We start from the raw sequence: 114,229 nt of genomic DNA, 5'->3' as shown, positions 1-114,229 counted from the left end.
ACCGACGAGGTATGGAACCGCTGCTTCGACATCAATCTGAAGGGCGCGTGGAACTGTTGCAAGGCGGTGCTGCCTGGCCTGATCGAACAGGGCGGCGGCGTCATCCTCAACATTGCTTCGACGCACGCTTTCACTATCATCCCGCACACATTTCCTTATCCGCTGGCAAAACACGCGCTGCTTGGAATGACGAAATCCCTGGGTCTCGAATATGCGGCCCGCAATATCCGGGTAAATGCGCTGGCGCCGGGCTATGTCTCGACGCAGAAAGTGATCGATTACTGGAACGGCTTCCCAGATCCTGAGGCGGCAAAGGCTGAGACGATGAGGCTGCATCCCAGCGGGCGCATCGCGACGCCAGAGGAGATCGCCTTGGCCGCCGTGTTCATGATCTCAGACGAGTGCCCGTTCATGAATGCCACCTGCCTGACGATCGACGGCGGTCTCAGCGTGCTGCAGCATCCAGCCTGAAAGCGCTTCGATTCCGGCTGATTTTTACAGGCCTGTCGTCTTCTCGCGATAGAGCATTATATTGCCCATCGGGAAGGCTATCTGATCTTCCGCAGGCATGGAGCGGCGCCCTGCCGCTCCCTCGAAAGCACAATAGAAACAGGAGGACGGCATGCAGATCAATCGCACGGCTTCGGCTCATTGGACCGGTGGCCTCAAAGACGGCAAAGGCCTGATCTCGACGCAGAGCGGCGCCCTGAAGGACTATCCCTACGGCTTTGCCAGCCGCTTCGAAGGCATTGCCGGCACCAACCCGGAAGAGCTGATAGGTGCTGCCCATGCCGGCTGCTTCACCATGGCGCTGTCGCTGATCCTCGGCGAAGCCGGTTTTACCGCCGAGCATATGGAAACCTCCGCCAGGGTGACGCTCGAAAGCGTCGAAGGCGGTTTTGCCATCACCGCCATCCACCTTTCGCTCACCGGTCGTATTCCCGGCGCCGATGAGGCGAGCTTCACCGAACTTGCCAACAAGGCGAAGGCCGGCTGCCCGGTTTCCAAGGCGCTCGCCTCCGTTCCGATCACGCTCGACGTCAAGCTCGGTTAATTTCCGTTGCCGTTGACGAGGTGCCGCGCGCGTTTGGCGTCGCGGCATTTTTCTATTGCGTTCGATAATAACGTTCGACCGCTCCAGGAAACCTCACATCTACCAGAAGGACGCGCATCGGCATGGTGCCGCCTGTGTGTTGACAAATGATGCCTGATATTTTACGATTGACGAAATTCAAAAATCGTCAGTCGTAATTCGAGCATCGAAACCATGGACGACATTACGGAAAATACACTGGACGTCACCCGGCAGGAGAATGTTACCCGCATTCTCGATGCGGCCGAGCGGCTGTTCCGCCACTATGGCTACAGCAAGACGACGGTGGCTGACATTGCCCGCGATCTTGGCATGTCGCCGGCCAATGTCTATCGTTTCTTCGCCTCGAAGGTGGAAATCCACCAGGCGATCTGCGGGCGTATGCTCGCCACCTGCTATCAGCTCGCCTACGACGTCCGCCACCTTCCGATCAGCGCCAGTGAACGATTGCGCCGCTATGTCGAGACTCAGCACCAGTGGACGTTGGATACGATGCTCGATGAGACGAAGGTTCATGAGATGATCGTCGTCGCGATCGAGCGCGACTGGCACGTCATCGAAAAACATATCGATCGCATTCATGACATCATCGCCGAAATTATCGCCGAAGGCATTGCAGCCGGCGAGTTCGCCGAGCAGGACCCCGTCGCCGCCTCGCGTTGCTTCGGCGCGGCGACGAACACGCTCTGCCATCCGCAAATGGTGGCGCAATGTCTCTCCAAGACGAACCGCGCGAGCATCGACGAACTGATCGACTACGTGATCAGGGCGCTGAAGAAATAACGGACGGCAGCCGCCGCCGACCCCCCAAAACGATCCAGGAGTGCGGAAGATGTTTTCGCTCAAGACCCTTAGCCATCGCATGCCGTCCGTCGCCCGCCTTGTGCTTGTCGGCGCCATCGGCATCGGTGTTTCCGCCTGCTCGGAAGAAAAGGCTGAGGTCAAGCAAGTCATCCGGCCGGTGAAGGTCGTCGAGATCGCCAAGGCCGGCGACACGCGCAAGCTCGACTATTCGGGCTCGGTCAAGGCGCGCACGGAGATGAACCTCGGGTTTCGCGTCGCGGGCAAGATCACCGAACGCCTCGTCGATATCGGCGACCGGGTGACGCCGGGCGACGTTCTCGCCCGCGTCGACGCCACCGATTACCAACTGGCGGTCAGAACGGCGGAAGCCAATCTTGCTTCGGCCGAAAGAGGCGTTGAAACCGCCGACCTCGCCAACAAACGCGCCGAGCAGCTTTTCGACAAGAGTGTCGCTCCGAAGTCGCAGGTCGAACAGGCCGCGCTCAGTCATGACCAGGCGATTTCGCAGCGCGATGCCGCCCTTTCCGCGCTCGACCAGGCGAAGAACCAGGTGAGCTACACCGAGCTCAAGGCCGGTCAGAACGGCATCGTCACATCAATCAATGCCGATACCGGTCAGGTCGTCGGTTCCGGCGCCGCCGTCGTCACCGTTGCCGTCGACGGCGAGAAGGAAGTGCAGATCGCGGTTCCGGAAAACGACATTGCCGAATTCAAGCCGGGCAAGACGGTCAAGGCAAGCTTCTGGGCCGATGCCAGACTGGTGCTCGACGGCAAGGTGCGGGAGGTGTCCGGCAGCGCCGACCAGCAGTCCCGCACCTTTGCTGTCCGGGTGAGCCTGCCGAACGATCCGCAGGTGTTGCTCGGCATGACGGCGACGATCGAGGCCGACGTCAGCAACGGCAACAGCTATGTCTCGATCCCGCTCAGCGCACTGGCTGAAAAGGACGGCAAGCAGATGGTCTGGACCGTCGACCGTGACACGGCGACCGTGCATGGCCGCGACATCAAGGTCGCCGATTTCACCGGCGACGGCGTGCATGTGACCGAAGGCCTCGATACCGGCGATCTCGTCGTTGCCGCCGGCACGCAGTTCATGAGCGAAAATCTGAAGGTGAAGGCGCCGGACCAGCAGTCGGCCCTGGCCACCACGGACCAGACCGTCCGCTGATCAGGTCATAAAAGGGAACGGAACCATGGACGCCACCACCGAAAAGCGACCCTTCAATCTGTCGCGCTGGGCGATCGGCCATCCGAGCATCGCCCGCTTCCTCTTCGGACTGATCATCATCACCGGCGTGCTCGGTCTGATGCGCATGGGCCAGCGCGAGGATCCCGAATTCACCTTCCGCGTCATGGTCGTTCAGGCGATCTGGCCGGGCGCTTCCATCCAGGAGATGGAAGATCAGGTCGTCAACAAGATCGAGCGCAAGCTACAGGAAACCCCGCATATCGACTGGGTCAAGTCCTATACGAGGGCGGGCAGTGCGATCATCACCCTGCAGGTCAAGGGTGACACCAATTCGCAACAGGTAGCGGATGCCTTCTACCAGGTGCGCAAGAAGGTCGGCGACATCTCCAGCGAGCTACCGCAGGGCCTGCTCGGCCCCTATTTCAACGACGAATTCGGCGACACCTTCATCACGCTGCATTCGATCAGCGGCGACGGCTATTCCTATCCGGAACTGAAGAAATTCGCGATCGAGGCGCGCGACATGCTGCTGACGACGCCGGGTGTCGAGAAGGCGGTCATCATCGGCGACCAGCCTGAGAAGATCTATATCGACGTCTCGTCCAAGGCGCTCGCCGAGCGCGGCCTGACGATCCTCGACCTGCAGAACGCCATCAACGGCCAGAACAATGTCGATCCGGCGGGCTCCGTCGATACCGGCCTGCGCTCGGTGCGCATCTCCGTCGAAGGCGACGTGAAGAAGGCGGCCGATATCCGCGAATTGCGCCTTCGCGCCGGCGGCCAAGTGACCCGGCTCGGCGATATCGCCACCGTCAGTTCCGGGCTCGAGGATCCCTATCAGCGCAAGTACCGTTTCAACGGCCATGACAGCGTCCAGGTCGGCGTCGTGATGGCCAAGGGCTTCAACGTCACCGATGTCGGCAAGGGCGTCGAGGCGACCTATCAGCGCTTCGAGGAGGCGCTGCCCTACGGCGTCGCGGTCGATCAGATCGCCAACCAGCCCGACGTGGTGACGGATGCGGTCAGCGAATTCATGCATGCGCTCGGCGAAGCCCTTGTCATCGTGCTTATTGTCTCGTTCCTGTCGATCGGCTGGCGCTCGGGCCTCGTCATCGCCATTGCCATTCCGCTGGTGCTCGCTGCCACCTTCGCGCTAATGTACGAACTCGGCATCGACCTGCAGCGCATCTCGCTCGGCGCGCTGATCATCGCGCTCGGCCTGCTCGTCGACGATGCGATGATCGTCGTCGAGATGATGGAGCGAAAGCTGGAGGAGGGGCTGGTCAAGATCGAAGCGGCAAGCTTCGCCTATTCCTCGACCGCTTTCCCGATGCTGACGGGTACGCTGATCACCACGGCCGGCTTCATTCCCGTCGGCTTCGCTGCATCGACGGCCGGCGAATATGTGCGTTCGCTGTTTTATGTCGTCGGCATCGCGCTGGTCACCTCGTGGTTCGTCGCCGTCTATTTCACGCCGTGGCTCGGCTACATGATCCTCAAGCAGCGCCATCACGCCGGCGAGCATCACGACGCGTTCGACACCGGCTTCTATCGCCGTCTGCGCGGCACGGTCGGCTGGGCGGTGCGCCACCGGGTCATCGTGCTGCTGCTGACGCTCGGCACCTTCGTCACCAGCCTCTGGGCCTTCCAGTTCATTCCGCAGAATTTCTTCCCGCAATCGTCGCGGCCGGAAATCCTTGTCGATCTGTGGCTGCCCGAGGGCACCAGCATCAAGGAAGTCGAGGTGCAGGCAAAGGCGCTCGAAGCCAAGATGATGGATGATCCCGACAAGAAGTTCATCGCCACCTATATCGGCGAAGGCGCGCCGCGCTTCTTCCTGCCGCTCGACCAGCAGTTGCGCAACCCGAACTTCGCCCAGCTCCTCGTCATGGCCAATGACGAACCGGCGCGTGAGCGGCTGATCGTCAAGCTGCGGGCGATTCTTGCAGAGGATTTCCCGGAGATTCGCGGCAAGGTCGATCGTCTCTTCCTCGGCCCGCCGACTGGCTGGCCGGTGCAGATGCGCGTCATGGGGCCGGACCGACAGGAAGTGCGAGCCATCGCCGATCAGGTAAAGGCGCGCTTCCAGGCCAATCCGATGCTCGGCGCCATTCATGACGACTGGCTGGAACAGGTGCCGGCGATGAAGCTGGTGATCGACCAGGACCGCGCCCGGGCCCTTGGCGTCACCTCGCAGCGGGTTCGCCAGATGCTGCAGACCGCCATGTCCGGTGCGGCACTCGACGATTTCCGCGACGGCGAGGAGACGGTCTCGATCGTCGCCCGTGAGCCGGATGCCAGCCGTTCGCTGCTGTCGGCGGTGAACTCGGTCTATGTGCCGACGGATTTCGGCGGCTTCGTGCCGGTCTCGCAGGTGGCCAAGGTCGTGCCGGTCATGGAGCAGGGCATCGAATGGCGGCGCAACCGCCTGCCGACGATCACCGTGCGGGCGACGTTGCCCGATGGCGTGCAGCCGAACGACGTGGTGATGAAGATGTATGCCGACATGAAGGACATGCGCGACAGCCTGCCGGCCGGCTACAATGTCGAAATCCAGGGCGGCGCCGAGGATGCGGCGGAAAGCCAGATGTCGATCGCCGCCAAGGCGCCGATCATGCTCGCCGTCATCATCGTGCTGCTGATGGTACAACTGCAGCACTTCGGCAAGGCGATGCTGGTGCTGGCGACCGGTCCGCTCGGGATTATCGGCGCGGCGGCCGCCTTGCTGATCAGCGGCGCGCCGTTCGGCTTCGTGGCGATCCTCGGTGTCATCGCGCTGCTCGGCATCATCATGCGCAACTCGATCATCCTGGTCGACCAGATCGACCAGGATATCAAGGCCGGCATGCACCGGCAGGAGGCGATCGTCGGTGCTGCCGTGCGGCGTTTCCGGCCGATCATGCTGACGGCGCTGACCGCCGTGCTCGCACTGATCCCGATCTCGCGCGGCGTCTTCTGGGGTCCGCTCGCCTACGCCATGATGGGCGGCATTCTGGTCGCGACCGTGCTTACGATTCTGGTTCTGCCTGCCGGTTACGCGCTTTTCTTCGGCCGGGAGCCGAAGGCAAAGGACGAGCCAGGCCAGGATGCCGACGCCATCCAGGAAGAGGCGGATGACAGACATCCGCCGGCGTTGGCAGCAGAGTGAGGACGGCGCGGCGAAAGCCGCGCCGTTTTCCTTACGAGGTCGCAGCTCTCTCATCAAACCACGTTGCGCTGCCCGCTCGCCTTTGAACCTGCGTGCCGATTCCATTGCCGCCCCGAAAGAGCTAAGCTGCGAAAACATGCCGGAAGAGCAAGACGGCGTCTCGGCGATGCATTGCCGCCGACGAGTTTGCGGGGAGGCACGATCATGGCCGATTATCGTTTGGACGCGAGCTGGAGCCCGATCGAGGACAGTCTCGGGCGTTTGACCTTCACGCTCTTCAATCTTTCGGCCGAGCCGCTTTCCGGCTTCTCGCTTTCCTATGTATCGGCAACGCGGGTTGCCGACGCAAATGTCTGCGACGGCGCCAGCCGGACGCGGCAGGTTGCGAATTTCCATGAATTCCTGCCGCCCGACGGGCTGAGCATTGCCCCGGGCGGGCGCTGGCGGTTCACCGTCGAAGGGCTGGCCAGCGAACCGAAACATAGGACGGATGGTATCAAATCTGCCCATCTGACGCTTATGGACGGCCGTCACGTTCCGGTTACTTTCGGCGATCTCATGCTCGAAGGCCGGGATGGCGGTGTGGCGCCGCCGCTTCTGCCGCCGGGCCGGATCGAGGAGCCCTATGCGCTGCTGCCCTGGCCGCTGTCGCTCGGGCTGAAGGCGGGAGACTTGCCGGTCGTCCTTTATCCCGTTGAAAGGACCCGGCCCGATGCGATCAAGGCGCTCTCCCTGGTTCTCGCGCTTTGCCAGCGGCTCTATCCGGCCGACAGCGCGCCGTTCTCGCTCGGTGCCGTCAAAGGCGGGCGAGCCATTCGTTTCGTCACCGAATCATCGATCGCCGCCTTCGCTTACGAACTGCGTTTCTCCTCGCATGAGATCGTGCTTTCGAGCGCGGACCCAGCGGGGCGGCAATACGGGCTGATCAGCCTGGCGCAATTGCTGCACGGCGCCCGCGCCGATCGCGAGCGCTTCCAATTTCCCAATTTCGGCACGATCGCCGACCAGCCGCGCCATGACTGGCGCGGCTGTCATCTCGATGTGTCGGGGCGGTTTTATCCGGTGGCGGACGTCATGCGGCTGATCGATATCCTGGCGTGGAACAAACTCAATATTTTCCATTGGCACCTGACCGATGACGAAGCCTGGCGGTTGGAGATCAAGGCCTATCCCGCGCTGACGGAAATCGGCGCACGGGGTGGGCCTGACGAAGCGCTGGCGGCGCAGTACGGCGACGGGCCGGAAACACGCACCGGCCATTATACGCAAGACGACGTCAGGCGGATCGTTGCGCATGCCGCATCGCTTGGTGTCGAGGTGGTGCCGGAAATCGATATTCCCGGCCACAGCGCCGCAGCGCTGTCTTCATTACCCGATCTCGTCGATCCGCAGGAGGCTGAGGATAGTTACCGCTCACCGCAAGGTTATGCCAACAATGCCCTCAACCCGGCGGTCGAATTCACTTACGAATTCCTCGGCAACGTGTTCGACGAAATGGTGGCGCTGTTTCCCGGCGAGTATTTTCATATCGGCGGTGACGAGGTTGCGTCCGGCGCCTGGCTTTCCTCGCCGCTCTGCCAGGCGCTGATGGAGCGGGAGAAACTGGCCGGCGCCGCCGCGCTGCAATCTCACTTCCTGAAGCGCGTCCAGGGCATGCTGTCGGAACGCGGCAGGAAGCTTGCCGGCTGGAATGAGGTCTCGAACGGTGGCGGCGTCGATCGCGACGGCACGCTGCTGATGGCCTGGGAAAGGTCCGATGTCGGCATCGAACTGGCGCAGGCAGGTTACGACGTGGTGATGACGCCGGGACAGGCCTACTATCTCGACATGGCGCAGGCGGAAGCCTGGTCCGAGCCCGGCGCAAGCTGGGCAGGCTTCACGCCGCCGGAGCGGACCTATTGTTACGAGGCCGAGGGCGAGTTGCCGGAGGCGCTGAAGGGGAAGATGCGCGGCATCCAGGCCTGTATCTGGAGCGGCAACATCGCCTCGCGCACCCATTTCAACCGGCTGGTCTTTCCGCGCCTTCCGGCAATCGCCGAGGCGGCCTGGACGCCTCTGGCGCGCAAGGACTGGGATCGGTTCGCAGCGATCGTGCGGATGTGGCCGGTGCTTTAGGCCACCACCACGTCCGCCTTCAATCCCAGCAGTGCTGCGCCGATCAGGCCGGGTTCGATACAGCATTGGCTGCGCACCACCAGCGGCCGGTCGAATTTGCGCAGGATGCGGGCGCGCACGGCGTGATCGAGCTCGGCAAGCAGCGGCTCGACATTGGACAGCCCGCCGCCGACCGGCACGATGGTGGCGCCGGTGATGTTGATCGTCAGCGCCAGGGGCGAGGCGACGAGATCGACATAGACGTCGATCGTCCGTGTCGCCTTCTCCTCATCATGTTGCCATTGAGCGATGATTTCTTCGCTCGAAAGGTCGAGATCATGCAGCGTCTTGTGCAGGCGCTCCAGGCCACGGGCGCCGCCGACCGTGTCGACGCATCCCCTCTGGCCGCAGCCGCAGGCATAGGCAGGAATGGTGACAGGCGGATAACCGGCTGCGGATGCGATGATCGGCCCGTGACCCCATTCGCCGGCAAAACCGCCGGCCTCATTGACGAGGCGCCCGTCGGCAACCAGGCCGCCGCCGACGCCGGTGCCGAGGATGGCGCCGAAGACGATGCGGTGGCCGCGACCGGCGCCGAGGCCGGCTTCGGCCATGGCGAAACAGTCGGCGTCGTTGGCGATCAGCACCGGAAGGCCGAGTTCCGCTTCGAGATCTGCTGCCAGCGTGCGGCCATGGATGCAGGGAATGTTGGCGCAGGTCAGCCGCTGCGTATCGGGATCAACGACGCCGGCGATGGAGAGGGCAATGCGGCTCGGCTCTTCGCCGGTTTCAGTGATGATGGCGCGCAAGGTCTCGACGAAAGCGGCGAAATCATCCCTCGGTGTCGGATGCCGGCCGAGGGGGACGATGTCCGTCTCGGAGCGGGCGATGCCACCCTTGATGGCGGAGCCGCCGATGTCGAATGAAATGATCATTGCCACCCTGCCGTTTCTCTGGTCTGTGGTGTCTGCTCGCACTGTTGGCGGGGAATTACAAGCCTTCATTCCGCCGCGCGCCACGCGCTTGCGGCGCGAAGAGGAATGATCGAACCAAATCGCCACCAACAGCTATTCCCGTCTCACAAGTCATTCAATTGGCATATTGCGCGGCCAAAATCTGCGCCTGCACTTCCATCATCTACTGGTATCATGACCATCGAAAACGCCGATTCCCATAGACGCAGAAGACCACGTCCACCCCGTCCCAAAGGCCGCCGCCTCTCATCCATCCTGCGTCAGCTGGCCGCCGACCGGAGCCGGGAGCGGATTTCGATCGGCGACCTGTTCCAGACGATGGGCGACAGGGCGATCAGCGCGTTGATGCTGATCTTCGCGCTGCCGAACGCTTTTCCCACGCCGCCCGGCACCTCGGCAGTGCTCGGCGCTCCGCTCGTCTTCCTGGCCGCGCAGTTGACCTTTGGGCTGAAACCCTGGCTTCCGAGGATAATTGCCGACCGTTCGATGCGGCGGGAGGATTTCGAGACCATTATCGGCCGCATCCACCGCTGGCTCGCCTGGGCGGAGCGCATGCTGAAGCCAAGGCTTGCGATCTTTGCCGAGCCGCCGGCGGAATATCTCGCCGGGGCCGCGTGCCTGCTGCTGTCGATCGTGCTGCTGCTACCGGTCCCGCTCGGCAACATCCTGCCGGCGATCACGATCTCGGTCTTCGCTTTCGGCATATTGGGCCGTGACGGGCTCTTCGCCCTGATCGGATTCGTGATGACGGCGGTGTCGCTGGTCGTTGCCGGCGGCGTGATTTACGGTCTCGTGAAGGCGGCGATCTATCTCGTCGTGCAATGGTTTGCCTGAGTAATTCGGCAGGGCTCCTTTCAACAGGCTCGACATTTGCCGGAATTTTGTTTTGATCTGGCGCGATACAGATTCAAATCATGTTCGGCGGCGGCACGCCGGCTCACTTTGCGTGGTAGGCATTCAATGGCAAAAAGATCCGAGACCCCTGCACGGCTCGACGATGCGGCGCGTGCCGGCTGGCTCTACTACGTCGCCGGGCGCACGCAGGATGAAATCGCCGCTACGATGGGGATCTCGCGGCAATCGGCGCAGCGGCTGGTGTCGCTGGCGGTTGCCGAGCGTCTGATCAAGGTGCGGCTCGATCATCCGATTGCCGCCTGCCTGGAACTCGCCAGTCAACTGCGGCGGAAATTCGGGCTGAAACATGTGGAGGTGGTGCCGAGCGATTCCGGGTCGTCGGCGACGGTCGGCATTGCCGAGGCGGCCGCGGCCGAGATCGAGCGGTGGCTGAAACGGGCCGAGCCGATCGTGCTCGCCGTCGGTACCGGCCGGACGCTGAAGGCGGCCGTCGACCAGCTTCCGGCGATCGAATGTCCCCATCACCGTATCGTCTCGCTGACCGGCAATATCGCCCCGGACGGATCGGCAGCCTATTACAACGTCATCTTCAGCATGGCCGATGCCGTGAAGGCGCGGCACTATCCGATGCCGTTGCCGGTGCTTGTCACCTCGGCGGAGGAGCGGGAGCTGTTGCATGGCCAGCAGCTGGTGCGCTCGACGCTTGACATCAGCGCGCAAGCCGACGTCACCTTCGTCGGCATCGGTGAGCTCGGCATCGACGGGCCGCTCTGCGTCGACGGTTTTCTCGAGAAGGACGAGATGATGGAGCTGATGCGCGGCGGGGCGGTCGGCGAGATCTGCGGCTGGATCTTCGACGTCGACGGCGGGTTGCTCGACAACCCGATCAACGAGCGCGTCGCGTCGGCGCCGATCCCGTCCCGCGACGCGTCGATGGTCATTGGGCTGGCCAAGGGCAAGCGCAAGTTCAAGGCGATCAGGGCCGCCGTTGTCGGCCATCAAATCAACGCTCTGATTACTGACGAAGAGACTGCTGAGTTTTTGCTCAGGAATTGAGCAAAAAATACAAGATTTAAATCAATGAGATAACTACCTCCTTCGGCACTGCAGCAACGATTGCCGATTGACATTCTGTATCGTTTATTGAGTAATTGCCCATGAGCGAAGCGAATGCTCACACCCCATCTTCTGGGAGGAAGATATGACATTGAGAACTTTTCTGCTGGGCGCCTGCTCAGCACTGGCGTTTGCCGGCATGGCCTCGGCCGAGACGCTGACAATCGCAACCGTGAACAACGGCGACATGATCCGGATGCAGAAGCTGACGGATGATTTCAAGGCGAAGAATCCCGGCATCGACCTTGAATGGGTCACCCTCGAAGAAAACGTGCTGCGCCAGAAGGTCACGACCGATATCGCGACCAAGGGCGGCCAGTACGACGTTCTGACGATCGGCACCTATGAAGTTCCGATCTGGGCAAAACAGGGCTGGCTGCTGCCGCTCGACAACCTCGGCAAGGATTACGACGCCGACGACCTGCTGCCGGCGATCCGCAGCGGCCTGACCACGGACGGCAAGCTCTATGCGGCGCCGTTCTACGGCGAAAGCTCGATGGTCATGTACCGCAAGGACCTGTTCGACGCCGCCGGCCTGAAGATGCCTGACGCCCCGACTTGGGACTTCGTGGCGGACGCTGCGCGCAAGATCACCAACAAGGACAAGGAAATCTACGGCATCTGTCTGCGCGGCAAGGCCGGCTGGGGCGAGAACATGGCCTTCCTGACAGCCATGTCGAATTCCTTCGGTGCACGCTGGTTCGATGAAAAGTGGAAGCCGCAGTTCGATCAGCCCGAGTGGAAAGACACGCTCGACTTCTACGTCAAGCTGATGAAGGATGCCGGCCCTCCGGGCGCTTCCTCCAACGGCTTCAACGAAAACCTGGCGCTCTTCCAGACCGGCAAGTGCGGCATGTGGATCGACGCAACGGTTGCCGCTTCCTTCGTCGCCGATCCGAAGCAGTCGCAGGTCGCCGACAAGGTCGGCTTCGCGCTCGCCCCGGACAAGGGCCTCGGCAAGCGTGGCAACTGGCTCTGGGCCTGGAACCTCGCCATCCCGGCAGGTTCGCAGAAGGTCGAAGCCGCTGAGAAGTTCGTCGCCTGGGCAACGAGCAAGGACTACACCAACCTCGTCGCCGAGAAGGAAGGCTGGCTGAACGCACCTCCAGGCACCCGCACCTCGCTCTACGCGAATGCGGACTACCAGAAGGCGGCTTCGTTCGCCAAGATGACGCTCGACTCGATCAACTCGGCCGATCCGACCAAGCCGACCGTCAAGCCGGTCCCCTATGTCGGCGTCCAGTTCGTGGCGATCCCGGAATTCCAGGGCATCGGTACGGCAGTGGGCCAGCAGTTCTCCGCAGCGCTTGCCGGCCAGCTTTCGGTCGACCAGGCCCTGCAGGCCGCCCAGCAGTTGACCACTCGCGAAATGACCAAGGCCGGCTACATCAAATAAAAACCTCCTGAGCAAGAGGCGGATTCTTGACGATCCGCCCCTCTGGGCCGCCGATTGCCCGAACAGCATCGGCGGCCGCTTTTTCAGACAAAGCTTTCCTGCGGCCGCTCCCCGCTTCAGATCAGATCGGTGATTGCCATGGCAACCTTGCATACTCGCTCCGCAGCGCGCCTGATGATTGCGCCCTCCGTGCTGCTCCTCTTTGCATGGATGATCGTCCCGCTGGCGATGACGATCTATTTTTCGCTGCTGAACTACAATCTGCTCAGCCCCGGCATGGAGAGCTTCGTCGGCTTTCTGAACTACGAATATTTCCTGTCCGATCCTGCCTTCTTCGCCGCGCTGATCAATACGCTGGTGCTCGTGGCCGGCGTTCTGTTGATCACCGTCATCGGCGGCATCGCCTTTGCGCTGCTGCTCGACCAGCCGATGTACGGCCAGGGTATCGTGCGCATCCTGGTGATTGCGCCGTTCTTCGTCATGCCGACTGTGGCCGCGCTGGTGTGGAAGAACATGTTCATGAACCCGGTCAACGGCCTCTTTGCGCATCTTGCCAAGGCCCTCGGCCTACAGCCGATCGACTGGCTGGCGAATGCGCCGCTGCTCTCGGTCATTCTCATCGTTGCCTGGCAGTGGCTCCCCTTTGCGACGCTTATCATGCTGACGGCGCTGCAGTCGCTCGACGAGGAGCAGAAGGAAGCCTCCGAAATGGACGGCGCCGGGCCTATCTCGAAATTCATCTACATCATCCTGCCGCATATGGCCCGCGCCATCACCGTGGTGATCCTGATCCAGACGATCTTCCTGCTTTCTGTTTTCGCCGAAATCCTCGTCACCACCAACGGCGGGCCAGGCACCGACAGCACCAACCTCACCTATCTCGTCTATGCCCAGGCGCTGCTGCAGTTCGATATCGGCGGCGCTTCGGCGGGCGGGATCGTCGCGGTGGTGCTTGCCAATATCGTAGCGATCTTCCTCGTCCGCCTCGTCGGCAAGAATCTGGAGGCTTGAGATGGCCAGAAAAATCACCACCCGGCGCAAGGTCATCTTTACCGCGGTCGCCTGGACGCTCGGCATCCTGATCTTCTTCCCGATCCTCTGGACGTTCCTGACCAGCTTCAAGTCGGAAGCCGACGCCATCGCCTCGCCGCCGCAGTTCCTGTTCTTCCACTGGACGACAGAAAACTACGCGGAGGTGCAGAGCCGGTCGAACTATCTCAGCCACTTCATGAATTCGGTGATCATTTCCTTCGGCTCGACGCTGATCGGCCTGATCATCGCAATCCCGGCCGCCTGGGCGATGGCGTTTGCGCCGACCAAGCGGACCAAGGACGTGCTGATGTGGATGCTGTCGACCAAGATGATGCCGCCTGTGGGCGCGCTGATCCCGATCTATCTGTTGTTCCGCAATTCGGGCCTGCTCGACACCCGCACCGGCCTGGTGGTCGTGCTGACGCTGATCAACCTGCCGATCATCGTCTGGATGCTCTACACCTATTTCAAGGAAATTCCCGGCGAGATCCTCGAAGCGGCCCGCATGGACGGGGCCTCGCTGATGAAAGAGATCGTCTACGTGCTGACGCCGATGGCGGTGCCCGGTATCGCCTCGACGCTGCTTTTGAATATCATCCTTGCCTGGAACGAGGCGTTCTGGACCCTCAACCTCACCGCCTCGAAGGCGGCACCGCTGACGGCCTTCATAGCTTCCTACTCCAGCCCGGAAGGCCTGTTCTACGCCAAGCTCTCGGCGGCTTCGACGATGGCGATCGCGCCGATCCTGATCCTCGGCTGGTTCAGCCAGAAACAACTCGTCCGCGGCCTGACCTTCGGCGCAGTGAAATAAGATAAAGGGAGACAAACATGGGCAGCATTACCCTTCAGAAGGTTTCCAAGGTCTTCGGCGAAGCCAAGGTCATCCCTTCGATCGATCTCGACATCAGGGACGGCGAGTTCGTCGTCTTCGTCGGCCCGTCGGGCTGCGGCAAGTCCACGCTGCTCAGGCTGATTGCCGGGCTCGAGGACGTCTCCGGCGGCAAGATCGTCATCGACGGCCGGGACGCCACCGAAAAGGCGCCGTCGGAACGCGGCCTTGCCATGGTGTTCCAATCCTACGCGCTTTATCCGCATATGAGCGTGCGCAACAACATCGCCTTCCCGCTGAAGATGGCGGGCATCGACAAGGCGGAGATCGACCGCAAGGTGACGGATGCGGCCCGCGTGCTCAATCTCACCGACTATCTGGAGCGCAAGCCGCGTCAGCTTTCCGGCGGCCAGCGCCAGCGCGTCGCGATCGGCCGCGCCATCGTGCGCCAGCCTTCGGCCTTCCTGTTCGACGAACCGCTGTCGAACCTCGATGCGGCGCTTCGCGTCAATATGCGCCTCGAGATCAGCGAATTGCATCAGCAGCTGAAGACGACGATGGTTTACGTCACCCACGACCAGGTCGAGGCGATGACCATGGCCGACAAGATCGTCGTGCTGAACAGGGGCAATATCGAGCAGGTCGGCTCGCCGCTCGAGCTTTACAGCCGCCCGCGCAACCTCTTCGTCGCCGGTTTCATCGGCTCGCCGAAGATGAACTTCATCAACGGACAGAACGCGGCTCAGCTGGGCGCCCATACGATCGGCATCCGACCCGAACATATGTTGTTGTCGATGGAGAGCGGCGACTGGAAGGGCAGGGTCGTGGTCGCCGAACATCTCGGCTCCGACACCTTCCTGCATATCGACGCGGAGGGCATCGGTATGATGACAGCGCGCGGCAGCGGCGATTTTGCGGCCAAAGCTGGAGACACCGTCTATCTGACGCCGGATCGTTCGCGTATTCACAAATTCAACGAGGGCGGCCTTGCCATCTGAGGCGGGCTGCCGGGCTGGGGGCAGGCATGCGAGCCGGGCGATGGCGCCCGACCGTTTGGGCAAGACCTTCAAGAGGACTGAAACATGACGTGCAAACTATCGCTGGCAACGCTTTCGGATGTGGCGCGCACCGCCGCCATCCCTGGATATGACAGGGCGTCGCTGAAAGCCGGCATCGTGCACTTCGGCGTCGGCAATTTCCACCGCGCCCATCAGGCGGTCTATCTCGACGATCTATTCAATGCCGGCGCGGATCACGATTGGGCGATCGTTGGCGCCGGTGTGCTGCCATCCGATGCCGCGATGCGTGAAAAGCTTGCGGCACAGGATTTTCTGACGACGGTGGTCGAGCAGGACAACAACAAGACGGCGGCGCGGGTCACCGCGCCGATGATCGACATCCTGCCGGTCGGCGACCCCGCGGTGATCATCGCCAGGCTCGCCGATCCCGAGATCCGCATCGTTTCGCTGACGATCACCGAGGGCGGCTATTTCATCGACGCATCAGGAACCTTCAACCCGGCGCATCCGGCGATTGCTGCCGATGGCGACAGCCCCGACGCGCCGAAGACGGTGTTCGGCCTGATCGTCGCCGGGCTGAAGGCGCGCAAGGAAAGGGGCACCGAACCCTTTACCGTCATGTCCTGCGACAACATTCCCCATAATGGCATCGTTACCGCCAATGCCGTGGTCGGCACGGCCGCCCTCTCGGACACTGGCTTTGCCGAGTGGATCCGGGCGAATGTCGCCTTCCCGAATGCGATGGTCGACCGCATCACGCCGGCAACCGGCCAGCGCGAAATCGATTTCCTCAGGGACAATTTCGCGATCGAGGACAATTGGCCGGTCTATTGCGAGGAATTCAAGCAATGGGTGCTTGAGGATAAGTTCACCGCCGGTCGGCCGGCATTGGAAAAGGTCGGGGTGACCTTCGTGCCCGATGTCACGCCCTACGAGCATATGAAGATCCGCATCCTGAACGGCGGACATGCTGCGATCGCCTATCCGGCGGCATTGATGGACATCCATTTCGTTCACGATTCCATGGAAAACCCGCTAATCCGCACCTTCCTCGCCAAGCTCGAGAAAGACGAAATCATCCCGATCGTGCCGCCGGTGCCGAACACGTCGCTGACGGATTATTTCGCGCTGATCGAACATCGCCTGCTCAATCCGAAAATTGCCGACACCGTTCCGCGGCTGGCGCAGGACGGATCGAACCGTCAGCCGAAATTCATCTTGCCGTCGACGCTCGACAATCTGCGCCAGGGCAGGGACGTCGTCGGTCTGGCGCTGGTTTCGGCGCTCTGGTGCCGTTACTTCGCCGGCAAGACCGATAGCGGCAAGGATATCGTCTTCAACGACGCCAGCGCCGAGCGCCTGCATGCGGCGGCGCTGAAGGCGAAGACCGATCCGTCAGCCTTCCTGGTCTTCGACGATATTTTCGGCGAAGTGGCGAAATCCGAACTTTTCCGCAAGCGTTTTGCCGATGCACTCAAAAGCCTGTGGGAAAAGGGCACGCGGGAGACGCTGCAACTCTATCTCGACGGCAAGCTCGCAGTGTAAGGAATCCGGATGGCGGCATCTGCTGCCGTCATTCATGCGGCCTTGCGCGCAAGCGGGGCGGTGACGCGCTCGAATTGAACTCAGGTTGGGTCTTCCATGGCTGATGCTGAACCACGGCTGGTCATCTTCGATTGCGACGGCGTGCTCGTTGACAGCGAGCCGATCTCGATCAGCGTGCTCGTCGGGGCGATGAACGATCTCGGCGTCTCGATCACCGAGGATCAGGCCTACGAGCGCTTTCTCGGCCGCAGCCTTTCGACCCTCATCGATACGCTGGAAACCGAATTCAACGTCCGCGCCGGTGAAGAATTCCTCGAGCGCATTCGCACCGATCTCTACACCCGTTTTCGTACCGAACTGAAGCCGATCGAGGGTATTGCGGCGACGATCGATGGACTTGGCGTTCGCTGCTGCGTCGCCTCGTCCAGCCAGATGGAGCGAATCCGGCTGTCGCTGTCCGTCACCGGACTGCTCGACAAGCTGCCCGACATCTTCAGCGCGACGATGGTCAAGCGCGGCAAACCGGCGCCCGATCTTTTCCTGCATGCGGCGCGTGAAATGCAGGTGGCGCCTGCTCAGTGCATTGTTGTGGAGGACAGCCCTGCCGGCATTGCCGCCGCCAAGGCAGCGGGAATGACGGTCTTCGCCTTCACCGGCGGATCACACGCCAACTTCGCCGGCTATCGCGCCGAACTCGACCGGCTTTCGCCGGAAGTGGTGTTTGACGCCATGCCGGATTTGATCCACCTTGTCCGCAACCATAGCTGGACGGGACCAAGATTTGATGCGTGATCATGTGGTTGCGGTGGATATCGGCACGGGCAGTGCGCGCGCCGGCGTCTTCGATGCGCGCGGCCGTCTGCTTGCCAAGGCCGAGCATCCGATCGTGATGAACCGGCCGCGTGAAAACCATGCCGAGCACGATTCCGAAGATATCTGGTCCGCAGCCTGCACGGCGGTGCGCAAGGCGATGGAGCAATCCGGCATCGCCGCCGCCTCGGTCGGCGCAATCGGCTTCGACGCCACCTGTTCGCTCGTCGTGCGTGACGTCGAGGGCCGGCAGCTCAGCGTTTCCACCGGCGGCGAGACACGCTTCGACACGGTCGTCTGGCTCGATCACCGGGCGCTGAAGGAAGCCGATTTCTGCACGGCGACGGAGCACACGGTGCTCGAACATTCCGGGCACGTCATGTCGCCTGAGATGGAAATGCCGAAGCTGATGTGGCTGAAGAAGAAGCTGCCTGCCACATGGGAGAAAGCCGGTTATTTCTTCGATCTCGCCGACTTCATGACGTGGAAATCGACCGGATCGCTTGCCCGTTCGCGCTGCACGCTGACAGCGAAGTGGAACTATCTCGCCCATCGCGAAAAAGGCTGGCAGCAGGATTTCCTGGAGCGGATCGGCCTTGAGGACCTTCACGAGCGCGGCCACCTACCGGATGAAACCACGCCTGTCGGAGGCAACGTCGGTTGGCTGACGCCGGAAGCGGCGCAGGCGCTCGGGCTGACCACGGACTGCCATGTCTCCGCCGGCATGATCGACGCCTATGCCGGCGCGCTCGGCGCGCTCGGCGGCTACGCTGCCGATCCTGTAAAACGAGAGCACCAGCTGGCGCTGATCGCCGGCACGTCGAGCTGCATCGTCACATTCTCGCGGGAACGCAAGCCGAGCCATGGCATGTGGGGCCCCTATTACGAGGCGGTCTTTCCAGAATCCTGGCTGGTGGAGGCGGGGCAATCGGCGACTGGCGCGCTGCTCGACCACATCGTGCGCATGCACGCGGCGGGCGGTGAGCCGACGGCGGCACTGCATCAGAGGATCGTCGCACGCATCGCCGAATTGCGGGCCGAGGAGGGCGATGCCTTCGGCGCACGCATTTTCGTGCTGCCGGACTTTCATGGCAACCGTTCGCCGCTCGCCGATCCGCATGCCGTCGGTGTCGTCAGCGGGCTGACGCTCGATACGTCCTTCGATGGGCTTTGCACGCTTTACTGGCGCACGGCCGTGGCGATTGCGCTCGGCATTCGCCACATCCTCGAAATGATGAAGGAATACGGCTACGTGCCCGATACGCTGCATATTGCCGGCGGGCATGTGAAGAACCCGGTGCTGATGGAGCTCTATAGCGATGCCACCGGCTGCAAGGTGGTGGTGCCGAAAATGAACGAGGCGGTGCTGCTCGGCACGGCGATCGCGGCATCCGTCGCCTGCGGCCTGTACAGGGATTTGGCGGCAGCCGGCGAGGCGATGTATCCGGGTGGCGACGAACGGCTGCCTGACAAAACGAAACAGGCGCTCTACGATCGCGACTACCGCCGTCTTCTCGCCATGCACCGGCATCGTGCCGAACTGGAGACGATGAAGTAGCCCTCAGTGATTCGCCGTCTCGCCGAGGACGGTCGCGAATTCCAACATGCGGCGGCGGCGGAGAGCGGCCTCTTCTCCGACTTCGAGGATGACGGATTCCGACAGGCAATCGAGCAGCGCGATCAGCGGCGGAAGATTGTCGAGATCGGGGGCGCGCGCGGGCGGTAAGGGCAGCATGACATTCGACTGGTCCGCCATCCAGTCCGCTTGCTGCGGTGAAATGAGCACGACCTTATAGCCGTAGCGCCGAGCGGTTCGGGCAAGCAGCCGCGCCTTGGCGAAGCGGCGACAATCGATGATGACCAGTAGCGCGTCATCAACGGCCAGCCGGGCGAAAAGCTCGGCAAAACGGTTGTCGGCGCCGTCGAGCGTGCGCACGCCGTCGCGGGCTTGCGTCAGCCGCTGGCAGAAATGATGGGCGAGGCTTGCAAGCCGGGCATGCGTGACGATCGACACTTCGCGGGCAGTGCTGATCAAGCTGACGGCTTCGGACCAGTGTGGCTGCGCCGTCAGATGATAGATATGATGGAGCGCCTGGATCTGTTCGGCAACCAGCACGGCGAGCGGTTTGCCCTCCCCAGCGTCCTGATGCAGCTCGCTCATGGCGCTTTGCAATTGCGCCGGCGATGTCGTCACGGTCTCGCGAATCTCCACTTTGACGCTGTCCAATCCCTGATAGCCGAGCGAGCGCAGGAAGCGCCCGACGGTCATCGGCGAGAGATCCAGGCGATCGGCGACCGATGCAGCTGTCTCGAACGGCAGGTCGTTCAGGTGTTCGGTGAAATATTTCGCAATGCGACGTTCGGCCGGTGTGCCGGTTTTTGCGTATTGCCTGAGTTTTTGCACAAAGTCTTCCACATCAGCCTCCCCCGTTTTTCCTTAGAGGCGTTCCGTGGATGCGCTGTTGCGACCCCTTGTCTTTGCAACTATTTCGGAAGCTGCTTCTTAGGCCCGTGCATATTGGATACGTGACAATACTATATTAGCATTTAATTTTCGACAAGTTTTCTATTACCGCATGCAATTTATTCTCTCTTGTCGGTAGCCTCCATCTTTCCTACATCTTCGGCGCAACCGGAGACGCCTGAGATATGATTCTTGCCGCCGCTCGACTCTCGCTCACCAATTTGTTCGCGCCGGAAACACGTTCGGTCTTCTGGAAAGTGCTCGGCCTGACGATTCTCGTCCTGGTCGGTCTCTGGTTCGCGCTGCGTGGGGCCTTCATGGCTTTTCTCTTTCCCTGGCTCACCGGCTTCTTTCCCGATGTGCCGGATTGGGCGGGGTGGCTCGCTTTGGTTTTCGCAATTCTTGCCGGTGTCGGCCTTGCACTGATGCTGGCGTTATTGCTTTCGCCGGTGACGGCGCTGATCGCCGGCTTGTTTCTCGACGATGTCGCCGATGTCATCGAAAAACGCGATTATCCCAAGGACATGCCGGGCACCGCCATGCCGCTCGGCCCGGCGATGGCAAGCTCGATCAAGTTCCTCGGCGTGGTGATCCTCGGCAATATCGTGGCGTTGCTGCTGCTGGTCATTCCCGGCGTCAATCTGATCGCGTTCTTTCTGGTGAACGGCTATCTGCTCGGACGAGAATTTTTCGAATTCGCTGCCATGCGCTTCCGTTCGCCTGAGGAGGCGCGGCTCCTTCGCGCCAAACACGCCTCCACCGTCTTTCTTGGTGGGCTGGTGATCGCCCTGTTTCTGGCGATCCCGTTCGTCAATCTTCTGACGCCACTTTTTGCCGCCGGCATGATGGTGCATCTGCACAAGCTGATTTCCGCGCGTGACATCGGTTCGCGGGCCTGAGATCAACCGGGCAGGGCGGCGGCGGCGTACAGCGCCGCGAATTCGGCGCTCGGTGGAATCGGCGTGATGATATCGATCAGCACGCCGTTCGGATCGGCGGTGATGAAATGCCGCTGGCCGAAATTCTCATCGCGGATCTCGCGGAGAATTGGCAGGCCGGCGCTCCGGCAGGTTTCGTAAACACGATCGACATCCTCGACCTCGAAATTGAGCAGCAGGCCGGAGACCCTGCCGCGGGCCATGGCCGGGATAGTCTCATGGCTGCCGTCAAGGATGGCGAGCGCTATCTGCACGTCCTCAGCCGATTGCAGGTGAACGTACCAATCGCTTTCGAACAGCGCGTTGAAGCCGAAATGCGAGCAATAGAAGCTGGCGGTGCCTGTGACGTCGCCGGTCATGATGACCGGGTAGTAGCTGGTCGATTTCACGTCTCGCTCCTTTTCCATTTTACATACAGGTTGTATGTTTTTGGCTATTAACATACATGCAGTTTGTATGTAAATAGCCCACATGAGCCGGAGCAATCGCGAGAGAACGGAACAGACAAGGCAGGCGCTGATCGACGCCGGACGGCGCATCTTTGTCGAGAAAGGATATGCCGAAACGGCGACACCGGAAATCGTCACCGCGGCAGGGTTGACGCGTGGGGCGCTTTACCATCATTTCGAGGACAAGAAGGCGCTCTTCCGCGCGGTGATTGCGTGCGAAATGCAAGAGGTGACCAAGACAATCGAGGCGTCTTCAGCGCCTGAGGACGGGCCGCGCGATGCGCTGATTGCCGGCGCTTCGGCCTATTTCACCGCAATGACGCAACCCGGCCGAACACGGCTGCTGCTGATGGAAGCGCCTGCGGTTCTCGGCTTGCCGGCGATTGCGGCACTGGATGCCGAGAATACGGAGGCGACTTTGCGTGGGGGACTCGCAGCGCTTATACCTGCGGCAGGAACCCTGCTCGACCCGCTGACGTCGCTGCTGTCGGCAAGTTTCGACCGCGCGGCGATCGCGATCGAAGCGGGTGGGGAGAGGCGGGATTACGAGCAGGCGATTGCAGCTTTACTCGATGGCCTCGCCGATCACCTGGGGCGGTAGCTCGACGAGCGGCGCTGGCACATCCCAACTTTTCTCCGGCGATTTGCAGAGATCGGCGATGACGCAGCGTTCGCATTCGGGGCGGCGTGCCTTGCAGGTGTAGCGACCGTGCAGGATCAGCCAGTGATGGGCGTGATAGAGGGAATGTTTCGGGATCACCTTCATCAGCCGCGCCTCGACCTCGTCCGGTGTCTTGCCGGGGGCAAGGCGGATGCGATTGGCAATGCGGAAGATATGCGTATCGACGGCCATCGTCGCCTGACCGAAGGCCATGGACAGCACGACGTTGGCGGTCTTGCGGCCGACGCCCGGCAATCGCACCAACTCGTCGCGCGTCTCCGGCACCTTGCCGCCGAATTGGTCGACCAGCATCTGCGAAAGCGCGATGACGTTTTTCGCCTTGTTGCGGTAGAGGCCGATCGTTCTGATATGATCTCGCAGCCGCTCCTCGCCGAGATCGAGCATCTTTTCCGGCGTATCGGCAATCTGGAAGAGTGCCCGCGTCGCCTTATTGACGCCGACATCGGTCGCTTGCGCTGAAAGCGCGACCGCAACGACCAGAGTGAAGGGGTTGGTGTGCTCGAGCTCGCCCCTCGGTTCCGGCCGCTGCACCGAGAAACGGCGGAAGATCTCCTCGCGCTCGGCCAGGGAATAGGCCGTCTTCACCGCCGCCGGTTTGCGGCGGGCGATCACATTCGAGTTTTGCGATGGTCTGGTAACGGATTTGAGTTTCGGATTTGCCATGGAGAATCTATACTCAACGGCTATGATGGAAAGCAACGCCGACAGCTTCAACGAGCAGCCTGTTTTCGCCGCCGAGCTTTTCCCCCACCGGTCGCTCGGCCGCCGGGGCTTCAGGGTGCTGCTTATCCTATCCGGTTCCGTCTGCCTCCTCTATGGCATGTTCTTCATCGCGACCGGCGCTTGGCCGATCGGCTTCTTTTTCGGACTGGATTTCGTGCTTCTCTACGGTGCCTTCTGGCTGAATTACCGCTCCGGCAAAGCGCGCGAACAGGTGACGGTGTCGCGCACGGACGTATCGGTGCGCAAGTTCACAGCGTCGGGACGGATGGTTGAACATCACTTCAATCCGTTCTGGGCGCGCTTCCTCGTTCGCCGGCACCAGGAGATCGGCATCCTTTCCATGCAGATCTTCGGCGAGGGCCGGCGCACGGATATCGGCTCCTTCCTCAATCCCGACGATCGTGAAAGCTTCGCCAAAGCCTTCAAGGGCGCACTCGCCACGGTCAAGCAGCGTATCTGAGCTTACTTGGTGCATGCGCAAGAAACGGGTGGTTTGCCAACACCCTATTGATTATCTCCTTGTGACAAGGAGAAAGACGATGAACATGATTGCGAACCTGCAGACAGACATGACGCCTGACGGCCCTGATTACGACATTGTCCGTCGGGTGATCGAACTCATCACCGAGGATTACCGCGACCAGCCTTCGCTGGAGGCGATCGCGGCCCGGCTCAACCAGTCGCCGACGCAGTTGCAGAAGACCTTCACCCGCTGGGCCGGCCTGTCGCCCAAGGGTTTTCTGCAGGCAGTGACGCTCGACCACGCCAAGCGGCTGCTGCGCAAGGAAGACATGCCGCTGCTCGAGACCTCGATCGAGGTCGGCCTCTCCGGGCCGAGCCGCCTGCACGATCTGTTCGTCACGCATGAGGCGATGTCACCCGGCGAATGGAAGGCGAAGGGCGGCGGTCTCACCATCCGCTACGGCTTCCACATCTGCCCCTTCGGCATCGCACTGATCATGGTGACCGACCGCGGCCTCGCCGGCCTTGCCTTCAGCGATTCCGGCGACGAGAAGGCCTGCCTCGACGATATGACCTGCCGCTGGCCGAACGCCTGTTATGTCGAGGACCTGCAGGCGACGGTTCCCTATGCCGCCCGCATCTTCGAGCCGGGCAAATGGTCCTTGGAACAGCCGCTGCGGGTCGTGCTGATCGGCACGGATTTCCAAGTGAGTGTCTGGCAGAGCCTTATGAAAATCCCGTTCGGCAAGGCCGTCACCTATTCCGATATCGCCAATGATATCGGCCGCCCGACGGCGCAGCGCGCCGTGGGGGCCGCGGTCGGGGCGAACCCGATCTCCTTTGTGGTGCCATGCCATCGGGCGGTCGGCAAGAACGGCGCGCTGACGGGTTACCATTGGGGCCTCACCCGCAAGCGGGCGATGCTCGGCTGGGAATCGGCGCACGCCTGATAGCGTTCCGACCCTCGCTCGCCCCCTCATCGCCTTGCTAACGCTCCGGCACGTCTCCCTGCTGGGGAGAAGAGACAGGCGGTGATGTCTCAGCCAATTCCAGCAGTGCCCGTGCGGCACTTTCATCGGTGATCAGTGTGTTGCAGCCGATGCGTTTGATCGTGGCGCGGATGGCGACGGCCCGGTGGGCACCGCCGGAGGAGAGCACGATATGCTTGGCCTCCTTCAGCGTGTCGAGATCGACGGACATGACGCGGCGATTGATCGAGTGGTCGACAGACTTGCCGTTCTCGTCGAGGAAATTGAACATGGTGTCGCAGACGCAGCCGGCGTCGATCAACTCCTGCAGCTCGGCCTTCGAGATCCAGCCTTCCGACAGCGAGGTCGAATGCGGACCGATATCGCCGCAGCTGACAATCGCCAGATCGAGGTTTTCGGCGAGACGGTAAATCGTATCCAACCCGCATTTTTCGATCAGATTGCGCTTGGTCTCGATGGAATCGACGAGAAGCGGTGCCAGGAACATGTAACATTCGGCGCCGAGCTGGTTTGCCAGCCGCCAGGTATAATCGATCGGGTTCGTCTGGTGTACGGCGACGATGCCGCCCAGAAGCGAGACGATTTTGCAATTGGCGCGGCGTGGCGGCCGGAAGCTCGACAGGGAGGCGGTCATGGTGCGGCCCCAGCCGACGCCGATGGTATAGTCGTCGGGAATGGCTTCGGAGAGGAACTGGCCAAGCGCCAGGCCGACATTTTTCGCCAGCGCATCGACGTCGCAGTTGACCGGTGCTGGTACGACGATCGCCTCGTCGAGGCCATAGGCGCGCTCCAGTCTCACCGATAGCTCGACGCAGTCGCCGATCGAATCGTTGATCCAGATCTGGACTTCGCTGCGCTTCATCGCCTCATCGAGCAGGCGGATCACGGTGGTGCGGCTGATGCCGAGTTGTTCGGCGACGTCCTTCTGGGTCAAGCCCTCGTTGTAATAGAGCCATGCCGCCCTCAGCCGCAGCGAGGATGCTTCCGAAAAGGCCGTGTGCGTGCCGCGTTTAAGCTTGACCACATCTCCTCCGCACAATTCCTGGCCTTAGACCCCTCATGGAGGCGAGAGGTTGCGATGACGCGTTTGTTGCGGGGGATAATGACGGGTGTGACACTTATGTCAATTGAAATGCACAAATGTCCTTGACTTTTCGTCAGGCGAATGGCGATAGTCCGGATGATACAAGTCGTTCCTGTCCGTCCGAGGAGGACATAGTGCGGGCATGCCGAAAGTCACGATCGGCCTTCCAGCCGCAGGCGGTGTCGCTTGCGTTCGGGAACACGGCTACTGTCCTTCACGTTTATGAATCATCCGTGACGGATGCGCGCATTTTCGCCTGCAGCATGCAAATAACCTGTCGATAGACCACCTTTGCCCGGCGGAACTCGTGCCGGTCGCAGCCCAAGTTCAACAAGGATTATTGACCATGACATCCAAGCTTGACCAACTCCGCGAGATTACCACCGTCGTCGCTGACACCGGCGATATCGAAGCCGTCGCCCGCCTGAAGCCTGTCGATTGCACGACGAACCCGAGCATCGTGCTCAAAGCCCTCGGCACGCCGATGTTTGCCGACGCCATCAAGGAAGCCGTCGCCTGGGGCAAGAAGCAGGGCGGCAATCCTGAAGCCGTTTCTTCCGCCGTCGCCGATCGCCTCGCCATCTCGGTCGGCACCGCCCTGGTGAAGCTCGTCCCAGGCCGCGTGTCGACCGAAGTCGACGCCGATCTTTCCTTCGATACCGAGGCTTCGCTTGCCAAGGCGCGCGCGATCATCGCCGCCTACAAGGATCGCGGTATCGGTCAGGACCGCATCCTCATCAAGCTCGCCTCCACCTGGGAAGGCATCCGCGCCGCCGAAGTGCTGCAGAAGGAAGGCATCGACTGCAATCTGACGCTTCTGTTCAGCAAGGCCCAGGCGATCGCCTGCGCCGATGCCAAGGTGTTCCTGATCTCGCCCTTCGTCGGCCGCATCCTCGACTGGTACAAGAAGTCGACCGGCAAGGACTACACTGCCGAGGAAGATCCGGGCGTCATCTCCGTCCGTGAAATCTACAACTACTACAAGGTGAACGACATCAAGACGATCGTCATGGGCGCCTCCTTCCGCAGCGCCGGCGAAATCGAAGCCCTTGCCGGCTGCGACCGCCTGACCATCAGCCCGAACCTGCTCGACGAGCTCGCCAAGGATGACGGCAAGCTGGAGCGTAAGCTCTCGCCGGAGAGCCGCAAGCCGGATCCGAAGGTCTCTGTCGACGAGAAGACCTTCCGCTGGATGATGAACGAAGACGCAATGGCGACGGAAAAACTCGCCGAAGGCATTCGCGCCTTCGCCAAGGATCTGGGAACGTTGCGCACCATGGTGCAGAAGGAACTGCAGCTCGCCGCCGCCTGATAAGGTCCGGCATGCAATCGAAGGCGCGGCTGTTGCTGGCAGGCGCGCCTTTTTTCATGCTGTTATCAAAGGCATATGCAGTTGGAGACCGATATGGCGGGTGAGAACCGGGCAAGTTCGCTGGCGGCATTTGCCTACAAGCATGCGAGCTTCATCATCGCCATCCTGGCCGGACTGGTGGTCTTCTTGGCTGTGACCTCGCGCGAAGTCAGCGCCGGCAACATCTTGTTCGGCTGGAATGTCAGCGCCGGCGTTTTTGTCGCGCTCAGCTGGCGCAAGATGCTGCGGGCAACGGTTGAAAGCATCCGGAAACGCTCCGAGGATCTCGATTTCTCCGACACCGTATTGCTGGCTCTTTCGATCGGTGCGGCGCTTGCCAGCGTCGCCGGTATCGGCCTCGAGCTTCATTCGATCAAGGAAGCAACACCTGACGTCGCGCTGGCCCGGGCAGGGGCCGCGGTGCTGACGATCCTGATCTCCTGGATCTTTCTGCACACCCTCTTCACCATCCATTATGCCCATTATTTCTATGGTGGGGCGGACGAGGAGGGTGGCCTCAAGTTTCCTGACGGGATCGAAGAGCCTGGCTATTGGGATTTCCTCTACTTCTCCTTCACGATCGGCGTTGCCGCGCAGACGGCGGATGTCGCGGTCAGTTCGACCAGCATGCGCAAGCTGACGCTGCTGCATGCCGTGCTGTCGTTCCTGTTCAACACGACGATCCTGGCGCTGGCGATCAATGTCGGGGCGAGTCTGCTTTAACCCTTCGCCGCCGCCCTGAAAAAGGTCTCGAACTCGGCCAGGTCGCCTGCGGCGACATCCGAAACCGCCCAGAACACCAGCCCTCCATCCGACCATTGCGTCATATTGTAGCCGTCATGCACCGTCGTCGTCTGTGCGGCCGATGCCGCCGGCCAGATGAACAGGTTGATGACATGGCCGTGGCGCCGGTAGACGAGGGCCGCGACGGCGCGATCTCCGATATAGTCGACACGCCCGCCGGTCAGCGGAAAGCCATCCTTGGAGAGATCGCTGACCGGTGGCGAAAAATCGATCTTGCCGTTGAACCAGGGCTTTACCGTGTGCTGATCCGAGGTCAGCACGTCGGTCAGATGATCGGCCATCATCGACCTGACATGGCTTGCCATGATCTGGTCCTGCAAAAGCAAGGTCTGCGACGGTGCATTGATGAACAGGAAAGCGCCTGCCGCCAGTACTGCGAGCGAAGGCACGAAGCTCCATTGTCGGACGAAATCCAAGGCGTGGCGCCAGACCGGCGCCTGGCGTGGCGGGGGCAGGCTGGACGTCGCCGCTGCCTGTTCAAACGACAGCATTGACAGGACTTGCGAACGCAGTGCCTCCGGCGGCCGCCACTTGACGCCATCCTGATCGATGATCTCTCTCACGGCACGGACCCCTTCCATCTCCGCCCTGCAATTCGCGCAGGTGCCAAGATGATCCTCGAATTGCGCTGCATGGACGGAATCGAGCTCGCCGTCGACGAAGCCGTGCAGCATGATGCGCCATTCCGGGCAACCTCTCTGTTGGGCTTCACTCATCCTGCCGTCTCGTTTTTGCTGCATGCATCCCAGGCTTCGCCAAATTCACGCCGCGCCCTGGCAAGCCGCGACATGACCGTGCCGATCGGCGCATCGATGATCTCGGCGATCTGCCGGTAGGAAAGATCTTCAAGCTCGCGCAAGACAAGGATTTCCCGCATCGCCTCCGGAAGCCGACTGATAACCGCGCGTACACGTTGCTGTTCGCTTCGCCGGATCGTCGCCGTTTCCGGCGAATCCTCCTCCGAGGCGATCTGGTATTCGCCACCTTCATCGGGGTCAGCGTAGCCGTCATTGCCCAAAGGCTGCTCGAACCGCGCTTTGCGGCGATCCTGCTGGCGCCAAACATGGCAGCAGTTCCTGACAATGGCAAAGAGCCAGGCGCGCGGATCGCCGCCACGATAGGTTTCGAAATTGCGATAGGCACGCAGGAAGGCTTCCTGGACAATATCCTGTGCGGCATCTGCATCGCGGCTGAGGAAGCGGGCAAAATTATAAGCCGCGTCAAGATGCGGAACGATCATGTCCTGAAAGCGCTGCATGAATTCATGCTGCGCCGTCGCATCGGCTGTCGAAGCGACTCGATCGCTGCTCGATTTTTCCGAGACCATGAAGTGGAATAGCCGCACCGCGCCGCCCAGAAGCGCCGTCAGCGGTGATGGTCGAATGCGGGTCTTCGACGCTTGCCGGCCCAGCAGCAACCAGTCGTTCGATCCGACGGGATAGGTGATCTGAGCGTTTGTCATCATTCTCCCTGCCTCAACAGCGGCCGAATTTAGGCGTGAGACCCACAGGCATGCAATGCGGTCCTTGCCGTCTAGACCGATCGGCACATGGTTTTATTCCACGTCGACGCCAGTTTTTTGCATGCAGCGGGCCGTTAATCGCACGCGATAGAAATCGAAAAACATTTTCAACAGCTTGAAGAAATAACTCCCCAGATTGGGAATAAGCGGGCCGTGCCAGCGATCTAGTTCGGCAGTGAGGACATCTGAACAGTTCCAGTCTTCGCCACCAGAAATGCCATCAACAAGAGGAGGCATATCCATGTTTACCATGTCACGTCGCGCCGTCCTGGGATCGGCTGCCGCGGCGGCCGCATTCGGTCTGTCGTCAAAGCTCGAATTCGTCATGCCGGCGCTCGCCGCGACGCCGCTGGAGCCGATGGTCGGCTTCTATAAATACAAGGTCGGGGATGTCGAGGTCACGGCGATCTATGACGGTATCTGGAAAAAACCGCATGACCCGACCTTCATCAAGAACGCTTCGATCGAGGACACCAAGGAGGCGCTTTCCAAGGCCGGGCTCACGACCGAATTCATGCCGATCCCGTTGACGGTGGTCGTCCTGAAGCTCGGCAACCGTCTGATCATGATGGACGCCGGCTCGGGCGTCGGTCAATGGCAGGCAAATGCCACCCACCTGCCGGCGAACATGGCGGCCGCCGGCATCGACTACAAGACGATCGATACGATCTTGATCTCGCATTTCCATCCGGACCATGTCTGGGGACTGATGGAAAAGGGAACGAACGATCCTGTCTTCCCGAACGCCGAACTCATCGTCAACGCCGTCGAATACAACTGGTGGACGGAACCCGGCCGGGTCGAGAAGCTTGCGGAAGGCCGCAGGCCGGCCGGCAAGCGTATCGCCGAGGTTTTCCCGAAATGGAAGAACTGGAAACTGGTGGACGATGGGGCCGAGGTTGCACCGGGAGTGCGGCTTCTCGCAGCTTTCGGCCACACGCCCGGCCATTCGACCTACCTCGTTACTTCAGGCAGCAAGCAACTGCTCGTCTCGGCCGATATCATGTATGTGCCGGCCCTGCTCGCGCCGCATCCCGAATGGCAAGGCAGCTACGATCAAGACGGGCCGATGGCCGTCGACACGCGCCGCCGTCTCATCGACCGCATCATTGCCGACAATATCGCCATTTGCGGCTCGCACTTCCCTTTCCCCGGCTCGGGCACCTTCGTCAAGGACGGAAGCGCTTTTGGCTTCACACCGACAATCCAGGCCTGAAAGGCCGGAAGGAGATCACCATGATGAAATATGCAATTCTCGGATTCATCTGGCTTTGTGCCATATCCGCCGGCTTTTCGGCGGTGACGGCGCTTCCCGCCTTTGCCGTCGACAACATGCAATCGACGGACGCTCCCGACTTGACGTCGGTGCGCGCCAAGATCGATGTCAAAGACTATGCCGGCGCCCTGGCGGAGCTTCGCGGCCTTGCCGAGGACAACCAGCAGGCAGATGTCTATAATCTGATGGGATATACGCTGCGCAAGACGGGCGACTACAGAACGTCGCTGACCTACTACACCAAGGCGCTGGAGCTTCAGCCCGACCACAAGGCAGCGCGTGAATATCTCGGCGAACTCTATGTTGAAACAGGCGAGACGGCGAAGGCCGAGGAGCAGGTGTCATCACTGAAGCAACTTTGCCCGAGCGGCTGCGAGGAACTCGAAGAGCTGCAAAAGGCAATTGCGGCCAAGGGAGGGAATTGACGAGTATATGAATGTAAGAGCAGGCGGCGGAACCGTCTGCTCTTCTCAAACCGGAGGATATGATGGAAAACGCCCCAAGCCGGCTGCAACTGGCCGATCTCGTTCTTCTCCTGGGCAGGCTGCTGCTGTCGCTGATCTTCCTGCATGAAGGGTTGTCTCTCGCGACCAATATCGCCGCGACCATCGACACTTTCGCAACGCTCGGCCTGTCGGCGCCGGTTGCGCTTGCGGTGATCGTCCTTCAGATCGGCGCCGGCCTTTCTATTGCTGCAGGTTTCCTCAGCCGACTTGGCGCACTTGCATTGGCGCTCTTCTGCCTGGCGACCGCCTTTCTCTTCCACACGAATTTTGCGAGCCAGAACGAGCTGCTGCATTTCGAGAAGGACCTGGCGATTGCCGGCGGCATGTTCGTCCTGGCGGCTTCAGGCGCGGGATCGATATCGATCGACAATCTGCTGCGAAAGCGAACAAACAGACTGCATCCCTGGCTCCGGGCGGTGCTGTAATCGAAGCTTCGCGAGCCGTCCCCCGGCGCAATAAAACCGAATAAAACCGAACAACCCGAAGCGCCGATGCGGGCTACACTTATGGCGACAGTCAGGAGTGTGCCAATGATGTCTTCCGCGCAACGCGATCAGCAAAAGCCAATTCTCGTCTTTCTCGGAAAAGGCGCAGCCTGCGATATCGTCTCGAAATTGAATGAGAACGGATATGCCGCGGCGGCTGTATCCTCGGTGCCGGAGCTCTTTGACGCCTTGCGTTCGGACCAATATTTTCTGGCAGTAACAATGCGGTCGGATATCGATATGGTCCGGAACATCAAGCCGATACCAGTCATCAATCTGGAGGTGTTTTTCCATGCTGTCCAGTCGGCAGCACAGTCCGTTCAATCCGCGAAAGAATTCGACAGCGACGCATTCTTGAGAAGGATCGCCGCGCTCACGGAGTCAAGAACAAGCACGATTTCTGCCGTCCAAAAAGCCCCGGCTGCAAACGGGACGTCGATTGCAAGCACGGTCAAGGCATCTCGCTGGCGTGCCGCCACATCTCTTCTTTTAAGTCGCCGCGCCACGTCAAATGCAGAGCGGGCTGATTAGACGTGGGCAAATTCCCACCGCCGACGGACCGGACGCTGCGTCGCGCTCCGGGCGGGTCCGATAGGCATCTTTCTGCCTGGTCTCGTCGGCTTGAAGGCGTAGTTCCGAAACCGGAGCTTTTCACTTGGTGCGGGTGTCTTCTCATGTTTCAGTTGTTAGGAGCAGCTTCGGTAAGCGGATATATCATCACGGCGTTGTTCCTGCTCGTGGCGATCGGCCGTCTCGTCAGAGACGCCCTTCATAAATTCACCGCAAGGCTGCCGAAGCGCTCGGCGTTGAAACACTATACGACGGCCATCATGTCTTTGGTGTTCTTTTGCCTGCTGGTCGTTCGGATGTGTTTCATCGCAACTGTCATCATCGATTGCGCAATTCAAGGTGACAAGGTGGAAATCAGCGGCGGTTCCGGAAGCCAGTTTTGACGCAGGATCCATGTCGGAGATCCCCGCAACATATCTCAACATTATCGAACACATCAGTGCACGACAGTTGATACCCTGAGGTGGATCCCGCGTCGGCACAGCAACCGATATCGTGTGGTATCCGATTGCTCGGAGATCTCCTGTTCTAAATTAATAGTTAGAGGATGATGTCATCCGAAAACCGCTGACACTTTTCGGCACCATGCTCTAGCCACGGTGAAACGTGGTAATTTCGCGCCGTATCTCCGGCAAAAGAACGAATGACGATGGTATTTGAAATGGCAGTTTCCAATCAGGCTCATATCCTCATTGTCGAAGACGATCCCGCCATCGCGGATATGCTGGTGGACCTTGTTCGAAACAGCGGCTTTGGGGCCTCGTCGGTGGAGAGCGCGGCGGCTATGGATCGAATAATAGCGCGACAGCAATTCGATCTCATCGTCCTTGACGCGATGCTGCCGGGCGAGGACGGCTTCAGCATCTGCAGGCGGCTTCGTGCTTCTTGCCCGGTGCCGATCCTGATGCTGACGGCACTCCAGGAGGATATCGACCGCATTCTGGGCCTGGAGCTCGGAGCCGACGACTATGTTACGAAACCCTTCAACTCCCGCGAGCTGCTGGCCAGGATCAAGAGTATTCTCCGCAGAGCGTCATACGCTCATCATCAGGAGGAAGCCCTTGGCCCCATGACGTTCTCGGGATGGCGCATCGATCCCAAAAGCCGTCAACTCCACGACGCGGACGGCGCGCAGGTTTCTATGACCACCGCGGAGTTCGATATCCTTCTGGCATTCTGCTGTAATCCGAACAAGGTTTTAACCCGCGAACAACTTCTGTCGATGACGCATGCCGGATCGGCGGGGCCGGTTGAGCGCAGCATCGACGCCCACATCAGCCGGGTCAGGCAAAAGATAGAGCCGAACCTGAAAGACCCGACGTTCATAAAGACGGTGCGGCTGGGCGGCTATCTTTTCGCATCCAAGGTAGAGCGCCTCTCTTGAGAAATTTTCGGCGAGCTTCGATCCAGAACCAGATCCTCATCCTGGCGACCCTCCTTGTCGTGCTGGTTTCCGTGGTGGCGACGGCCATGGAGCCATTCATCTACGGCCGTCATGATCGCGGCTTTCAGAACGGCCTTTTTGCTGCGAGAGCGGCAATGATCGCGGAGCAATTTGCTGACGCAAATTCAACGCAGGGCGAAGACGCCGTCCTCGAGAGAGCTGCGGCCCTCAGCATTACGGTCGAAAGGACGTCCTCGGATCAGTCAGGCGCAGTGGATCAACGGATATCTCCAAGCGAGTTGGTGGCGCGTATCGACGCGATGCTCGCCGACAATGTTCTGACGGCATTTCATCGCTTCGCCATGGGTCAATCGCGCCCTGACGTCTTGACTGTCGGAATTGACGGCAAGCGTGCCCTCGTCTTCCAACTGCCGGTTTTTCCCAGCTATTTGTGGTTCGTTCCGGCAGCTGCAAGCGGATTTCTGAAAATCGTCATTCCCTTAGTGCTGCTTGCCTATTTCAGCAGCCGGCTGATCACCGAACCTCTCAGGCGCTTTGCTGCCGCTGCGAAGCAAGCGTGCATGGAAGGCAGTCTGGAAAAACCTTTCGAACCGGACGGCGCAGCCGAGATTCGCAGTCTGGCGGAATCTCTTAACGTCATGAGCGATCGAATCCAGAGCATGGCGGAGGATCGGACAAGAATGCTGAGCGGAGTGGGTCATGATCTGAGGACACCGCTGACGAGACTGCGGATGCGGGCCGAGCGCTCCGCAGAGCCGGAACTTCGCAGCCTGATGCTGGCCGATATCGCCACATTGAGCTTCATGATCGACGAATGCCTGGCCTATTTTAAAGATCCGTCGGTGAGAGCGGTAGATCGAAAGGTCGATATCTCGAGCCTGCTGCAGACGATCGCGACCGATTTCGCCGACACCGGCGTCGATGTGAGTTTCACCGGCCCGCGGCGGCTGGCGTTTATCTGCAAACCTCAGGCGCTCAGCCGCGCTATTACGAATCTGGTGGAGAATGCGTCCCGTTATGCGACGCAGGTCGAAATCGGCTTGGAATGCCGCGAGGATGGCGGGATCAAAATAAGGGTGAGCGACAACGGCCCCGGCTTGACGGATGAGCTCAAGGCGAAGGTTTTAGAGCCATTCTTCAAAGCGGATAAATCGCGACAGATCGGCGCTAAGGGTGGTTCGGGGCTTGGGCTCGGTCTGCCGATCGCCAAAGGGATCGTCACTAAAGGGCACAATGGACAATTGACGTTGTTGGACAGGAAGCCGAGCGGCTTGGTTGTCGTGATCAATCTTCCGGCCGGTCAGTTGGCCCAGCCTGAAGGCCCGCCGTCGATCCCTTCATCACATTAGATTCCGGCCGCCCGGCGGAGTCGTCAAGCTTGGCGTCGTGTCTGCGTCGCAAAAATGCTCGGTCGCAAAAATGCTCGCGAACATTTCCGCATATTATAGCAAACACAGCAATATTCGAATTCCATAAAACCGGTCCCAGATCCATGCCGTTCGGCATTTCCAAAGCTGGAGCCAAAACCTTGATAAAGAAATTAAAAGTCGGTGCCGCACTGATGCTCGCCAGTTCGGCCATCGCCGGATGCTCGACCCCTGACCCGACTGTTTATTCCGGACTTGCTTCGGCCCGGCAGCTTCAGCCGAACATGGCGGACAAAACCGGCCGCGTGCCATATCGTTATCAGACGAATGTTAACTGGAGCCAATATACCAGGATCATCGTCGATCCCGTTACGGTCTATAACGGTCCCGACAATCAGTTCGGCAAGGTCCCCGAAAAAGACAAAGCGTTGCTTGCCAACTATATGCAGGCTCAATTCACAGAAAAATTGAAGACGCGCTTTGCCATTGTCAGCACGCCTGCTCCGGCAACGCTCAGATTGCACCTGACGCTGACGGGCGCCAAGTCGACGACTGCGGTGCTCGGAGCGGTTTCACACATCGACGTCGCAGGTGGATTGTACAATACCGTCCAAGCCGCTCGTGGCCGAGAAGGCTCGATGACCGGTTCGGTGAACTATGCCGTGGAGATCTACGATGCGGCGAGCAATCGTCTGCTGTCGTCTTACGTCACCAAGCAATACCCCAATGCGATGAATATCGGTGCTAGCTTCACGGCATTGGAAGCCTCAAAGGTAGGCGTCCGCAAAGGTGCGGACGCTCTGCTTGCCGAGTTCAACGGGCTGTAGGAGGGGCTGCTTTCCGCTCACAAGATCGCCTGGCCGGCCATCAGTGCCAGGACCAGGAAGATGAGGAAGATCACCAGCGCAATGCCGAAGAGAACGCGGGCGATCGTCGCGGTGGCCGCGGAGACGCCGGAAAAACCGAAGAAGCCGGCGATCAGTGAAATCACGAAAAATATCAAAGCCCATTTCAACATGACGTGATCCTTTGCATCTATCTGAGAAAGACGCGTCAACCGGGAAAATGTTCCAAGTCGTTTGAATGGGATGGCGTCTCTGCGGAGAAATGACGCTGCTTGTGCGGCTCATCGTCTACGCGCGCGCCATGATCCGGAACGGTGGCGGGCGAGTGATGGCGCTTTGCCGCCACACCGCCCGAGTCTCCGCGGATCCTAGCTTTCTCGCCGCTCAGCCGTGATTGATCATCACATGGCGCACGGCGGTGTAATCCTCCAGCGCGTAGACCGACATGTCCTTGCCGTATCCCGACTGTTTGAGGCCGCCATGCGGCATCTCGTTGACCAGCATGAAATGCGTGTTGATCCAGGTGCAGCCATATTGCAGGCGGGCGGCAGTCTTCATGCCGCGGCCGATATCCTTGGTCCAGACGGAGGAGGCGAGGCCATAGTCGCTGTCGTTCGCCCAGGCGACGGCATCCTCGGCGTCGGTAAATCGGGTGACGGAAACCACCGGGCCGAAGACTTCACGGCGGACGATCTCGTCGTCTTGCGTGGCGCCTGATATGACGGTCGGGGCGAAGAAGAAACCCCTGTCGCCGGAGACCTTTCCGCCGGTGGTGATCTCCATGTGCTTGTGTTCTGAAGCGCGGGCGACGAAGCTTTCGACGCGGTCGCGTTGGCGCTTGGAGATCAGCGGACCGATCTCATTTTCGGTATCGTCGGCCTGATTGAAGCGGATGCTCGACACTGCCGAGGAGAGATCAGCGACGAAATTGTCGTAGACCCTGGCGTCGGCATAGATGCGGCAAGCGGCAGTGCAGTCCTGGCCGGCATTGTAGTAGCCGAAGGTGCGGATGCCGGCGACGACGGCGTCGATATCTGCATCGTCGAAGACGATGACCGGTGCCTTGCCGCCGAGTTCCAGGTGCGTGCGCTTGACGGTCTTCGCGGCAGCCTGCAGCACCTTCTTACCGGTGGCGATATCGCCGGTAATCGAGACCATGCCGATCTTGGCATGATTGATCAGGGCATTGCCGACACTTTCGCCGCGGCCGAGGATGAGGTTGACGACGCCTTCGGGAAGGATATCCGAGAGCAGTTTGGCCATCTTCAGCGCCGTCAGCGGCGTCTGCTCCGAGGGCTTGAAGACGACCGTATTGCCACCGGCGATCGCTGGCGCCAGCTTCCAGGCCATCATCATCAGCGGATAGTTCCAGGGCGCAATCGAGCCGACGATGCCGATCGGATCGCGACGGATCATCGACGTGTGGCCGGGCAGATATTCGCCAGCGGCAGGTCCATGCAGATTGCGCACGGCGCCTGCGAAGAAGCGATAACAATCGACGATCGCCGGGATTTCATCGTTCAGCACGGCATTGATCGGCTTGCCGCAGTTCAGCGCCTCAAGCGTCGCGAAGCCGGCGGCATCCTTCTCGATCGCGTCGGCAATCCTCAACAGGTAACCGGAACGTTCGCCCGGCGTCGTCCGCGACCAGCTTGCGAAGGCTTTTTCGGCGGCATCGACGGCGGCGTCGACCTGGGAAAGCGAGGCTTCAGGAAGGTCGATTACCGTCTCGCCGGTCTTTGGGTTAAGGATGCGCTCTTCCGTCTCCGTGCCTATTTCGAAGCGGGAACCGATCAGCATTTGGGTGTCCATGATGTTCTCCCTGTTATTTGCCGGCACCGGCGATCTGATCGCCGTCGCGGGTGAGGTAATAGGCTGCCAGGATCGGCAGGAAGGTGACGAGCACCACGACCATGGCGACCACATTGGTGACCGGGCGCTGGCGCGGGCGGATGAGTTCTTCCAGCATCCAGATCGGCAAGGTCGATTGCTGGCCGCCGGTGAAAGTGGTGACGATGACCTCATCGAAGGAAAGAGCGAAAGCGAGCATGCCGCCGGCAAGAAGGGCGGTGCCGATATTCGGCAGGATGATATGACGGAAGGTCTGGAAGCCGTCGGCGCCGAGATCCATCGAAGCCTCGATCAGCGAGCCGGAGGTACGGCGGAAGCGGGCAACCGCATTGTTGTAGACGACGACCACGCAGAAGGTCGCGTGGCCGAGCACGATGGTCCACACCGAAAACGGAATCTCGAAAAGACTGAAGGCGGAGCGTAGCGCAATGCCGGTGATGATGCCGGGTAGGGCGATCGGCAGGATGACCAACAGCGAGATCGCCTCGCGGCCGAAAAACCTCGTCTGGCTGACGGCTGCCGCGCAAAGCGTGCCGAGGAGGAGCGCGATCGCGGTGGCGATGACGGCGACCTGCACGGAGAGGCCAAGCGCCGACCAGACGTCTGGCCGGTTCCAGGCAATGGTGAACCATTGCAGCGTCAGGCCGGGCGGCGGCCACTGATAGCTCTTTTCCTCGGTCGTGAAGGCATAGACGAAGATCAGCAGGATCGGCAGGTGCAGGAAGAGCAATCCGACGGCTGCGGCGATCTTCAGGGTCAGTGGCGATCTCTTGAGGTCAGAGCGCATCGAAGGCTCCCATTTTCCTGGCGAGCGACAGATAGAGCGCCATGATGACGATCGGCACCACGGAGAAGGCGGCGGCGAGCGGCACGTTGCCGGCCGTTCCCTGCTGGGCGTAGACGGCCTGGCCGATGAAGAGCCTGGACGAGCCGATGATCTGCGGGATGATGTAATCGCCCAGTGTCAGCGAGAAGGTGAAGATCGAACCAGCGACGATGCCGGGGAGCGCCAAGGGCAGCAGCACGGTGCGGAAGGTCTGCCGTGGTGTGGCGCCGAGATCGGCCGAGGCCTCGATCAGGTTGCCGGGCACACGCTCGAGGGCCGCCTGGGTCGGCAGGATCATATAGGGAAGCCAGATATAGACGAAGACGATGAAGGTGCCGAGGTAGCTTACCGACAGCGAATTGCCGCCGACGACGGGCAGGTCCAGGATGCCGTCGAGCAGCCAGGAGAGATGGAGCTTTTCGAAGATCCAGGTGAGGATGCCTTCCTTGGCGAGGATCAGCTTCCAAGCGTAGATCTTGACGAGATAGCTCGACCAGAGCGGCAGCATGACGCCGAGATAGAAGAGCGCCTTCCATTTGCCTTGCGCATAACGCGCCGCGTAATAGGCGATCGGGAAGGCAATCATAGCGGCAGCGACGGTGACCAGCGCTGCCATAACGACGGTGCGGATGATGATGTCGAAATTCGCCGGGCTCAGAAGCCGGGCATAGGTCGCAAGGGTGAATTCGTAATTCACCAGCCCGGAAAAATCGTCGATCGAGAAGAAGCTCTGCAGCAGCAGGGCGATCAGTGAGCCGATATAGATGATGCCGAGCCAGAGCAGTGGCGGCGTCAGCATCAGGAAGAGCAAGAGCTTCGGGTGCCGCCAGAAGGCATCCGACAGCCGGCCGAAAAGGCCGCCGCGCCCCGGGCGGATCGATGTCTTGCCGCCTGATAGGGTGAGCGCCGTCATGCCGCATCGTCCATGTAGTGAATATCGCCAGGCTGCCAGGCGAGATGGATGCCGGCGCCGACCTCGGGCACCGGCGCGCCCGCCGGCAGCATGACATGCAGCCGGCTGCCCCTGAGATCGACGCCGAGACGGGTGGCAGCGCCGAGGAAGCTTGCATTTTCGACTTTTGCCTCGATGCCGTCGCTTGCCAGGCGGATCGCCTCGGGCCGCAGGCTTGCCCAGCGCTTCTCGCCGCCGAGGAGGGCCATCAGATCAGGCGCAATCACGTTCGATGAGCCGACGAAATCGGCGACGAAGCGGGTCTTCGGGCAGCGATAGATATCCTGCGGCGTGCCCTGTTGAACGATGTTGCCATCGTTGAAGACAGCGACGCGATCGGCCATCGATAGCGCCTCGCCCTGATCATGCGTGACGAAGACGAAGGTGATGCCGAGCGCGCGCTGCAGGCTTTTCAACTCCTCTTGCATCTGCTCGCGAAGTTTCAGATCGAGCGCGCCGAGCGGCTCGTCGAGCAGCAGCACCTTCGGCTTGTTGACCAGCGCGCGAGCGAGCGCCACGCGCTGGCGCTGGCCGCCGGACAGTTGACCGGGCCGGCGGGCGCCATAGCCCGGCAGCTTGACAAGATCGAGGGCTTCGCCCGCAGCCTTCATCCGTTCTGTCTTGCCGATGCCCTTGACCATCAGCCCGTAGGCGACATTGTCGAGAATGTTGAGATGCGGGAACAGCGCGTAGTCCTGGAACACGGTGTTGACATTGCGGCGATAGGGCGGAATGCCGTCTGCAGTCTCGCCGAAGATCTGAATATGACCGGCGCTCGGCTGCTCGAAGCCGGCGATCAATCTCAGGCAGGTCGTCTTGCCGGAACCGGACGGTCCGAGCATGGCGAAGAATTCGCCGGGCGCGATCTCGAGATCGACGCCGTCGACGGCGCGAACCTGGCCGAAATGGCGCGATACCTGCTGGAAACGGACGGCTGACGTCATGGGGGACTCCGGGTCTTGCATGTACAGAGAGGGGTTTGGTCCGGGCTTAAAAAAGACCCCGCACCAAACCCCTCCCCACAAGGGGGAGGGGCTTAACCTGCCGCACTCCAGGATACACATTACTGTCGGATACGGCCGGGTTAGGTGCTACCTCTTAAACCCCTCTCCCTTGTGGGGAGGGGTTTGGGGAGGGGATTGCCCCATACGCAGCGGCTCGGCTCACCGCCCGCCGATCACGCCGATATAATCCGACACCCAACGATGATAGGGCACGCATTCGCTCTGCGTGGTGCATTTGGCGACCGGGGTTTTCCAGAACTTGATCTTGTCGAAGTGATCGAAGCCGTTGGTGGCGCAGCCGGCGTCTCCCATCAGTGCGTTGCCCTTGCAGGCGGCGGGAACCGTAGGCACGGCGCCGAACCAAGCCGCGGCATCGCCCTGGACTTTGGCCTGCAGCGAATGTTCCATCCACATATAGGCGCAGTTCGGATGTTCGCTGTCGGCGTGCAGCATGGTGGTGTCGGCCCAGCCGGTGACGCCTTCATCGGGGAAAGTCGAGGCGATCTTCTGTTTGTCGGCCTGCAACAGGTTCACCTGGAAGGGCCAGGAGCCAGAGGCGACGACGCCTTCGTTCTTGAAGTCGTCGATCTGGATCATCGCGTCGTGCCAGTAGCGGGAGATGAGCTTGCGCTGGCCGCGTAGCAGATCGAGGGCAGCCTTGTACTGGTCCTCGGTCAACTCGTAGGGATCCTTGATGCCGAGATCCGGCTTGTGCGCCATCAGATACATCGCCGCGTCGGCGATATAGATCGCGCCGTCATAGGCCTGAACGCGACCCTTGTTCGATTTGCCATCCGGCAGCGTCTGCTCCTCGAAGACGACATTCCAACTGGTCGGCGCCTTGTCCTTGAAGGCATCGGTATTGTACATCAGCACATTCGGCCCCCAGAGGTAGGGCACGCCGTAATGGACGTCGCCGACCGTATACCACGGGCCCTTTTGCAGACGCTCGTCGACGGTCTTGAAGCTCGGAATCAGGTTGGTGTTGATCGGCTGGACCCGCTTGCCGGCGATGAGGCGGAGCGAGGCGTCGCCCGATGCCGTGACGAGATCGAAGCCGCCTTCGTTCATCAGCGATACCATTTCATCCGAGGTGGCGGCGGTCTTGACGGAAACCTTGCAGCCGGTCTCCTTTTCGAAACCCGTGACCCAGTCGTAGTTCTTGTCGGTTTCGCCGCGCTCGATATAGCCCGCCCAGGCGACGATGCTGACGGCACCTTCGCCTTTGCCGAGCGCCTTCAGCGGTTCGGCGGCGATGCCCTGCGTCGCGAAGCTCAGGCAGGCAAGCGCTGCCGTGCAGGATTTCAAGAGATGCGTCATCATCCGTCTCCCCGTCTGGTGCCACTTTTGCGGCGGTTTGTTCCCGAATGAAAAGGTGGCGCGAAAAGGCCGCTTTCGCAAATTCATTTATCAGAAAGGTGTTATCGGAAATTCCGATATCAGCGGATGCGGCCGGAGCGCAGACTTTCGGCGATGCCGACGAAATCGCGTGCCGCCTGCGGCAGGCTGGAGCCCTTGCGCCAGACCATGCCGACCTGGACGACCGGCAGCGAACCGGAGACGTCGCGGCTTTCGATGCGGTCGCCTTCGAGCGACCACGGGCGGTACACGAGATCGGGAAGCAGCGCCACGCCGGCGCCCGTGGCAACCAGACTGCGCACCGCCTCCACCGATCGGGTGCGGAAAGCGACATGCGGGCGGGCGCCGAGGGCTGACAGCAGCTTGCCGGTATTCTCCTCGATTTCGTCGACCGTCAGCATGATCAGCGGTTCGCGGGCAATGTCGGCGACCGAGATGATTTCGGCCGAGACCAGCGGATGGCCCATCGGCAGCCAGAGCCGATAGGGCGAGGTTTCGAGGATCTCGGCCTGCAGCGCCATGCGGTCGCGCAGGTTTGATATCACCATGACGGCGACATCGAGTTCGCCGCCGACCAGGAGGTGTTCGAGGTAGCCGCCATTGTCCTCGATGGCGCTGACCTCGATGCCAGGGCAGGCGCGCCGGTATCGCGCCAGGAGGTCGGAGAGCACGTAGCCGGCGACAAGCGAAGTGACGCCGATGTTCAGCGTGCCGGAAAGGGCGCTTTGCTGGCCGGAGAAGCTGGTGCGCGCATCGGAAACGGAGGCTAGGATCTTCGTCGCGTGTCGCAGGAACTGATGGCCGTTATGGGTGATCGTCAGGCCGCGTGGGTGGCGCTCGAAGAGCGTAACGCCGAGGTCCGTTTCGAGCTCCTTGAGCGCTTCCGTCACCGAGGATTGCGAGATCGAAAGGTTCTGTGCGGCGCGCGTTACCGAACCCTGTTCGGCGACGGCGACGAAATATTGAACCTGGCGAAGCGTGAAGGCCATGGGCGTTTAGAGCATGGCGGAACAGGCCGTGGCAAGCGGCCGGGAAAAGCGGACCTTTTTTGGTGTTTTCTCAAAATGGCGCAGGCTTTGCACCCCCACTTAAACTTTCGGAAACGTCATTTCCTTAGCATTATCAGCACTTGTCCTGCGTTGGAGTTTCAGATGGCGGAGCAGTTGGCGTGAAGGCCTTACTGCGCATGTTCCGGCCTTCCCGGAAATTGGCAATCATCATCGGTGGAGTCGCTCTTCTGGCGGGCGTTTCCGGCGGCGCGGCTGTTTATGTCGGCAAGGACAGGCTGATGGGTGCCGCCGGTGGTGGCTACGGGCTCGAATGCAGCGACATCAACCTGGTGACGATCCGGAAGCAGGACCACATCTGGGTGCGCAAATACATCAAGACCGAACCGACCGACGGGATGACGCGCGTCAAGACAGCGCTTCGGGTCGCCCAGGCCGTTTACGAAGCGCAGAAGCCGGATCTGGTCCAGGTGGTGGTGCTCGACGAGAACGGCCCAACATTGCGCGCCGACATCCGCGGCCGAGCGATCGGCGCCGACGTCGTCTATATCCCGCATCCCGACAAGACCGTTCCCGGCCTCGACGACAAGACGTATACGGCGCGCTATTATGACGGAAAGGCCAGCAAAAACGGGCTGTTTTTCGGCGAGCGCATAGATATGCCCTCCGACGAAATCGCCATGATCAGTTCCGGTTTCAAGGATCCCGAGGATTGCGTCGATCCGGTCGCCGTTGGCTCCACGAAAAACGGGGAAAAGGGCAAGAAGGCCGCAGGCGGCGCACATGGCGCAGCACCGGCGGCCGAAAGCAAGGCCGTGCCTGCTGCGGAGAGCGGCGGGGCCGATGTGGTGGCGGAGGCACCGGCCGAAGAGCCGCCGGCGGAAGCCGCCAAGACCCACTGAACGGCGGCATAAAAACGGAGCGCCGGCCGGCACTCCGCTTATTTTGTTTCGATACTTTATTTCCGTCAGTCGGCCTTGTTGCGGCGAGCCGGGAAGAGGATGACGTCGCGGATCGACGGGGCGTTGGTCAGCAGCATGATGAGGCGGTCGACGCCGATGCCGAGGCCGCCTGCCGGCGGCATGCCCTGGTCGATCGCATCGAGGAATTCCTCGTCCAGCTGCTTTTCCTTTTCGCCGCGGGCATGCGCCTGTTCGAGTTGCTCGACCATGCGGCGGCGCTGCTCTTCGGGATCGTTCAGCTCCGAGAAAGCGTTGCCGAGTTCCCAGGCATTGCAATAGGTCTCGAAGCGCTCGACGAGCCGCGGCTCGCCCGGCACTTCCTTGGCGAAGGGCGAGATGTCCTTCGGGAAATGCGTGACGTGAGACGGCTGGATCAGCGTCGATTCAACCTTTTCCTCGAAGATGAAGGCGAGGCATTCGCCCCAGGTCCAATCCTTCTCCACCGCGAAGCCGGCTGCCTTGGCGGCGGCGCGGGCTTCCTCGTCGGTCTTGATCGCAATGAAATCGATGCCGGTGGCGTGCTTGACGGCATCGGGCATCGGCACGCGCTCGAACGGCCCCTTGAAGGACAGGCGCTTGTCGCCGAAGTCGAATTCCGTCGTGCCATGGATGGAGAGCGCCAGGGTTTCGAACAGCCGCTCGACGAGGTCCATCATGTCCTCGTAATCGGCATAGGCCCAGTAACATTCCATCATCGTGAATTCAGGATTGTGCCGGGTAGAGACGCCTTCGTTACGGAAGTTTCGGTTGATCTCGAAGACCTTGTCGGTCAGGCCCGAGACCAACGTGCGCTTCAAGAACAGTTCCGGCGCGATGCGCAGGTACATGTCGAGCTTCAGCGTGTTGTGATGCGTCTTGAACGGCTCGGCGGTGGCGCCGCCATAGATCGATTGCAGCATCGGCGTCTCGACTTCCATGAAGCCGTCATTCTCCATGAAGCGGCGGATGCCGGATACGATCCTCGAGCGCTGCTGGAAGCGAAGCTTCGAATCCTCATTGGTCATGATGTCGAGATGGCGCTTGCGATAACGCAGCTCGACGTCGGAGAGGCCGTGCCACTTCTCGGGCATCGGCAACAGCGACTTGGTCAGCATTTCGATCTTCTGAGCGTTGATCGTCAGTTCGCCGCGCTTGGTGCGCCGTACGATGCCGGTGACGCCGATGATATCGCCGATGTCGATCATCGGCAGCAGCGCCCGGGCCTCTTCCGGCGTCGTATCCTTATGGCTGAAGATCTGGATCTTGCCGCCGGCGTCGTGGATGTCCATGAACATGCCGGAGTTGCGCGAGGAATAAACGCGGCCGGCAACGGTGACGATGTCCTGCGTCTCGACGTCTGGTTCCAGAGATTCGTATTTGGCGCCGAGCTCGGCATTGGTTATCGTCCGGTGGAAATGCGCCGGATAGACCTCGCCGATCTGCTCGCGCAGCAGCTTCAGTTTCTGGGCGCGCACCTCAGTTACGTCGGAGGAAAGGGTGTTTTCGGTCTTGTTGTCAGCCACTGTGGAATCCTCTGACTGTTCTTACTTCGAGCCAACGAGGGCGGCGACCGCCTGCGAGGCGAGCTTCAGGCGCTGACGCACGACGGACCGGCCGAGGATCGCCATGGAATCGAAGAGCGGCAGGGAACGCGACGAGCCGGACACGGCGACGAAGAGGGGCGAGACCACGACCTTCAGCTTCTTGCCCATGCGGTCGGCGATCGCGCGCAGCTCCGCCTCGATCGTCTCGACATTCCATTCCAGGATCTTTTCGAGATCCGGCTGAACGGTGTTGAGGATCTCCAGGATCTCTTCCGGCGGCGACTTGATCTTGGCGAAGTCGGAAGGCTGCAGGCCGAGATCGGACTTCAGCAGAAAGCCGGCAAGGTCGGGCAGTTCGCCGAGCTTTGAAATGCGCGTCTGCGACAGGCGCAGGCCCGCCATCAGGCGATCGTTTTCCATCGCCCAGCTCAGCACGCGGCCACGGAACTCTTCTTCCGACAGCTTCTCGCGGATCCAGCGGCCGTTCAGCCAGTCGAGCTTCTGGATGTCGAAGATCGCGCCGGCCTTGGAGAGGTTTTCCGGGTCGAACTTCTCGGAGAGCTCATCCACCGTCAACAGCTCCTCGCCTTCGGCGATCTGGATGAAGAACAGGCCGAGGAAGTTCATCAGCGCTTCCGGGATATAGCCGAGCGCGGAATAATAGGAGATCGAGGTCGGGTTCTTGCGCTTCGACAATTTCGATTTGTCGGCATTGCGCATCAGTGAGAGATGCATGAAGACCGGCTGATCCCAGCCGAAATAGCGATAGAGCAGAATGTGCTTCGGCACTGACGCCAGCCATTCCTCGCCGCGTGCCACATGGGTGATCTTCATCAGATGGTCGTCGATGACGTTGGCCATGTGATAGGTCGGCATGCCATCGGCCTTGATCAGCACCTGCATGTCAACGGAATCCCAGGGGATGGAGACATCGCCGTAGACACCGTCGTTGAAGTCGCAGGAGCCTTCGGCCGGGATCTTCATCCGGACGACGGTCGTCTCGCCGGCTGCCATGCGCGAGGTCACTTCCTCTGCGGTCAGGTTGAGGCAGAGGCCGTCATACTTCGGCGGCTTGCCGGCGGCGCGCTGGGTTTCGCGCATCTGTTCGAGGCGCGCGGGGGTGCAGAAACAGCGGAAGGCATGCCCCTTTTCCAGCAATTCCTCGGCGTAAGGCTGGTACATCGGCTTGCGGTCGGACTGGCGATAGGGGCCGTAGGGACCGCCGATATCCGGGCCTTCCTTCCATTCCAGGCCGCACCATTTCAGGGCGTCCAACACCTTCGTCTCGAATTCCGGGGTCGAGCGCGTCGCGTCGGTATCCTCGATACGCAGAATGAACTCGCCGCCGTGCTTCTTGGCGAAAAGGTAGTTGAAGAGAGCGATGTAAGCGGTGCCGACATGCGGCTCGCCGGTCGGCGAGGGAGCGATGCGGACGCGGACGCCGGAAGTTGTCATTGGTATGGCCCGTCAATGAACGGCGGACGGCTTTCCAGGGAAAGCGACGTTCGGCCGAAGGATGCAGATATCTTCATCGGCAAACCGGCCGAAAAAGGGCATGCGCCCGCACTATCCGCCAATCGTCCGTTCGGCTGGCCTTAGGCCATATTCAACCGGGCGCGTCAAGAAAAACCACGCCTGCAAAGGCCCGATGGCATTGAGGAGCGGCGCGCCGGTTTTCGGCGCGCCTTCCCGCTTCAACCTCAATGCGCGCCTTCCCGCTTGCGCTTGCGGGCATTGCGCGCAAACATGTTCAGCACCTCGACCAGCGCCGAGAAGGCCATGGCGGCGTAGACGTAGCCCTTCGGCACATGGAAGCCCATGCCTTCGGCGATTAGCGTCGTGCCGATCATCAGCAGGAAGGCGAGCGCCAGCATGACGATCGTCGGGTTCCGCTCGATAAAGTTGGCAAGCGGGGTTGCGGCAACCAGCATGACGGTAACGGCGGCGGCGACGGCGACCACCATGATCGGCAGATGCGGCGTCATGCCGACGGCGGTGATGATGCTGTCGACCGAAAAGACAAGGTCGAGCAGCAGGATCTGGCCGATCGCCGATGCAAAGCCTGTCGTGGTGGATTTCGCGATGAAATCCTCCTGCTGGTCTATAGGATCGACGCTGTGGTGAATTTCCTTGGTGGCTTTCCAGACTAGGAACAAGCCGCCGGCGATCAGGATCAGATCCTTCCAGGAGAAGCCGTGTCCGAAAGCCTCGAACAGCGGTTCGGTCAGCTGCACGATCCAGGCGACGGTGCCGAGGAGTGCCAGGCGCATGACGAGCGCAAGACCGATGCCGATCTTGCGAGCCTTCTCCCGGTGCTCGGGCGGCAGTTTGTTGGTGAGAATGGAAATGAAGATCAGGTTGTCGATCCCGAGAACGACCTCCATCACCACCAGCGTGATGAGCGCCACCCAGGCGGCCGGATCCTGAATAAGCGTCATGATTCCCTGCATAAGCGTATATCCCTCTTGCGTCACATGCGTGAATGACGCGCGCAATGTAGTGTCGGTAGCCTGCTACGCAAGCGCCGCAAGGGGGTATACGAAATCGTTGTGACTTTTATTCCCTAGAACAGGATGATTTAAGGCCGGGTCGGCCTTAAATTTGAATCCTGTTCTAAATTAAAGAGTTAGAGCATGATGTCATGAGAAAACCGCTCACACTTTCGGCATCATGCTCTGATCGGCAGCCAGATTTCGGTGACGCCCATGCCTGTATGGAGGTCGAAGCGCTCATCGTAGCGTTCGAACATGTCGGGCGTCTCGCCATGTTCCAGGCCCGAGGTCGGCCACCATGTGCCGAAGATCCTGTGCATGGTCGCGGGAATGCCGGAGACATGGCCGCGGTGGGCAAAGACGACGTAACGTTGGCCGGGAAGCTTGAGTGTGGCAAAATCCGCCGGCAGATCACCGGCATCGGCGACTTCGGCCGCGGCTATATAGCGGAATATCTCCGCCTCGCCGTCGATATGGGTGCAGATGCCGTAGGCGACATTGCCTTTCTGTCCCGAGATATGGCCGAAATGGGCATTGAACTTCTGCCAGAGAGACGGGATGGCGGCGTTGCCGCCATAGGGGTAGGTTTCCTGCAAGCCGGCAAACAGCATCGGCGGAAGGGTTTCGAGGCGGGGCGGTTCGAGGTCGTTGAGGTGGGTGGGGTCCATTCTGATTGGCTCCAGCAGGACAAGGTTACGGGCGTGCCCTTGCCGACGCGCAGCATCCGGCGTCACGCCGAACTGGTCGCGGAAGGCGCGGGTGAAAGCCTCGTGCGAGCCATAGCCCGCACAAAGCGCAACCTCGAGAATGGTGGATGAACCGCCGATCAATGCGGGCACGGCGCGGCTGAGGCGCCGCCCTCTTATGTAGCTGCTGATCGAGTGGCCGGTAACGAGCCCGAAGACGCGCGACAGGTGGTAACGCGACAATCCGGCTGCTTCCGATATCTCTTCCAGCGACAGATCGTTTTCGAAATGGCTCTCTATGAACCAGATCGCCCGTCCGACGGCGCTCATTCTCAATCTCCTGGTTGCGGCTTCTTCCTTAACGAAAAGCCGGTATCCGGATTTGATCGCTATTGCGGGATTCTGGCCGATGGAGCGCGGCAGTCAACGGTGGGGCCAAAGGTGGATCAGACGGTCTCGTGCTGGCGCGCGCCGTAGGCGGCCATGAAGACCCGGATTGCGCCGCAGATGACGCGCTCGATTTCGTCGCGATGCGGCGGCTCTTCCATGCTTCCGAACAGGCGGAGCTTGAAGAAACTGCCGCTGGCGAGGTCGAGAAACTGGCCGGCGGCCAGATCGATATCGTCGATTTCGAGCCTGCCTTCGGCGATGTGCCGTTCCAGGAAGTCGCGCATGATGGTGCGCAGGTTTTCCGGGCCCTTGAAGAAGCGTTGGCAGAGCACCGGCATGCGGTCGCGCACGCCAAGAACGGTGCGCATGGCACTGATGACCTTTTCATCGGTCATATGGGTGACGAAGCTCACCCCGAATTCGTACAGACCGGCTTCGGGATCGTCATGTTCGGCAAGCGCCGTGCGCACGGCCGCCACGAAGGCGGCGCGCTCGGCCTCGATCATCGCCGAAAACAATTCTTCCTTGTTGGTGAAATAGACGTAGAGCGTCCCCTTGGAGACGCCGGCCTCGCGCGTCACGTCGTTCATGCTGGCGGCGTCGAAACCCATCTTCATGAAGACGCGCTTGGCGCCGGCGAGAATCTGCTGACGCTTGGCCGGATCTTCGCCCGCAGCAAATCGGCCTCCTCCAACGGGAGGGCTGAAGACGGCGGCGTGGTCGGGTTTCAGCGTCATTTATCCTTAACCGTGTTCACGGTTTCGTTTTTTCTTTAAAAGAAATCGAACCGATTGGTTCTATACATCTTGATATGACGGTAAAACAGGTTTAAGTCAACTGAACCGAACCGTTCAGTTCGATTACTTACTCCAAGATCGGTAAAGTGGCCATGTCGAGCAACCAGAAAAGCAGCGTCGCGCGGATCGTTAGCGAAAACGCCGGAGCCGAAGAGGCCACTGCTGAAGTCGCGGCCGTTGCAGAAGCTCCGACGGCGGAAGCCCGCGAGATGCCATCTGCGCCTGCGCAGTCGGCGCCGGCTCCGGCCGCTGCAGCTGCGAAGAAGCGCCGCAGCCCGGTGCTGCCGATCTTTGTTCTCGCTCTTCTCGCGGGCGGCGGCTGGTATGGTTACGAATGGTGGACGAACGGCCGCTTCATGGTGTCGACTGACGACGCCTATATCGAGGGCGATATTGCAACGATTTCGCCGAAGGTCACGGGCTACGTCGCGAAAGTGAATGTAGTCGCCAACCAGGAAGTCAAAGCGGGCGACGTGCTTGCCACGCTTGATAACGGCGACTATCAGAACGCCCTCGATCAGGCCGAGGCCCAGATCGCCACTGAACAGCTTTCGCTGCAGCGCATTGACGCGCAGATCGAAGGCGCCAATGCCAGCCTCGTGCAGGCGCGGGCGCAAAAGGTGGCACTCGAAGCGGCCGTTCGCGGTGCCGAGATCACCCAGAAGCGCCAGAGCGATTTGCAGGCGAAGTCGGTCGGCACCGCCGCCGATCTCGATAATGCCAATATCGCTCTCGACCAGGCCAAAGCCAATCTTGCCGGCGGCGATGCCAACATCACTGCTGCGCAGGCTAACATCACCATTCTCCAGGCCCAACGCAAGGAGGCCGAAGGCTCGGTCCGTTCGCTGGAAATCTCGCGCGACAAGGCCGCCCGCGACCTGTCCTTCACCGTGCTCAAGGCACCTTATGACGGCATCGTCGGCAACCGCTCGGTTCAGGAAGGCGATCTCGTTTCTCCCGGTCAGCGTCTGATGGCGCTTGTTCCGGTGCGCCGGCTTTATATAGACGCCAACTTCAAGGAAACGCAGATCCAGCATCTGGTGCCCGGCTCGAAGGTCAACGTCCATGTCGATGCCTATAGCGATCATCCTGTGGTCGGGACCGTCGAATCGATCTCGCCGGCTTCCGGCTCGGTCTTTTCGATGCTGCCGCCGGAAAATGCCACGGGCAACTTCACCAAGGTGATCCAGCGCGTGCCGGTGCGCATCGCGCTGCCGCAGGATGCGCTCGACAGCGGGCGTCTGCGCGCCGGCCTCAGCGTCGTCGTCGACGTCGACACCCGCACGGCGCCGAGCAAGTAAGCCTTTAGAAAAGGCGGAGGTGGTCCGATGGCCGGAAGTGCGACAGCAACAGCAGGGACGATTCCGGCAGCGCCCGCCCACGCCGAGGATCACATGGATCCGAGGAAGCTCATCGCCTTCTTCGCGATGGTGCTCGGCATGTTCATGTCGATCCTCGACATCCAGATCGTCTCGGCCTCGCTTGCCGAAATCCAGGCCGGCCTCTCGGCCGGCAGCGACGAAGTCGGTTGGGTGCAGACGGCCTATCTGATCGCCGAAGTGATCATGATTCCGCTTTCGGGCACGCTGGCGCGCATCATCTCGACGCGTTATCTCTTCGCAATCTCCGCTGCCGGGTTCACCATGGCGAGCGCGCTTGCGGCGACGGCGACGAATATCGACCAGATGATCGTCTACCGGGCCATCCAGGGTTTTATCGGCGGCGGCATGATCCCGTCGGTCTTCGCGGCCGCCTTCACCATCTTTCCGGCGTCGAAGCGCAGCATCGTTTCGCCGATCATCGGCCTGATCGCGACGCTGGCGCCGACCATTGGCCCCACCGTCGGCGGCTATCTCAGCCATGCCTTTTCCTGGCACTGGCTGTTCCTCGTCAATATCGTTCCCGGCATCATCGTCACGATCGTCACCTGGAACTTCATCGATTTCGACAAGCCGGAACTGTCGCTTTTCAAGAAGTTCGACTGGTGGGGGCTTTTCTCGATGGGCATCTTCCTCGGTGCGATGGAATATGTGCTCGAAGAGGGCAATTCGAACGATTGGTTCAACGACAGCTCCATCGCCATCGCTGCCGTCGCCTCGTGCGTTGCGGCCATCATCTTCTTCTATCGCGCCTTCACGGTGGAGTTCCCCGTCGTCGACCTCAAGGCCTTTTCGAACCGGAATTTCTCCTTCGGCTCGATCTTCTCCTTCGTCATGGGCATCGGCCTCTATGGCCTCACCTACATCTACCCGGTCTATCTTGGACGCATCCGCGGCTATGATTCGCTGATGATCGGCCAGACGATGTTCGTCTCCGGGCTTGCGATGTTTTTCACCGCGCCGATCGCCGGCAAGCTGTCGACGAAGATGGACCTGCGCCTGATGATGGTGATCGGTTTCACCAGCTTCGCCGCCGGTACCTACATCATGATTCACCTGACGGCGGATTGGGATTTCTACGAACTGTTCATCCCGCAGATCCTGCGCGGTTTCGGGCTGATGATGTGCATGGTGCCGATCAACAATATCGCACTCGGCACGATGCCGCCGTCGCGCATCCGCGGCGCATCCGGCCTGTTCAACCTGACCAGAAACCTCGGCGGCGCCGTCGGTCTTGCCGTCATCAACACCGTGCTCACCAACCGACAGGACGTGCACTATGAACGGCTGCGGGAGAATATGGACTGGGGCAATCCGGCGGCGATCGACCAGATGAACAACATGACCGCCAATTTCAACACCTATGGCATGGATGGCGCCTCGGTCGCGATCAAGCAGATGGTCGGTCTGGCCACCAAGCAGGCGATCGTCCTCTCTTTCAGCGACGTGTTCCTCATCCTGACCGCGCTTTTCGTTGCGATGATCCTCGGTGTCGCCATGATCAAGAAACCTGCGCCGCAAGGCGGGGGAGGCGGTGGCGGCCACTGACCTCCGGCCTGCCGCCCCTTGAAAGGCCCTCTCCGGAGGGCCTTTTTGTTTGCCGGTTTCCGACCTCTATGCCATCGGGCGGATGATCGCTGGCGGGATCAGTCCGAAGCAGATATCAATACCGGAAAATCGATAAGGGAACCGGCCTGTTCGATTTTTTGATTTACGTACATCAAATTTGGCGCTAATGGTCTCGTCAGGAGGAATGATGAGGCCTACAGTTCACGATATCGCCGCTGCCGCCGGTGTCAGTCTTGCGACTGTCGACCGGGTTCTCAACCAGCGCCCAGGTGTGCGTCACGTCACGCGGGAGAAGGTCGAAACGGCGATCCGTGAGCTCGGTTATATCAGAGACGTCGCCGCCGCCAATCTCGCCAAGGGACGTACCTATCCACTGGTGTTCATCCTTCCGGCCAGCGACAATTCCTTCATGCACGGGCTCAATGCCGAGATCCGGCAGGCGGTGCTTCGCTCGCCGGCCGAGCGTACCGATATCCGCACCATCGAGGTGCCGGCTTTCGATCCGGCAGCCCTTGTCTCCGTGCTCGAAGAGCTTTCCCGGGAGAGGCCTTGCGGCATCGCGATGGTCGCGACCGATGCACCTGACGTGCGCGCCACCGTCGACAGGCTGGTGCGCGAGCGCTTTCCCATCGTCACCCTGGTTTCCGATCTCACCGGATCGCTGCGCCATCATTATGCCGGCGTCGACAATATCGCGGCCGGCCGTACAGCGGCCCGCTTGCTCGGGCGATTTCTCGGATCGCGAAAGGGCGAGATCGCCGTGCTCGCCGGCTCCATGCTGGTGCGCGACCATCGCGAGCGGCTGGAGGGCTTTGCCGCAGTCATGGCTGCGGAGTTTCCGCATCTTGCGATCCTGCCGGTTCTCGAAGGCCGCGACGACCCCGAGGTCGCCCATAGGCTCGTTGCCGACGCGCTCGGGAATGCCGATATCATCGGCGTCTACAGCCTAGGCGCCGGCAATCGCGGCCTGATCCGGGCGTTGAAGGAGAAGGCCGTCGGCCGGACGCTGACGGTCATCGCCCACGAGCTCACCGCCCATACGCGCGCAGCACTCGTCGACAATACGATCGATGCGATCCTCAACCAGGACGCCGGCCATGAAGTGCGTAGCGCCATCCGTGTATTGAAAGCCAAGGCGGACGGGCTTGCCGTCATCGAAGCGCAAGAGCGCATCCGCCTCGACATATTTCTGAAAGACAATCTGCCGTAACGGCAAAGGAGAATACCCCATGTATCTCGGTCTCGATCTCGGAACCTCCGGCGTCAAGGCGATGCTGATCGACGGCGATCAGAAGATCGTCGGCTCGGCCAATGGTGCGCTCGACGTCTCGCGTCCGCATTCTGGCTGGTCGGAGCAGGAGCCGGCCCACTGGGTGCGTGCGACGGAGGAGGCCGTCGCCGGCCTCAAGGCGAAACATCCGAAGGAGCTGGCTGCAGTCAAGGGCATCGGCCTTTCCGGCCAGATGCACGGCGCGACGCTCATCGATGCCACCGACAAGGTGCTGCGTCCCTGCATTCTCTGGAACGACACGCGCAGCCACGTCGAGGCTGCGGCCCTCGATGCCGATCCGCGCTTCCGCGCGCTTACCGGCAATATCGTCTTTCCTGGCTTTACGGCGCCGAAGCTCGCCTGGGTCGAGAAGCATGAGCCCGATGTCTTTGCCAGGATCGCCAAGGTGCTGCTGCCGAAGGACTATCTGCGTCTTTGGCTGACCGGCGAATATATCTCCGAAATGTCGGATTCGGCCGGCACTTCCTGGCTTGATACCGGCAAGCGGGCCTGGTCGTCCGAACTGCTGGCTGCCACCAATCTTTCCAAGGAGCAGATGCCGGCACTCGTCGAAGGCACCGAGCAGGCCGGCAAGCTGCGGGCGGAACTTGCTACGCAATGGGGCATTTCCGGCGATGCCGTCGTTGCCGGCGGCGCGGGCGACAATGCAGCCTCGGCCTGCGGCATGGGCACGGTCAGCGACGGCGCCGCCTTCGTCTCGCTCGGCACGTCGGGCGTGCTTTTTGCCGCCAACGGCTCCTATCTGCCGAAGCCGGAAAGCGCCGTGCATGCCTTCTGCCACGCGCTGCCGAACACCTGGCACCAGATGGGCGTCATCCTGTCGGCCACCGATGCGCTTAACTGGCATTCCGGGGTCACCGGCAAATCGGCCGCCGACCTGACCGGAGAACTCGGCGAGACGCTGAAGGCGCCGACCGGCGTCAGCTTTCTCCCCTATCTCTCCGGTGAGCGCACGCCGCACAATGATGCCGTCATCCGCGGCGCCTTCATCGGCCTCGAACATGAAAGCAGCCGTGTCGTGCTGACCCAGGCGGTGCTCGAGGGTGTTGCCTTTGCCATCCGCGATAATCTCGAAGCGCTGCGCTCGGCCGGCACCGGCATATCCCGCGTCACGGCAATCGGCGGCGGTTCGCGCTCGCGTTACTGGCTGGCGTCGATCGCGACCGCGCTCGGCGTTCCGGTCGACCTGCCGGCCGATGGCGATTTTGGCGCGGCCTTCGGCGCCGCCCGCCTCGGTCTTATCGCGGCAACCGGGGCAGATCCGATTGCCGTCTGCACGCCGCCGGTGACATCGGGCACGATCGAGCCGGTGTCTGCACTGAGCGGCACTTATGAGGATGCCTACAAGCGCTACCGCGCACTCTATCCGGCGATAAAATCGCTGGCGCATTGAGAACTGGAGCCAGCGGCCCCCTCATCCGCCGGCCGGCACCTTTGCCTGGTCGAGCCGCGGGTCTCGCCCGTCCTTCGGACCCCGGAGGGGAGAAGAGACTCGCAGCGGTGCCTCCGTTCCTCTTCTCCCCTCGGGGAGAAGGTGGCCCGAAGGTCGGATGAAGGGGCTGGATGGCACAGACGATAAGACTGAACTACCGACCCAAGGAGACCCAAGATGAGCACCGGATTTTTCGGCGATATCCAGAAAATAAAATACGAAGGCCCCGACAGCACCAATCCGCTGGCCTTCCGCCATTACCAGCCGGACGAGATCGTCATGGGCAAGCGCATGGAAGACCACCTGCGCTTTGCCGTGGCCTATTGGCACACCTTCACCTGGCCGGGCGGCGACCCCTTCGGTGGCCAGACCTTCCTGCGCCCCTGGTTCGAGGACACGATGAAGGCCGCCAAGCTCAAGGCCGACGTCGCCTTCGAATTCTTCTCGCTGCTCGGCTCGCCCTATTACTGCTTCCATGACGCCGACGTGCGTCCGGAGGGCAAGAATTTCGCCGAGAACACCAAAAACCTCAATGAGATCGTCGACTACTTCGCCGAGAAGCAGGCCGCAACCGGCACCAAGCTGCTCTGGGGCACGGCAAACCTGTTCTCCAACCGCCGCTACATGTCCGGTGCGGCGACCAACCCGGATCCTGACGTTTTTGCTTTCGCCGCCGCGACGGTCAAGACCTGCATCGACGCGACGCAGAAGCTGGGCGGCGAGAACTACGTGCTCTGGGGCGGCCGCGAAGGCTACGAGACGCTGCTCAACACCGATCTCAAACGTGAGCTCGACCAACTCGGACGCTTCCTCAACCTCGTCGTCGAATACAAGCACAAGATCGGCTACAAGGGCACGATCCTGATCGAGCCGAAGCCCCAGGAGCCGACCAAGCACCAGTACGATTACGACGTTGCGACCGTCTATGGCTTCCTCAAGAAGCACGGACTTGAAAACGAGGTGAAACTCAATATCGAGCAGGGCCACGCGATCCTCGCCGGCCACTCCTTCGAGCACGAGCTGGCGCTTGCCAATGCGCTCGGCATCTTCGGCTCGATCGACATGAACCGCAACGACTACCAATCTGGCTGGGATACCGACCAGTTCCCGAACAATGTTCCCGAAATGGCGCTCGCTTACTATCACGTTCTGGCAGGCGGGGGCTTCAAAACCGGCGGCACCAATTTCGACTCGAAGCTGCGCCGCCAGTCTCTCGAGCCGGCGGATCTGCTGATCGGTCACATTGGCGGAATGGATTGCTGCGCCCGCGGCCTGAAGGCCGCTGCCAGGATGATCGAGGACAAGGCTCTGTCGCAGCCGCTCGCCGATCGTTATGCCGGCTGGGAATCCGCCGAGGCGCAGAAGCTCTTCCGCGGCGAGTATTCGCTGGATGAGATCACGACTTGGGTCGAGACCAAGGACGTCAATCCGCAGCCGAGATCCGGCAAGCAGGAACTGCTCGAGAACGTCGTCAATCGTTACGTCTGATCAAGCGCGCCGGCGGCGGCCAGCGGTCGTCGGCGCAACCCTTTCTGAACGGCTGCGGGCGCTATGTCCTCAGCCTCTATCTCTATCGGCTCAACGCTTCGACCAGTTGCGCGACGGCGCAGAGACGGAGTTTCGAACCACCAGATCCGGCCGGAGCAGGATTTCCGTTTCGGTCGGCCGGCCATCGGACAGGAGTTCGAGCAGCAGCGCCATCGCCTGTTTTCCGATCGCCGTTCTCGGTTGGCGGATCGTAGTCAGCGGCGGGGATATGAAGACGGCCTGCGGCACGTCGTCGAAACCGGTCACCGAGAAATCCCCCGGAATGTCGTAGCCTCGCGCGCCGAGCCCGATCATGACGCCGATCGCGGTCTGGTCGTTGACGCACATGAAGGCGGTCGGAAGCGTGTCGCGCATGAAAAGCTGTTCGACCGCATGCCGCCCGCTCTCGATCGTGCCATCGCCTTCGAGCACGATCCGCAAGTCGGGCGGGACGCCGGCGGCGTCGAGGCCGGCATCATAGCCCATGCGGCGTCTGGTATAGGCAAGCCGGGTGCGCGAATCGCCGATGAAGGCGATCTTTCGATGCCCTTCGGCCAGCAGCAGGTCCACCGCTTTCCTGGCGCCCTCGGTATCGTCGACGCCGACATAGGGAATGCCGCCGTTGAAGACAGGCTCGAAAACGCCGACGCTCGGCGGCAGCCGCGCAGTCATCGTCTGATGCCCGAAGGGCAGGATGCCGGTAAACAGGATAAGCCCGGCTGCCTGGTTGGAATTCAAGAATTTCAGATATTCGAGCCCGCGCTGGGCGTCGTTCTGCGTGTGGCCGATCAGGATGCCGTAGCCGTGCGCGCGCGCCTCGTTTTCCAACCCGACGAGAATGTTGGAGAAATTGGGGTCGCCGATATCGGGCGCCACGACGAGAATCATGTTGGAGCGGCCGAGCCTCAGGCTGCGCGCCATGGCATTGGTGGTGTAACCGGTGATCGCGATCGCCTGGTTGACCTTGAGGCGGGTGGAATTGGCGACCTTCTCCGGCATATGGATTGCCCGGGACACCGTCGCGATGGAGACCTCGGCGATCCGGGCGACGTCTTCGATTGTTGCGGGCGTGGAATTCGACACTGGGCTCTGCCTTGGGCTGTCTTCGCCGCGACACTACACAGACTTGTCGGGAGGTCAAAGGCAGGCTTCAACTGATCTGTGTAAATCAACGATGTAAACCTTTACACGATGTATGTAAAGGTTTACATAAGGTCCTTAGCGGCCGGAGAACCGCTTGGGGAGGATCTGATGACCGTGGAGACTGCCGACACTGCACCCGTGGTGCTGTCCGCTAGGCGCATATGCAAATCCTTCAGTGGGGTGCAGGTCCTCTTCAGCGTGAATTTCGATCTCCGCGCCGGCGAAATCCATGCGCTGATGGGTGAAAATGGCGCCGGCAAATCCACGCTTGTCAAGGTATTGTCCGGTTTCGAACAGCCGAGTTCCGGCGAAATCCTGCTCGACGGCAAGCCTGTCGTCCTGCCGCCCAACGGCGCTGCCGAGGCGCTTGGCATCGTCATCATTCACCAGGAATTCAACCTCGCCGAACATCTGACCGTGACGGAAAGCCTCTTTCTCGGGCGCGAAGTCACGCGCTTCGGCGTGCTCGACCGCAAATATATGAGGTCGGAGACACGCAAAGTTCTCGATGTGCTCGGTTCGCATGTCGATGAGAATGCGCAGATCAGCACGCTTTCCATCGCCGACAAGCAGATGGTCGAAATCGCCAAGGCAATCAGCCGCGACGCGCGGGTCGTGTTCATGGACGAGCCGACCGCGGTGCTGTCGCGGGAAGAGACCAATATGCTCTTCAAGCAGGTTCGCAAGCTGCGTGACCAGGGTACGAGCTTCGTCTTCGTGTCGCACAAGCTCGACGAAGTGATGGAGTTGACTGATCGTGTCACCGTGCTACGCGACGGCCAGTGGATCAAGACGTCGCCGACGTCGATTCTGGACGGGGAATCGATCGCGCAGCTGATGGTTGGCCGCGAGCTTTCGAGCCTTTATCCCGCCAAAGTGGAACCTGATGTCGACGAGGAGGTCGTCCTCAGTGTCGCTTCGGTGTCGACGGGCTATGTGAGGGATGCGAGCTTCGAGGTGCGCAAGGGCGAGATCATCGGCTTTTCCGGTATGATCGGCTCCGGCCGCACCGAGCTGATGGAAGCGATCGCCGGGTTGCGGACCCGTCTCGAGGGTGAGGTGGTCATCAAGGGGGAAGCGGTTCCCTCCGGCGATGTCCATGCCGCCAATCGCTGCGGGCTCGCCTACATGACCAAGGACCGCAAGTCGAAGGGCCTGCTGCTGCGCTCCGGCATGATGACCAATTTGACCCTGCAATCGCTCGGAAGGCATTCTCGCCGAGGCTATCTCAGCCCGGGCAGCGAAGCGGGTGCTCTGGCGAAGGCCAAGCGCCGTTTCGACATCAGGGTGCGCGACGGCAATATCGTCGCCGGCCGGATGTCGGGTGGAAACCAGCAGAAACTGCTGCTGGCCAAGGTCATGGAGACCGAGCCCGACATCATCATCATCGACGAGCCGACGCGCGGCATCGATGTCGGCACCAAACAGCAGATCTATCATTTCATCTCGGCGCTGGCCCGGGACGGCCGTTCGATCATCGTCGTCTCGTCGGAGATGCCGGAGGTCATTGGCCTCTGCACGCGGGTGGTGGTGATGCGTGAAGGACATATCGTCGGCGTGCTCGAGGGCGATGAGATTTCCGAGCAGGAGATCATGCGTTACGCCGCCGGGCTTAAAAAGAAGGCGGCTGCCTAAGCCGAACACGAAGCGTCGTCGCGACGACGCCGATCACAGACAAGACGCCCAGCAGGTATGGGACGGGAGGTTGGTTTTGGAAATGAGTGTCAACGAGGAGACCAGGGAAATCCGGCGCCGATCCTGGCGGGATGTCGATCTGCGTGCGGTCGCGCCTTTCGTCGCCCTGGCACTGCTCCTGATCGTCGGGGCCCTGGTCAATCCCAATTTCATCGGCATCACCAACCTTGCCAATGTCGCAACGCGCAGCGCCTTCATTGCCATCATTGCGGTCGGCGCGACCTTCGTGATCTCAGCAGGCGATCTCGACCTGTCGGTCGGCTCGATGGTGGCCTTCGTCGCCAGCCTGATGATCCTGCTGATGAATTCGGGCGCCATCGAAAACCCGGTCCTGATGCTGACGGTCGCGGCCGTCTTCACGATCGTCGCCGGCGCGCTTTGCGGCCTGGCGAACGGCCTGATCACGACGGTGGGCAAGATCGAGCCCTTCATCGCAACGCTTGGCACGATGGGCATCTATCGCGGCCTGACGACATGGCTGTCGCAGGGCGGCGCAATCACTCTTCGCTCCGCCGATATCCAGACGCTCTATCGTCCTGCTTATTTCGGCACTATCGCCGGTGTGCCGGTACCGATCGTGGTGATCCTGGCAGTGACGGCGGTTGCCGCCTTTATCCTCTATCGCACACGTTATGGCCGCCACGTTGTTGCTGTGGGATCAAACAGCGATGTTGCCCGCTATTCCGGCATCGCGGTCAATCGCGTCAGGACGATTGCCTTCGTCATCCAGGGCCTGTGCGTCGCCATTGCCGTGTTGCTCTATGTTCCCCGTCTCGGCTCGACGTCGGCAACAACGGGCATCCTGTGGGAGCTCCAGGCGATCACGGCCGTCGTCGTCGGCGGCACGGCGCTGAAGGGCGGCGCCGGCAGGGTCTGGGGGACGATCTGCGGCGCCTTCATTCTCGAACTCGTCGGCAATATCATGCTGCTTTCGAACTTCATCAGCGAGTATCTGATCGGCGCCATCCAGGGTGCGATCATCATCATCGCCATGTTCGTCCAGCGCTCGCTGGTGCGCAAATCATGAAATAATCAGGTTTGCATTGACCGGGGCTTGCAATTGACCGGGCTTCAGGGCGTCCGGTCCCGATATGGAAAAGTCCCTGAAATTATTGGGAGGAAATAGCATGCATAGATTGATGTTGGGCCTGGCGGTTGCGGCGGTGACGTTCGCCGGCGCCGCTCACGCCGAGGACAAGAAATTCACCATCGGCGTCTCCATTCCGGCCGCCGACCATGGCTGGACGTCGGGCGTGGTGTTTCATGCCGAGCGCGCCGCCAAGTTGTTGATGGCCGAACATCCCGGTCTCAACGTCATCGTCAAGACCTCGCCGGACGCTGCCAGCCAGGCAAACGCCGTGCAGGATCTCGATACACAGGGCATCGACGCCCTCGTCATCCTGCCGTCGGATCCGGATCCGCTCGTCAATGCCATCAAGGAAGTCAAGGGCAAGGGCAAGTTCGTCGCCCTCGTCGACCGCGCGCCGTCAAGCAACGACAACTCCGTGCGCGACCTCTATGTCGCCGGCAATAATCCGGCTCTCGGCGAAGTCGCCGGCAAGTACATCAAGGACACCACGCCTGATGCGCAGGTCGTCGTCATCCGCGGTCTGCCGATCCCGATCGACCAGCAGCGCCAGGACGGCTTCGACAAGGGCATTGCCGGCTCGAACGTCAAGGTTCTCGACCGCCAGTACGGCAACTGGAACCGCGACGATGCCTTCAAGGTCATGCAGGACTACTTGACCAAGTACCAGAAGATCGACGTCGTATGGTGCCAGGACGACGACATGGCCGTCGGCGTTCTGCAGGCAATCGAGCAGGCCAAGCGTACCGACATCAAATACGTCGTCGCAGGCGCTGGCTCCAAGGACATGGTGAAGAAGGTCATGGACGGCGACAAGCTGATCCCGGTCGACGTCCTCTATCCGCCGGCAATGGTCGGCACGGCAATGGAGCTGACGGCGGCGGCACTCTACGATCAGGTCCCGGTTCACGGCAGCTACATCCTCGACGCGACGCTCGTCACCAAGGACAATGCCAAGGACTTCTACTTCCCGGATTCTCCGTTCTGATCCATCGACTGGAGACATGCGCCCATTCGAAAGGATGGGCGCATTTTTAATGCGTCGATCCAGGGTACAGCCGAAAATGCTGCACGTACCTCTTGTCCGCCAAAGCCCACCGTGATTAGCTCGCGCCATTCGCTTCCGGCCTCGCGCCAAATCCGCTGGCTACTGCATAATTCCTTAAATCGGAATCGATTTAAGGATAAAATTGTGCAGCGATCCTAAGTGTTACAGCGTCCTTTGCGCGTCTTTTCAGACGCGCGGCGCTGTAAGGTAAGGAGGCGCCTTGCGCCCGCCAAATTGCGTGCTACAACACTTCAGAAACGTTTACGGTCGATATTCAGGGAGGAATCTGACATGAAGACGATCAAAGGCCCCGGCCTATTCCTTGGCCAGTTCGCGGGCGATACCGCTCCTTTCAACTCGTGGGACGCGATTACCAAATGGGCGGCCGACATCGGTTACAAGGGCGTCCAGGTGCCGACCTGGGCAAGCCAGCTGATCGATCTGAAGAAGGCCGCCACGTCCAAAGATTATTGCGACGAATTCGCCGGCAAGGCCCGCGAAAACGGCATCGAGATCACCGAACTCTCCACCCACCTGCAAGGCCAGCTCGTCGCCGTTCACCCAGCCTATGACGAAGCCTTCGACGGATTTGCCGCACCCGAGGTGCGGGGCAATCCGAAGGCGCGCCAGGAATGGGCGGTCGAGCAGGTCAAGATGGCGCTGACGGCCTCGAAAAACCTCGGCCTCAAGGCGCATGCGACCTTCTCTGGCGCGCTCGCCTGGCCGTTCATCTATCCCTGGCCGCAGCGTCCTGCCGGCCTGGTAGAGACCGCCTTCGACGAACTCGCCCGCCGCTGGACGCCGATCCTCGACCATGCGGATGAGAACGGTATCGACGTCTGCTACGAGATCCATCCGGGCGAGGATCTGCACGATGGTATCACCTTCGAGATGTTCCTGGAGCGGGTGAAGAACCATCCGCGCGCCAACATGCTCTACGATCCCTCGCACTACGTCCTGCAGTGCCTCGATTATCTCGACAATATCGACATCTACAAAGACCGCATCAAGATGTTCCACGTCAAGGATGCGGAGTTCAATCCGACCGGCCGCCAGGGCGTCTATGGCGGCTATCAGGGCTGGGTGGAACGGGCCGGCCGCTTCCGCTCGCTCGGCGACGGCCAGGTCGATTTCGGCGCGGTGTTCTCGAAGATGACGGCCAATAATTTCGACGGCTGGGCCGTGGTCGAATGGGAATGCGCGCTGAAACATCCGGAGGACGGCGCCCGCGAAGGGGCCGAATTCGTGGCCGCCCATATCATCCGCGTCACCGAAAAGGCCTTCGACGATTTTGCCGGCAGCGGCACCGACCAGGCGGCGAACCGGCGCATGCTGGGGCTCTAAGACATAGGGCGTGCTGCGAGGCTGCCCCTCACCCTAACCCTCTCCCCGTTCTGACGGGGAGAGGGGACCTGCCCACATCAAACGGTAGAGAGTGGCGAGGGACATAGCGGCATCGTCCTTCTCCCCGCCTGCGGGGAGAAGGTGGCGGCAGCCGGATGAGGGGCGCATCCGCACCAAGTTTTAAATTTCAGGAGGACAGAATGGCAATCGAAGCATCATCGGAACAGACCCGCGAGCCGCGGATCCGCCTCGGCATGGTCGGCGGCGGCGGCGGCGCGTTTATCGGTGCGGTGCACCGGATCGCGGCACGCATCGACGATCAGTACGATCTTATCGCCGGCGCGCTGTCGTCGACGCCTGAAAAGGCGGTTCAGTCAGGCCGCGATCTCGGCCTCGATCCGTCGCGGACCTATTCCAGCTACCGCGAGATGGCGATCCGCGAGGCAAAGCTGAAGAACGGCATCGAGGCGGTGGCGATCGTCACGCCGAACCATGTACATTACGACGCCGCCAAGGAATTCCTGAAGCGCGGCATCCATGTCATCTGCGACAAGCCGCTGACATCGAACCTTGCTGACGCGAAGAAGCTGAAGAAGATTGCCGACGAGAGCGGCGCGCTCTTCGTGCTCACGCATAATTACACCGGTTATCCGATGGTCCGCCAGGCGCGCGAGATGATCGCGAACGGCGAACTCGGCGATATCCGTGTCGTCCAGGCCGAATATCCGCAGGACTGGCTGACTGAGGCGGTCGAGCAGACCGGCCAGAAGCAGGCCGCCTGGCGTACCGATCCGGCACAATCCGGCGTCGGCGGCTCCACAGGCGATATCGGCACGCATGCCTATAATCTCGCCGCCTTCATGTCAGGCCTGGAGCTCGACAGTCTCGCTGCCGATCTCGACAGTTTCGTTCCCGGCCGCCGGCTTGATGACAACGCCCATGTGATGCTGCGCTTCAAGGCCAAGGGCTCGGAGAAGCCGGCCAAGGGCATGCTCTGGTGCAGCCAGGTGGCGCCCGGCCATGAAAACGGCCTGATGGTCCGCGTCTACGGTTCCAAGGGCGGGCTGGAATGGACTCAGAAGGACCCGAACTACCTCTGGTACACACCGTTCGGCGAACCGAAGCGGCTGATCACCCGGGGCGGCGCCGGTTCGGGCGCGGCTGCCGGCCGCGTCTCGCGCGTGCCGTCTGGGCATCCGGAGGGTTATCTCGAAGCCTTCGCGACGATCTATACCGAAGCCGCGCATGCGATCAATGCCCGCAAGAAGGGCAAGGCCGTCGACAAGGCAGTGGTCTACCCTACTGTCGATGACGGTGTGAAGGGTGTGGCCTTTGTCGAGGCTTGCGTCGCCTCTTCCAAGAAAAACGGCGCATGGGTCAAGGTCTGAATCTGCCGATCCGCGTCACCCAATGAAAAACGCCGAGGCGAGCTCAAAGTCGCCTCGGCGTTTTTGTTTATGGTGATTAGGCTGCGGCCGTGCGGCCACGCTTCAGCAGGTTGTCCACGCTCAACGGTCCTGCGCCTGCCGCCACCAGATATAGAAACACGAAGCAGAACAGGATTGCCGCGACGCCGCCGTTCTGCGCGGGGTAGATGCCTTTCGGCGCATGCCCGATGAAATAAGCGAAGGCCATCAGGCCGGAGAGCACGAAGGCTGCGATACGGGTCTGGAATCCCACCAGGACCAGGAAGCCGAGGGTGAGTTCGATAAGCCCGGCAATCCAGGAGAGCGAGCCCGCGGCCGGCACGCTGGCCGCAACCGGAAAATGCAAAATCTTCTGCGTTCCGTAGCTGAAAAGTACAAGTGACGAGACGATGCGCAGCAGGCTCAGCAGATGAGGCTGCAGCAGATGGACCGAAGAGAGCATGGGATTCCTTTCACATTTGTGATGCCATTTCCCGTGTAAGGATCGTGGCCTCAACAGCAAGTCACGCCTGCTGACATTGCCGTTATGAGTGCGGGCAGACGGGAAGAGGGGACTTCCTGCAACGTTGCAGTTTTTCTCGCTGCCAGCCTGTACTTTGCCTTCACGCTTGGCTAAATCCCGCGCAAACGGCCAACCTAGAGATAGGATTTTAAGATGATCGATCCGCAGAAACTCGCACAGCGCTTCCCCGGCGACTTCACCTTCGGCGTCGCCACCGCCGCCTTCCAGATCGAAGGGGCCAGCAAGGCCGACGGCCGCAAGCCATCGATCTGGGATGCCTTTTGCAATATGCCCGGCCGCGTCTATCATCGCGACAATGGCGACGTCGCCTGCGACCACTATAACCGACTGGAGCAGGACCTCGATCTCATCAAGGAGATGGGCGTCGAAGCCTATCGCTTCTCGATCGCCTGGCCGCGCATTATCCCCGACGGCACGGGTCCGGTGAATGAGGCCGGTCTCGATTTCTACGATCGGCTGGTCGACGGCTGCAAGGCGCGGGGGATCAAGACCTACGCGACGCTCTACCACTGGGATCTGCCGTTGCTGCTCGCCGGCGACGGCGGCTGGACGGCGCGCTCGACCGCCTATGCGTTTCAGCGCTATGCCAAGACGGTGATGAACCGCCTTGGCGATCGCCTCGATAAGGTCGCGACCTTCAACGAGCCCTGGTGCATCGTCTGGCTGAGCCACCTCTACGGCATCCATGCTCCGGGCGAACGCGATATGCAGGCCGCCCTTCACGCCATGCATTATATGAACCTCGCCCACGGCCTCGGCGTCGAGGCGATCCGCTCGGAAGCCCCCGATGTGCCCGTCGGGCTTGTGCTCAACGCCGCTTCGATCATCCCCGGCTCCGACAGCCCGACCGATCTTGCAGCCGCCGAAAGGGCGCACCAGTTCCACAACGGCGCCTTCTTCGATCCGGTCTTCAAGGGCGAATATCCGAAAGAATTCGTCGAGGCGCTTGGCGACCGCATGCCCGCCATCGAGGACGGCGACATGAAGCTCATCAGCCAGAAACTCGACTGGTGGGGTCTGAATTACTACACGCCCGAGCGGGTCACCGACGATGCCGAACGCAAGGGCGATTTCCCGTGGACGGTGAAAGCGCCGCCGGCAAGCGACGTCAAGACCGATATCGGCTGGGAAATCTATGCGCCGGGATTGAAGCTCCTGATCGAGGACCTCTACCGCCGGTACGAACTGCCGGAATGCTACATCACCGAGAACGGCGCCTGCGACAACACCGATATCGTCGACGGCGAGGTCGACGATAGGATGCGTCTGGATTATCTCGGTGACCATCTCGATGTGGTGGCCGGTCTGATCAAGGGTGGTTACCCCATGCGCGGCTATTTCGCCTGGAGCCTGATGGACAATTTCGAATGGGCCGAAGGCTACCGCATGCGCTTCGGCCTCGTCCATGTCGACTATCAGACCCAGGTACGCACAATAAAACAGAGCGGCAAATGGTACCGCGAACTTGCTGCCAAATTCCCGAAGGGCAATCACAGGCCGGGTTAGCGCCGTCGGCCTGATATAGGCGCCGGTTTGGAGTCTATTGCGTCTCATTTAAGCTCTCCGGCGCGGCACGGCGAGTCGATGCTGCTTGCCGTCATTTCGCGATGGCAATCCAGGCAGAAAAATAGATCGTTCGAAACCTGCAACAGCCGGTTGCTTAAACGTTTTTGAACCCTTGGCTGGCAAAGTCTGACGGTCAGGGAGCCGTAATGCAGACAGCCGGAAAGCCGCAGAGCAAGGGATTGGGAATAGGCCGTCACATTACCGTTACGGGCGTGCTTTTTTCCTTTGCCGTCATCGTCGCAATCGTCACCGTCATGGTGCTGACGGCGCTTGAACGCGTGGCCGAAAATGCCAATCTCCTCGATGATGAGCGCTCGCGCGAAACGACGATCGGGGCGTTGAAGACTTTCGAGGACCAGCTTGGCGCGACACTCGACGATTACGCTGCCTGGGACGATGCCGCCGTCAACGTCTATTCGCCCGATGGCATGGCCTGGACGGTGAGCAATTACGGCGAGATGTCGGTCAACAGCGCGCTTTTCGACATGGCGATCATCATCGATGACGGGAAGACGCCGATCATGGCCTATCGCGACGGCAAGCCGATGGAAGAGCCGCTCGCGGATTTCTTCGCGCCGTCGCTCTGGACCCTGTTCGAGACGGCGAAGACGGCCGGCCCGGCCGGTACGCCCCAAGCGGTCGGGTTCGTCACCACCAAACGCGGTGTCGCTGCTGTCGGCGTCGCATTGGTGCGGAAAAAATCCGGCGCGCTGGATGTGCCCGCCGGCCAACACCGCTATCTCGTTTTTGCCCGCCATCTCGACAATGACCGGGTGGCGGCGCTCGGCCAGACCTATGTCATCGGCGGGCTGAAGCTGGCGTCGGCGAGCTTCGAGGCCGATTATTTCGTACCGATCGTCGATCCGGCCGGGGGAACGCTCAAAAAACTCGTCTGGACCTCGCGTTCACCGGGTGATGTCGGCTACGCACAGGTGCGGCCGATGGTCCTGCAGGCGCTCGGCCTCGTCGGTCTGTTCTTCGTGGTGTTGCTGGTCATCGGCTGGCTTGCCGGCCGCCGGCTGAAGGCCGAGGAAAACAGCGCCCGCGAGGAGGCGCTGCGTGACCGGCTGAGCGGTCTTTCCAATCGCGATGGTCTCGGGCTTGCCGTCGACCGCTTCGTCGTCGAGGCGCGCCAGTCCAAGCGCAACGTGCTGCTCCTCTATCTCGACCTCGATGGCTTCAAGGAGGTCAATGACAGTTATGGCCACGGCACTGGCGACCAGTTGATCCGCGCGGTTGCGGCCGGTCTCGACGTGCTCATTCCGCAAGGCGCAGTTCTCGCCCGGATCGGCGGCGATGAATTTGCGATCGCCTTTCTCTCCGACAGCGAGAATGCCGCCGCACTGCAGCTTGCCGAGCAGATCCTCGATTTTCTTGTCGAGCCGCTGGAGATCGGTCGCCGCGTTGTCGTCGTCGGCGCAAGCATCGGCATCGCCATGTCGCCTTGCGGCATGATCGAGCGTGAAGAACTGGTGCGCCGCTCCGACCTTGCCATGTACAAGGCGAAGGAGGCCGGCCGCGCGCGGATGATGCTCTACGATCCGTCGATGGATGCGGATCGAGAGCAGCGCAATGCGCTGGAACTCGATCTCCGGATGGCCATCGAGAGCGGCGACCTGACGCTGGCCTACCAGCCATTGATCGATGCGGTCTCCCATGCGCCGACCGGTGTCGAAGCACTGGTACGCTGGAACCGTCCGGGTCACGGGCCTGTTTCACCAGAGGTATTCATCCCGATCGCCGAGACCAGCGGTCTCATCGAATCGCTCGGCCTGTTCGTGCTGCGAAAGGCCTGCGAGACAGCCAAGCAATGGCCGGAACTCAACGTCTCGGTCAACGTCTCGCCCGGCCAGTTCCGCAATCCCGCCTTTGCCGACTATGTGCGCTACGTGCTGAAACAAACGGAAATCGAGGCCGGCCGTATTACGCTCGAGATCACCGAAGGCTACATGATTCAGAATCCGCAGCGTACCCGCCAGTCGATCGACCGGCTGAAGGCGCTGGGGGTCAAAGTGGCGCTCGACGATTTCGGCTCCGGTTTCTCCTCGATCGGTTATCTCAGGCAGTTCGGTTTCGACCGGATCAAGATCGACCGCTCGCTGGTCATGGGTGTCAACGAGGACAAACGCCAGCGCGAGATGCTGCAGGCGACGGTGGCGCTTGCCCGCTCGCTCGACATTCCGGTGACGGCCGAAGGCATCGAGACCGAGGAGCAGGCAATCGCCATGCGCCTCTTCGGCTGCGATTGCCTGCAGGGTTATCTGTTCGGAAAGCCGGTGACGGCCGAGCTTATCACCGAGATGCTGAACGAGCGACGCGCAGCGGAGCCGGCGGCCCGGCGCCGCATCGGCGCAGCCTGACCGGCAACGCCTCCCTCAGGCAGCGAGGCTGATCCCCTGAATATCGGCTCAGCTGCCGATATGCCGCTGGCCGCGCTTTCGTGCGAGGGCGATCTGGTGCTGCCGCTGACGATAACGCAGCCGGTCTTCTTCCGTCCGCGTGTTGTAGCAGTGGCTGCAGGAAACGCCTTCCTCGTAGTGCGGCGAGGTGACTTCCTCTGAAGTGATCGGGTTGCGGCAGGCGTGGCATAGCCTGTGTTCGCCTTGCTGCAGCCCATGCTCGACGGACACGCGTTCGTCGAAGACGAAGCAGGCGCCATCCCAGAGACTTTCCTCCTGCGGCACTTCCTCGAGATATTTCAGAATGCCGCCCTTCAGATGATAAACCTCGTCGAAGCCCTCAGCCTTCATGAAGGCGGTTGCCTTCTCGCAGCGTATGCCGCCGGTGCAGTACATGGCGACCTTCGGCTTGTTGTGCAGGCCGGGATTGTCGCGCACCCAATCGGGAAATTCGCGGAAAGTCTTGGTCTTCGGGTCGAGCGCGCCGCGAAAGGTGCCGATTGCCGTTTCGTAGTCGTTGCGGGTGTCGATGACGATCGTATCGGGATCGGAAATCAGCGCGTTCCAGTCCTTCGCCGCGACATAGGTGCCGACCACCTTGTTGGGGTCGATGTCCTCGACGCCCATGGTGACGATTTCCTTTTTCAGCTTCACCTTCATGCGCAGGAAAGGCATTTTCAAGGCGCGGCTTTCCTTATGCTCCAGGCTTGAAAATTCCGGCTGGGCGCGCAGGAATGAAAGCACGGCGTAAATGCCGGCATCCGGGCCGGCGATCGTCCCATTGATACCCTCATGCGCCACAAGCAGCGTCCCCTTGACGCCGTTCTCCTCGCAAAGCGTCTGCAGCGGGCCGTGCAGGCTGGCAAAGCGCGGCACGGAAACGAAATGGTAGAGTGCGGCCACGAGGAACGGGCTGATGGGTGTGAGGCTGTCGGTCATCGAGCGGAAATACAGAAAATCGGCGGCTCGCGCAATTGCCTTCGCCGGTTGGCGGCCTTGGCGGTCGAACGACTATGCTCGTGCCTGCCATTCGGAAAACGGCCGCACGCCGAAGCTTCGGTCGGGGATGTCGTCGAGAAGGCTGATGAACTCGATCGAGTGTCCGTCCGGATCCTTGAAGTAGATCGACAGCGCCGGCATCCACCCGAGAACCACCGCCTCCGTCACCGGTTCACCAGTAAAGCCGAGTGGCTCAACACCTTTTGCCTTGAGTATGGCGGGCGCCTGCAGCACGCCGTCGGCGGTCATGCGGAAGGCGATATGCAGCCGCATCTTCAGGGGGCCGGTTCCGGTTTCCCAGAGGCCAAGCATACCGGTCTTCCTGTCGTCTACCCAGAGGAAAGCCACTTTGCGCTCCTCGAATGAGGCCGCCGGTTTGAGCCCGACGACATCGCGGTAGAAATCGGTGGAGGTCTTGAGATCGGCAACGGTCAGATGGGTCTCGTAGAGTCCGAGCACCATTGGCATCGCGGCGTTTTCGGCGGTCATTTCTTCCTCACGGGTCAGGGCTCTGCTTGTTTGACCAACGGAGGCTAGGACCTCAAGATTGGTCGAGGTCAATAGATTTACCTTGGGAAATTTCAGATGCGCCGGCGTAGCCTCTCAACCGTCGGCCGTCAGCCAGAGAAGCTCGATGCGTTGCGCTTCCTCGTCGGGATCGTCGGCGAAGACGGTTTTGGCTTTGAGAAGCGCTTGTCGCCGGTCCTCCTGCTGGCGAAAGATGATGGCGTCGAGCAGATGGGCGAGGTCGTCATTGCGGGGGAAGAGCTGCGGCTCGGCCTCGACCAGTTCGGAGAGCACGGCAAGATCGTGAATGTGGCCGAGATCCTCGGCGAGCTCCTTGGCCGCATCGCGCTTGGCCTTCATCGCGCCGGGCCAGACGTCGCGCAAAAGGCCGTGATAAAGCTGATAGTCGTAGGTGCGTTTGCGCAGATCGTGGAAATCGTCGGCCGATGCCTCGCCGTGGCAAGCTGCGAGTGCTGCCTTGGCCTTCCCAGCGGTGCGGCGCCAGCTCTTTGCCAGCATGCGGGCATTCTTGCGGTGGCCGCCATCAAAGGAGACTGCATCCAGGGCGGTGATCGCCTCCTTCAGGACGTCGGAGGTTTCCTTCAGCCGCCGTTCCAGGCCGCTTTCGGCTTCCACCATCCAGTCACGGCGGCCTTCGAGAATCGTGACGATACGGACGAGCGCCTCGCTCTCCTCGTTCCCGCGGGCTGCATGCTGCAGATATTGCGCCGTGCCGATGAGGGCGGCAGCGTCGCGGATTGCAGACAGCGACTGCGCGGCATCGCGCAGCCTGGCGTTTTCGAGGCTCTGAAAATCCGGCACCTTGCGAGCCACGAGGCGGTAGAGCGAACGCAATCGTTTCAGATTCTTGCGGAAGGAATGGATCGCCTTATGTGCGCCGTCCGGCCGCTCCTCCAGAATCATGACGGCGCGTTCCAATTGCTCAGTCGCGACGCTGCGGAACTCGTCGGTAAAATCGGCGTCAGGCCGAATGCGATAGCCCATGCCTGTCGTGCCCATATTCTGTGGCGAGGGCCTGGTTGGAATAGCGGGAATCGCCGGTCACTTCGCGGCCGAGCCAGGCGGGCAGAGCCGGATCGTCGGTTTCCGCCGTCATCTCCACCTCGGCGATCACCAGCCCACGATGCTCGCCGGCAAAGACATCGACCTCCCAGACGAAGCCTTCGTGCGGAACCCGGTAGCGCGTCTTCTCGATGACGATGCCGATGGCGTTCTGCAAAAGCTCTTTGGCATCGGCGATTGGGATGTCGTATTCGAATTCGTCGCGGGTGATGGCGCTGCGGCCGATCTTGATCGTCAGTTTCGCCTTCCTGTCGTCGAGGATACGCACGCGGACGGAACGATCGTCCATCGAGGCGATATAACCCTGCTTCAGGACAGACTTCGTCTCGACGGCGGAACGCCATCCATCGCTGCGTACGAGAAACTTCCGCTCGATCTCTTTCGCCATATCGGTGAACCTTTTGTGACGATTGCGGCACGGTAGACCAATTTCCACGCATTTCCTACCCATCTTGTCATGTGGTCTGGTTTTATCTCGACAAGGTTCGACGGGGGCGTTATTCGGGGACGAATTCAATCGTTTCAAGGAGGTCGCGCGACCATGGGCGAGAAAACAGAGAAGCTCCTTTCCATCCTGAAACTCCAGCCTGTCGTTCCGGTCTTGATCGTCGACGATGTGAAATCGGCGGTGTCGCTGGCCCGCGCGCTCGTTGCGGGCGGTCTGAAGGCGATCGAGATCACCATGCGCACGCCGGCGGCACTCGAGGCCGTACGCGCCGTCGCCGCTGAGGTCGAGGGCGCCGAAGTCGGCGCCGGCACGATCCTCAATGCCGCTCATTGGGAAGCCGCCGTCGAGGCCGGTTCGAAATTCATCGTCAGCCCGGGCACGACGCAGGAACTGCTTGATGCCGCTGCCGATTCCGATGTGCCGCTGCTTCCCGGCGCTGCGACCGCCAGCGAAGTCATGGCGTTACGCGAAGAAGGCTACCAGGTGCTGAAGTTCTTCCCGGCGGAGCAGGCCGGTGGCGCGGCCTTGCTGAAAGCGCTCTCTTCGCCGCTTGCCGGCACGCTGTTCTGCCCGACCGGCGGCATTTCGCTGAAGAACGCCAATGACTATCTCTCGCTGCCGAACGTCATCTGCGTCGGCGGCTCCTGGGTGGCGCCGAAGGAGCTGGTCGCAGCCGGCGACTGGGCGGGGATCACCAAGCTCGCGGCAGAAGCGGCGGCGCTGAAGGCCTGAGGTCGGTAGGCGGCGGGGAGCGTCACGCTACAACCCCGCTCAACCCCATATTTGTATTCCAGCCGTCGCAAACCTATGTACGCTTCCAGCCTCAAACAGGGAGATGACGAGGAATGTTCGACGCAAGGAAGCTTCTCGACCAGTTCTTGGGTTCGCAGGTGCCGGGTCTCGGCGGTTCGGTCCGCGACAGGGCGGGTGATGCGGTCCAGACGGCCAGGAACAACCCGCTGGCGACCGGTGCGATCGCCGCCGCGCTTCTCGGCACCAAGACCGGCCGCGGTATTGCCGGCAATGCACTGGCGATCGGCGGGCTTGCCGCCATTGCCGGCCTCGGCTATCAGGCCTACAAGAATTACCAGGCGGGGCAAGCGCCCGCAGCCCCTTCGGATGCACCCTCGGCAAACAATCCGGTTCTCCTGCCGCCGCCTGTCGAATCCGGTTTCGGGCCGACGTCACCAGCCGGCAGCAATGAATTCGTGCTGGTGCTGATCCGCGCGATGATCGCCGCGGCCAAGGCCGACGGCCATATCGACGATGCCGAACGCGCCCTGATCATGGACAAGGTCAAGGCTGCCGATGTCAGCGGCGAAGCCGCCGCCTTTATCGAGCGCGAACTTGCGTCGCCGACCGATATCGATGCGCTGGTGGCCGCCGCGACGACGGAAGAACAGCGCGTCGAACTCTACACCGCCTCGCGGCTCACCATCGAGCCGGATTCGCGCGCCGAGCGCGGTTATCTCGATCTGCTTGCCGGCAGGCTCGGCCTTGCCGACCAGTTGGTCGATCATATCGAGGCGACGGTCGCCTCCGCCAAGGTTACCTTGTCCCAGTGATGGGGTCCCAGTGATTGGGTCACAGTAACAAGTCGGCCGGTTGCCTTTGTCGGGCGGCTGGCCTATCCACTCTTCGGATAAAGGGGAGTGAACATGCGCGATCTTGCAAATTTCAAGGGCTGTCCGGCGCCGAAGCCGGTCACACTGAAGGGCCGTTTCGTCACCGTCGAACCCTATCGGCGCGCCGAACATCTCGAAGCGCTGTGGGACGGGCTTGGCGGCATGGGCATCAACCCGTTGCTTCTCTATTTTGCTCAAGACGACTTTTCCGGTATCGAGGATTTCGCTAACTGGCTGGAAACCGTCTATACCAAGTCCGGCTGGCTCACCCATATCTTCCGCGACAATGCCACCGGCAAGATTCTGGGGATGGCGAACTACATGCGCGCCGACCCGGCAAACGGCGTGGTCGAAATCGGCGGGGTAGCGCATGGGCCTGAGATGAAGCGTTCGCCGCTGTCGACCGAAGTGCATTATCTGATGGCCAAGCATGTCTTCGAGAATCTCGGCTACCGCCGCTACGAATGGAAATGCGACAATAACAACGAGGCGAGCAAGACGACGGCCGCCCGTTACGGCTTCAGCTTCGAAGGGGTCTTCCGCCAGCACATGATCTCCAAGCGTCGCAACCGTGACACTGCCTGGTTCTCGATGATCGACACGGAATGGCCGCTGATCAACGATGCCTTCGAAACCTGGCTTTCGCCGGAAAATTTCGACGCGGCCGGCAACCAGATCCGCCGCCTGCAGGATATTCGTGCCGATCTGGAAAAGGAAAGGCTCGCGTGAGCCCGGAGAGCCGCTCGCAGGCCATTGCCGCCGCCGCCATCCTGTTCGGCGCCGGCCTGGTCATCTATTTCCTGCCAAGCATCGTTCTGTGGATCGGCAATTTCTCGCCGATGCTCGGCATCGCAGTCGGCGCCTGCCTGATCCTGGCGTTTTTCGCGGTCTTCTGGCTACGAGCGCGCTATCAGCGGAGCAGGGGAAAGTAGGCCTATCCCTGCAGCGATGCCGCGAGCAGCAGGGCGCCCATCAGCATGACGAGCACGGCGCCGAGGATTTCGATGGCATTGCCGATCCAGATCGAGGCGGTCGAGCCGCGCCCGGAGAGGCGCACAGCGGCACTCTTGGCGGTTACTGCAAGCGTGGCAAGCAGCGAAACGGTAATCGCCGTGCCTAGCGACATGGCGGCGACCGACAGCACGCCGCCGAGATAGAGCCCGTTCAGCATCGAGAAGGTCATCACCAGCAATGCGCCGGAGCAGGGGCGAAGACCGACGGCGACAATCGCCGACCAGGCCTCGCGGGCGCTGAACCTGTCGCCGGCGAGCAGGGCCGGATCAGGCACATGGGCATTGCCGCAGGTTTCGCAGGCCATGCCGGGAACGAAGGTATGGCCCGCGTCGACAGGCTGCGCCTTGCCGTTGAAGGCATAGGCCTGGCGTTCGGCTGCATTGTCCTTCCAATCGAGCATTATGCTGACCGGACCGGCTGGCGTCGCCACCAGACGGCGGCGCGGCATGTTGCCCGCCATCGAGCGCAGTTTGCGAAATAGCAGCCAGCCGCCGAAGAGGATGACCATGACGAAGCTTGCGATCTCCATCGCATGGGTCGCCGCCGTCAATGTGATGCCGGTGCCGCGCAGCACCAGCCAGGCGCCGCCAACCAGCGCCACTGCCACCACGCCCTGGACGAAAGCCGAAATGAAGGAAATCACCACGCCGCGTTTCAGCTCGATCTCGTTGGCGATCATGTAGGAGGAGATGACCGCCTTGCCGTGGCCGGGGCCAGCGGCATGGAAGACGCCATAGGCGAAGGAGAGGCCGATCAGCGATGTTAGCTGCCACGGGTCTTGGCGCATGCCCTTTAATGCGCCGGTCAGCGCCCGGTAGAAGGCCTGCTGCTCATAGTTCACATAGAGCAAGAGCGGTGCGAGCGGCCCGCCGGTCGGCTGAAAGCTCGGCTCCGCCGTGCCGATGCCGAGCGGCGATTGCGCATGGACAAGGCTTGCCGCCGTCAGGAGCGTCAAGGCAGCGGCGGAAAAGATGAAGGGCAGGCGTTTTGTCAGCATGTGACCTCCAGCCGGGTGGCGAAGAGCTTGGACATGTTGGTGCCGGTGGGATCATTGAAGAAGGCGTCCGTCAGCGACTGCTTGTTCTGCGAGATCACCTGGTCGGCATCGGGTCGCACCACCTGACGCTTGCAGGCCTTGAAGCCGTCGCCGACGATTGCCAGTTCGTCGTCGGTGGGAAAGTCGATTGAGGTGTAGAGCGTCGGGTCGTAGACGCCAAAGGTGAGCCTGCCCTTAAGCGGCATCTTCTCCGCCGGCTTGACCGCGAAGAACATCAGGAGCTGGCCGTCCTTATAGTCGACATGGATGATGTCGGGCTTCTGAACGGTGATGTTCTTCCCGTTGATGGTCAGGTTCATGTAATAATCGTATTCGGAAAGCGACTGCTTCACCGTTTTCCCGACCTCCGCGAGTTCGTTCGGCTCCAGCTTCAGGTCGGTGTTCTTGTCGAAATCCATGACCACTGAGGAAGAGAAGACTTCGTCGAAGCGCCAGACGTTGCGCAGTTCCTCGATGTTGCCATCCTTGTCGGCCACGACCTCGAGGCGGGCCTCCACGAAGATGTGTGGATGGGCAAGGGCGGCGGCCGGCGCCAGTGAAGCAAGCGCGGCCATCAGTATCGTCGAATATCTCATCTATCCCGCTGCCCTGTTCGGTGACCCTGACTTCTTGCCAGAAATTGGGACGGAATTGGGACCGGATTCCCTACTGGATTCAGATAGCCGCGGGTCGCGATGTCGCATCCGCAAGGGCGGCGCTACGGATGTTTCTTGAACCAGTTGTTGAGGTAGTCGACGAAGATCCTCACCTTGGCCGGCAGGTAGCGGCGGTGCGGATATACGGCATAGATGCCGCGGTCGGTCGGGATATAGTCATTGAACAGTGTGACCAGTTCACCGCTCTCGATTGGCTTGCGAGCGATGAAATCCGGGATGAAGGCAATACCGATGCCGGTGAGCGCGGCGCGCAATGTCGCATGCGGACTGTTGACCTCTATCGGCCCGGAAACGGCGACGGCGAACGAGGTGTTGTCGGGGTTGTGGAAGCGGATGCTCGCCTGGGTGCGCGCATTGGTATCGACGATGAAGGGGACGTTGGAAATATCGGTGGGATGCTCGATGTTGGGATAGCGCTCGAGAAATTCCGGCGTGGCGCAAAGATGGATCCGGAAATCGGAGATCTTGCGGGCGATCATGCCGGAATCCTCGAGCTTGGTGATGCGGATCGCCACGTCGAAGCCTTCCTCGATCAGATCGACAAACCGGTCGTCGGCGGCGATCTCCAGCGAAAGGTCCGGATTCTCCTTGGCAAAATCGATCAGCGACTGGCCAACATCGGCATCGACGAAGGTGCGCGGCACTGAGATGCGAAGCCGTCCTTTGAGTTGCGCATTGTTTTCGCGCACGAGATCGGCGAGGTTGTCGATCTCCTTGAGGATATCGGAGGCGGTGCGGTAATAGGTATGGCCGGCCTCGGTCATGGAGAACTGCCGGGTGGTGCGGTTGAGGAGCAGCGCGCCGAGCTCATCCTCCAACTCGCGCACATATTTGGAGAGCAGCGCCTTGGAGCGGCCGGTGCGCCGCGCGGCGGCGGAAAAGCCTTCGGCTTCGACGACATCGATGAAAGCACGTATGCGAGTCAAGGTATCCATGGACGTCCCTTACGCTGTTTCGGAATGTTGAACAAATCGGCTCGTTTTGTTCAATTATTTTTTTGGCCCCGCGATCAAAAAATCGCTTGATTATGAAGGCGAATATTCTTATTTCCACATCAGCCCAAAGTCGCACGTGCCCATGGGTGTCCGCCGAACCCTCGAATTGGTGAGGAAATCGGTAAGGTACCTGGAATTAACCCCTCCAGTCGCTATTCCGGCCAACCGGAAAATGCGAGGACGCCTGAAGCAACGACGGTGCGGGCCTTTTTGTTCTCTCCCTGCTTTCCATCAGCGGGGGTTACTGAAGAGGCACACCATCATTGCCGGAAGTGCGGTTGGGATTCTCCCTCCAATCCATGGCAGACAAAGCCGAACTTACACCGCATGGCGGCGTTGGTTCACTATCTGCGCATCGAGCGCTTGCTATGGTTCCGGGGTCTCCACCGGCTGGTTCCAATGCGGGTTCTCGTATGCCCTTTGTCCTCCGGTTCATGCCGGAGCTCTGGAACTGGAAGAGGGAATCGATATGACCACCCAGCGCATCCGCGACTTTCTCGCAACCCGACGTCCCGACGGTCCCTGCCTCGTGGTTGACCTCGACGTCATCAGTGACAATTTCCACGCTTTCCGTCACGCAATGCCGGACAGCGCCATCTACTACGCCGTCAAGGCCAACCCGGCCCCCGAAGTGCTGAAGCTGCTTGCAGGCCTCGGCTCCAATTTCGATTGCGCATCCGTTGCCGAAATCGAAATGGCGCTCGAAGCCGGTGCGACCGCCGCTCGCATCTCCTTTGGCAATACGATCAAGAAGGAACGCGACGTTGCCCGCGCGCATGCGCTCGGCGTCAGCCTCTTTGCTGTCGACAGCCACGAGGAAGTCGAGAAGATCTCGCGCGCCGCTCCCGGCGCCCGTGTCTTCTGCCGCGTGCTGACGGATGGCGAAGGCGCCGAATGGCCGCTGTCGCGCAAGTTCGGCTGCGTCCCGCAGATGGCTGTCGACGTTCTCGTCTACGCCCATCAGCTTGGCCTGCAGTCCTACGGCGTCTCGTTCCATGTCGGTTCGCAGATGACCAAGGTCGATGCCTGGGATTCGGCGCTTGCTGATGCCAAGCGCGTCTTCGTATCGCTTGCCAAGCAGGGCATCCACCTGCAGATGGTCAACATGGGCGGCGGCTTCCCGACCAAGTACCTGCGCGACGTTCCGTCCGCAGAAGCTTACGGCAAGTCGATCTACCAGGCACTGCGAACGCATTTCGGCAACCAGATCCCGCAGACGATCATCGAGCCGGGCCGCGGCATGGTCGGCAATGCCGGCGTCATCAAGGCGGAAGTCGTGCTGATTTCGAAGAAGTCGGACAATGACGATGCCCGCTGGGTATTCCTCGACATCGGCAAGTTCGGCGGTCTCGCCGAGACGATGGACGAAGCCATCCGCTATCCGATCCGCACGGATCACGACGGCGACGAGATGGAGCCCTGCGTCATCGCCGGCCCGACCTGCGATTCGGCCGACGTGCTCTACGAGAAGAACCTCTATCCGCTGCCGATCTCCCTTTCGATCGGCGACGAGGTCCTGATCGAAGGCACCGGCGCCTATACGACGACCTATTCGGCCGTCGCTTTCAACGGTTTCGAGCCGCTGAAGGCCTACGTCATCTAAGATCGTTTCCGCCGGCCCCGTAACCAGCCGGGGCGGCAAATTCACAATTTTCCTTCATCGCCGCTGATAACGGTATTGGGTACGGGAGGCCAAGATGGCCGCTGTTCTTGATTCTGTCCGCGCATTCTTTGCGCCTACCACTTTTGCCATCGACGCCGAAAATCCCTCGGATGTCGTAGCCCGCGAGACCTTGCTCGACCGCGTCATGGGCGCCGATCGCCGCAAGAAGTCGTCGGAAAAGATCCGCCGCAACCGCATTCCGGCCGAAGGCCTGGCGCTGGTCGCGCGCGATCGCGACGGCCATGTCATCGGCTCGGTGCGGCTCTGGAACATCGAGGCCGGCGTCAATGACGAGGGCACGCCGATTAATGCGCTGCTGCTCGGTCCGCTCGCCGTTGCGCCCCATCTCGGCGGCAAGGGCATCGGTTCGGCGCTGATGCGCGCGGCGATCCTCGAAGCCAAGAAGCGCGGACATGGCGCCGTCCTGCTCGTCGGCGATGCCGCCTATTACGAGCGTTTCGGCTTTTTTGCCGAGAAGGCTCGCCATCTTGTCATGCCGGGTCCGTTCGAACGCTCGCGCTTTCTGGCGCTCGAGTTGACGGAAGGCTGGCTCGACGGCGCGGCCGGCATGATCGTCCCCTCGGGGCGCATGCTGGCTGGCGCGCCGGTTCGCCGCGCAGCCTGAAGCAACAGCCGGTCGGGTCGGACTCGTTCCGCCTAGCCGGCAATATCCGCGCCGTTTGATCATGGAGGCAGGCGGGCCTGCCGTGATTGCGGCGCGGATTATTCTTTTGGGTACCGCGGCGCATGGTTACCGGGATGCCCTGTGAAGATGCCAACACAATCGCCTGCAGCAGGGAAAAACCCGTAATCGTTAAACTTTTAGCGAAGCCCCCAATCAAACCGCAAAACGCTTCCTGTACGTTCCCCGAGAATTTCGGGAAAGCGTCATGCTGCTGGATCTCAGGACAATCTATTTCATTGTGGCCGTGAGCTGCTTCGTGCAGGGCATGCTCCAGCTTGCAGCCTATGCGACCGGCCGCTTCGAGAGGTGGCCGCTGTGGTGGGGCCTGAGCAACATTCTTGTCGGCCTCGGTTCTTTCCTCGTCGCCTTGCGCAATCTCGTTCCCTACTCCGTCTCGATCGACGGCGGTAACGTGGTGACCATCGCCGGCTACATGCTGATGTTCTTTGCCGTGCGCGTCTTTTCGGGACGAGCGCTCGAGCAGCGCTATTTCTGGCTTGCCATCGTTCTCGTCAGCGTGCCTGTCGCACTTATTGTCAGAGATCCTTCGGCAGTGTCGGCGAGGCTTCTCTATGTCTCCGTCATTTGCTGCCTCTGCGACCTTGCCGTCGCAAGGGAGGCAATCCGTATTGCCCGGTGCGAGAGGCTGTATTCGGCAGCCCTGCTGGTCGGCCTGTATGTTTGCACTGCCTCGATCTTTGCGGTTCGCAGTCTTCTTGCGGCGACCGGCGAAATCGGCGGGCCGGATCCATTCGGCAGCAGTGTGGTCCATAGCTGGATGGCGGTATCGGCGGTTGCTTTCATCATGCTTCGCAGCATGGCCATGGTGCTGATGGCCGCCGAGCGCAGCCGAAATCAGCTGACTGAACTCGCCCACCGCGACCCGCTGACCGGCGCGCTCAATCGCGGTGGCCTTGCCCAGCATCTGCCTGCTCTCGGTTCGCAGCCGGTATCGCTGCTCATCATCGATATCGACCATTTCAAGCAGTTGAACGACCGGCATGGCCACGCCGCCGGCGACGATATCCTGCGGCTTTTCGCCAGCGTTTCGAGAGGCATCATGCGCTCGGACGATCTGCTCGCCCGTCAAGGCGGCGATGAGTTTCTTGCCGTGCTGAAAAATGTCTCCCTCGAAGAGGCTATGGTGATTGCCGATCGCATCCGTCTCGCCTTCGCCGCCGCCGTGATGCAGTGCCCCGATCTGGCCGTCTTTCCGACCCTGAGTATCGGCGTTGCCGCGTGTGGGCAAAACGGCGGAGATTTTGAAAGGCTGATTCAGAAGGCGGATGAGGCACTCTATCGTTCGAAACGCGAAGGCCGCAACCGGGTCGAAGCCTTCGGAGAAACGCACCAAGCCGCGTAGGAACGGCGCGACCTCGCCCATCTCAAAGTGATCCTAGATATTCTGGTCCATCGTCTCGGCCGGGATTTCGTCGGCGCCGTGGACGCGCACGAGCGTTGCCGGCACGCCGGCGACCGTGCAATGCTCCGGAACCGGCTTCAGCACGACGCTGCCGGCGGCGACCTTGCTGAAGGCGCCGATTTCGATATTGCCGAGGATCTTGGCGCCCGCGCCGATCATCACGCCGTGGCGGATTTTCGGGTGGCGATCGCCAGTCTCCTTGCCGGTGCCGCCGAGCGTGACATTCTGCAGGATCGATACCTCATCCTCGATCACCGCCGTTTCGCCGATGACGATGCCCGAGCCGTGATCAAGCATGATGGAAGCGCCGATCCGCGCGGCCGGATGGATATCCGGGCCGAAGACCAGCGAGGCGAGATTGGCGAGCCAGCTGGCGATCTCCGGTCGGCCGGCGTTCCAGAGCGCGTGGGCGATGCGGTGGGTCTGCAGCGCATGAAACCCCTTGAGGTTCAGGAGCGCGTGCAGAAATGTCGTGCAGGCCGGATCGCGCTCACGCACGGCAACAAGATCCGCCTCGATCTTCCGCATGATATCATCATCAAGCATGGACAGGATGAGATCGACCAGATCGCCAGTTGCCACCTGCGTCGCGGACAGCCGCGCGGCCAGCACATGGGCGATGATTTCTTTGTTGCCTGCAGCATTGGTTATTTGCACCGCAAGCAATTGCTGCAAAATCGGCTCGCGTCCGGCAAGCGCAACTGCCTCGGCGCGGATGACGGCCCAGACGGATGCGCCGTCCGAAGGCTGCGACTGTTGCTCGGCCAAACCGAGGTCGGTCGATTTCGACATTCCCGTTTCCTCTGTCCGAGGCGGCGCAAGACGCCGCCTGCGCGGGGCACATATTTGGCCAGCCAAGACATTTGGCATGCCCGCCACTTTGCGGCGTTAGTCCGTTATTCTAGCCGCCAGACGGTTGCAGGCCGGGCATCAGCTCCGGAAGCCTGCGCCAATAATAGAGCACATCCGGCTCTCTTTCCTCATTATCAGTACCGTCGGTCTCCTCCTCGGCGGCAAAACCGTGTCGTACCTAGAACGCCCGTGCGCCGGTATTGCGCTGAAACGGCCAGAGCCTGATCTTGTCCATTTCCTGCTTGGCACAGCCGAGGAGCAGAGAGCCGGTGCCCAAACCCTGGAAATCCGGGAGAACGTAAAGCTGCTCTATCCAGCCGTCGCCATAGGCGATGACACCGACGAGCCGGTTTTCCAAGGCGGCGCCAAGGATCGTGCAATTCGGCAGCAGATGCATGCGCCAGTACTGTTCTTCCTCTTCGGGCGTATGAAGATCCGGCAGCCAAGGCAGTCGTTGCCGCAGGGAGACACGCCTGATTCCGGCTACGGCTTGCATGTGGTCGGCGGTGAGCGTCACGACTTCAGGCCCGATAGGATATCGTCCGTTGCCGCCAATGTGCGTCAAGCCGAAATATCGATGACGCCGCAGTCGCCGGCTTCGGAAGCGAAGGCGAGCAGCTTGCCGTTCTTGCTCCAGCTCATCGCTGTGACGGCGCCTTTGCCGGGGCGGCGCAACAGCGCCTCCTTGCTGTCGGCGATGCGGACGGCCAGAATCATGCCGTCGATGAAGCCGATGGCGAGGATATCTTCGAGCGGATGGAATTTCACCGCGGTTGCCATGATATTGGCGCGAGTGCCGAGTTCGAGCGGCGCCTTGCCCATCGGCCCGTCCTTGCCCTGGAAGGGCCAGACGATGGCGGCCGGCGCGCCAGACGAGGCGAGCCATTTGCCCTTGACCGACCAGGAGAGCGATTTGACCTTGGCGGGGTAGCCGGTCATGCGCATGTGGCGGGCTTCGGAGCCCGGCTTGCTGTCGAGTTTCCAGCCGTGAAGCGCGTTTTCCTGCATCGAAGTGACGAGGAAATTACCGTCCGGCGAAAAGGTGACGCCGGTATGCGCACCCTTCCATTCGAGATCGACTGGTTTGGCGGTCGTGCCGATCCAGTGCAGCGACACGCCGTTATACCGCGCGGCCGCGATGCGCAGGCCCTTCGGCGCAAAGGCAAGGCCCTCGACCGTGCGCTCCTCTGCAAATTCCTTGGTCGTCCCGTCGGCAAGGCGCACGAGCGAACTTTTGCCGTAGGAATAGGCAATGGCCCCTTGCGGGCCGGCCGCGACCTGCGAGATCCACTTGCGCGGCGCGGTGGCGAGTTCGCTGACGCTGCCGTCGGCTGAAATGCGCAGCACCTTGCCATCCTCGCCGCCCGAAATCAGGCTCTCGCTATAGGGATCGCGGATGGCGGTGAGCATGCCCTGATGGGCTTCAGAAACCCTGTCGCCGCCGTCCAGCCGGTGAAACGTGCCGTTGGCGCTGGCGAAGAAGGGGACATCACCTAAAAATTCGACGGCCAGAACGTGGCCGTCGAGATCAAGCGGTGCAACTGTCGGCATCAGGCGGCTGCCTCGCAGGCCTTGAAGGAGGCTTCGAGCTTCTCGCGGTCGAGATCGCGGCCAATGAAGACGAGACGGCTCTCGTGCTTTTCGCCTTCCTTCCACGGCCGCTGGTGATCACCTTCGATGATCATGTGCACGCCTTGGACGACGTACCGCTCGGGATCATCCTTGAAGGCGATGATGCCCTTGAGGCGGAGAATGTTCGGTCCCTGCGTCTGGGTGATCTTCTGGATCCAGGGGAAGAAGCGCTCCGCGTTCATCTCGCCGCCGCGCAGCGATACCGACTGCACCGTCACATCATGGATCGCCGACATGGCGCCATGGTGATGATGCTCGTGCCCGTGGTGATCATGATCGTGATGATGGTGGTCGTGATCGCAATCCGGGCCGCAGACATGGTCGTCATGGCCGTGCTCGAGGAAATGCGGATCGTTTTCGAGCGCGCGCTCCAGGTTGAAGGCGCCCTGATCGAGCACACGAGCGAGGTCGACGCCGGAGCGGCTGGTCTTATAGACGCGGGCGGCCGGGTTGATGGCGCGGACGATGTCCTCGATCACATCAAGTTCTTCAGGAGTCACGAGGTCGGTCTTGTTGATGACGACGACGTCGGCGAAGGCGATCTGGTCTTCGGCCTCGCGGCTGTCCTTCAGACGCAGCGGCAGGTGCTTGGCGTCAACCAGGGCGATGACGGCGTCGAGCTCGGTCTTGGCGCGCACATCATCGTCCATGAAGAAGGTCTGGGCGACCGGCACCGGATCGGCAAGACCGGTCGTTTCGACGATGATGCCGTCGAAGCGGCCGGGACGGCGCATCAGCCCTTCGACGACGCGGATCAGGTCGCCGCGCACTGTGCAACAGACGCAGCCGTTGTTCATCTCGTAGATTTCTTCGTCCGACTCGACGATCAGGTCGTTGTCGATGCCGATTTCGCCGAACTCATTGACGATGACCGCATATTTCTTGCCGTGGTTTTCGGAAAGGATGCGGTTGAGCAAGGTCGTCTTGCCGGCGCCGAGATATCCGGTGAGCACGGTAACGGGAATAGGCTTCTGGGTGGGAATCGCGTCGGTCATGAGAACCTCTAGGATTAGGCGTGCGGCCGAGTAGCTTCAGATCGGCTGCTTGAACGGTTGGTCTCATATAATGGCATGGGCGCGGCAGTTCAAAGGGTTTTATAATGTTATAAGATCACATCATCCGTCCGGCCCAGATGACCCATTCACCGGAGCTGCGTGACATCGAAGGCATCGACATCTTCCAGCAGTTCCACCAGTCCCTTGACCGCATGCGCAATCAGCGCCTCGCCCTTTTCAGCTGTCGCCGCCGCGGCGTTGCCCACCACGCCTTCTGCGTTGAGATCCGACATCTTCCAGCCGAATGCGTGCGGCCCATAGGCGCGCAGATGCTTGAAACGCCTGGCAAATTCGCTCTGTCGCGAAGGGAAATCCGCCGCTTTCGTCATATCCACCCTGCCCGGATGAAGCGCCAGCATCACCGAGGTCTCGATATCGCCGCCGTGGATGCCGACCGCCTTTTCCTCCGGCGGGATGACGCCATCGGGCAGGCCGAAGCGGGTCCAGCTCGTCGCCACCGCCAGCATGGCAAAGCGAACCCGCGCCTCGGTCGCGACAATGGTCATGATGGGCGAATTGCCGCCATGAGCGTTCAACATCACCAGTTTGCGGATGCCCTGCTTCGCCAAGCCTTCGGCGATTCCGAGCCAGCGGTCCACCGCTTCGCCGAAGGCAAGCGTCTTCGTTCCTTCAACATTCATATGCTCTATGGAATAGCTGACGGATTCGGCGGGCAGGAATGTGACGGGAAGGCCAGCCGGTAGGGCCATCCTCAATCGCCTGGCGATGCCTTCGGCAATCAGCGTGTCGGTTTCGAAGGGCAGATGCGGGCCGTGCTGTTCATGAGCGCCGAGCGGCAGCACGGCGATCAGGCAACGCACGTCAACGGCAGAGGCCGGGTCGCTGTCTTCGAAACGGGGCGAAGGCGTCATCATCCAGTCGTTGCCTCTTGTTTATGACGAGATCCTGGGCAATGTCATATCGCAGCGGCGCCAAGGCTTAAAGATCAAAGGGATGGCTATGGGAAAGAAGCAGAAGGACGGCAAGAAGCACAAGTCCAAGAAGAAGGACAAGACCGAGTATACGCTCGTCGACCTCTCTCCAGCGCTCACCCAGGCGGCTCGCTCCATGCGCACGGTGCTTTCGCGCAACCTTCTCGAAAGCGGGCTCTATGCCGGCCAGGACGGCGTCATCCACTCGCTTGCCGAGAGCGACGGCATGACGGCCGGCGGCCTTGCCCAGAAACTCGGCGTCAAGGCGCCGACGATGACGCGCACGATCGGCCGCATGGAGGCGCAGGGCTTCCTCGAGCGCAAGCCCGACGCCGAGGATGCGCGCCTCACCAAAGTCTATCTCACCGAGCTCGGCCGTGGCAGCGTGGAGGGGATCGAGATGGCGGCCGCGGCCTGCGACAGGCTGGCGACGCTGGAATTCTCCGAAAAGGAAATCCGCAATCTCGTCCGCCTGCTGAAGGCGATCGATGCCAATCTGCAGGCCGAAGCTCTTCATATCGAAGATCCGGATGAAGACTGAAATTTCGCAGAAAGACGAATTGCTTCCACCGATTAAATCTTTTAATTAAACATTTTAAGGGCCACGCCGGTTTTCCGGCGGCTCTTGCTGCTTGCGTGCTGCCTGGAGGAGGACACGTGGTCCAGAAGATCAAGCTTTCGACGATCGCCGAAACGCTCGGCATTTCAACGGCGACCGTATCGCTTGCCTTACGCGACAGTCCGCTCGTCGCCAGCAATACGCGGGACAAGATCAAGGAACAGGCGCGCGCGCTCGGCTATATCTACAATCGCCGCGCTGCCAGCCTTCGCACCTCGCGTTCCGGCATCATCGGCGTCGTCGTGCACGACATTATGAACCCCTTCTACGGGGAGATCCTGAAGGCGATCGAAAGCGAGCTCGATCGCAGCCGCCACACCTTCATCCTTTCCAATCATTACGACAATGTCGAGAAGCAGCGCACCTTCATCGAGACGCTCCTGCAACTCGGCGGCGACGGCGTCATCATGTCACCGGCGATCGGCACGCCGCCTGAGGACGTGCAACTGGCGGAAGACAATGGCATGCCGGCGATCCTGGTTGCGCGCTCGATGGAGGGCCAAGACCTGCCGACCTATCGCGGCGATGACAGCTATGGTATTTCGCTTGCCACCAACCACCTGATCGGCCTCGGCCACCGCTCGATTGCGATGATCGGCGGCACGGACCAGACATCCACCGGCCGCGACCGCTACCAGGGTTACGTCAATGCGCTGCGCAAGGCCGGCATCGAGGTCGATCCGAACCTGCGCATTCCCGGCCCGCGCTCGAAGCAGGGCGGTTTCGAAGCCGCCGTGCATTTCCTCTCGTTGCCACAGAAGCCGACGGCCGCCGTCTGCTGGAACGATCTCGTGGCGATCGGCCTGATGAACGGCATTGCGCGCGCCGGCCTGGTGCCGGGACGCGACATCTCCGTCACCGGTTACGACGATCTTGAGGAGGCATCGATCGCCACCCCGGCGCTGACGACCGTCTGGAACGGCCAGACCGAGGTCGGTCGCCTGGCGGCGCGGGCGCTGCTCGATCGCCTTGCCGGCAGCCACGAGCCCGACGGCATGCATCTGATCAAACCGGAAATGCGCATTCGTCAGTCCACCAGCCCTCATCGGCCCCGCGCCTGAACCAAGACGGTCATCCAAGAGGAAAAGCCATGTCCCGCATCGCCATTCTCGTTCCCGGGAAGATACACGAGCGTGTTCTCGAAAGGCTGAAGGATCGTTTTGAGATCATCGCCGTCGCCCGGGAGGAAAGGCTTGCCCTCGACGACGGGACTGCCGGCCGCATCCGCGGTGTCGCTGTCTCCGGCCCGTTCCCCGGCGCCTGGATCGACCAGCTGCCGCATGTCGAGGTGATCGCCAATTTCGGTGTCGGCTACGACGGCGTCGATGTGAAACAAGCCGCCGAGAAAGGCATCGTCGTCACCAACACGCCTGATGTGCTGAACGACGAGGTCGCCGATACGGCGATCGCCCTGCTGCTCAATACCGTTCGCGAGTTGCCGCGGGCCGAAGCCTGGCTGCGTGCGGGCAACTGGAAGCCGGGCGCGACCTATCCGCTGTCGCGCTTCTCGCTCAAGGGCCGTCATGTCGGGCTTTATGGCCTTGGCCGCATCGGGCTTGAGATCGCCAAGCGGCTGGAGCCGTTCAAGGTGAAGATCAGTTACCACACACGGTCGCGACATTCCGATGCACCCTACGATTATCACCCGACGCTGAAGGGGCTAGCGGAAGCGGTGGACACGCTCATCGCCATCGTTCCGAAGACGCCGCAGACGCATAAGACGATCGACGCCGATATTCTGGCAGCACTCGGCCCGAACGGCATTCTCGTCAATGTCGGCCGCGGCTGGACGGTGGACGAGGCGGCGTTGAGCGCGGCGCTTGCCTCCGGCGCTCTCGGGGCGGCCGGCCTCGATGTCTTTTATGAAGAGCCGACCGTGCCGGGTGAGCTGCTGGAGCCGACCAATGCCGTGCTCTTGCCGCATGTCGCTTCCGCATCGGTGCCGACGCGCAATGCGATGGCCGATCTGGTCGCCGACAATCTCATTGCCTGGTTCGAGAAAGGTGCAGCGCTGACGCCGGTGTCGGAGACGCCGCAAAAGGACTAGGCGCGCCGCATAGAAGTTGATTTATGCGAGGTATACAGCGCTGCCAAATCGACTGTGGTTCGTGGATGATATGTTGCCCAGTGCGATGCCGTCGGTTACATTCTCGCCGATTTTACAACTAAGATTCTCAACTTTTCCGTGCGTTTGGGAATTGCGCCGGCGGGCTGCAGGATAAAGGCCGAACAAAGGGGATTGACGGCATGTCGGAGCCAAGTGCGTCGAACACGAAGAGCCTCGAGACCAGCCCGGGCTTGATGCCCGCGCTTTCGACCGGCGGCCTGCCGGCCGTGGTGACGGTCGTTCTTCCGCCGGAGAAAGCCGGCGAGGTCGGCGACCTCGCAGAGCGGTACAGGCTGGCAACGGTCGAGCCGCATCATTTGATTACCTTCGGCCAGGAAGCCATCGGCGGCTTCGGCGCCAAGCTCGATGCCATCCTTTCCCAGATCACCAATGCGCAGTCGCCGGTGCTGTTCGAATTGTTCCGGACGATCCGGGACGGCATCAATGACGCCGATCTCAAAGGGCTCGAAGCAAGCATCCGCGAGAAGCTGAAGGGCAATTTCCTCGAACGCCTGTTGACGGCCGTCGGTCTCGGCGACCCCGCCAAGCGCCTCAAATCGGTGACCGACGAGGTTCGCGGCATGCTGCAGAGCAAGGCCAAATCCCTCGGAGATCTGGTCAGGCCGATGGAGGCTGAGATCGAGGAGGAGAGCAGCAAGCTCATTCTCGAAGTGTCGCGCATGAGCACGCTGGCCGAGGGATATCGCGATACGATCGTGTCTCTCGGCGTTTTCGTTGAGGCCGGAAGACGCATCCTTGCCGATGCCGGCCGCGAGCTCGACCGGTTGATGGAAGAGGCGGCTTCCGGCGATCCGCTCAAGGTGCAGGAAGCCCGCGACTTCTCGCAGAAGCGCGATATCTTCCAGAACCGGGTCCTCGTTCTCGAAACCGCCTATGCCAAGGCGCCGGCCGACCTCGACTCGATCGGCATTGCCCGGGGTGCAGCGCTTGCCACCCTTGCAGATACCGTCACCTCGGCCAATGCGGAATTCAACGACATCAAATCGATGCTGATCCGCCTGCACGCGCTCTTCCAAATGCAGTCGATCCAGCAGATGAACACGATGCGACGTGAACTGCGTGCGTCGCTGCAGCAATATGGATCCGAGGTGCTGGAGGATGTTTCGGTCAATTCGGTCAGGGCGGCCGGCGAGACCCGGCTTGCCGATGCCGATCTGGTGCTCGGCACCGCGCAGCGGCTGCGCAATATCGCCGACAAGGTGGTCGCCGAAGGCGAGCGAAACAAAGAACGTTATGCCGCCGCCCGCGCCAAACTCGAACAAGCCCGGCAAATCGTGACCGATCGTCCGATCTGAGACTTCAGGAGAAAGATAGCGCATGGCAACCTTCAAGCTCAACAAGGGGCAATCATTCCAGATCCAGAAGGAGATCCAGCTCGTCCATTCGGGACTTGTTTGGGATCCGCCCGAAGGTTCGGGGCCGGCCTTTGATCTCGACGTGCATTGTTTTGCGCTGGTCCATCCCGGTGGCGATGCGAACCGCGCGCGGCTCTACAATGAAGGCTCGCATGCACTCTGCTATGCCTTCGTGCGCAGTTCCAGCAATCCGGAAGGGTCTTTGAGCAAGAATGCCGACGGTTCCTTCCAGACGGATGACGGCTCGATGTGGCACGAACGCGACGACCGGACCGGGCGTGGCGGCCTGATCAAAGGGTCGGAACCCGATGAGGACGGCGACGATGACGATCATGGCGGCGGCCACCATGACGAGGGTTTCCGCGAGGAGTTCAAGATCGTGCTGGCGAAGCTGCCGGACGAGGTTTCCGAGCTTGCCGTCTGGGCGACGATCCATGATGCGGAGCGCAAGAAACAGGATTTCGGCAAGGTCAGGAACGCCTATATCGAAGTTTGTGACGCGATGGATGACGAGCTTTGCCGCTACCAGCTCACCGCCGAATTTGCCGGCAAGACGACGATACAGGTGGCTTCCTTCCTGAAGCAGCCGGACGGATCCTGGCGATTCCATGCCGTCGGTGCAGGGTCGAATGCCGGGCTTGGCGACGTCATCCAGGCTTATTTCAACTGAACGGGGGCCTCGTTTGATGAGCGGCAAGGCAGATGGACCGCCGGGAAAGGAGCCGGGCCGGTTGCCCAAGGTGCTTTTTCCAAAAAGCGCCTCGCCTGACGTTGCCCAACCTCCCGGACAATCCACCCAGCCGAAAGTCCTATTCGGTTCGCCGCAACCGCCGATGCTCAAGGGCGACAAGCCGCGTGTTCTCGGCGCCGGGGAAATTCGCCGGCGCATTCCCTGCAGCGTGGAGGCGTTCCTGAAGATCGATCCCGGCGCTGCCGCATCGGTCGCGACGGCAGCGTTGCGCATCGTCGACGGCACCAATCTCGACGATCATTATTTCGACGACGTCGTGCGCTTCGGCGCCCGCCTTCAGACAGAGCATGGCAGGCTTGCCGAAAGCGAACTCGCGCTTGCCGACAGCGAAGCCTTGGCGATGGGAAGGCGTCTTGGCGCCGAACTGCTCCAGCGTCTCGGCGATCTGGATCCAGACCGTGTGTTTGCCGTTCGCGGCGGCGTCTTGAAGGCAATCAAGGCGCTGGCGGCTCCGCGCGATCCCGACAGCCTCTTTCTGCAGCTTTATCCCGACGTGCAGGCCCTGGCGAAGGAGCTCGATGCGCTTGCGCCCGAAATCGTTGCGGTCGCAAAACGGCTTCGCGCCATCGGCAAGGCCTATGCGGCGCTCGGCCGTGATCTCGCCGCACACATCCTGGCGGCGCGCTTCCTGGTCGATCATATCGGCGGAGTTCAGTTTTCCGATCGCGAACGGCAGGCGCATTACACCTCGCAAGCCGACGCGATCGAGACGAGGATTGCCAGCCTGTCGGCGACGAAGGCCACGATCGAGATGAGCACGCATACCGTTGCCGGGCTCGCGCGGCACGTGGACGCGCTCGGACACGCTGGCGATGGCCTGTTGCACGAGGACCTGCCTGCCTGGCATGCAGCCTATTCCGCGGCGCTGACGGCGGCCCGAAGCGCGCAACCGCCAGCGCAGGCTGGCATCAGATCACTGCTTCGCGACATTCACGCGCGCATTCTTGGAAAACTCAGATCGGAGGGATGATAATGACGACATTCAAACTGCACAAGCCCGAGGAAGAAGTTCGACGCGTCGGCTTCGTCCTTCAGAAACAAGGCATTCACGAGCGCATTCCCGCCCAGGTCGGCATCAACATCGATGTCTCGGGCTCGATGACCGACCTTTTCAAATCTGGTGTGGTCCAGGCGGCGCTCGAGCGTATTCTTCCCGTCGCTCTTTATTTCGATGACGACGGGCGTATCGATACTTGGGTGTTTTCCAATCAGGAGAGGATGGCATCGATCGCACCGGCCACCGCCAAAAATTACGAGGGTTACGTCGAGCGTGAAATCATCGGCAACGATGCGCTGAAAGCCGTACTTTGGGGTGGCACGGATTACGGACCGGTCATCCGCTCGAACCTGATGACGTACGGTTTGATGGAAGAGGAGGCGGCTGGCGGCTTGCTCGGCATGATCTTCGGCATGAGCCGCGATACATTCGGCGAGGAGACACGGTCGGGCATTCCGGCGATCAATTACTTCCTCACCGATGGCGAGAATGCCGACAGAGATGCAGCCTGGGCCCTGCTGCAGAAGGCCGAGCATGCCGAATCGCAGATCTACTATGTCATGGTCGGTGTCGGTGACGAGCGTTTCGACTTCTTGCGCAGCGCGGCCGAGCAATTTCCGAATGTCGGCTTCGTCAGCGTCAAGGATCTTGGGGAGTTCGTCGGCAGCGACGACGCCTATGAGAAACTGCTACCGGCGGAGCTCTGCACCTGGCTCAAGCACGAGCATGACGACGAGGACGACGATCACCATTGATGGTTGCTGCTCAACGCTCGGCGGGCTGATAGCGCGCCGGCGCCGCACCGTCAGGCGGTCGCCTTCGCGGGGATGAGCGGGAGCTTGGCGGCGGCGGCGTAGGCGCGGACGGCGTCGCCGAAAGCGGCAAACAGCTTGTTCGAAGGCCTGTCGGTTTCGGCCCAGTATTCCGGATGCCATTGCACGCCAACGGCAAAGGCCTTGGCGTCGATGACGGAAACGGCCTCCACCGTGCCGTCCTCGGCGCTTGCCTCCACCTGCAGCCGCGGTGCGGTTCTGGCGATTGCCTGTCGGTGCAACGAATTCACGCGGACCTCGCCCGGGCCGAGAATGCCTGCGATGCAGGAGCCTTCCTTGACGTAGACGCTCTGGCGAATGGCGTACATGCCGTCGCGGTCGACGCCTTCCGGCCGGCGGTGGTCTGAGATGCCCGGCTGCTCCTGGATCTCGCTTGCCAGCGAGCCGCCGAGCGCGACATTAAGCTCCTGGATGCCACGGCAGATGGCGAGCAGCGGAATGGCGCGGTCGATGGCGCGGCGGATGAGCGGCAGGCTGGTGGCGTCGCGGGCGAGGTCGAAGGGACCGTCCCTATCGCTGGCATCGGCACCGTAGAGCGAAGGATGCACGTTGCTGGCCGAGCCGGAAACCAAGAGGCCATCGACACGGTCGAGGATCGCGTCGGTATCGTAGCCCTCCTCGAAGGCGGGGATGATGAAGGCCATAACGCCGGCCGCAGTCAATGCGGCACTGAGGTACTGATGTTGTACGGCGTGCCAGGTCGCGCCGTCGAAGCTGCGGATATCTGCAGGAATAGCAACGATTGGTTTCGTCATATCAGCCCCGATAAAATCTTTCTGCACATCGTTTTGCCGCCAGAACGGCGGTCAAGTCAACGCTTGGCTGTGTCAGGTGACCAAAATGCGGCGGAAGCGCTGCCGCGGCTCCGGGTTCGCTGCTAAGCCGCTGATTTTGATGGATGCGTGCCCGTTGTCCTATTGCCGTCTTGATGCCAAAGGCTAACAGACTAACGCTTGAATCGCGGCTCTCGCCATGCTTAGCTTCCCCTCGCTGCGGATAGGGGTGAAGATTGCCCGCGCAGTGCCATCTATACGGGAGGTTTTTGATGGATCGTCGTTCGTTTTTCAAGAAGGCGGGAACCGCCGGTGCCGGCGCGGTGGCCGCAACGGCATTGGCCGCGCCTGCGATCGCGCAGGAGAATCCGAAGATTGCGTGGCGCATGACGTCGTCGTTTCCGAAGAGCTTGGATACGATCTATGGCGGCGCCGAGGATATCGCCAAACATGTCGCCGCGGCGACAGACGGCAATTTCACGATCCAGCCTTTTGCTGCCGGTGAAATCGTGCCCGGCCTGCAGGCCGTCGATGCGGTTGCCGCCGGTACGGTCGAGGCTGCCCATACGACCTCCTATTATTTCGTCGGCAAGGACCCGACCTATGCCATCGGAACGGCCATTCCGTTTGGCCTGAACAGCCGCCTGACCAATGCCTGGTATTACGAGGGCAACGGCAATAAGCTGATGAATGAATTTTATGCCACACAGGGTATGTATGCGCTGCCGGCCGGCAATACCGGTGCGCAAATGGGCGGCTGGTTCCGCAAGGAAATCAATACGCTAGATGATCTCAAGGGCGTCAAGATGCGCATCGCCGGCCTTGCCGGCCGCGTCATGGAGAAGGTCGGCGTCATCCCGCAGCAAATTGCCGGCGGCGACATCTATCCGGCGCTGGAAAAAGGCACGATCGATGCGGCGGAATTCGTCGGTCCCTATGACGATCTGAAGCTCGGCTTCCACAAGGTGGCGAAGTATTATTATTATCCCGGCTGGTGGGAAGGCGGCCCGACGGTGCATGGATTCTTCAATCTCGAAAAATGGAGCAATCTGCCGAAGCATTATCAGGCGGCGCTGACCGATGCCTGCGCTTTCGCCAACACCAACATGCTGGCGAAATACGACACGAAGAACCCGACCGCGCTGAAGCAGCTCGTTGCCGAAGGCGCGACGCTGCGCCCGTTCAGCCAGGAAATCATGGAAGCCTGCTTTCAGGCGGCAATTGGCATCTACAGCGAAATCTCGGGCACCAACCAGTATTTCAAGAAGATCTACGACGACCAGACCGCCTTCAAACGCGACGCCTATCTCTGGATGCAGCTTTCGGAATACACTTTCGATACGTTCATGATGATCCAGCAGCGGGCCGGAAAGCTCTGAGAGCTTCCATCGGCGCATTACACGAACGCATACCAAAACCCCGGATCACGCTTGGTCCGGGGTTTTGTTTTGGCTCTGTTACTTGGTGGGGTTATTTGGCGGGTAGAGGCGGTGCTTGCGGCAGGCCGAGTGGCGGCAGGGTCAGGCCGGGGATCTGCGGCGAGCCATTGCCGCCGCCCAGCGGCGGCAGGCCGAGCTGGCCGCCGAAGCCCGGGACTTCGATCTTGATCGAGTTCGGGTCGACCTTCGGACCGTGATCCAGCCAATAGGTTACCGATTGCGGCCAGAAGATCACGATCGCCACCAGGATCAGCTGCATGCCGACCCAGGGAAGGGCGCCGATATAGATATCGGAGGTCTTGACGTCCTTGCCGGCGATCGAGCGCAGGTAGAAGAGCGCGAAGCCGAACGGCGGATGCATGAAGCTCGTCTGCATGTTGACGCAGATCAGCACGCCGAACCAGATCAGATCGATGCCGAGACTGGAGGCGACGGGGGCGAGCATCGGGATGACGATGAAGGCGATCTCGAAGAAATCGAGGAAGAAGGCGAGCACGAAGATGAAGATGTTGACGAAGATCAGAAAACCGACCGGGCCGCCGGGAATGCCCGACAGCATATGCTCGATCCAGCGCGAGCCGTCCATGCCCTGAAACACCAGGCTGAAACAGGTGGAGCCGATCAGGATCATCACCACCATGGATGTGATGTGCGTGGTCGACGCCATCGCCTCGCGGATCAGCGGCCAGGTGAGGCGGCGATGCAAGGCGGCGAGCGCCATGGCGCCGACGGCGCCAAGCGCGCCTGCTTCCGTCGGTGTCGCAAGGCCCATGAAGATCGTGCCGAGCACCAGGAAGATCAGCACGATCGAGGGCACCATGCCCATCAGCACCTTGATGAGCAGTGCCCAGTTGAAATCGCCGCGCACCTCTTTCGGCAGCGGCGGCATCGATTTCGGCCGGATGATCGACATCACCAGGATGAAGAGCACGAAGATCGTCACCTGCAGGATCGAAGGGCCGATCGCGCCCAGATACATATCGCCGACCGACCTGCCGAGCTGATCGGCAAGAACGACGAGCACGAGCGAGGGCGGGATGACCTGGGTGATCGTGCCCGAGGCGGCGATGACGCCGGTGGCAAGGCGTGGGTTGTAGCCGTAGCGCAGCATGATCGGCAGCGAGATCACCCCCATGGTGATGACGGAGGCGGCCACCGTGCCGGTGATTGCGCCGAGCACCGCGCCAACGAGGATGACGGCATAGGCGAGGCCGCCGGGTATGCCACCGAAGAGTTTGCCAGTGCCTTCGAGCAGGTCTTCGGCCAGCCCGCAGCGCTCCAGCACCGCACCCATGAAAGTGAAGAAGGGGATGGCGAGCAGGAGGTCGTTGGAAAGGATGCCGAAGAAGCGCAGCGGCAGCGCCTGCAGAAAGACTTCGCCAAAATGGCCGGTGACGATGCCGATGATGCCGAACAACAGGCCGACGGCGGCAAGCGAAAAAGCGACCGGGAAGCCGTAGAGCATGAAGATGACCATGCCCAGGAACATCGCCGGCGGGATGATACCGAAATCAAACAAATGTGTTTCTCCCAGCCCGCGTTACTGCAGCGGCTTTTCGTAGGTCATGTCGATGCTGATATGGCCGGTAATGGCTGCGATCCGCTTGATCAGTTCGGAAACGCCCTGAAGGGAAAGCAGCGCGAAACCGGCGACGAGCACCAGCTTGACGGGCCAGCGGATCAGCCCGCCGGCATTGCCCGAGATTTCTCCCTGTTGGTAAGAAAGCGCAAAGAAGGGCCAGCAGACCCAGGTGAGGAAGACGCAGACGGGGATGAGGAAGAGGATCAGGCCGACGATGTCGATCCAGATCTTCGCCTTGTCGGAAACCGAACCATAGATCAGATCGACGCGGACATGCTCGTTGTTGCGCAGCGCATGCGAGGCGCCGAGCATGACGACGAAGGCGAAGAGATACCATTGAATCTCAAGCCAGCCGTTCGAACTGTAGTTGAAGGCATAACGGACGATGGCGTTTCCGGCGCTGATCAGACAGCAGAGCAGCACCATATATTCGGAAATTTTGCCCATGACGCGGCTGACCCGGTCGATCAGCCGACTGGCGGCCAGGAATACCGACATTCGCCTCCCCTTGTTCTTGTCCTGCCGGTTTTCCAGCAGTTTTCCCTCTTGCAATCGATGTAGACCACGGCCTTTGAAATTGGAAGGATAAATGCCTGGCGTTGGAGTATAGTCTTAGATGCGCCGGTTGGCCGATATGACCGCCGAATATTTCAACAACCCAGGCGTGGACGAATATTTCAATAATCTCGCCATAAGGCTGCAATAACGCGCGTAGGCTGTGCTGTTCATCCTGTGGTTTTAGAAAATTTGACCAAATGTTTGATTCCATTGAAATCAATTTTTAAAGGGTTGGGCTTAGAATTCCCGCGCACAGGGAAAGTGTGGATGAAGCCAGATAACCCGAACAGGGTCCCTTTAGATGTCTATCTGTCGTTTGTGAGTTCCCTGTCCGGGAACCGCATGACGCTTTTTGTTGGCGTGATCGTGCATATTGCTACGTGCCTTGCCGTGGCCGCCAAAACGCAATCCTCCGTCTATATTCCGCTGTCGGTTGCCTTTCTTCTGGTTTTCAGCGTTCGCATGGCCATCTTCCGACGGTTCGATCGTGTCGACAAGGAGAGCTTGTCGCATGCCGGAATCGAGCGCTGGGAGCGGATTCTGGTCGCCAGTGGGGCTTGCACCACCGCCCTGCTTGGCTTTGCCAGCGGCTACGCCATCTTCGTCGTGCACGATTCCTTTGCCGAACTTGCCTGCATTTCCGTCACCATGGCGACCATGGTTTCCGTCGTCGGCCGCAACTACGGCTCACGCTTCGCAGTCGATCTCCAGACGTTCTTCTGCTGCCTGCCGATGATCGTCTGCAGCCTGCTGGCTATGGATTTATATCGCGGCCTGCTGTCGATCTTCCTCATTCCCTTCTGGCTGACGACGCGAGCCATGGCGAACGGTGTGCGCGAGTTCCTTTATGAGAATGTCATCGCGCGCCGGGAAATCACCATCATCGCCGACCGCTTCGATACAGCGCTCAACAACATGCCGCATGGCCTGGTCATGGTCGATGCCGAAAACCGTATCCAGGTCGTCAATCGCAAGGCCTGCGAGCTTCTGAAGATAGGCGCGCCGGAGCGGCTGAAGGACCGCGACCTCGGCGCCGTCCTGCGTTACGGCGCGCGCTACAGTTTCATGGACGCCTCGCAGCCGGAGCTCATCCTGCGCCAGCTCACCCAGGTCGCCGAAGGCAACCTGTCGCGCACCCTCATTCATTTTCCCGAGGGCCTGTCTCTGGAATTCTCTGCCAGCCGAAGGGCTGACGGCGGCGCCGTACTGATCTTCGAGGACGTTTCGAGCCGCGTGAAGGCGGAGCAGAAGATCATGCACATGGTCCGCTTCGATGCGCTGACCGGCCTGCCGAACCGGGAATATTTCGGGCAGCTGGTGCAGGACTATCTCGCCAAACATCAAAGGAAGTCCGGGCCGCTCGGCTTCATGGTTCTCGATATCGATGAATTCAAACATGTCAACGACATGCGCGGCCATATCACCGGCGATCATCTGCTCTGCGCTATCGCCGCACGCGTCAAGCAGGCCTCCGGCAACGCCATTCTCGGCCGGCTGATGGGCGACCAGTTCATCCTGTTCTTCCCGCACGCGAAGGACCCGGCCTTGCTCGACGTCGAGATCCGCCGCGTGCACGCCGCGATCCAGGGTCATTACGAGGTCGATGAGCTGACCTTCCTCGTCTCGCTCAGCGCCGGCTACGCGATCCTCGAAAGTACCGCGTTCGCGATGGACGAATGGAGCGTCAAGGCGGATCTTGCCCTGTTCGAAAGCAAGTCGCGCTTCAAGGGCGGCATATCAGGCTTCGAGCGGGAGATGGATGGCCGCTATATCGAGCAGCAGAAGCTGAAGGCGGATCTGCGCGATGCGGTTTCGGCGCAGGCGCTGCATCTCGTCTTCCAGCCGATGTTCCGGGCCGATGGTTCGCGGATCGAATGCGCCGAGGCGTTGGCGCGCTGGGTGCATCCGGAGAAGGGCTTGATCCCGCCCGATGTCTTCATCCGGCTCGCCGAGGATATGGGCATCATCTCGGACATCACCCGCTTCGTCCTGTTCAAGGCATGCAGCGAATGCATGAACTGGCCGGACCATATTGCCGTCTCGGTCAACCTTTCGGCGCGGGACCTCAGGGATGCCGACATTCTCCAGGTCGTCGCCGATGCGCTTGCCCATTCCGGCCTCGATTCGGCGCGGCTGCATCTCGAGGTCACCGAAAGCTGCCTGATCGACGAGCCGGCGGCGGTGCGCGCCATTCTGGCGGAGCTCAGGGCCCGCGGCATCACCATCGCGATCGACGATTTCGGGACTGGCTTCTCCAGCCTCAGCTATCTCGACACGCTGCCGCTTGATATCGTCAAGATCGACCGCTCCTTCGTCCGCAACATCGTCGAGGATAACCGCCGCCACAAGCTCCTGCGCGGTACGGTCCATCTCGCCCGCGAACTGGGGCTGAAGATCGTCATCGAGGGCGTCGAGACCGAAGAGCAGCTCGCTCTGCTCAACAAGCACCGCAGCACCGATCTCGTGCAGGGCTATGTTTTCTCTCAGCCGGTGCCTTCCCAGAATATCCCGCTATTGCAGCAGGGCATCGGCCGCCGCCCCGTTCAGCGTCGGCGCAACAAGGTCGCCTGAGCGCTCTGCTACGGCCGCTTTTCCGCTGACAATCCTCCGCGCCGTTAACCTTAATACTTTATAAACGGCCCGAATTATCGGATTTTCTTGCCTAAATCTCGCCGGCATATGATTAATGATCCGTTAACGAGCGGATCGAGAAAATGTCAGAGACACTGTTCAAGCGTAGCGATTTCAGCGCGAAAATTTTGGAAGTTTTGGATCATGTCGAGTATCGCCGCGTCGAAAGCAGCGAAGACATGGAGCAGGTAGAACGCCTGCGCTACAAGGCCTACAAGGCCCACGACGCGCTGTCGCTTGCCCCGGGAGGCCTATTGGACGATGTCGATTTCGACAGCCATGCCTATATCTTCGGCCTGTATTATTATGGGGAATTGGTCAGCACCATCCGGGTTCATTATGTGACACCCGAGCACCGTATCAGTCGGTCCGGAGAGGCCTTTCCCGAGGCGATGGATGAGCTTTTGGACGCCGGGCTGACCTTGATCGACCCCGCGCGTTTCGCGGCCGATCCCGAGCTCACCGCCGATCTGCCCTGGGTTCCCTATCTGACGCTGCGGCCGACCATCGTTGCGGCAGCGTATTTCAGGGCGGACCGCGTTCTTCAGTCCGTCCGGCCCCCACATGCCGCCTTCTATAAGCGGGTTTTCTATGCCGATACCATTGTGCCGGGCCGACTGGCGGAGAGTTACGGGGTTGACGTGACGTTGATGGCGACGAATGTGATCGAGGTCGGGCGCAAGCTGTTGACGCGCTACCCCTTCTTCATCTCCAGCGCCAGCGAGCAACGCATGATGTTTTCGCGCAATCCCAACGACACATTGCCGCCGCTCACCATCATTCCGACGGCGCGCTTCGTGCCGCAAGGCGAACTCGGCACCGACCTGCCGCTCTGATTTCTTCTTCTCTCACCGGGCGAGCATCTGAGTGAGAACAATGAGGGGCGGCAACAATTATCCGCAGTCGTCGCCCCTCATGCTTTTGCCGCCTGGAAATAGCTGGTTTTGACGCCTAAAGCGCGTCGTATCAAATTTGATTCATGCGACGCGCTTTAAGCCTTTGTTTTATGCATGTCGTTGTCCCGGAACCGCTACACACTTCCCGGCGACATGCATTAGCTGCGGCGTTCTCATGCATTGCGCTTTCGCCTGTCATTGTGTAATTCCTGCAGGCAGGGACTTCCCTCGCGGGGCGGGGGAATCAGGCAGCGCAGAGGCATTTCAGGGAGACGATATTTATGGCCGAACATCATACCGGACCGGTCGAGACCGGCGCGCCGATGGATTACAAGGAACATGAAAACACCTACGACATGTTCATTGCTGCCGCGAAATACGGCTCGATGCTTCTCATCTGCCTCCTGCTTGCGATGACCGCCGGTTTCTTCGGCGGCGCCGGCCTCCTTGGCGGCCTTTTCGTCTTCATCATTCTTCTCGCCATCGGCATCTTCCTGTTCCGCTGATCGCGGCAAGGGGAGGAGGGGCTTCTCCGAAGCTTTGTGACTAAAGCGCGTCGCGATCTTTCAGATCCGCTCCACGCGCTTCAGGTCGTTATTTTTGCGCATGTCGTTATCGCAACGCGCCGTACAGTTTTGCGCGACGACATGCTTTAGGTGCTTGGCCCGCGCAGGAAAGCCTGCGGCGGTCCGGCTGACCCGGAGGAGGGGGCAGTTGGGCAATATCGTTTTCGTTGCAAGGGAAATTGCGGGCGAGGAGACGCGTGTCGCGGCCTCCGCCGAGACCGTGAAAAAAATGAAGAGTTTCGGCTTCGACGTTGTCGTCGAAGCCGGTGCCGGTGCGGCTTCGCGCATTCCGGACGGAGAGTTCGAGGCAGCTGGCGCAAGGATCGGCAGTTTTGCCGATGCTGCCTCGGCCGACGTCGTGCTGAAGGTGCGCCGCCCGAGCGAACACGAAATCGCAGGCTATAAAAGCGGCGCCGTGGTCATCGCCATCATGGATCCCTATGGCAATGACGAAGCCATCGCAGCTCTGGCAAGTGCCGGACTTTCGGCCTTCGCGATGGAGCTGATGCCGCGCATTACCCGCGCCCAGTCCATGGACGTGCTTTCATCCCAGGCCAATCTCGCCGGCTACCAGGCGGTCATCGAGGCGGCGGCGGTCTATGACCGCGCCATGCCGATGATGATGACGGCTGCCGGCACCGTGCCGGCCGCCAAGGTCTTCGTCATGGGCGCCGGCGTTGCGGGTCTTCAGGCGATTGCGACGGCGCGGCGCCTCGGCGCGGTGGTCTCAGCCACCGACGTCCGCCCGGCCGCCAAGGAGCAGGTTGCCTCGCTCGGCGCCAAGTTCATCGCTGTCGAGGACGAGGAGTTCAAGGCGGCGGAGACGGCCGGCGGCTATGCCAAGGAAATGTCCGCCGACTATCAGGCGAAGCAGGCCGCACTCGTGGCCGAACATATCGCCAAGCAGGATATCGTCATTACTACCGCGTTGATCCCGGGTCGCGCGGCGCCGCGGCTGGTTTCGCGCGCCATGCTCGCAGCAATGAAACCGGGCGCGATCGCCGTCGACCTCGCAGTCGAGCGCGGCGGCAATATCGAGGGCGTCGTTGCCGGCGAGATTGCCGATGTCGACGGCGTCAGGGTGATCGGTTTCGCCAACATGCCGGGCCGCGTTGCGGCCAGCGCCTCGGCGCTCTACGCCAAGAACCTCGTGACCTTCCTCGAGACCATGGTCAACAAGGAAAGCAGGAGCGTCGTCGTCAACCTCGACGACGAACTCGTCAAGGCGACGATGCTGACCTATGCCGGCGACGTGGTTCATCCCGCATTCGGCGGCGCGAAGAAGGGAGATCTCTGATGGCCAGTGAAGCAATGGACAGAGCGCTGGAGCAGCTCGACCAGGCGGTGACTGCCGTCGTCACGGCAGCCGCCCACGCACCGGAAGCGGCAAGTGCTGCGACCGGCGGGGCAATCGATCCGTTCGTCTTTCAGCTGGCGATCTTCGTCTTGTCGATCTTTGTCGGTTACTACGTTGTGTGGTCGGTGACGCCGGCGCTGCATACGCCGCTGATGGCCGTCACCAATGCGATCTCCTCCGTCATCGTCGTCGGCGCGCTTCTGGCGGTCGGCATCTCCACAAGCGGACTTGCGACCGGCTTCGGCTTCGTCGCCCTCGTGCTCGTCTCGGTAAACATCTTCGGCGGCTTCCTCGTGACGCAGCGGATGCTCTCGATGTACCGCAAGAAGGACCGGTGAGGATCTGATGACCAATATCGCAGCTTTCCTCTATCTCGTCTCCGGCGTTCTCTTCATCCTGGCGTTGCGCGGCTTGTCGCATCCGGCCACCAGCCGTAAGGGCAATCTCTACGGCATGATCGGCATGGCGATCGCCATCCTGACGACGCTGGTGCTGGCCACGCCGAATTTCGGCGGCTTCGTGCTGATCGTCCTTGGACTTGCCATCGGCGGCAGCGTCGGCGCCTATATCGCCCGCACCATCGCCATGACCTCGATGCCGCAGCTCGTCGCCGGCTTCCATTCGCTGGTCGGTCTGGCCGCCGTGCTGGTCGCGGCTTCGGCGCTCTATACCCCTGCCTCCTTCGGTATCGGCGAGATCGGCTACATCCACACCGAAGCGCGGGTCGAAATGGCGCTCGGCGTGGCGATCGGGGCGCTGACCTTCACCGGTTCGATCATCGCCTTCCTGAAGCTCGACGGACGCATGTCCGGCAAGCCGATCCTGTTGCCTTACCGGCATGTGATCAATGCGAGCCTGCTCGTGCTGATCGTGCTCTTCATCATCGGGCTTGCCGCCACCGAGAGCCATTTCGACTTCTGGGCCGTGGTGGCGCTGTCGCTGGCGCTCGGCGTTCTGCTGATCGTGCCGATCGGCGGCGCCGATATGCCCGTCGTCGTTTCGATGCTCAATTCCTATTCGGGGTGGGCTGCGGCTGGCATCGGCTTCACGCTGGGCAATCTGGCGCTGATCATCACCGGCGCGCTCGTCGGTTCCTCCGGGGCGATCCTCTCCTACATCATGTGCAAGGGCATGAACCGCTCCTTCGTCTCGGTCATCCTCGGCGGTTTCGGCGGTGAGATGGCATCGGGCGGGCCCGACACATCGGACAAGACGGTCAAGCTCGGCTCGGCCGAGGATGCCGCCTATCTGATGGCGAATGCATCGAAGGTCATCATCGTGCCGGGCTATGGCATGGCGGTCGCCCAGGCCCAGCATGCGCTACGAGAACTCGCCGACAATCTCAAGAAGAACGGCGTCGAGGTGAAATATGCGATCCACCCGGTCGCGGGCCGCATGCCCGGTCATATGAACGTGCTGCTTGCCGAAGCGAATGTGCCCTATGATGAAGTCTTCGAGCTCGAGGACATCAACTCGGAATTCGCCCAGGCTGACGTCGCCTACGTCATCGGCGCCAACGACGTCACCAATCCGGCGGCGCGCGACGACAAGACCTCGCCGATCTACGGCATGCCGATCCTCGACGTCGACCGGGCAAAGACCTGCCTGTTCGTCAAGCGCTCGCTCGGTTCAGGCTATGCCGGCATCGACAATACGCTGTTCTACAAGGACGGGACGATGATGCTGCTCGGTGACGCGAAGAAGATGACCGAGGATATCAACAAGGCGATCGCGCATGGATGACGCAGATACAGCCGCTCAGCTCGAACGCGGCCGCTTCGCTCAGGTTTCACCCGGCACCAACGTCATCTTCTCGACGCCGATGGCGAGGTTCAGTCCTTCCTGGGCCTGAATATTCAGTGGCTGCAGCATGAAAGCCTTGTTGGTGCCGCCGGCGATCACCTTGGCGCCGCCGCCAGCTCCGATGCTCGCATCGGCGCCGACCCCGTAATATTCGCCGGCCAGCGCGAATTGCGGCATATCCGTGCCGGTCTTTGCCAGTACCTGCCAGATCATCACGGTCTTGCCGGTCTGGCCGAGATCGATGCCGAATTTCTCGATCTTGCCTGCGTAGACCGCCTTGGCGCCGCCTGATGCCGGGGTATAGGTGCAGATGAGGTTCTTCTGCGAGGTGACGATCAGACCTTGACCGCCATCCGATCCACAGATCAAACGGCCAAGCGCGACATAATTTTCCGCGCCCGCCGGGCTTGCCCAGGCAGCGGCCGCCAGAGCCACCGCTGTGATCATCGTTTGTTTGAACATGGTCTTTCTCCTTGGGAATGACCTGTTCGAAACGGGTAGAGGTGGCGAATGTTCCTAGCTTATTCCCGCTCCAGCGTGCCACGCTGTGCCGTCAGCACCCATAACAGGCCTTCGGGCCGAAAATCGACCTGCACCGTGCCGCGGAAGGCGGAGGCGGCATGGGCCTTGATAACGGTCGTGCCGAAGCCAGAGCGCGATGGCTCTACGACCGGCGGGCCGCCGCGCTCCTCCCAACTGAAGCGGAGCAGGGCATCCGGCTTGTCTTCCTCCGCGACATCGCGCCATTCGAAGCGGACACGGCCTTGCGGGACGGATAGCGCACCGTATTTCACCGAATTGGTGGCAAGTTCATGCAGGGCAAGACCAAGGTTCTGAACGGCATCCGGCTTCAGGATGAAATCTTTTCCTGTGATTTCGATCTGTTCGCGCGATTGCGGGAAGGCCTGCAGGTGGATGTCGACCACCCGCCGCAGCGACACGCCTCCCCATTGCTCGCTGGTCAGGAGCTCGATCGAACGCACCAGCCCCTCGAGGCGGTCGGCGACGGCGGCCTGGAAGGTCTCGACGCTGTCGGCTTGTTTGGCGAGCTGGCGCATCATTGCCTGGGCTAGCGTCAAAAGGTTCTTGGTGCGGTGGACAAGCTCGTGCATAACGAAGCGCAGCCGGTCCTCGTTTTGACTGCGATCGAAGGAGGCGTTCGACAGGGCGATCGCTACCTGGTTCGCCTCGATGACGCTGGTTTCGACCGGCGAGACGATATGGCCTTCGCCCATGCGGTTCGCCATTCCGGCAATATCGCGGATGGTGGTGCGCACCTGCCGTGCGACGGCATAGGCGCCGAGCACGGCGACCAGCAGAAGGGCCACGCCGCCGATGATGAGGAAACGCCAGGTGCTGAGGATCGACGCCTGAGCGATCGGTCCCCAGATCACCGTTTTCCACGACCAGCCGGGAATCCTGGCATAACCGAGCAGCATGTGTGGCAGGATCGCCTCGTCCTGGAAGACGCCGCGTGGAGCGGTGAACGCCGGCAGGATGCGCGGATCGAAGGGCGTGCCGGGTTCGAGATTGGCCGGGCCGGTGGCGGCGACCACGTGGCCGCTTTGATCGATGACAGCGGCCGACCAGCCGGGAGCAAGGCCCTCGGTTGTCACGAGCTTGCTCAGATCCTTGGCATCCTGGGTGATGATGAGGGCTGCGACGGGATCGTTCGCCCGCGGCAAGGTGACGTTATACACCCAGTCGCCGCTGATGCGGCCGCGAAAGACGTCGGAAGCCTCGATTCGGCCGGAGGTCATGACCGACTGGAGGGCGGTGATGTTCGCTACCTCGCCGAGTGGCGTGCCGAAGGCTCGGCGCGTGTTCAGGAGTTGCTGGCCGGTGCGGTCGACGGCGATGACGAACAGCGTATTGTCTCGGAGGGCGGTTTCCGTGCGCTCGTGGAAGGCGGCAAGATTACCGTTTTCGAGCTCCGGTGAGCTCGAAAGCAGCCGCAGCGTCGTCGCCATGTCCTGAAGCTGACGGTCGATGATCCGCGAAAGGGCGAGTGCATCCTGGGCCGTCTCGCGTCTCAGCGTCGAACGCTGGTTGTCTTCCAGCTGCAGCAGAAGCAGCGTCACAAAGGCGAAGATCGGCAGGGCGATCGCCACCGCCATGGCGACGAGGTAAGTGCCGATCGAGGCTTTGGGAAAGAACAGCGCGACGATCTTCATCTGTTGCGCCACGTCTCATGCGCTGGCGAAAGACAACAGAGTTCGCGAGCGGTCAGGAAAGCAAAGATCCGCATCTCTCGCAAGCCGCCCTCAATAAGTTTCGAACACCCGATAGCAGGCTATCGAAGCAGCGCCATGTTAGGGGGAGCAAGAGCAGGTTGCAACATACTATGATATGTCATCGAGGACGACGAGCCCTGCGGCGGCCGATTTGCCCGCCGCCCAGCTGATGTCCTTAGCCGGCGGAAGCACCGACGCGGGCGAGACCGTCGCGAGCTGGCTGGTACTTCGGATCGAGGCCGACGGCGTGACGATAGGACCGGGTGGCCTTCGCCTTGTCGCCGCGGCGTTCGTAGACGAGCGCCTGGTTGGCCCAGGATTCGGCAATGTTGCCGTTAAGCTCGATCGCGTGGTTGAAATCGGCAAAGGCGTTGTCGTTGTCGTTCAGTGCGATGTAGGAAATGCCGCGGCCATTATAGGGCTCGGGCGAATTCGGCGCGAGCGAGATCGCCTTCGAGAAATCGTCGATCGCCTTATCCTGCTGATTGCGCTTCTGATAGATCAGGCCACGATTGTGATAGGCACGGCCATCGGTGGTGCCAAGCTGGATCGCCTTGTCGAAATCGTTGAAGGCCTGATCATCCTGGCCGGCCGTGCGGTAGACATTGCCGCGGCCGATATAGGCGACGTCATAGCTCGGATTGATCTGCAACGCGGCATTGTAATCGCCGATCGCCTGGGCCTGCTGACCCATGTTGCGATAGACGAGGGCACGATTGGCGTAGGCCTGGAAAAACCGTGGATTGATCTGCAGCGCCGTATTGAAATCATTCAGAGCCGGACGGAACTGGCCGGCGCGGCCATAGGCGGAGCCACGGACATTGTAGCCTTCGGGATCCTTGGGATTGGCGTTGATAACCGCCGTCAGCGAGGCGATATTCTCTTCCGAGCCCTGCGCCTTGTCGATGCGGATCACCGCATCCGAGGTATTGGTCGTCTCGCAGCCGGCGAGGGCGAACATTGCCGCTAGCGCCAAAGCGGGCAGGAATGCGGTTTTCTGCAAGCGCAAAGCGCGGGACGGATTGAAGGTGTTGACAGCCATTCGGGCTCGATTTCCCCATGCGGCATATCCGGTGCGCGGATATGCGATCTTCAGCGGCAAACTAAAAAAGGCGGCGGCGAACCCATCGCCCCCGCCACAATGCATCTGAAAACGTCGAAAAAACGACGGCAACGCTCAGTGTGCGACCAGACCTTCGCGCTGGGCGCGCTTGCGGGCCAGCTTGCGAACGCGACGAACAGCCTCGGCCTTTTCGCGAGCACGCTTCTGCGACGGCTTCTCGTAGTAGTCACGCATCTTCATTTCGCGGAAAACGCCTTCGCGCTGCATCTTCTTCTTGAGAACGCGGAGAGCCTGATCAACATTGTTATCGCGGACAAGTACCTGCACGAGAATCACGTTCCTTTGGTTGGTTGATGCCGGCGGCGGCGCAGCGCCAGGGGCAAAAATATAACGTTCGCGCGGCCGCAGCCTTGCGATTGGTCATGCCAGATAGCAGATCGGGTTTAGGAAGTCCAGATGGATATGGGAAGCGGGGTGGAAAAATCCCGCTTGCCCTATCAGGTCAAGATCCGGCTCTGGCGCGACTTCGTCCAGCGCGGCGATCTCCTCCATGAGAGCGGTCCTGGCCCGGAGGCGATCGTTTACCCGGATGCATGCGCGAATGGCATTTGGACCGAAAGCGGCGTAGCCTATCGGCAGGTGCGAGCCGTTCTGCCGGCCGTCGAGGGAACACCCGGTGAGATCATGACGCGCGTCCAGCAAATCGGTGTCGCTATCGGCCTGGCGATCGTGGCTCTGCTGACGATCCTGCGGGCAGGCGATCCCGCGATTTTCAAGCTGATCCGCGGCGTGACTTTCGACGAATATCAGCGTCTGGTTCCGAGGACCTTCGAGCCGATGCCGGTCCGCGTGATCGACATCGACGAGGCCTCGTTACGGGAATTCGGTCAATGGCCATGGCCGCGGGACCGTTTGGCCCTGCTGGTGGACCGGCTTTCGCAGATGGGCGCTTCGGCCATCGCCTTCGATATTCTTTTCGCCGAGCCGGACCGGCTGTCGCCGCGCAATGTTGTCAGCGAGGTTGCAGGCGTCGATCCTTCCCTTGCCGAGAAACTGCCTGATAATGACGAAATATTCGCCCGCTCGATTGCCGGCAAGCCCGTCGTACTCGGCTTCGGCCTTTCCAACGAGGGCCATTATCGGCCGCCTGTGAAGGCGGGTTTCGCCTTCACAGGCGAAAGCCCTGTCTCGGCTCCTCCCTATCTCGGCGCCTCGACGCCGCTCAGGCCGCAATTGGAGGCCAATGCGGCGGGGCTCGGCCATATCAGCCTCAACCCCGGCAACCCCTCGCCGGTGGTGCGGGCGGTTCCGCTGTTCCTGACCGACGGCGAGCAGCTCTATCCAAATCTCGCCATCGAGGCCCTGCGCGTCGCCCAGGGGGCGTCGACCTATGTGCTATCAGGCGCGCCCGATCGCGCCGGCATTATGACATCGGCGAAGATCGGCGATTTCGTCGTGCCGCTGACGGCGGCGGGCGAACTCTGGCTTTATGTCAGCCCCGACCGGGCTGAGCGGTACATATCCGCCCGGCAGATGCTTGCGGCCGAAGGGGCTTCTCCCGAGGTCGCGGCTGCCATTAACGGCAGCATCGTCTTCGTCGGCACATCGGCGGCCGGGCTCCAGGACATCCGCGTCACGGCGCTCGGCGAGAACGTTCCTGGCGTTTCGCTGCATGCGCAGGCCGTCGAGCAGATCCTCTCCGGCCATTTCCTGTCGCGGCCCGACTGGGCGGACGGGCTGGAAATCCTTGTCATCGCGGTGCTCGGATGCCTTCTCGTCGTGGTGACGACCTTCGTCAGCCCGGCCGTCGCGCTGATCTGCGGCCTGTTGATTACGGCAATGGCGCTCGTGGCATCCTGGGTGTCGTTTCTTTATGCGGGGCTTCTTTTCGATCCGCTGGCGCCGATTGTCAGCGGATCAATCATCCATTTTGCCGCGACCTCATTCCGGATCCTGGTGATCGACCGGGAACGGCGGGCGGTGCGGCGCGCCTTCGGGCATTATCTTTCGCCATCGCTGCTCCATCGCATCGAGCATACCCGCGATGCATTGCGCCTCGGCGGCGACGACCGTGAACTGACGGTCATGTTCGTCGATGTCAGGAACTTCACCGAGATCAGCGAGCGGCTGGCACCGACGGATGTCGTCGCATTCCTGAACACGTTGCTCGATGCGCTGAGCCGCCATGTGGTGGCCAATGAAGGTACGCTCGACAAGTTCATCGGCGATTCGATCATGGCGTTCTGGAATGCGCCCATCGATGTGCCCGATCATCAAACCAAGGCGGTCCGCGCAGCGCTTGCCATGCGTGAAACCCTGGCCGAGTTGAACGCCGGCGACGCTTTCGGCTTCGGACCCGGACAACAGGTCGGGATCGGCATCGGCATCCACACCGGCCTCGCCTGCGTCGGCAATATGGGCGCCAAAACGCGCTTCAACTATTCGGCGGTCGGTGATGCCGTCAACGTCGCGGCGCGGCTGGAATCATGCTGCAAGGAAGTCGGCTTCGACATTCTGATATCCGACAGCACGGCAAGGTCGGTGCAGGGAATGGCGCTGATCGAGGCTGGCGCCATTCCGCTCAAAGGAAAGAGCATCCGAACGCAGATCCTTGCCGTTGTCGGCGACGAACGCGTTGCCACATCGGCCGAATTTTCAGCCCTTGTTGTCGCCCACCAGCAGCTGATGCAGGCCCTGCTTGCGCATTCGAAGAACACCCGCAAGCTTGTCGGCGCAGCAAAGCTCAGGGCGGCGGGGGTGATCGACGGCCTGGCGGAATTCTATCGGCGGGTATCCGGCAGGACCGATCATTTTCGCGAGGTGAGTGATCGGTTCGAGAAGAGCGCGGCCGACTGAACGGGTCAGCGGTTGCGATTGAAACCCCAGCCCCCGTCGTGATGCCGATCCCTGTCGTAATCGTGATCGCCATCGTGATTGCCATCGCGGTCGTGTCCTTGATGATCCTGGTCATTCCCGTGATGCTGGTCGTGGTTCCCGGGCCGGTCGTGATCATCATGACCATCATGCTTGTCGGGACGATCGGGCCTGTCATGATGCGGCCTGTCGTGATCTGGCCTGTCATGATCTGGCTTGTCGTGATGCGGCTTGTCCGGCTTGTTCGGCCGCTCCTTCTGCGGCTCGGCCTGCCTCTGCGGCGGATCCTGCCTTTTGGGAACTGGCGCAATCGCCGGCGGAGGCGGTTTTCTGTCTTTTCTTTCCGGCGCGGCTGACGCCATATTGCAGCCGCCGATCATGCCGATGCCGCCTGAAAGCCGCTGATTGCCGGAGAGAAAGGGGAGCGCGCGGGGATTTCCGAGCGTATCGAGAATGCTGGGATCGACCCGGCGTGCCGCCGACATATTGCCGTTCGGCTTGGCCACCACGCAATCGCAGCGTTGCTGCAACTGCCGGCAGCCGCCCGGGCCGCAAAACCGAGCCGCGCCATTCAACAGGACGACGGCGGTCGTGCCATCAGGGCCGACGTAGAAATCGAAAGCGGTGCCGCGCACCCCGATCGTGCCGGCGGGCGTCAGGATCTGGTAGGCTGAGGAGTTGGAACTGCCGCTCACCCAGCGGAACGTACCCTTTGCCGCTCTGATGGTCAGTTTCTTGACCGATTGGGAATCATCGAAGACATATTTGTCGATCACGACCGACGAGCCCCAGCCCACTGCGAGCTTCGTGCCGTCACGGAACAGGAACTGGCCAAGTCCCGATGGGGATGTCTTGATGCGTTCGTTGCGATGGACGCTGGTGTCGACTTCGATCGGGCCGCTCTCTCCCGTCACCTCCGTCTTGATGACGACAGCTTGGCCGACCGGCTCGGCGGCGAGTGCCGGTTGCGCGCCAACAACCACAATGCAAAACGCCTGGAGTAATGAACGCCGACCCCACATGATACAGGAACCCCGGAAACATAAGGTGAATTAACATTTTAGTAACTGGTTGTCTTCTCGCCCACTTGGGCTAGGACCGGGCGGCTGGCCGAGGAAAGGTCAGCTTTGCCTTATCCCGCCGAACGGCTTTCGCAAGCAGCGCACGATGTCGTCTGAAAACCGCGCCGTTTTCGCCATCATGTCGCTTAGTGTCAAAAGCAAAGCTCTCGCGCGTCGCAAAACAACCGTTGTGCCGCATTTGGATTTGCGATTTGTATGGGCGCGGAGAACAGCCCTTTCCTGAAGGAGAAGAAGGCGGATGCGGAAATATTCGGTTTTTGCCGTGGCGAGGGAGGCCCTTCGTGGCCACAAGGGCTGGGAGAAGCAGTGGACTTCGCCGGAGCCGCGCGCCGAATATGATGTCATCATCATCGGCGCCGGCGGCCACGGGCTGGGTGCTGCCTACTATCTCGCCAAGGAGCACGGCATCACCAATGTGGCGGTGATCGAGAAAGGCTGGCTCGGCGGCGGCAATACCGGGCGCAACACCACCATTATCCGCTCGAATTATCTCTACGAAGAGAGCATGCACATTTACGAGCATTCGATGAAGCTCTGGGAAGGGCTTTCCCAGGAGCTCAACTACAACGTGATGTATTCGCCGCGCGGCGTGATGATGCTCTCGCACAATATTCACGACCAGCAGTCGTTCAAGCGGCATATCCATGCCAACCGGCTCTACGGCATCGACAATGAATGGCTGACGCCGGAGCAGGCGAAGGCCTATTGTCCGCCGCTCGATATCTCGGCCAGCGCACGTTATCCGATCAACGGGGCAGCGCTGCAGCGGCGCGGCGGCACGGCGCGGCACGACGCGGTCGCCTGGGGTTATGCGCGCGCAGCCTCAGACCGCGGGGTGCACATCATCCAGAATTGCGAAGTGACCGGCATCCGCCGCGGCCCCGATGGGCGCGTGACCGGGGTCGAGACCTCGCGCGGCTTCATCGGCGCCAAGAAAGTCGCCGTGTCGGCGGCCGGCCATACGACGACAATCATGAAGATGGCCGATGTACGCGTGCCGCTGCAATCGAGCCCGCTGCAGGCCCTGGTCTCCGAGCCGTTGAAGCCGATCTTTCCGTGTGTCGTCATGTCGAACACGGTGCATGCCTATATCTCCCAGTCCGACAAGGGAGAGCTCGTCATCGGTGCCGGCACCGACCAGTATAATTCCTATTCACAGACCGGCGGCTTGCAGATCATCACCCACACGCTCGACGCCATCTGCGAGCTTTTCCCGATGTTCCGCCGCGTCAAGATGATGCGGCAATGGGGCGGCATCGTCGACAATACGCCGGATCGTTCGGCGATCCAGTCGAAGACGCCTGTTCCCGGGCTCTACGTCAATTGCGGCTGGGGAACCGGCGGGTTCAAAGCGACGCCGGGCTCGGCCAATCTCTTCGCGCATCTGATTGCTCGCGATGAGCCGCACAAATTCAATGCCGGGCTGACACTGGAGCGTTTCCGCAGTGGCCGGCTGATCGACGAGGCGGCGGCGGCGGCGGTGGCGCACTGATGACGAATATCATGACTGAGATTTTGTGGGGCGTGCCATCCTCGCTTCCCACTCGGATGCTCGCTCCTTTCGTCGCTCACCCCCTCATCCGCCTTTCAGGCACCTTCTTCCCGCTGGGGAGAAGGGGAGGAGAAGGAAATCACACATGCTGCTGATCCATTGCCCTTACTGTCAGGAAGAGCGCTCGGAGCTTGAGTTCCGCGGTGCCGGTGACGCGCATATCGTGCGGCCCGCCGATATCGCCTCGATCTCGGACGAGGAGTTCGAGGCCTATTTCTTTATGCGCGACAATCCGAAGGGGCTGATCTTCGAACGCTGGCGGCACATCCATGGCTGCGGGCGCTTCTTCAACGCGGCGCGCGATACGGTGAGCGACAAGTTCATCGTGACTTACAAGGCGGGTGAACCGAAGCCTGAGATCGGTGCGGCGGCCCAGCAGCATGCGCCTGTCGAGACATATGAAGCCGTGGAAGGAGAGGCGCAATGAGCGGCGTGAACCGTATCGTCGGCAAGGGGCGCCTGACACCGGCCAAAACAGCGCGCTTCAGCTTCGACGGCAAGACCTATACGGCGCTCGAAGGCGATACCGTCGCCTCGGCGCTGATCGCCAACGGTGTGCATCTCGTCGGCCGTTCGTTCAAATATCACCGGGCCCGCGGCATTCTGTCGGCAGGGGCCGAGGAGCCGAATGCGCTGATCGACGTTGCCCGCGATACGGCGCGCAAGCAGCCGAACGTGCGCGCCACCGTGCAGGAAGTTTTCGACGGCATGATCGTCACCTCGCAGAACCGTTGGCCGTCGCTTGCCTTCGACGTCGGCGCGGTCAACAACCTGATGTCGCCGTTCTTCGCCGCCGGTTTCTACTACAAGACCTTCATGTGGCCGCGTGCCGCCTGGAAACATGTCTACGAACCGATCATTCGTCGCGCCGCTGGTCTCGGCGTCGCGCCGACGGAAGAGGATCCCGATCATTATGCCAGCCGCTATGCCCATTGCGACGTGCTGGTGGTTGGCGCCGGCCTTGCCGGGCTTTCAGCGGCGCTGGCCGCTGCCGAGAGCGGCGCCAGGGTGATCCTGTGCGACGAGCAGGCGGAAGCGGGCGGGGCGTTGCGTTACGATACCGGCGTGACGATCGACGGACAGGACGGCAATAGCTGGGCGCAGAAGGCCGTGACTCGCCTGAAGGCTATGGACAATGTCGAAGTGCTGGTCCGCACGACCGCCTTCGGCTACTACAACCACAATTTCGTCGGTCTTGCCGAGCGCGTCACCGATCATATCGCCAAGCCTTCCCGCGATCTGCCGCGCGAGCGGTTATGGCAGGTCCGGGCCAAGCGGGTGATCCTGGCCACCGGCGCGATCGAGCGGCACATGGTATTTCCGAACAACGACCGGCCGGGCATCATGCTGGCCTCGGCGGGGCGGATGTATCTCAATCACTACGGCGTCGCCGTCGGGACCAAGG

At 61.2% G+C, this 114,229-nt stretch carries 108 protein-coding genes and 1 pseudogene (2 of these 109 only partly in view); 67 read left to right on the top strand and 42 right to left on the bottom strand.

All coding sequences use genetic code 11. The annotated features are described in order from the left end of the window. The 6 genes from HJB89_RS16680 to HJB89_RS16655 all read left to right on the top strand — a co-directional run. A protein-coding gene (locus tag HJB89_RS16680; RefSeq protein WP_207581894.1) for an SDR family oxidoreductase crosses the window boundary here: on the top strand, positions 1-471 show its 3' portion. It extends 309 nt beyond the left edge of the window; 471 of the gene's 780 nt are visible here — the last part of the coding sequence; the start codon falls outside the window, past its left edge; the stop codon is at positions 469-471. A 151-nt stretch (positions 472-622) separates the two neighbouring features. Further along, positions 623-1,054 (top strand): OsmC family protein, encoded by a 432-nt coding sequence (locus tag HJB89_RS16675; protein ID WP_221150220.1) that lies wholly within the window; start codon positions 623-625, stop codon positions 1,052-1,054. Positions 1,055-1,267: 213 nt separating this feature from the next. Further along, positions 1,268-1,876 (top strand): TetR family transcriptional regulator, encoded by a 609-nt coding sequence (locus HJB89_RS16670; protein WP_207581892.1) that lies wholly within the window; start codon positions 1,268-1,270, stop codon positions 1,874-1,876. Positions 1,877-1,925: 49 nt separating this feature from the next. After that, entirely contained in the window at positions 1,926-3,065 is a 1,140-nt protein-coding gene (locus HJB89_RS16665) for an efflux RND transporter periplasmic adaptor subunit (RefSeq protein ID WP_207581891.1), read from the top strand. A 25-nt stretch (positions 3,066-3,090) separates the two neighbouring features. After that, positions 3,091-6,234: an efflux RND transporter permease subunit gene (locus HJB89_RS16660; protein WP_221131719.1), complete on the top strand. Its 3,144-nt coding sequence runs from the start codon at positions 3,091-3,093 to the stop codon at positions 6,232-6,234. A 204-nt stretch (positions 6,235-6,438) separates the two neighbouring features. Continuing rightward, a complete protein-coding gene (locus tag HJB89_RS16655; protein WP_207581889.1) occupies positions 6,439-8,349 on the top strand; it encodes a beta-N-acetylhexosaminidase in 1,911 nt (636 codons plus the stop codon). Here the strand turns inward: HJB89_RS16655 and HJB89_RS16650 are convergent. Further along, positions 8,346-9,263, bottom strand: a complete 918-nt coding sequence (locus HJB89_RS16650) for an ROK family protein (RefSeq protein ID WP_221150219.1) — start codon at positions 9,261-9,263, stop codon at positions 8,346-8,348. The genes HJB89_RS16655 and HJB89_RS16650 overlap by 4 nt on opposite strands. A gap of 294 nt (positions 9,264-9,557) precedes the next feature. Here HJB89_RS16650 and HJB89_RS16645 point away from each other — a divergent pair, with 294 nt between their 5' ends. The 9 genes from HJB89_RS16645 (at position 9,558) to HJB89_RS16605 (ending at position 19,462) form a co-directional block, all read left to right on the top strand. Continuing rightward, complete coding sequence (locus HJB89_RS16645) at positions 9,558-10,136, top strand: exopolysaccharide biosynthesis protein (RefSeq protein WP_221141025.1); 579 nt, start codon at positions 9,558-9,560, stop codon at positions 10,134-10,136. A gap of 126 nt (positions 10,137-10,262) precedes the next feature. Further along, entirely contained in the window at positions 10,263-11,213 is a 951-nt protein-coding gene (locus HJB89_RS16640; RefSeq protein ID WP_209881344.1) for a sugar-binding transcriptional regulator, read from the top strand. A gap of 145 nt (positions 11,214-11,358) precedes the next feature. Beyond that, positions 11,359-12,669: a sugar ABC transporter substrate-binding protein gene (locus HJB89_RS16635; protein WP_207581886.1), complete on the top strand. Its 1,311-nt coding sequence runs from the start codon at positions 11,359-11,361 to the stop codon at positions 12,667-12,669. A 138-nt stretch (positions 12,670-12,807) separates the two neighbouring features. Then, positions 12,808-13,680 (top strand): carbohydrate ABC transporter permease, encoded by an 873-nt coding sequence (locus tag HJB89_RS16630; RefSeq protein ID WP_207581885.1) that lies wholly within the window; start codon positions 12,808-12,810, stop codon positions 13,678-13,680. 1 nt (position 13,681) lies between these two features. Beyond that, on the top strand, positions 13,682-14,512 hold the full coding sequence (locus HJB89_RS16625) for a carbohydrate ABC transporter permease (protein WP_207581884.1): 831 nt from the start codon (positions 13,682-13,684) through the stop codon (positions 14,510-14,512). A gap of 17 nt (positions 14,513-14,529) precedes the next feature. After that, positions 14,530-15,528, top strand: a complete 999-nt coding sequence (locus HJB89_RS16620) for an ABC transporter ATP-binding protein (RefSeq protein ID WP_207581883.1) — start codon at positions 14,530-14,532, stop codon at positions 15,526-15,528. Positions 15,529-15,612: 84 nt separating this feature from the next. Further along, positions 15,613-17,094, top strand: coding sequence for a mannitol dehydrogenase family protein (locus HJB89_RS16615; RefSeq protein ID WP_221150218.1), 1,482 nt, complete (start codon positions 15,613-15,615; stop codon positions 17,092-17,094). A 96-nt stretch (positions 17,095-17,190) separates the two neighbouring features. Then, on the top strand, positions 17,191-17,886 hold the full coding sequence (locus tag HJB89_RS16610) for an HAD family phosphatase (RefSeq protein WP_207581881.1): 696 nt from the start codon (positions 17,191-17,193) through the stop codon (positions 17,884-17,886). After that, positions 17,879-19,462: an FGGY-family carbohydrate kinase gene (locus tag HJB89_RS16605; RefSeq protein WP_207581880.1), complete on the top strand. Its 1,584-nt coding sequence runs from the start codon at positions 17,879-17,881 to the stop codon at positions 19,460-19,462. The genes HJB89_RS16610 and HJB89_RS16605 overlap by 8 nt, the downstream gene beginning before the upstream one ends. Positions 19,463-19,465: 3 nt before the next feature. Here the strand turns inward: HJB89_RS16605 and HJB89_RS16600 are convergent, their stop codons facing one another. Continuing rightward, complete coding sequence (locus HJB89_RS16600) at positions 19,466-20,320, bottom strand: MurR/RpiR family transcriptional regulator (protein ID WP_207581879.1); 855 nt, start codon at positions 20,318-20,320, stop codon at positions 19,466-19,468. 233 nt (positions 20,321-20,553) lie between these two features. Here HJB89_RS16600 and HJB89_RS16595 point away from each other — a divergent pair, with 233 nt between their 5' ends. Further along, complete coding sequence (locus tag HJB89_RS16595) at positions 20,554-21,267, top strand: sulfate transporter family protein (RefSeq protein WP_207581878.1); 714 nt, start codon at positions 20,554-20,556, stop codon at positions 21,265-21,267. Between the two features lie 2 nt (positions 21,268-21,269). On the opposite strand, the gene HJB89_RS16590 is transcribed toward HJB89_RS16595, so the two are convergent. Beyond that, entirely contained in the window at positions 21,270-21,695 is a 426-nt protein-coding gene (locus HJB89_RS16590) for a VOC family protein (protein ID WP_207581877.1), read from the bottom strand. An 82-nt stretch (positions 21,696-21,777) separates the two neighbouring features. On the opposite strand from HJB89_RS16590, the gene HJB89_RS16585 reads away from it, so the two are divergent. Continuing rightward, on the top strand, positions 21,778-22,356 hold the full coding sequence (locus HJB89_RS16585) for a TetR/AcrR family transcriptional regulator (RefSeq protein ID WP_221150217.1): 579 nt from the start codon (positions 21,778-21,780) through the stop codon (positions 22,354-22,356). On the opposite strand, the gene nth is transcribed toward HJB89_RS16585, so the two are convergent. Beyond that, positions 22,321-23,100, bottom strand: a complete 780-nt coding sequence (nth, locus tag HJB89_RS16580) for an endonuclease III (protein ID WP_207581875.1) — start codon at positions 23,098-23,100, stop codon at positions 22,321-22,323. The two genes, HJB89_RS16585 and nth, sit on opposite strands and share 36 nt — an antisense overlap. A 22-nt stretch (positions 23,101-23,122) precedes the next feature. On the opposite strand from nth, the gene HJB89_RS16575 reads away from it, so the two are divergent. Further along, a complete protein-coding gene (locus tag HJB89_RS16575; protein ID WP_207584381.1) occupies positions 23,123-23,620 on the top strand; it encodes a DUF2244 domain-containing protein in 498 nt (165 codons plus the stop codon). A 79-nt stretch (positions 23,621-23,699) separates the two neighbouring features. Continuing rightward, a complete protein-coding gene (locus tag HJB89_RS16570) occupies positions 23,700-24,572 on the top strand; it encodes a bifunctional helix-turn-helix domain-containing protein/methylated-DNA--[protein]-cysteine S-methyltransferase (protein ID WP_207581874.1) in 873 nt (290 codons plus the stop codon). A 37-nt stretch (positions 24,573-24,609) separates the two neighbouring features. Here the strand turns inward: HJB89_RS16570 and HJB89_RS16565 are convergent, their stop codons facing one another. Continuing rightward, positions 24,610-25,635 (bottom strand): sugar-binding transcriptional regulator, encoded by a 1,026-nt coding sequence (locus HJB89_RS16565; RefSeq protein WP_221150216.1) that lies wholly within the window; start codon positions 25,633-25,635, stop codon positions 24,610-24,612. 406 nt (positions 25,636-26,041) lie between these two features. On the opposite strand from HJB89_RS16565, the gene tal reads away from it, so the two are divergent. Both tal and HJB89_RS16555 read left to right on the top strand, forming a co-directional pair. Next, positions 26,042-27,007, top strand: a complete 966-nt coding sequence (tal, locus tag HJB89_RS16560) for a transaldolase (protein ID WP_221150215.1) — start codon at positions 26,042-26,044, stop codon at positions 27,005-27,007. Positions 27,008-27,100: 93 nt separating this feature from the next. After that, positions 27,101-27,769: a DUF1345 domain-containing protein gene (locus HJB89_RS16555; protein ID WP_207581871.1), complete on the top strand. Its 669-nt coding sequence runs from the start codon at positions 27,101-27,103 to the stop codon at positions 27,767-27,769. Here HJB89_RS16555 and HJB89_RS16550 read toward each other — a convergent pair. The 3 genes from HJB89_RS16550 to HJB89_RS16540 form a co-directional block, all read right to left on the bottom strand. Beyond that, positions 27,766-28,566: an anti-sigma factor gene (locus tag HJB89_RS16550; protein WP_221150214.1), complete on the bottom strand. Its 801-nt coding sequence runs from the start codon at positions 28,564-28,566 to the stop codon at positions 27,766-27,768. The genes HJB89_RS16555 and HJB89_RS16550 overlap by 4 nt on opposite strands. Next, positions 28,563-29,315, bottom strand: a complete 753-nt coding sequence (locus tag HJB89_RS16545; protein WP_221116590.1) for a sigma-70 family RNA polymerase sigma factor — start codon at positions 29,313-29,315, stop codon at positions 28,563-28,565. Before HJB89_RS16545 ends, HJB89_RS16550 begins: the two co-directional genes overlap by 4 nt. A gap of 90 nt (positions 29,316-29,405) precedes the next feature. Beyond that, on the bottom strand, positions 29,406-29,624 hold the full coding sequence (locus HJB89_RS16540; RefSeq protein WP_221150213.1) for a hypothetical protein: 219 nt from the start codon (positions 29,622-29,624) through the stop codon (positions 29,406-29,408). On the opposite strand from HJB89_RS16540, the gene HJB89_RS16535 reads away from it, so the two are divergent. From HJB89_RS16535 to HJB89_RS16500, 8 genes are all read left to right on the top strand, one after another. Then, on the top strand, positions 29,614-30,588 hold the full coding sequence (locus HJB89_RS16535; protein ID WP_207581868.1) for an MBL fold metallo-hydrolase: 975 nt from the start codon (positions 29,614-29,616) through the stop codon (positions 30,586-30,588). The genes HJB89_RS16540 and HJB89_RS16535 overlap by 11 nt on opposite strands. A 20-nt stretch (positions 30,589-30,608) precedes the next feature. Further along, positions 30,609-31,073 (top strand): tetratricopeptide repeat protein, encoded by a 465-nt coding sequence (locus HJB89_RS16530; protein ID WP_221116592.1) that lies wholly within the window; start codon positions 30,609-30,611, stop codon positions 31,071-31,073. A gap of 62 nt (positions 31,074-31,135) precedes the next feature. Beyond that, the gene (locus HJB89_RS16525) at positions 31,136-31,579 is read left to right on the top strand and encodes a DoxX family protein (RefSeq protein ID WP_207581866.1); all 444 of its coding nucleotides are present in this window, start codon (positions 31,136-31,138) and stop codon (positions 31,577-31,579) included. Between the two features lie 99 nt (positions 31,580-31,678). Then, positions 31,679-32,170 (top strand): hypothetical protein, encoded by a 492-nt coding sequence (locus HJB89_RS16520; RefSeq protein WP_207584380.1) that lies wholly within the window; start codon positions 31,679-31,681, stop codon positions 32,168-32,170. A 143-nt stretch (positions 32,171-32,313) separates the two neighbouring features. Then, positions 32,314-32,592 carry a hypothetical protein gene (locus HJB89_RS16515; protein WP_207584379.1) on the top strand — a complete coding sequence of 93 codons (279 nt, stop codon included), beginning with the start codon at positions 32,314-32,316 and terminating at the stop codon, positions 32,590-32,592. A gap of 260 nt (positions 32,593-32,852) precedes the next feature. Then, positions 32,853-33,593: a response regulator gene (locus HJB89_RS16510; protein WP_221116593.1), complete on the top strand. Its 741-nt coding sequence runs from the start codon at positions 32,853-32,855 to the stop codon at positions 33,591-33,593. After that, the gene (locus HJB89_RS16505; protein ID WP_221150212.1) at positions 33,590-34,963 is read left to right on the top strand and encodes a HAMP domain-containing sensor histidine kinase; all 1,374 of its coding nucleotides are present in this window, start codon (positions 33,590-33,592) and stop codon (positions 34,961-34,963) included. Before HJB89_RS16510 ends, HJB89_RS16505 begins: the two co-directional genes overlap by 4 nt. A gap of 212 nt (positions 34,964-35,175) precedes the next feature. Further along, positions 35,176-35,808, top strand: coding sequence for a DUF3313 domain-containing protein (locus HJB89_RS16500; RefSeq protein ID WP_409201826.1), 633 nt, complete (start codon positions 35,176-35,178; stop codon positions 35,806-35,808). 17 nt (positions 35,809-35,825) lie between these two features. Here the strand turns inward: HJB89_RS16500 and HJB89_RS16495 are convergent, their stop codons facing one another. From HJB89_RS16495 to HJB89_RS16465, 7 genes are all read right to left on the bottom strand, one after another. After that, positions 35,826-35,999 carry a DUF1328 domain-containing protein gene (locus HJB89_RS16495; RefSeq protein WP_007631868.1) on the bottom strand — a complete coding sequence of 58 codons (174 nt, stop codon included), beginning with the start codon at positions 35,997-35,999 and terminating at the stop codon, positions 35,826-35,828. Between the two features lie 211 nt (positions 36,000-36,210). Then, the gene (locus HJB89_RS16490) at positions 36,211-37,638 is read right to left on the bottom strand and encodes a gamma-aminobutyraldehyde dehydrogenase (protein ID WP_221150211.1); all 1,428 of its coding nucleotides are present in this window, start codon (positions 37,636-37,638) and stop codon (positions 36,211-36,213) included. Positions 37,639-37,651: 13 nt separating this feature from the next. Then, on the bottom strand, positions 37,652-38,464 hold the full coding sequence (locus HJB89_RS16485; protein ID WP_221150210.1) for an ABC transporter permease: 813 nt from the start codon (positions 38,462-38,464) through the stop codon (positions 37,652-37,654). After that, on the bottom strand, positions 38,454-39,416 hold the full coding sequence (locus tag HJB89_RS16480; protein ID WP_221150209.1) for an ABC transporter permease: 963 nt from the start codon (positions 39,414-39,416) through the stop codon (positions 38,454-38,456). The genes HJB89_RS16485 and HJB89_RS16480 overlap by 11 nt, the downstream gene beginning before the upstream one ends. Continuing rightward, positions 39,413-40,399 carry an ABC transporter ATP-binding protein gene (locus HJB89_RS16475; RefSeq protein ID WP_221150208.1) on the bottom strand — a complete coding sequence of 329 codons (987 nt, stop codon included), beginning with the start codon at positions 40,397-40,399 and terminating at the stop codon, positions 39,413-39,415. Before HJB89_RS16475 ends, HJB89_RS16480 begins: the two co-directional genes overlap by 4 nt. 219 nt (positions 40,400-40,618) lie before the next feature. Further along, on the bottom strand, positions 40,619-41,779 hold the full coding sequence (locus HJB89_RS16470) for an ABC transporter substrate-binding protein (RefSeq protein WP_221150207.1): 1,161 nt from the start codon (positions 41,777-41,779) through the stop codon (positions 40,619-40,621). A 119-nt stretch (positions 41,780-41,898) separates the two neighbouring features. Then, positions 41,899-42,807, bottom strand: a complete 909-nt coding sequence (locus tag HJB89_RS16465) for a LysR family transcriptional regulator (protein ID WP_207581858.1) — start codon at positions 42,805-42,807, stop codon at positions 41,899-41,901. A 179-nt stretch (positions 42,808-42,986) separates the two neighbouring features. Between HJB89_RS16465 and HJB89_RS16460 the strand changes: the two genes are divergently transcribed. Continuing rightward, the gene (locus HJB89_RS16460; protein WP_221140967.1) at positions 42,987-43,727 is read left to right on the top strand and encodes a hypothetical protein; all 741 of its coding nucleotides are present in this window, start codon (positions 42,987-42,989) and stop codon (positions 43,725-43,727) included. Positions 43,728-43,792: 65 nt separating this feature from the next. On the opposite strand, the gene lysS is transcribed toward HJB89_RS16460, so the two are convergent. The 5 genes from lysS to HJB89_RS16435 form a co-directional block, all read right to left on the bottom strand. After that, on the bottom strand, positions 43,793-45,289 hold the full coding sequence (gene lysS, locus HJB89_RS16455; RefSeq protein ID WP_221140969.1) for a lysine--tRNA ligase: 1,497 nt from the start codon (positions 45,287-45,289) through the stop codon (positions 43,793-43,795). A 21-nt stretch (positions 45,290-45,310) separates the two neighbouring features. Continuing rightward, positions 45,311-46,765: a glutamate--tRNA ligase gene (gltX, locus tag HJB89_RS16450; RefSeq protein WP_207581855.1), complete on the bottom strand. Its 1,455-nt coding sequence runs from the start codon at positions 46,763-46,765 to the stop codon at positions 45,311-45,313. 245 nt (positions 46,766-47,010) lie between these two features. Then, complete coding sequence (locus HJB89_RS16445) at positions 47,011-47,760, bottom strand: TerC family protein (RefSeq protein ID WP_221116600.1); 750 nt, start codon at positions 47,758-47,760, stop codon at positions 47,011-47,013. A gap of 218 nt (positions 47,761-47,978) precedes the next feature. Then, entirely contained in the window at positions 47,979-48,818 is an 840-nt protein-coding gene (locus tag HJB89_RS16440) for an AraC family transcriptional regulator (RefSeq protein ID WP_221150206.1), read from the bottom strand. A gap of 116 nt (positions 48,819-48,934) precedes the next feature. After that, positions 48,935-49,615: a TetR/AcrR family transcriptional regulator gene (locus HJB89_RS16435; RefSeq protein ID WP_207581852.1), complete on the bottom strand. Its 681-nt coding sequence runs from the start codon at positions 49,613-49,615 to the stop codon at positions 48,935-48,937. A 152-nt stretch (positions 49,616-49,767) separates the two neighbouring features. Here HJB89_RS16435 and HJB89_RS16430 point away from each other — a divergent pair, with 152 nt between their 5' ends. From HJB89_RS16430 to xylA, 5 genes are all read left to right on the top strand, one after another. Then, complete coding sequence (locus tag HJB89_RS16430) at positions 49,768-50,976, top strand: HlyD family secretion protein (protein ID WP_207581851.1); 1,209 nt, start codon at positions 49,768-49,770, stop codon at positions 50,974-50,976. 27 nt (positions 50,977-51,003) lie between these two features. Further along, positions 51,004-52,602, top strand: coding sequence for a DHA2 family efflux MFS transporter permease subunit (locus HJB89_RS16425; RefSeq protein WP_207581850.1), 1,599 nt, complete (start codon positions 51,004-51,006; stop codon positions 52,600-52,602). A 208-nt stretch (positions 52,603-52,810) separates the two neighbouring features. Further along, positions 52,811-53,833: a LacI family DNA-binding transcriptional regulator gene (locus tag HJB89_RS16420; protein ID WP_207581849.1), complete on the top strand. Its 1,023-nt coding sequence runs from the start codon at positions 52,811-52,813 to the stop codon at positions 53,831-53,833. Between the two features lie 19 nt (positions 53,834-53,852). Then, positions 53,853-55,307 carry a xylulokinase gene (xylB, locus tag HJB89_RS16415; RefSeq protein ID WP_207581848.1) on the top strand — a complete coding sequence of 485 codons (1,455 nt, stop codon included), beginning with the start codon at positions 53,853-53,855 and terminating at the stop codon, positions 55,305-55,307. 216 nt (positions 55,308-55,523) lie between these two features. Next, positions 55,524-56,834, top strand: a complete 1,311-nt coding sequence (gene xylA / locus HJB89_RS16410) for a xylose isomerase (protein WP_207581847.1) — start codon at positions 55,524-55,526, stop codon at positions 56,832-56,834. Between the two features lie 90 nt (positions 56,835-56,924). Here xylA and HJB89_RS16405 read toward each other — a convergent pair whose 3' ends face one another. Then, positions 56,925-57,956: a LacI family DNA-binding transcriptional regulator gene (locus HJB89_RS16405; protein ID WP_207581846.1), complete on the bottom strand. Its 1,032-nt coding sequence runs from the start codon at positions 57,954-57,956 to the stop codon at positions 56,925-56,927. Between the two features lie 168 nt (positions 57,957-58,124). Here HJB89_RS16405 and HJB89_RS16400 point away from each other — a divergent pair, with 168 nt between their 5' ends. The 5 genes from HJB89_RS16400 to HJB89_RS16380 all read left to right on the top strand — a co-directional run bounded on the left by HJB89_RS16400 (position 58,125) and on the right by HJB89_RS16380 (position 64,578). Next, the gene (locus tag HJB89_RS16400) at positions 58,125-59,651 is read left to right on the top strand and encodes a sugar ABC transporter ATP-binding protein (RefSeq protein WP_207581845.1); all 1,527 of its coding nucleotides are present in this window, start codon (positions 58,125-58,127) and stop codon (positions 59,649-59,651) included. Positions 59,652-59,733: 82 nt separating this feature from the next. Then, positions 59,734-60,738, top strand: coding sequence for an ABC transporter permease (locus tag HJB89_RS16395; RefSeq protein WP_207581844.1), 1,005 nt, complete (start codon positions 59,734-59,736; stop codon positions 60,736-60,738). 100 nt (positions 60,739-60,838) lie between these two features. Then, complete coding sequence (locus HJB89_RS16390; protein ID WP_207581843.1) at positions 60,839-61,786, top strand: substrate-binding domain-containing protein; 948 nt, start codon at positions 60,839-60,841, stop codon at positions 61,784-61,786. 351 nt (positions 61,787-62,137) lie between these two features. Continuing rightward, the gene (locus HJB89_RS16385; RefSeq protein ID WP_221131734.1) at positions 62,138-63,190 is read left to right on the top strand and encodes a sugar phosphate isomerase/epimerase; all 1,053 of its coding nucleotides are present in this window, start codon (positions 62,138-62,140) and stop codon (positions 63,188-63,190) included. Positions 63,191-63,390: 200 nt separating this feature from the next. Continuing rightward, a complete protein-coding gene (locus tag HJB89_RS16380; RefSeq protein WP_221150205.1) occupies positions 63,391-64,578 on the top strand; it encodes a Gfo/Idh/MocA family protein in 1,188 nt (395 codons plus the stop codon). Between the two features lie 76 nt (positions 64,579-64,654). Here HJB89_RS16380 and HJB89_RS16375 read toward each other — a convergent pair whose 3' ends face one another. Then, a complete protein-coding gene (locus HJB89_RS16375) occupies positions 64,655-65,059 on the bottom strand; it encodes a DoxX family protein (RefSeq protein WP_207581840.1) in 405 nt (134 codons plus the stop codon). Between the two features lie 213 nt (positions 65,060-65,272). On the opposite strand from HJB89_RS16375, the gene HJB89_RS16370 reads away from it, so the two are divergent. Together HJB89_RS16370 and HJB89_RS16365 are read left to right on the top strand one after the other, a co-directional pair. Next, positions 65,273-66,646, top strand: a complete 1,374-nt coding sequence (locus HJB89_RS16370) for a GH1 family beta-glucosidase (protein ID WP_221116603.1) — start codon at positions 65,273-65,275, stop codon at positions 66,644-66,646. A gap of 206 nt (positions 66,647-66,852) precedes the next feature. After that, positions 66,853-69,066 (top strand): bifunctional diguanylate cyclase/phosphodiesterase, encoded by a 2,214-nt coding sequence (locus HJB89_RS16365; protein WP_221140980.1) that lies wholly within the window; start codon positions 66,853-66,855, stop codon positions 69,064-69,066. Between the two features lie 48 nt (positions 69,067-69,114). Here HJB89_RS16365 and HJB89_RS16360 read toward each other — a convergent pair whose 3' ends face one another. The 4 genes from HJB89_RS16360 to HJB89_RS16345 form a co-directional block, all read right to left on the bottom strand. Continuing rightward, positions 69,115-70,044, bottom strand: coding sequence for a rhodanese-related sulfurtransferase (locus tag HJB89_RS16360; RefSeq protein WP_207581837.1), 930 nt, complete (start codon positions 70,042-70,044; stop codon positions 69,115-69,117). A 72-nt stretch (positions 70,045-70,116) separates the two neighbouring features. Continuing rightward, positions 70,117-70,593 carry a VOC family protein gene (locus HJB89_RS16355; RefSeq protein WP_221150204.1) on the bottom strand — a complete coding sequence of 159 codons (477 nt, stop codon included), beginning with the start codon at positions 70,591-70,593 and terminating at the stop codon, positions 70,117-70,119. A gap of 114 nt (positions 70,594-70,707) precedes the next feature. Continuing rightward, positions 70,708-71,616, bottom strand: coding sequence for a CHAD domain-containing protein (locus HJB89_RS16350; protein WP_207581835.1), 909 nt, complete (start codon positions 71,614-71,616; stop codon positions 70,708-70,710). Beyond that, entirely contained in the window at positions 71,594-72,082 is a 489-nt protein-coding gene (locus HJB89_RS16345; protein WP_221116605.1) for a CYTH domain-containing protein, read from the bottom strand. Before HJB89_RS16345 ends, HJB89_RS16350 begins: the two co-directional genes overlap by 23 nt. A 153-nt stretch (positions 72,083-72,235) precedes the next feature. Between HJB89_RS16345 and HJB89_RS16340 the strand changes: the two genes are divergently transcribed. The 4 genes from HJB89_RS16340 to HJB89_RS16325 all read left to right on the top strand — a co-directional run bounded on the left by HJB89_RS16340 (position 72,236) and on the right by HJB89_RS16325 (position 74,699). Next, on the top strand, positions 72,236-72,874 hold the full coding sequence (locus HJB89_RS16340) for a 2-dehydro-3-deoxy-phosphogluconate aldolase (RefSeq protein WP_207581833.1): 639 nt from the start codon (positions 72,236-72,238) through the stop codon (positions 72,872-72,874). Positions 72,875-72,987: 113 nt separating this feature from the next. Further along, a complete protein-coding gene (locus HJB89_RS16335; protein WP_207581832.1) occupies positions 72,988-73,707 on the top strand; it encodes a tellurite resistance TerB family protein in 720 nt (239 codons plus the stop codon). A gap of 93 nt (positions 73,708-73,800) precedes the next feature. Beyond that, on the top strand, positions 73,801-74,496 hold the full coding sequence (locus HJB89_RS16330) for a GNAT family N-acetyltransferase (protein WP_207581831.1): 696 nt from the start codon (positions 73,801-73,803) through the stop codon (positions 74,494-74,496). Beyond that, positions 74,493-74,699, top strand: coding sequence for a hypothetical protein (locus HJB89_RS16325; RefSeq protein ID WP_221131738.1), 207 nt, complete (start codon positions 74,493-74,495; stop codon positions 74,697-74,699). Before HJB89_RS16330 ends, HJB89_RS16325 begins: the two co-directional genes overlap by 4 nt. 2 nt (positions 74,700-74,701) lie before the next feature. Here the strand turns inward: HJB89_RS16325 and HJB89_RS16320 are convergent, their stop codons facing one another. From HJB89_RS16320 to HJB89_RS16310, 3 genes are all read right to left on the bottom strand, one after another. Continuing rightward, positions 74,702-75,778, bottom strand: coding sequence for a nickel/cobalt transporter (locus tag HJB89_RS16320; RefSeq protein ID WP_207581829.1), 1,077 nt, complete (start codon positions 75,776-75,778; stop codon positions 74,702-74,704). After that, the gene (locus tag HJB89_RS16315) at positions 75,772-76,413 is read right to left on the bottom strand and encodes a DUF1007 family protein (RefSeq protein WP_221116608.1); all 642 of its coding nucleotides are present in this window, start codon (positions 76,411-76,413) and stop codon (positions 75,772-75,774) included. The genes HJB89_RS16320 and HJB89_RS16315 overlap by 7 nt, the downstream gene beginning before the upstream one ends. Positions 76,414-76,535: 122 nt before the next feature. Further along, positions 76,536-77,429, bottom strand: a complete 894-nt coding sequence (locus HJB89_RS16310) for a LysR family transcriptional regulator (protein WP_207581827.1) — start codon at positions 77,427-77,429, stop codon at positions 76,536-76,538. A 529-nt stretch (positions 77,430-77,958) separates the two neighbouring features. Here HJB89_RS16310 and odc2 point away from each other — a divergent pair. From odc2 to HJB89_RS16295, 3 genes are all read left to right on the top strand, one after another. Next, a complete protein-coding gene (odc2, locus tag HJB89_RS16305) occupies positions 77,959-79,092 on the top strand; it encodes an ornithine/lysine decarboxylase (RefSeq protein WP_207581826.1) in 1,134 nt (377 codons plus the stop codon). Between the two features lie 94 nt (positions 79,093-79,186). Then, on the top strand, positions 79,187-79,777 hold the full coding sequence (locus tag HJB89_RS16300; protein ID WP_221116611.1) for a GNAT family N-acetyltransferase: 591 nt from the start codon (positions 79,187-79,189) through the stop codon (positions 79,775-79,777). A gap of 265 nt (positions 79,778-80,042) precedes the next feature. Continuing rightward, positions 80,043-81,200, top strand: a complete 1,158-nt coding sequence (locus HJB89_RS16295) for a GGDEF domain-containing protein (protein WP_221150203.1) — start codon at positions 80,043-80,045, stop codon at positions 81,198-81,200. Between the two features lie 33 nt (positions 81,201-81,233). Here the strand turns inward: HJB89_RS16295 and cysE are convergent, their stop codons facing one another. The 5 genes and pseudogenes from cysE to HJB89_RS16270 form a co-directional block, all read right to left on the bottom strand. Further along, positions 81,234-82,052 carry a serine O-acetyltransferase gene (gene cysE / locus HJB89_RS16290; protein WP_221150201.1) on the bottom strand — a complete coding sequence of 273 codons (819 nt, stop codon included), beginning with the start codon at positions 82,050-82,052 and terminating at the stop codon, positions 81,234-81,236. A gap of 109 nt (positions 82,053-82,161) precedes the next feature. Continuing rightward, a pseudogene (locus HJB89_RS16285) lies at positions 82,162-82,667 on the bottom strand (GNAT family N-acetyltransferase). Positions 82,668-82,673: 6 nt separating this feature from the next. Then, positions 82,674-83,663 (bottom strand): WD40 repeat domain-containing protein, encoded by a 990-nt coding sequence (locus HJB89_RS16280; protein ID WP_221116613.1) that lies wholly within the window; start codon positions 83,661-83,663, stop codon positions 82,674-82,676. Next, positions 83,663-84,739: a GTP-binding protein gene (locus HJB89_RS16275; RefSeq protein WP_221150200.1), complete on the bottom strand. Its 1,077-nt coding sequence runs from the start codon at positions 84,737-84,739 to the stop codon at positions 83,663-83,665. Before HJB89_RS16275 ends, HJB89_RS16280 begins: the two co-directional genes overlap by 1 nt. Before the next feature lie 146 nt (positions 84,740-84,885). Beyond that, positions 84,886-85,674 carry a creatininase family protein gene (locus HJB89_RS16270; protein WP_221116615.1) on the bottom strand — a complete coding sequence of 263 codons (789 nt, stop codon included), beginning with the start codon at positions 85,672-85,674 and terminating at the stop codon, positions 84,886-84,888. A gap of 85 nt (positions 85,675-85,759) precedes the next feature. Here HJB89_RS16270 and HJB89_RS16265 point away from each other — a divergent pair, with 85 nt between their 5' ends. The 7 genes from HJB89_RS16265 (at position 85,760) to HJB89_RS16235 (ending at position 92,336) form a co-directional block, all read left to right on the top strand. Further along, the gene (locus HJB89_RS16265; RefSeq protein ID WP_221116639.1) at positions 85,760-86,272 is read left to right on the top strand and encodes a MarR family winged helix-turn-helix transcriptional regulator; all 513 of its coding nucleotides are present in this window, start codon (positions 85,760-85,762) and stop codon (positions 86,270-86,272) included. A gap of 116 nt (positions 86,273-86,388) precedes the next feature. Then, positions 86,389-87,411 (top strand): LacI family DNA-binding transcriptional regulator, encoded by a 1,023-nt coding sequence (locus HJB89_RS16260; RefSeq protein WP_007631775.1) that lies wholly within the window; start codon positions 86,389-86,391, stop codon positions 87,409-87,411. 29 nt (positions 87,412-87,440) lie between these two features. After that, positions 87,441-88,397: a 2-hydroxyacid dehydrogenase gene (locus HJB89_RS16255; protein WP_221150199.1), complete on the top strand. Its 957-nt coding sequence runs from the start codon at positions 87,441-87,443 to the stop codon at positions 88,395-88,397. 200 nt (positions 88,398-88,597) lie between these two features. Beyond that, positions 88,598-89,773: a Toxic anion resistance protein (TelA) gene (locus HJB89_RS16250; RefSeq protein WP_207581818.1), complete on the top strand. Its 1,176-nt coding sequence runs from the start codon at positions 88,598-88,600 to the stop codon at positions 89,771-89,773. Positions 89,774-89,795: 22 nt separating this feature from the next. After that, positions 89,796-90,503: a TerD family protein gene (locus HJB89_RS16245; RefSeq protein WP_207581817.1), complete on the top strand. Its 708-nt coding sequence runs from the start codon at positions 89,796-89,798 to the stop codon at positions 90,501-90,503. Positions 90,504-90,573: 70 nt separating this feature from the next. After that, complete coding sequence (locus HJB89_RS16240; RefSeq protein WP_246762767.1) at positions 90,574-91,554, top strand: hypothetical protein; 981 nt, start codon at positions 90,574-90,576, stop codon at positions 91,552-91,554. A gap of 2 nt (positions 91,555-91,556) precedes the next feature. Continuing rightward, the gene (locus tag HJB89_RS16235) at positions 91,557-92,336 is read left to right on the top strand and encodes a VWA domain-containing protein (protein ID WP_207581815.1); all 780 of its coding nucleotides are present in this window, start codon (positions 91,557-91,559) and stop codon (positions 92,334-92,336) included. Positions 92,337-92,386: 50 nt separating this feature from the next. Here HJB89_RS16235 and HJB89_RS16230 read toward each other — a convergent pair whose 3' ends face one another. Beyond that, positions 92,387-93,169, bottom strand: a complete 783-nt coding sequence (locus tag HJB89_RS16230) for a gamma-glutamyl-gamma-aminobutyrate hydrolase family protein (protein ID WP_207581814.1) — start codon at positions 93,167-93,169, stop codon at positions 92,387-92,389. Positions 93,170-93,459: 290 nt separating this feature from the next. Between HJB89_RS16230 and HJB89_RS16225 the strand changes: the two genes are divergently transcribed. Then, entirely contained in the window at positions 93,460-94,566 is a 1,107-nt protein-coding gene (locus HJB89_RS16225) for a TRAP transporter substrate-binding protein (protein WP_207581813.1), read from the top strand. Positions 94,567-94,657: 91 nt separating this feature from the next. Here the strand turns inward: HJB89_RS16225 and HJB89_RS16220 are convergent, their stop codons facing one another. After that, positions 94,658-96,145 carry a TRAP transporter large permease subunit gene (locus HJB89_RS16220; RefSeq protein WP_221150198.1) on the bottom strand — a complete coding sequence of 496 codons (1,488 nt, stop codon included), beginning with the start codon at positions 96,143-96,145 and terminating at the stop codon, positions 94,658-94,660. A 21-nt stretch (positions 96,146-96,166) separates the two neighbouring features. Beyond that, positions 96,167-96,706 (bottom strand): TRAP transporter small permease subunit, encoded by a 540-nt coding sequence (locus HJB89_RS16215; protein WP_207581811.1) that lies wholly within the window; start codon positions 96,704-96,706, stop codon positions 96,167-96,169. Positions 96,707-97,033: 327 nt separating this feature from the next. On the opposite strand from HJB89_RS16215, the gene HJB89_RS16210 reads away from it, so the two are divergent. From HJB89_RS16210 to HJB89_RS16185, 6 genes are all read left to right on the top strand, one after another. Beyond that, positions 97,034-99,337, top strand: a complete 2,304-nt coding sequence (locus HJB89_RS16210) for a bifunctional diguanylate cyclase/phosphodiesterase (protein WP_207581810.1) — start codon at positions 97,034-97,036, stop codon at positions 99,335-99,337. Positions 99,338-99,480: 143 nt separating this feature from the next. Then, positions 99,481-100,233, top strand: coding sequence for an N-acyl amino acid synthase FeeM domain-containing protein (locus tag HJB89_RS16205; RefSeq protein ID WP_207581809.1), 753 nt, complete (start codon positions 99,481-99,483; stop codon positions 100,231-100,233). A gap of 341 nt (positions 100,234-100,574) precedes the next feature. Next, positions 100,575-100,799, top strand: coding sequence for an aa3-type cytochrome c oxidase subunit IV (locus tag HJB89_RS16200; protein WP_007631760.1), 225 nt, complete (start codon positions 100,575-100,577; stop codon positions 100,797-100,799). Positions 100,800-101,007: 208 nt separating this feature from the next. Continuing rightward, positions 101,008-102,156, top strand: coding sequence for a Re/Si-specific NAD(P)(+) transhydrogenase subunit alpha (locus HJB89_RS16195; RefSeq protein ID WP_221116622.1), 1,149 nt, complete (start codon positions 101,008-101,010; stop codon positions 102,154-102,156). Next, positions 102,156-102,554, top strand: coding sequence for a proton-translocating transhydrogenase family protein (locus tag HJB89_RS16190; protein ID WP_007631757.1), 399 nt, complete (start codon positions 102,156-102,158; stop codon positions 102,552-102,554). Before HJB89_RS16195 ends, HJB89_RS16190 begins: the two co-directional genes overlap by 1 nt. A 7-nt stretch (positions 102,555-102,561) precedes the next feature. Then, a complete protein-coding gene (locus HJB89_RS16185; protein WP_207581807.1) occupies positions 102,562-103,959 on the top strand; it encodes an NAD(P)(+) transhydrogenase (Re/Si-specific) subunit beta in 1,398 nt (465 codons plus the stop codon). 39 nt (positions 103,960-103,998) lie between these two features. Here HJB89_RS16185 and HJB89_RS16180 read toward each other — a convergent pair whose 3' ends face one another. From HJB89_RS16180 to rpsU, 4 genes are all read right to left on the bottom strand, one after another. Then, positions 103,999-104,481: a DUF992 domain-containing protein gene (locus tag HJB89_RS16180; protein ID WP_221150197.1), complete on the bottom strand. Its 483-nt coding sequence runs from the start codon at positions 104,479-104,481 to the stop codon at positions 103,999-104,001. Positions 104,482-104,540: 59 nt separating this feature from the next. Beyond that, the gene (locus tag HJB89_RS16175; protein WP_207581805.1) at positions 104,541-106,193 is read right to left on the bottom strand and encodes a sensor histidine kinase; all 1,653 of its coding nucleotides are present in this window, start codon (positions 106,191-106,193) and stop codon (positions 104,541-104,543) included. A 235-nt stretch (positions 106,194-106,428) separates the two neighbouring features. Beyond that, the gene (locus tag HJB89_RS16170) at positions 106,429-107,295 is read right to left on the bottom strand and encodes a tetratricopeptide repeat protein (protein WP_207581804.1); all 867 of its coding nucleotides are present in this window, start codon (positions 107,293-107,295) and stop codon (positions 106,429-106,431) included. Between the two features lie 135 nt (positions 107,296-107,430). Beyond that, entirely contained in the window at positions 107,431-107,643 is a 213-nt protein-coding gene (gene rpsU / locus HJB89_RS16165; protein WP_207581803.1) for a 30S ribosomal protein S21, read from the bottom strand. Between the two features lie 357 nt (positions 107,644-108,000). Between rpsU and HJB89_RS16160 the strand changes: the two genes are divergently transcribed. Then, a complete protein-coding gene (locus HJB89_RS16160) occupies positions 108,001-110,172 on the top strand; it encodes a CHASE2 domain-containing protein (protein WP_221150233.1) in 2,172 nt (723 codons plus the stop codon). A 5-nt stretch (positions 110,173-110,177) separates the two neighbouring features. On the opposite strand, the gene HJB89_RS16155 is transcribed toward HJB89_RS16160, so the two are convergent. Next, positions 110,178-111,212 (bottom strand): FecR domain-containing protein, encoded by a 1,035-nt coding sequence (locus tag HJB89_RS16155; protein WP_207581802.1) that lies wholly within the window; start codon positions 111,210-111,212, stop codon positions 110,178-110,180. 298 nt (positions 111,213-111,510) lie between these two features. Here HJB89_RS16155 and HJB89_RS16150 point away from each other — a divergent pair, with 298 nt between their 5' ends. The 3 genes from HJB89_RS16150 to HJB89_RS16140 form a co-directional block, all read left to right on the top strand. Beyond that, positions 111,511-112,764 (top strand): sarcosine oxidase subunit beta family protein, encoded by a 1,254-nt coding sequence (locus HJB89_RS16150; RefSeq protein WP_207581801.1) that lies wholly within the window; start codon positions 111,511-111,513, stop codon positions 112,762-112,764. Positions 112,765-112,909: 145 nt separating this feature from the next. Beyond that, on the top strand, positions 112,910-113,251 hold the full coding sequence (locus HJB89_RS16145) for a sarcosine oxidase subunit delta (RefSeq protein ID WP_207581800.1): 342 nt from the start codon (positions 112,910-112,912) through the stop codon (positions 113,249-113,251). Further along, positions 113,248-114,229, top strand: the beginning of a protein-coding gene (locus HJB89_RS16140; protein WP_221150196.1) for a sarcosine oxidase subunit alpha. Its footprint extends 2,012 nt past the window's final position; 982 of the gene's 2,994 nt are visible here — the first part of the coding sequence; the start codon lies at positions 113,248-113,250; its stop codon lies beyond the right edge, outside the window. The genes HJB89_RS16145 and HJB89_RS16140 overlap by 4 nt, the downstream gene beginning before the upstream one ends.

The organism is Rhizobium sp. NZLR8 (assembly GCF_019685025.1).
Classification (GTDB): Bacteria; Pseudomonadota; Alphaproteobacteria; order Rhizobiales; family Rhizobiaceae; genus Rhizobium.
Note: the sequence above shows the minus strand (reverse complement) of the source record. Positions and strands in the feature narration are given on the sequence as shown.

Coding starts and splice junctions, on each gene's coding strand:
- HJB89_RS16540 (WP_221150213.1), bottom strand. CDS start 29,624: ATGGTAAACATGGATATGCCTCCTCTTGTTGATGGCATTTCTGGTGGC.
- HJB89_RS16535 (WP_207581868.1), top strand. CDS start 29,614: ATGTTTACCATGTCACGTCGCGCCGTCCTGGGATCGGCTGCCGCGGCG.
- HJB89_RS16515 (WP_207584379.1), top strand. CDS start 32,314: ATGTTTCAGTTGTTAGGAGCAGCTTCGGTAAGCGGATATATCATCACG.
- HJB89_RS16615 (WP_221150218.1), top strand. CDS start 15,613: ATGACGTGCAAACTATCGCTGGCAACGCTTTCGGATGTGGCGCGCACC.
- HJB89_RS16465 (WP_207581858.1), bottom strand. CDS start 42,807: ATGGCCTTCACGCTTCGCCAGGTTCAATATTTCGTCGCCGTCGCCGAA.
- HJB89_RS16655 (WP_207581889.1), top strand. CDS start 6,439: ATGGCCGATTATCGTTTGGACGCGAGCTGGAGCCCGATCGAGGACAGT.
- HJB89_RS16400 (WP_207581845.1), top strand. CDS start 58,125: ATGACCGTGGAGACTGCCGACACTGCACCCGTGGTGCTGTCCGCTAGG.
- HJB89_RS16365 (WP_221140980.1), top strand. CDS start 66,853: ATGCAGACAGCCGGAAAGCCGCAGAGCAAGGGATTGGGAATAGGCCGT.
- HJB89_RS16295 (WP_221150203.1), top strand. CDS start 80,043: ATGCTGCTGGATCTCAGGACAATCTATTTCATTGTGGCCGTGAGCTGC.
- HJB89_RS16660 (WP_221131719.1), top strand. CDS start 3,091: ATGGACGCCACCACCGAAAAGCGACCCTTCAATCTGTCGCGCTGGGCG.
- HJB89_RS16280 (WP_221116613.1), bottom strand. CDS start 83,663: ATGCCGACAGTTGCACCGCTTGATCTCGACGGCCACGTTCTGGCCGTC.
- nth (WP_207581875.1), bottom strand. CDS start 23,100: ATGGCAAATCCGAAACTCAAATCCGTTACCAGACCATCGCAAAACTCG.
- HJB89_RS16670 (WP_207581892.1), top strand. CDS start 1,268: ATGGACGACATTACGGAAAATACACTGGACGTCACCCGGCAGGAGAAT.
- HJB89_RS16585 (WP_221150217.1), top strand. CDS start 21,778: ATGAGCCGGAGCAATCGCGAGAGAACGGAACAGACAAGGCAGGCGCTG.
- HJB89_RS16215 (WP_207581811.1), bottom strand. CDS start 96,706: ATGTCGGTATTCCTGGCCGCCAGTCGGCTGATCGACCGGGTCAGCCGC.
- HJB89_RS16150 (WP_207581801.1), top strand. CDS start 111,511: ATGCGGAAATATTCGGTTTTTGCCGTGGCGAGGGAGGCCCTTCGTGGC.
- HJB89_RS16310 (WP_207581827.1), bottom strand. CDS start 77,429: ATGGATACCTTGACTCGCATACGTGCTTTCATCGATGTCGTCGAAGCC.
- HJB89_RS16445 (WP_221116600.1), bottom strand. CDS start 47,760: ATGCAGGGAATCATGACGCTTATTCAGGATCCGGCCGCCTGGGTGGCG.
- HJB89_RS16230 (WP_207581814.1), bottom strand. CDS start 93,169: ATGACGAAACCAATCGTTGCTATTCCTGCAGATATCCGCAGCTTCGAC.
- HJB89_RS16395 (WP_207581844.1), top strand. CDS start 59,734: ATGAGTGTCAACGAGGAGACCAGGGAAATCCGGCGCCGATCCTGGCGG.
- HJB89_RS16270 (WP_221116615.1), bottom strand. CDS start 85,674: ATGATGACGCCTTCGCCCCGTTTCGAAGACAGCGACCCGGCCTCTGCC.
- HJB89_RS16315 (WP_221116608.1), bottom strand. CDS start 76,413: ATGAGATATTCGACGATACTGATGGCCGCGCTTGCTTCACTGGCGCCG.
- HJB89_RS16330 (WP_207581831.1), top strand. CDS start 73,801: ATGCGCGATCTTGCAAATTTCAAGGGCTGTCCGGCGCCGAAGCCGGTC.
- tal (WP_221150215.1), top strand. CDS start 26,042: ATGACATCCAAGCTTGACCAACTCCGCGAGATTACCACCGTCGTCGCT.
- HJB89_RS16490 (WP_221150211.1), bottom strand. CDS start 37,638: ATGGACACCCAAATGCTGATCGGTTCCCGCTTCGAAATAGGCACGGAG.
- HJB89_RS16595 (WP_207581878.1), top strand. CDS start 20,554: ATGATTCTTGCCGCCGCTCGACTCTCGCTCACCAATTTGTTCGCGCCG.
- HJB89_RS16245 (WP_207581817.1), top strand. CDS start 89,796: ATGGCAACCTTCAAGCTCAACAAGGGGCAATCATTCCAGATCCAGAAG.
- HJB89_RS16335 (WP_207581832.1), top strand. CDS start 72,988: ATGTTCGACGCAAGGAAGCTTCTCGACCAGTTCTTGGGTTCGCAGGTG.
- HJB89_RS16545 (WP_221116590.1), bottom strand. CDS start 29,315: ATGATGACAAACGCTCAGATCACCTATCCCGTCGGATCGAACGACTGG.
- HJB89_RS16160 (WP_221150233.1), top strand. CDS start 108,001: ATGACGCGCGTCCAGCAAATCGGTGTCGCTATCGGCCTGGCGATCGTG.
- HJB89_RS16360 (WP_207581837.1), bottom strand. CDS start 70,044: ATGACCGACAGCCTCACACCCATCAGCCCGTTCCTCGTGGCCGCACTC.
- HJB89_RS16180 (WP_221150197.1), bottom strand. CDS start 104,481: ATGTTCAAACAAACGATGATCACAGCGGTGGCTCTGGCGGCCGCTGCC.
- HJB89_RS16605 (WP_207581880.1), top strand. CDS start 17,879: ATGCGTGATCATGTGGTTGCGGTGGATATCGGCACGGGCAGTGCGCGC.
- HJB89_RS16250 (WP_207581818.1), top strand. CDS start 88,598: ATGTCGGAGCCAAGTGCGTCGAACACGAAGAGCCTCGAGACCAGCCCG.
- HJB89_RS16155 (WP_207581802.1), bottom strand. CDS start 111,212: ATGTGGGGTCGGCGTTCATTACTCCAGGCGTTTTGCATTGTGGTTGTT.
- HJB89_RS16440 (WP_221150206.1), bottom strand. CDS start 48,818: ATGAGCGCCGTCGGACGGGCGATCTGGTTCATAGAGAGCCATTTCGAA.
- odc2 (WP_207581826.1), top strand. CDS start 77,959: ATGACCACCCAGCGCATCCGCGACTTTCTCGCAACCCGACGTCCCGAC.
- HJB89_RS16380 (WP_221150205.1), top strand. CDS start 63,391: ATGGCAATCGAAGCATCATCGGAACAGACCCGCGAGCCGCGGATCCGC.
- HJB89_RS16470 (WP_221150207.1), bottom strand. CDS start 41,779: ATGACGCATCTCTTGAAATCCTGCACGGCAGCGCTTGCCTGCCTGAGC.
- HJB89_RS16550 (WP_221150214.1), bottom strand. CDS start 28,566: ATGAGTGAAGCCCAACAGAGAGGTTGCCCGGAATGGCGCATCATGCTG.
- HJB89_RS16390 (WP_207581843.1), top strand. CDS start 60,839: ATGCATAGATTGATGTTGGGCCTGGCGGTTGCGGCGGTGACGTTCGCC.
- HJB89_RS16320 (WP_207581829.1), bottom strand. CDS start 75,778: ATGCTGACAAAACGCCTGCCCTTCATCTTTTCCGCCGCTGCCTTGACG.
- HJB89_RS16610 (WP_207581881.1), top strand. CDS start 17,191: ATGGCTGATGCTGAACCACGGCTGGTCATCTTCGATTGCGACGGCGTG.
- HJB89_RS16300 (WP_221116611.1), top strand. CDS start 79,187: ATGGCCGCTGTTCTTGATTCTGTCCGCGCATTCTTTGCGCCTACCACT.
- HJB89_RS16170 (WP_207581804.1), bottom strand. CDS start 107,295: ATGGCTGTCAACACCTTCAATCCGTCCCGCGCTTTGCGCTTGCAGAAA.
- HJB89_RS16570 (WP_207581874.1), top strand. CDS start 23,700: ATGAACATGATTGCGAACCTGCAGACAGACATGACGCCTGACGGCCCT.
- HJB89_RS16530 (WP_221116592.1), top strand. CDS start 30,609: ATGATGAAATATGCAATTCTCGGATTCATCTGGCTTTGTGCCATATCC.
- HJB89_RS16640 (WP_209881344.1), top strand. CDS start 10,263: ATGGCAAAAAGATCCGAGACCCCTGCACGGCTCGACGATGCGGCGCGT.
- gltX (WP_207581855.1), bottom strand. CDS start 46,765: ATGACAACTTCCGGCGTCCGCGTCCGCATCGCTCCCTCGCCGACCGGC.
- HJB89_RS16630 (WP_207581885.1), top strand. CDS start 12,808: ATGGCAACCTTGCATACTCGCTCCGCAGCGCGCCTGATGATTGCGCCC.
- HJB89_RS16500 (WP_409201826.1), top strand. CDS start 35,176: ATGCTCGCCAGTTCGGCCATCGCCGGATGCTCGACCCCTGACCCGACT.
- HJB89_RS16635 (WP_207581886.1), top strand. CDS start 11,359: ATGACATTGAGAACTTTTCTGCTGGGCGCCTGCTCAGCACTGGCGTTT.
- HJB89_RS16200 (WP_007631760.1), top strand. CDS start 100,575: ATGGCCGAACATCATACCGGACCGGTCGAGACCGGCGCGCCGATGGAT.
- xylB (WP_207581848.1), top strand. CDS start 53,853: ATGTATCTCGGTCTCGATCTCGGAACCTCCGGCGTCAAGGCGATGCTG.
- HJB89_RS16665 (WP_207581891.1), top strand. CDS start 1,926: ATGTTTTCGCTCAAGACCCTTAGCCATCGCATGCCGTCCGTCGCCCGC.
- HJB89_RS16265 (WP_221116639.1), top strand. CDS start 85,760: ATGGGAAAGAAGCAGAAGGACGGCAAGAAGCACAAGTCCAAGAAGAAG.
- HJB89_RS16190 (WP_007631757.1), top strand. CDS start 102,156: ATGGCCAGTGAAGCAATGGACAGAGCGCTGGAGCAGCTCGACCAGGCG.
- HJB89_RS16235 (WP_207581815.1), top strand. CDS start 91,557: ATGACGACATTCAAACTGCACAAGCCCGAGGAAGAAGTTCGACGCGTC.
- HJB89_RS16575 (WP_207584381.1), top strand. CDS start 23,123: ATGATGGAAAGCAACGCCGACAGCTTCAACGAGCAGCCTGTTTTCGCC.
- HJB89_RS16355 (WP_221150204.1), bottom strand. CDS start 70,593: ATGACCGCCGAAAACGCCGCGATGCCAATGGTGCTCGGACTCTACGAG.
- HJB89_RS16675 (WP_221150220.1), top strand. CDS start 623: ATGCAGATCAATCGCACGGCTTCGGCTCATTGGACCGGTGGCCTCAAA.
- HJB89_RS16185 (WP_207581807.1), top strand. CDS start 102,562: ATGACCAATATCGCAGCTTTCCTCTATCTCGTCTCCGGCGTTCTCTTC.
- HJB89_RS16485 (WP_221150210.1), bottom strand. CDS start 38,464: ATGCGCTCTGACCTCAAGAGATCGCCACTGACCCTGAAGATCGCCGCA.
- HJB89_RS16385 (WP_221131734.1), top strand. CDS start 62,138: ATGAAGACGATCAAAGGCCCCGGCCTATTCCTTGGCCAGTTCGCGGGC.
- HJB89_RS16435 (WP_207581852.1), bottom strand. CDS start 49,615: ATGACGCTGAAACCCGACCACGCCGCCGTCTTCAGCCCTCCCGTTGGA.
- HJB89_RS16620 (WP_207581883.1), top strand. CDS start 14,530: ATGGGCAGCATTACCCTTCAGAAGGTTTCCAAGGTCTTCGGCGAAGCC.
- HJB89_RS16145 (WP_207581800.1), top strand. CDS start 112,910: ATGCTGCTGATCCATTGCCCTTACTGTCAGGAAGAGCGCTCGGAGCTT.
- HJB89_RS16425 (WP_207581850.1), top strand. CDS start 51,004: ATGGCCGGAAGTGCGACAGCAACAGCAGGGACGATTCCGGCAGCGCCC.
- HJB89_RS16225 (WP_207581813.1), top strand. CDS start 93,460: ATGGATCGTCGTTCGTTTTTCAAGAAGGCGGGAACCGCCGGTGCCGGC.
- HJB89_RS16340 (WP_207581833.1), top strand. CDS start 72,236: ATGGGCGAGAAAACAGAGAAGCTCCTTTCCATCCTGAAACTCCAGCCT.
- HJB89_RS16175 (WP_207581805.1), bottom strand. CDS start 106,193: ATGAAGATCGTCGCGCTGTTCTTTCCCAAAGCCTCGATCGGCACTTAC.
- HJB89_RS16625 (WP_207581884.1), top strand. CDS start 13,682: ATGGCCAGAAAAATCACCACCCGGCGCAAGGTCATCTTTACCGCGGTC.
- HJB89_RS16525 (WP_207581866.1), top strand. CDS start 31,136: ATGGAAAACGCCCCAAGCCGGCTGCAACTGGCCGATCTCGTTCTTCTC.
- HJB89_RS16650 (WP_221150219.1), bottom strand. CDS start 9,263: ATGATCATTTCATTCGACATCGGCGGCTCCGCCATCAAGGGTGGCATC.
- HJB89_RS16210 (WP_207581810.1), top strand. CDS start 97,034: ATGAAGCCAGATAACCCGAACAGGGTCCCTTTAGATGTCTATCTGTCG.
- cysE (WP_221150201.1), bottom strand. CDS start 82,052: ATGTCGAAATCGACCGACCTCGGTTTGGCCGAGCAACAGTCGCAGCCT.
- HJB89_RS16480 (WP_221150209.1), bottom strand. CDS start 39,416: ATGACGGCGCTCACCCTATCAGGCGGCAAGACATCGATCCGCCCGGGG.
- HJB89_RS16350 (WP_207581835.1), bottom strand. CDS start 71,616: ATGGGCTATCGCATTCGGCCTGACGCCGATTTTACCGACGAGTTCCGC.
- HJB89_RS16555 (WP_207581871.1), top strand. CDS start 27,101: ATGGCGGGTGAGAACCGGGCAAGTTCGCTGGCGGCATTTGCCTACAAG.
- HJB89_RS16430 (WP_207581851.1), top strand. CDS start 49,768: ATGTCGAGCAACCAGAAAAGCAGCGTCGCGCGGATCGTTAGCGAAAAC.
- HJB89_RS16475 (WP_221150208.1), bottom strand. CDS start 40,399: ATGACGTCAGCCGTCCGTTTCCAGCAGGTATCGCGCCATTTCGGCCAG.
- HJB89_RS16510 (WP_221116593.1), top strand. CDS start 32,853: ATGACGATGGTATTTGAAATGGCAGTTTCCAATCAGGCTCATATCCTC.
- HJB89_RS16255 (WP_221150199.1), top strand. CDS start 87,441: ATGTCCCGCATCGCCATTCTCGTTCCCGGGAAGATACACGAGCGTGTT.
- HJB89_RS16345 (WP_221116605.1), bottom strand. CDS start 72,082: ATGGCGAAAGAGATCGAGCGGAAGTTTCTCGTACGCAGCGATGGATGG.
- HJB89_RS16375 (WP_207581840.1), bottom strand. CDS start 65,059: ATGCTCTCTTCGGTCCATCTGCTGCAGCCTCATCTGCTGAGCCTGCTG.
- HJB89_RS16420 (WP_207581849.1), top strand. CDS start 52,811: ATGAGGCCTACAGTTCACGATATCGCCGCTGCCGCCGGTGTCAGTCTT.
- HJB89_RS16370 (WP_221116603.1), top strand. CDS start 65,273: ATGATCGATCCGCAGAAACTCGCACAGCGCTTCCCCGGCGACTTCACC.
- xylA (WP_207581847.1), top strand. CDS start 55,524: ATGAGCACCGGATTTTTCGGCGATATCCAGAAAATAAAATACGAAGGC.
- HJB89_RS16205 (WP_207581809.1), top strand. CDS start 99,481: ATGTCAGAGACACTGTTCAAGCGTAGCGATTTCAGCGCGAAAATTTTG.
- HJB89_RS16275 (WP_221150200.1), bottom strand. CDS start 84,739: ATGACCGACGCGATTCCCACCCAGAAGCCTATTCCCGTTACCGTGCTC.
- HJB89_RS16495 (WP_007631868.1), bottom strand. CDS start 35,999: ATGTTGAAATGGGCTTTGATATTTTTCGTGATTTCACTGATCGCCGGC.